This is a genomic window from Prochlorococcus marinus XMU1406 (assembly GCF_017696055.1).
Classification (GTDB): Bacteria; Cyanobacteriota; Cyanobacteriia; order PCC-6307; family Cyanobiaceae; genus Prochlorococcus_A; species Prochlorococcus_A marinus_W.
Map to the genome: position 1 here is coordinate 228,630 of NZ_JAAORG010000003.1, position 108,960 is coordinate 337,589.

147 protein-coding genes, 1 tRNA gene and 1 pseudogene (2 of these 149 running past the window's edge) are annotated in these 108,960 nt (G+C 30.7%); 78 read left to right on the top strand and 71 right to left on the bottom strand.

Annotated features, from left to right (window positions below; genetic code table 11):
* Positions 1–544: the 5' portion of a class I SAM-dependent methyltransferase gene (locus HA149_RS07555; protein ID WP_209114525.1), read on the bottom strand. It extends 131 nt beyond the left edge of the window; 544 of the gene's 675 nt are visible here — the first part of the coding sequence; it begins with the start codon at positions 542–544; its stop codon lies off the left edge, out of view.
* 142 nt (positions 545–686) lie between these two features.
* On the opposite strand from HA149_RS07555, the gene truB reads away from it, so the two are divergent.
* Entirely contained in the window at positions 687–1,610 is a 924-nt protein-coding gene (truB, locus tag HA149_RS07560; protein ID WP_209114527.1) for a tRNA pseudouridine(55) synthase TruB, read from the top strand.
* 3 nt (positions 1,611–1,613) lie between these two features.
* On the opposite strand, the gene HA149_RS07565 is transcribed toward truB, so the two are convergent.
* On the bottom strand, positions 1,614–2,789 hold the full coding sequence (locus tag HA149_RS07565; protein ID WP_209114530.1) for a SpoIID/LytB domain-containing protein: 1,176 nt from the start codon (positions 2,787–2,789) through the stop codon (positions 1,614–1,616).
* 89 nt (positions 2,790–2,878) lie between these two features.
* Between HA149_RS07565 and rnz the strand changes: the two genes are divergently transcribed.
* A complete protein-coding gene (gene rnz, locus HA149_RS07570; RefSeq protein ID WP_209114532.1) occupies positions 2,879–3,817 on the top strand; it encodes a ribonuclease Z in 939 nt (312 codons plus the stop codon).
* Positions 3,818–3,903: 86 nt separating this feature from the next.
* On the top strand, positions 3,904–4,452 hold the full coding sequence (locus HA149_RS07575) for a pentapeptide repeat-containing protein (protein ID WP_209114534.1): 549 nt from the start codon (positions 3,904–3,906) through the stop codon (positions 4,450–4,452).
* 9 nt (positions 4,453–4,461) lie between these two features.
* Here HA149_RS07575 and HA149_RS07580 read toward each other — a convergent pair whose 3' ends face one another.
* The 4 genes from HA149_RS07580 to serA all read right to left on the bottom strand — a co-directional run bounded on the left by HA149_RS07580 (position 4,462) and on the right by serA (position 7,866).
* On the bottom strand, positions 4,462–4,830 hold the full coding sequence (locus HA149_RS07580) for a hypothetical protein (protein WP_209114536.1): 369 nt from the start codon (positions 4,828–4,830) through the stop codon (positions 4,462–4,464).
* Between the two features lie 77 nt (positions 4,831–4,907).
* Complete coding sequence (locus HA149_RS07585; RefSeq protein ID WP_209114538.1) at positions 4,908–5,207, bottom strand: ferredoxin; 300 nt, start codon at positions 5,205–5,207, stop codon at positions 4,908–4,910.
* Positions 5,208–5,341: 134 nt separating this feature from the next.
* Entirely contained in the window at positions 5,342–6,253 is a 912-nt protein-coding gene (prmA, locus tag HA149_RS07590; protein WP_209114540.1) for a 50S ribosomal protein L11 methyltransferase, read from the bottom strand.
* A 26-nt stretch (positions 6,254–6,279) separates the two neighbouring features.
* Entirely contained in the window at positions 6,280–7,866 is a 1,587-nt protein-coding gene (serA, locus tag HA149_RS07595) for a phosphoglycerate dehydrogenase (RefSeq protein WP_209114543.1), read from the bottom strand.
* 99 nt (positions 7,867–7,965) lie between these two features.
* Between serA and HA149_RS07600 the strand changes: the two genes are divergently transcribed.
* The 6 genes from HA149_RS07600 (at position 7,966) to HA149_RS07625 (ending at position 10,922) form a co-directional block, all read left to right on the top strand.
* A complete protein-coding gene (locus HA149_RS07600; protein ID WP_209114545.1) occupies positions 7,966–8,532 on the top strand; it encodes a hypothetical protein in 567 nt (188 codons plus the stop codon).
* Positions 8,533–9,324: a photosystem II S4 domain protein gene (locus HA149_RS07605; RefSeq protein ID WP_209114547.1), complete on the top strand. Its 792-nt coding sequence runs from the start codon at positions 8,533–8,535 to the stop codon at positions 9,322–9,324.
* 49 nt (positions 9,325–9,373) lie between these two features.
* Positions 9,374–9,445, top strand: a tRNA-Val gene (locus tag HA149_RS07610).
* A 67-nt stretch (positions 9,446–9,512) separates the two neighbouring features.
* Positions 9,513–10,130 (top strand): methyltransferase family protein, encoded by a 618-nt coding sequence (locus HA149_RS07615; protein WP_209114549.1) that lies wholly within the window; start codon positions 9,513–9,515, stop codon positions 10,128–10,130.
* Positions 10,123–10,674, top strand: a complete 552-nt coding sequence (locus HA149_RS07620; protein ID WP_209114551.1) for a pyridoxamine 5'-phosphate oxidase family protein — start codon at positions 10,123–10,125, stop codon at positions 10,672–10,674. The genes HA149_RS07615 and HA149_RS07620 overlap by 8 nt, the downstream gene beginning before the upstream one ends.
* Before the next feature lie 74 nt (positions 10,675–10,748).
* The gene (locus HA149_RS07625) at positions 10,749–10,922 is read left to right on the top strand and encodes a hypothetical protein (protein ID WP_209114554.1); all 174 of its coding nucleotides are present in this window, start codon (positions 10,749–10,751) and stop codon (positions 10,920–10,922) included.
* Here HA149_RS07625 and HA149_RS07630 read toward each other — a convergent pair.
* A complete protein-coding gene (locus HA149_RS07630; RefSeq protein ID WP_209114558.1) occupies positions 10,914–11,465 on the bottom strand; it encodes a DoxX family protein in 552 nt (183 codons plus the stop codon). The two genes, HA149_RS07625 and HA149_RS07630, sit on opposite strands and share 9 nt — an antisense overlap.
* Before the next feature lie 136 nt (positions 11,466–11,601).
* Positions 11,602–12,756, bottom strand: a complete 1,155-nt coding sequence (locus tag HA149_RS07635; RefSeq protein ID WP_209114559.1) for an FAD-binding domain-containing protein — start codon at positions 12,754–12,756, stop codon at positions 11,602–11,604.
* Positions 12,757–13,019: 263 nt separating this feature from the next.
* Here HA149_RS07635 and HA149_RS07640 point away from each other — a divergent pair, with 263 nt between their 5' ends.
* The gene (locus tag HA149_RS07640; protein ID WP_209114561.1) at positions 13,020–13,769 is read left to right on the top strand and encodes an NAD-dependent DNA ligase; all 750 of its coding nucleotides are present in this window, start codon (positions 13,020–13,022) and stop codon (positions 13,767–13,769) included.
* A gap of 108 nt (positions 13,770–13,877) precedes the next feature.
* Positions 13,878–14,807, top strand: a complete 930-nt coding sequence (locus HA149_RS07645) for an oxidoreductase (RefSeq protein WP_209114563.1) — start codon at positions 13,878–13,880, stop codon at positions 14,805–14,807.
* Here HA149_RS07645 and HA149_RS07650 read toward each other — a convergent pair.
* Positions 14,802–15,068, bottom strand: coding sequence for a hypothetical protein (locus HA149_RS07650; RefSeq protein WP_209114565.1), 267 nt, complete (start codon positions 15,066–15,068; stop codon positions 14,802–14,804). The two genes, HA149_RS07645 and HA149_RS07650, sit on opposite strands and share 6 nt — an antisense overlap.
* Before the next feature lie 100 nt (positions 15,069–15,168).
* Between HA149_RS07650 and murD the strand changes: the two genes are divergently transcribed.
* Both murD and HA149_RS07660 read left to right on the top strand, forming a co-directional pair.
* Positions 15,169–16,599 (top strand): UDP-N-acetylmuramoyl-L-alanine--D-glutamate ligase, encoded by a 1,431-nt coding sequence (gene murD / locus HA149_RS07655; RefSeq protein ID WP_209114569.1) that lies wholly within the window; start codon positions 15,169–15,171, stop codon positions 16,597–16,599.
* Between the two features lie 86 nt (positions 16,600–16,685).
* Positions 16,686–17,000 (top strand): MATH domain-containing protein, encoded by a 315-nt coding sequence (locus tag HA149_RS07660; RefSeq protein WP_209114571.1) that lies wholly within the window; start codon positions 16,686–16,688, stop codon positions 16,998–17,000.
* A 14-nt stretch (positions 17,001–17,014) separates the two neighbouring features.
* On the opposite strand, the gene HA149_RS07665 is transcribed toward HA149_RS07660, so the two are convergent.
* From HA149_RS07665 to HA149_RS07685, 6 genes are all read right to left on the bottom strand, one after another.
* Entirely contained in the window at positions 17,015–17,746 is a 732-nt protein-coding gene (locus HA149_RS07665; RefSeq protein ID WP_209114574.1) for a pirin family protein, read from the bottom strand.
* 87 nt (positions 17,747–17,833) lie between these two features.
* Positions 17,834–17,962: a hypothetical protein gene (locus HA149_RS09615; protein ID WP_280634155.1), complete on the bottom strand. Its 129-nt coding sequence runs from the start codon at positions 17,960–17,962 to the stop codon at positions 17,834–17,836.
* 83 nt (positions 17,963–18,045) lie between these two features.
* The gene (locus HA149_RS07670; RefSeq protein ID WP_209114577.1) at positions 18,046–18,582 is read right to left on the bottom strand and encodes a DUF1643 domain-containing protein; all 537 of its coding nucleotides are present in this window, start codon (positions 18,580–18,582) and stop codon (positions 18,046–18,048) included.
* The gene (locus tag HA149_RS07675; RefSeq protein WP_025946335.1) at positions 18,579–19,064 is read right to left on the bottom strand and encodes a DUF2214 family protein; all 486 of its coding nucleotides are present in this window, start codon (positions 19,062–19,064) and stop codon (positions 18,579–18,581) included. Before HA149_RS07675 ends, HA149_RS07670 begins: the two co-directional genes overlap by 4 nt.
* Before the next feature lie 87 nt (positions 19,065–19,151).
* Positions 19,152–19,901: a GAF domain-containing protein gene (locus HA149_RS07680; protein ID WP_209114580.1), complete on the bottom strand. Its 750-nt coding sequence runs from the start codon at positions 19,899–19,901 to the stop codon at positions 19,152–19,154.
* A gap of 116 nt (positions 19,902–20,017) precedes the next feature.
* The gene (locus HA149_RS07685; protein ID WP_209114583.1) at positions 20,018–21,250 is read right to left on the bottom strand and encodes an NAD(P)/FAD-dependent oxidoreductase; all 1,233 of its coding nucleotides are present in this window, start codon (positions 21,248–21,250) and stop codon (positions 20,018–20,020) included.
* 184 nt (positions 21,251–21,434) lie between these two features.
* On the opposite strand from HA149_RS07685, the gene HA149_RS07690 reads away from it, so the two are divergent.
* Together HA149_RS07690 and HA149_RS07695 are read left to right on the top strand one after the other, a co-directional pair.
* Entirely contained in the window at positions 21,435–21,671 is a 237-nt protein-coding gene (locus HA149_RS07690; protein ID WP_209114585.1) for a hypothetical protein, read from the top strand.
* A 139-nt stretch (positions 21,672–21,810) separates the two neighbouring features.
* Positions 21,811–22,683 (top strand): EamA family transporter, encoded by an 873-nt coding sequence (locus HA149_RS07695; protein WP_209114587.1) that lies wholly within the window; start codon positions 21,811–21,813, stop codon positions 22,681–22,683.
* 197 nt (positions 22,684–22,880) lie between these two features.
* Here the strand turns inward: HA149_RS07695 and HA149_RS09620 are convergent, their stop codons facing one another.
* Positions 22,881–23,015, bottom strand: a complete 135-nt coding sequence (locus tag HA149_RS09620; RefSeq protein WP_012008254.1) for a hypothetical protein — start codon at positions 23,013–23,015, stop codon at positions 22,881–22,883.
* 120 nt (positions 23,016–23,135) lie between these two features.
* Here HA149_RS09620 and HA149_RS09560 point away from each other — a divergent pair, with 120 nt between their 5' ends.
* A complete protein-coding gene (locus tag HA149_RS09560; protein ID WP_209114590.1) occupies positions 23,136–23,411 on the top strand; it encodes a cupin domain-containing protein in 276 nt (91 codons plus the stop codon).
* Positions 23,412–23,502: 91 nt separating this feature from the next.
* Positions 23,503–23,673, top strand: coding sequence for a hypothetical protein (locus HA149_RS07705; RefSeq protein WP_011863490.1), 171 nt, complete (start codon positions 23,503–23,505; stop codon positions 23,671–23,673).
* Between the two features lie 64 nt (positions 23,674–23,737).
* Here the strand turns inward: HA149_RS07705 and HA149_RS09625 are convergent, their stop codons facing one another.
* Entirely contained in the window at positions 23,738–23,869 is a 132-nt protein-coding gene (locus HA149_RS09625; protein ID WP_257008698.1) for a hypothetical protein, read from the bottom strand.
* 284 nt (positions 23,870–24,153) lie between these two features.
* On the opposite strand from HA149_RS09625, the gene HA149_RS07715 reads away from it, so the two are divergent.
* The 4 genes from HA149_RS07715 (at position 24,154) to HA149_RS07730 (ending at position 25,520) form a co-directional block, all read left to right on the top strand.
* A complete protein-coding gene (locus tag HA149_RS07715) occupies positions 24,154–24,336 on the top strand; it encodes a hypothetical protein (RefSeq protein ID WP_209114593.1) in 183 nt (60 codons plus the stop codon).
* A gap of 47 nt (positions 24,337–24,383) precedes the next feature.
* Complete coding sequence (locus HA149_RS07720) at positions 24,384–24,524, top strand: hypothetical protein (protein WP_209114595.1); 141 nt, start codon at positions 24,384–24,386, stop codon at positions 24,522–24,524.
* Between the two features lie 427 nt (positions 24,525–24,951).
* Complete coding sequence (locus tag HA149_RS07725) at positions 24,952–25,116, top strand: hypothetical protein (protein ID WP_209114597.1); 165 nt, start codon at positions 24,952–24,954, stop codon at positions 25,114–25,116.
* Between the two features lie 68 nt (positions 25,117–25,184).
* Entirely contained in the window at positions 25,185–25,520 is a 336-nt protein-coding gene (locus HA149_RS07730; RefSeq protein ID WP_209114599.1) for a DUF805 domain-containing protein, read from the top strand.
* Positions 25,521–25,531: 11 nt separating this feature from the next.
* Here HA149_RS07730 and HA149_RS07735 read toward each other — a convergent pair whose 3' ends face one another.
* On the bottom strand, positions 25,532–25,849 hold the full coding sequence (locus HA149_RS07735; protein WP_209114601.1) for a restriction endonuclease subunit S: 318 nt from the start codon (positions 25,847–25,849) through the stop codon (positions 25,532–25,534).
* Positions 25,850–26,061: 212 nt separating this feature from the next.
* Between HA149_RS07735 and HA149_RS07740 the strand changes: the two genes are divergently transcribed.
* The 3 genes from HA149_RS07740 to HA149_RS07750 all read left to right on the top strand — a co-directional run bounded on the left by HA149_RS07740 (position 26,062) and on the right by HA149_RS07750 (position 27,709).
* A complete protein-coding gene (locus HA149_RS07740; protein WP_209114603.1) occupies positions 26,062–26,280 on the top strand; it encodes a M protein in 219 nt (72 codons plus the stop codon).
* A gap of 85 nt (positions 26,281–26,365) precedes the next feature.
* The gene (locus tag HA149_RS07745; protein ID WP_209114605.1) at positions 26,366–26,521 is read left to right on the top strand and encodes a hypothetical protein; all 156 of its coding nucleotides are present in this window, start codon (positions 26,366–26,368) and stop codon (positions 26,519–26,521) included.
* Positions 26,522–26,602: 81 nt separating this feature from the next.
* Positions 26,603–27,709, top strand: coding sequence for a fatty acid desaturase (locus tag HA149_RS07750; RefSeq protein ID WP_209114606.1), 1,107 nt, complete (start codon positions 26,603–26,605; stop codon positions 27,707–27,709).
* A 3-nt stretch (positions 27,710–27,712) separates the two neighbouring features.
* Here the strand turns inward: HA149_RS07750 and HA149_RS07755 are convergent, their stop codons facing one another.
* Positions 27,713–27,865, bottom strand: coding sequence for a hypothetical protein (locus HA149_RS07755; RefSeq protein ID WP_209114608.1), 153 nt, complete (start codon positions 27,863–27,865; stop codon positions 27,713–27,715).
* Positions 27,866–28,154: 289 nt separating this feature from the next.
* Here HA149_RS07755 and HA149_RS07760 point away from each other — a divergent pair, with 289 nt between their 5' ends.
* Both HA149_RS07760 and HA149_RS07765 read left to right on the top strand, forming a co-directional pair.
* Positions 28,155–28,313 (top strand): hypothetical protein, encoded by a 159-nt coding sequence (locus HA149_RS07760; protein ID WP_179853340.1) that lies wholly within the window; start codon positions 28,155–28,157, stop codon positions 28,311–28,313.
* Positions 28,306–28,458 carry a hypothetical protein gene (locus HA149_RS07765; RefSeq protein WP_209114610.1) on the top strand — a complete coding sequence of 51 codons (153 nt, stop codon included), beginning with the start codon at positions 28,306–28,308 and terminating at the stop codon, positions 28,456–28,458. Before HA149_RS07760 ends, HA149_RS07765 begins: the two co-directional genes overlap by 8 nt.
* 128 nt (positions 28,459–28,586) lie before the next feature.
* Here the strand turns inward: HA149_RS07765 and HA149_RS07770 are convergent, their stop codons facing one another.
* Positions 28,587–28,739, bottom strand: coding sequence for a hypothetical protein (locus tag HA149_RS07770; protein ID WP_209114612.1), 153 nt, complete (start codon positions 28,737–28,739; stop codon positions 28,587–28,589).
* A 563-nt stretch (positions 28,740–29,302) separates the two neighbouring features.
* Here HA149_RS07770 and HA149_RS07775 point away from each other — a divergent pair.
* Positions 29,303–30,469, top strand: coding sequence for a fatty acid desaturase (locus HA149_RS07775; RefSeq protein ID WP_209114614.1), 1,167 nt, complete (start codon positions 29,303–29,305; stop codon positions 30,467–30,469).
* 118 nt (positions 30,470–30,587) lie between these two features.
* The gene (locus tag HA149_RS07780; protein ID WP_187149184.1) at positions 30,588–30,749 is read left to right on the top strand and encodes a hypothetical protein; all 162 of its coding nucleotides are present in this window, start codon (positions 30,588–30,590) and stop codon (positions 30,747–30,749) included.
* Between the two features lie 42 nt (positions 30,750–30,791).
* Here HA149_RS07780 and HA149_RS07785 read toward each other — a convergent pair whose 3' ends face one another.
* The gene (locus tag HA149_RS07785) at positions 30,792–31,412 is read right to left on the bottom strand and encodes a DUF938 domain-containing protein (RefSeq protein WP_209114616.1); all 621 of its coding nucleotides are present in this window, start codon (positions 31,410–31,412) and stop codon (positions 30,792–30,794) included.
* Positions 31,413–31,990: 578 nt separating this feature from the next.
* Here HA149_RS07785 and HA149_RS07790 point away from each other — a divergent pair.
* On the top strand, positions 31,991–32,098 hold the full coding sequence (locus tag HA149_RS07790; protein WP_011132751.1) for a high light inducible protein: 108 nt from the start codon (positions 31,991–31,993) through the stop codon (positions 32,096–32,098).
* Positions 32,098–32,238, top strand: a complete 141-nt coding sequence (locus HA149_RS07795) for a high light inducible protein (RefSeq protein WP_209114618.1) — start codon at positions 32,098–32,100, stop codon at positions 32,236–32,238. Before HA149_RS07790 ends, HA149_RS07795 begins: the two co-directional genes overlap by 1 nt.
* A 709-nt stretch (positions 32,239–32,947) precedes the next feature.
* Here HA149_RS07795 and HA149_RS07800 read toward each other — a convergent pair.
* Positions 32,948–33,154, bottom strand: a complete 207-nt coding sequence (locus tag HA149_RS07800; RefSeq protein WP_025900842.1) for a high light inducible protein — start codon at positions 33,152–33,154, stop codon at positions 32,948–32,950.
* A 944-nt stretch (positions 33,155–34,098) separates the two neighbouring features.
* On the opposite strand from HA149_RS07800, the gene HA149_RS07805 reads away from it, so the two are divergent.
* Positions 34,099–35,304: an LptF/LptG family permease gene (locus HA149_RS07805; RefSeq protein ID WP_209114620.1), complete on the top strand. Its 1,206-nt coding sequence runs from the start codon at positions 34,099–34,101 to the stop codon at positions 35,302–35,304.
* Between the two features lie 70 nt (positions 35,305–35,374).
* On the opposite strand, the gene HA149_RS07810 is transcribed toward HA149_RS07805, so the two are convergent.
* Positions 35,375–35,959, bottom strand: a complete 585-nt coding sequence (locus HA149_RS07810) for a DUF1543 domain-containing protein (protein ID WP_209114622.1) — start codon at positions 35,957–35,959, stop codon at positions 35,375–35,377.
* Between the two features lie 81 nt (positions 35,960–36,040).
* Entirely contained in the window at positions 36,041–36,184 is a 144-nt protein-coding gene (locus HA149_RS07815; RefSeq protein WP_209114625.1) for a hypothetical protein, read from the bottom strand.
* 254 nt (positions 36,185–36,438) lie between these two features.
* On the opposite strand from HA149_RS07815, the gene HA149_RS07820 reads away from it, so the two are divergent.
* The gene (locus HA149_RS07820; protein ID WP_209114627.1) at positions 36,439–36,888 is read left to right on the top strand and encodes a hypothetical protein; all 450 of its coding nucleotides are present in this window, start codon (positions 36,439–36,441) and stop codon (positions 36,886–36,888) included.
* Between the two features lie 4 nt (positions 36,889–36,892).
* Here HA149_RS07820 and HA149_RS07825 read toward each other — a convergent pair whose 3' ends face one another.
* Positions 36,893–37,369, bottom strand: coding sequence for a carbon storage regulator CsrA (locus HA149_RS07825; RefSeq protein WP_209114629.1), 477 nt, complete (start codon positions 37,367–37,369; stop codon positions 36,893–36,895).
* A 196-nt stretch (positions 37,370–37,565) separates the two neighbouring features.
* Here HA149_RS07825 and HA149_RS07830 point away from each other — a divergent pair, with 196 nt between their 5' ends.
* Positions 37,566–37,946 (top strand): DoxX family protein, encoded by a 381-nt coding sequence (locus HA149_RS07830; protein ID WP_209114631.1) that lies wholly within the window; start codon positions 37,566–37,568, stop codon positions 37,944–37,946.
* Positions 37,947–37,965: 19 nt separating this feature from the next.
* Here HA149_RS07830 and HA149_RS07835 read toward each other — a convergent pair whose 3' ends face one another.
* Positions 37,966–38,133 carry a 3-phosphoshikimate 1-carboxyvinyltransferase gene (locus HA149_RS07835; protein ID WP_245154718.1) on the bottom strand — a complete coding sequence of 56 codons (168 nt, stop codon included), beginning with the start codon at positions 38,131–38,133 and terminating at the stop codon, positions 37,966–37,968.
* A 322-nt stretch (positions 38,134–38,455) separates the two neighbouring features.
* On the opposite strand from HA149_RS07835, the gene HA149_RS07840 reads away from it, so the two are divergent.
* The 8 genes from HA149_RS07840 (at position 38,456) to HA149_RS07875 (ending at position 44,334) form a co-directional block, all read left to right on the top strand.
* Positions 38,456–38,842 (top strand): DUF3804 family protein, encoded by a 387-nt coding sequence (locus HA149_RS07840; protein WP_209114636.1) that lies wholly within the window; start codon positions 38,456–38,458, stop codon positions 38,840–38,842.
* 1,636 nt (positions 38,843–40,478) lie between these two features.
* On the top strand, positions 40,479–40,688 hold the full coding sequence (locus HA149_RS07845; RefSeq protein WP_209114638.1) for a hypothetical protein: 210 nt from the start codon (positions 40,479–40,481) through the stop codon (positions 40,686–40,688).
* A 347-nt stretch (positions 40,689–41,035) separates the two neighbouring features.
* Positions 41,036–41,239: a hypothetical protein gene (locus HA149_RS07850; RefSeq protein ID WP_042850950.1), complete on the top strand. Its 204-nt coding sequence runs from the start codon at positions 41,036–41,038 to the stop codon at positions 41,237–41,239.
* A 75-nt stretch (positions 41,240–41,314) separates the two neighbouring features.
* Positions 41,315–41,470, top strand: coding sequence for a hypothetical protein (locus HA149_RS07855; protein WP_209114640.1), 156 nt, complete (start codon positions 41,315–41,317; stop codon positions 41,468–41,470).
* A gap of 761 nt (positions 41,471–42,231) precedes the next feature.
* Entirely contained in the window at positions 42,232–42,489 is a 258-nt protein-coding gene (locus HA149_RS07860) for a hypothetical protein (protein WP_209115411.1), read from the top strand.
* Positions 42,490–42,691: 202 nt separating this feature from the next.
* A complete protein-coding gene (locus HA149_RS07865) occupies positions 42,692–42,838 on the top strand; it encodes a hypothetical protein (protein WP_209114642.1) in 147 nt (48 codons plus the stop codon).
* A 79-nt stretch (positions 42,839–42,917) separates the two neighbouring features.
* Positions 42,918–43,436, top strand: a complete 519-nt coding sequence (locus HA149_RS07870; RefSeq protein WP_209114644.1) for a hemagglutinin — start codon at positions 42,918–42,920, stop codon at positions 43,434–43,436.
* 1 nt (position 43,437) lies between these two features.
* Positions 43,438–44,334: an LOG family protein gene (locus HA149_RS07875; protein WP_209114646.1), complete on the top strand. Its 897-nt coding sequence runs from the start codon at positions 43,438–43,440 to the stop codon at positions 44,332–44,334.
* Between the two features lie 752 nt (positions 44,335–45,086).
* Here HA149_RS07875 and HA149_RS07880 read toward each other — a convergent pair.
* Positions 45,087–45,251, bottom strand: coding sequence for a hypothetical protein (locus HA149_RS07880; RefSeq protein WP_209114648.1), 165 nt, complete (start codon positions 45,249–45,251; stop codon positions 45,087–45,089).
* A 300-nt stretch (positions 45,252–45,551) separates the two neighbouring features.
* On the opposite strand from HA149_RS07880, the gene HA149_RS07885 reads away from it, so the two are divergent.
* The gene (locus HA149_RS07885) at positions 45,552–45,692 is read left to right on the top strand and encodes a hypothetical protein (RefSeq protein ID WP_209114650.1); all 141 of its coding nucleotides are present in this window, start codon (positions 45,552–45,554) and stop codon (positions 45,690–45,692) included.
* Positions 45,693–45,749: 57 nt separating this feature from the next.
* On the opposite strand, the gene HA149_RS07890 is transcribed toward HA149_RS07885, so the two are convergent.
* Positions 45,750–46,058 (bottom strand): hypothetical protein, encoded by a 309-nt coding sequence (locus tag HA149_RS07890; RefSeq protein WP_209114652.1) that lies wholly within the window; start codon positions 46,056–46,058, stop codon positions 45,750–45,752.
* Positions 46,059–46,446: 388 nt separating this feature from the next.
* Here HA149_RS07890 and HA149_RS07895 point away from each other — a divergent pair, with 388 nt between their 5' ends.
* Positions 46,447–46,872, top strand: coding sequence for a cupin domain-containing protein (locus HA149_RS07895; protein ID WP_025923499.1), 426 nt, complete (start codon positions 46,447–46,449; stop codon positions 46,870–46,872).
* 177 nt (positions 46,873–47,049) lie between these two features.
* On the opposite strand, the gene HA149_RS07900 is transcribed toward HA149_RS07895, so the two are convergent.
* Positions 47,050–47,232 (bottom strand): hypothetical protein, encoded by a 183-nt coding sequence (locus HA149_RS07900; RefSeq protein ID WP_209114654.1) that lies wholly within the window; start codon positions 47,230–47,232, stop codon positions 47,050–47,052.
* A gap of 227 nt (positions 47,233–47,459) precedes the next feature.
* Here HA149_RS07900 and HA149_RS07905 point away from each other — a divergent pair, with 227 nt between their 5' ends.
* Positions 47,460–47,597 (top strand): hypothetical protein, encoded by a 138-nt coding sequence (locus HA149_RS07905; RefSeq protein ID WP_209114656.1) that lies wholly within the window; start codon positions 47,460–47,462, stop codon positions 47,595–47,597.
* A gap of 507 nt (positions 47,598–48,104) precedes the next feature.
* Here HA149_RS07905 and HA149_RS07910 read toward each other — a convergent pair.
* From HA149_RS07910 to HA149_RS07925, 4 genes are all read right to left on the bottom strand, one after another.
* Positions 48,105–48,299 carry a hypothetical protein gene (locus tag HA149_RS07910; RefSeq protein ID WP_042850958.1) on the bottom strand — a complete coding sequence of 65 codons (195 nt, stop codon included), beginning with the start codon at positions 48,297–48,299 and terminating at the stop codon, positions 48,105–48,107.
* Between the two features lie 598 nt (positions 48,300–48,897).
* A complete protein-coding gene (locus tag HA149_RS07915) occupies positions 48,898–49,617 on the bottom strand; it encodes a phosphoesterase (RefSeq protein ID WP_209114658.1) in 720 nt (239 codons plus the stop codon).
* Entirely contained in the window at positions 49,614–50,429 is an 816-nt protein-coding gene (locus HA149_RS07920; protein ID WP_209114660.1) for a metallophosphoesterase family protein, read from the bottom strand. The genes HA149_RS07915 and HA149_RS07920 overlap by 4 nt, the downstream gene beginning before the upstream one ends.
* A gap of 7 nt (positions 50,430–50,436) precedes the next feature.
* The gene (locus tag HA149_RS07925) at positions 50,437–51,219 is read right to left on the bottom strand and encodes a GTP-binding protein (RefSeq protein WP_209114662.1); all 783 of its coding nucleotides are present in this window, start codon (positions 51,217–51,219) and stop codon (positions 50,437–50,439) included.
* Between the two features lie 528 nt (positions 51,220–51,747).
* Between HA149_RS07925 and HA149_RS07930 the strand changes: the two genes are divergently transcribed.
* The 7 genes and pseudogenes from HA149_RS07930 (at position 51,748) to HA149_RS07955 (ending at position 53,373) form a co-directional block, all read left to right on the top strand.
* Complete coding sequence (locus HA149_RS07930) at positions 51,748–51,933, top strand: hypothetical protein (protein ID WP_025923503.1); 186 nt, start codon at positions 51,748–51,750, stop codon at positions 51,931–51,933.
* A gap of 222 nt (positions 51,934–52,155) precedes the next feature.
* Positions 52,156–52,263: a high light inducible protein gene (locus HA149_RS07935; RefSeq protein ID WP_011132751.1), complete on the top strand. Its 108-nt coding sequence runs from the start codon at positions 52,156–52,158 to the stop codon at positions 52,261–52,263.
* Complete coding sequence (locus HA149_RS07940; protein WP_025926969.1) at positions 52,263–52,397, top strand: high light inducible protein; 135 nt, start codon at positions 52,263–52,265, stop codon at positions 52,395–52,397. The genes HA149_RS07935 and HA149_RS07940 overlap by 1 nt, the downstream gene beginning before the upstream one ends.
* A gap of 50 nt (positions 52,398–52,447) precedes the next feature.
* Positions 52,448–52,579, top strand: coding sequence for a hypothetical protein (locus tag HA149_RS09630; RefSeq protein ID WP_280634156.1), 132 nt, complete (start codon positions 52,448–52,450; stop codon positions 52,577–52,579).
* Between the two features lie 92 nt (positions 52,580–52,671).
* Positions 52,672–52,803: pseudogene (locus tag HA149_RS07945) on the top strand (chlorophyll a/b-binding protein); the annotation flags it as partial.
* A gap of 95 nt (positions 52,804–52,898) precedes the next feature.
* Positions 52,899–53,078, top strand: coding sequence for a hypothetical protein (locus HA149_RS07950; RefSeq protein WP_209114667.1), 180 nt, complete (start codon positions 52,899–52,901; stop codon positions 53,076–53,078).
* Positions 53,079–53,214: 136 nt separating this feature from the next.
* The gene (locus HA149_RS07955) at positions 53,215–53,373 is read left to right on the top strand and encodes a hypothetical protein (RefSeq protein WP_209114669.1); all 159 of its coding nucleotides are present in this window, start codon (positions 53,215–53,217) and stop codon (positions 53,371–53,373) included.
* A 243-nt stretch (positions 53,374–53,616) separates the two neighbouring features.
* Here HA149_RS07955 and HA149_RS07960 read toward each other — a convergent pair whose 3' ends face one another.
* Together HA149_RS07960 and HA149_RS09635 are read right to left on the bottom strand one after the other, a co-directional pair.
* Positions 53,617–53,928, bottom strand: coding sequence for a hypothetical protein (locus HA149_RS07960; protein ID WP_245154719.1), 312 nt, complete (start codon positions 53,926–53,928; stop codon positions 53,617–53,619).
* A gap of 315 nt (positions 53,929–54,243) precedes the next feature.
* Positions 54,244–54,378 carry a hypothetical protein gene (locus HA149_RS09635; RefSeq protein ID WP_280634157.1) on the bottom strand — a complete coding sequence of 45 codons (135 nt, stop codon included), beginning with the start codon at positions 54,376–54,378 and terminating at the stop codon, positions 54,244–54,246.
* A gap of 47 nt (positions 54,379–54,425) precedes the next feature.
* On the opposite strand from HA149_RS09635, the gene HA149_RS07965 reads away from it, so the two are divergent.
* Entirely contained in the window at positions 54,426–54,650 is a 225-nt protein-coding gene (locus tag HA149_RS07965) for a hypothetical protein (protein WP_209114671.1), read from the top strand.
* 40 nt (positions 54,651–54,690) lie between these two features.
* On the opposite strand, the gene HA149_RS07970 is transcribed toward HA149_RS07965, so the two are convergent.
* On the bottom strand, positions 54,691–54,873 hold the full coding sequence (locus tag HA149_RS07970; RefSeq protein ID WP_079296299.1) for a hypothetical protein: 183 nt from the start codon (positions 54,871–54,873) through the stop codon (positions 54,691–54,693).
* A gap of 451 nt (positions 54,874–55,324) precedes the next feature.
* Between HA149_RS07970 and HA149_RS07975 the strand changes: the two genes are divergently transcribed.
* The 3 genes from HA149_RS07975 (at position 55,325) to HA149_RS07985 (ending at position 56,465) form a co-directional block, all read left to right on the top strand.
* Complete coding sequence (locus HA149_RS07975) at positions 55,325–55,462, top strand: hypothetical protein (protein WP_187151428.1); 138 nt, start codon at positions 55,325–55,327, stop codon at positions 55,460–55,462.
* A gap of 30 nt (positions 55,463–55,492) precedes the next feature.
* On the top strand, positions 55,493–55,858 hold the full coding sequence (locus tag HA149_RS07980; RefSeq protein ID WP_245154720.1) for a hypothetical protein: 366 nt from the start codon (positions 55,493–55,495) through the stop codon (positions 55,856–55,858).
* A 142-nt stretch (positions 55,859–56,000) separates the two neighbouring features.
* Positions 56,001–56,465: an EVE domain-containing protein gene (locus HA149_RS07985; RefSeq protein ID WP_209114673.1), complete on the top strand. Its 465-nt coding sequence runs from the start codon at positions 56,001–56,003 to the stop codon at positions 56,463–56,465.
* 7 nt (positions 56,466–56,472) lie between these two features.
* Here the strand turns inward: HA149_RS07985 and HA149_RS07990 are convergent, their stop codons facing one another.
* The 3 genes from HA149_RS07990 to HA149_RS08000 all read right to left on the bottom strand — a co-directional run bounded on the left by HA149_RS07990 (position 56,473) and on the right by HA149_RS08000 (position 57,647).
* Entirely contained in the window at positions 56,473–56,724 is a 252-nt protein-coding gene (locus tag HA149_RS07990; RefSeq protein WP_209114675.1) for a DUF2811 domain-containing protein, read from the bottom strand.
* Positions 56,725–57,036: 312 nt separating this feature from the next.
* On the bottom strand, positions 57,037–57,408 hold the full coding sequence (locus tag HA149_RS07995; protein ID WP_209114677.1) for a DUF1818 family protein: 372 nt from the start codon (positions 57,406–57,408) through the stop codon (positions 57,037–57,039).
* A gap of 2 nt (positions 57,409–57,410) precedes the next feature.
* Positions 57,411–57,647, bottom strand: a complete 237-nt coding sequence (locus HA149_RS08000) for a DNA-directed RNA polymerase subunit omega (RefSeq protein ID WP_209114679.1) — start codon at positions 57,645–57,647, stop codon at positions 57,411–57,413.
* 97 nt (positions 57,648–57,744) lie between these two features.
* Between HA149_RS08000 and HA149_RS08005 the strand changes: the two genes are divergently transcribed.
* Entirely contained in the window at positions 57,745–59,313 is a 1,569-nt protein-coding gene (locus tag HA149_RS08005) for an Hsp70 family protein (RefSeq protein WP_209114681.1), read from the top strand.
* Between the two features lie 7 nt (positions 59,314–59,320).
* On the opposite strand, the gene pyrR is transcribed toward HA149_RS08005, so the two are convergent.
* Positions 59,321–59,857, bottom strand: coding sequence for a bifunctional pyr operon transcriptional regulator/uracil phosphoribosyltransferase PyrR (gene pyrR, locus HA149_RS08010; protein ID WP_209114683.1), 537 nt, complete (start codon positions 59,855–59,857; stop codon positions 59,321–59,323).
* A gap of 137 nt (positions 59,858–59,994) precedes the next feature.
* Between pyrR and gpmI the strand changes: the two genes are divergently transcribed.
* Positions 59,995–61,617 (top strand): 2,3-bisphosphoglycerate-independent phosphoglycerate mutase, encoded by a 1,623-nt coding sequence (gene gpmI / locus HA149_RS08015; RefSeq protein WP_209114685.1) that lies wholly within the window; start codon positions 59,995–59,997, stop codon positions 61,615–61,617.
* Between the two features lie 23 nt (positions 61,618–61,640).
* Complete coding sequence (gene secG, locus HA149_RS08020; RefSeq protein WP_011863548.1) at positions 61,641–61,868, top strand: preprotein translocase subunit SecG; 228 nt, start codon at positions 61,641–61,643, stop codon at positions 61,866–61,868.
* 69 nt (positions 61,869–61,937) lie between these two features.
* Here the strand turns inward: secG and groL are convergent, their stop codons facing one another.
* Together groL and groES are read right to left on the bottom strand one after the other, a co-directional pair.
* Positions 61,938–63,575: a chaperonin GroEL gene (gene groL, locus HA149_RS08025; RefSeq protein WP_209114687.1), complete on the bottom strand. Its 1,638-nt coding sequence runs from the start codon at positions 63,573–63,575 to the stop codon at positions 61,938–61,940.
* Positions 63,576–63,626: 51 nt separating this feature from the next.
* A complete protein-coding gene (gene groES, locus HA149_RS08030) occupies positions 63,627–63,938 on the bottom strand; it encodes a co-chaperone GroES (RefSeq protein WP_011820918.1) in 312 nt (103 codons plus the stop codon).
* A 229-nt stretch (positions 63,939–64,167) separates the two neighbouring features.
* On the opposite strand from groES, the gene atpD reads away from it, so the two are divergent.
* Positions 64,168–65,628 carry a F0F1 ATP synthase subunit beta gene (atpD, locus tag HA149_RS08035; RefSeq protein WP_011863550.1) on the top strand — a complete coding sequence of 487 codons (1,461 nt, stop codon included), beginning with the start codon at positions 64,168–64,170 and terminating at the stop codon, positions 65,626–65,628.
* Positions 65,629–65,668: 40 nt separating this feature from the next.
* A complete protein-coding gene (atpC, locus tag HA149_RS08040; protein ID WP_025972519.1) occupies positions 65,669–66,073 on the top strand; it encodes an ATP synthase F1 subunit epsilon in 405 nt (134 codons plus the stop codon).
* Positions 66,074–66,079: 6 nt separating this feature from the next.
* Here the strand turns inward: atpC and HA149_RS08045 are convergent, their stop codons facing one another.
* The 3 genes from HA149_RS08045 to HA149_RS08055 all read right to left on the bottom strand — a co-directional run bounded on the left by HA149_RS08045 (position 66,080) and on the right by HA149_RS08055 (position 68,200).
* Positions 66,080–66,556: a 30S ribosomal protein PSRP-3 gene (locus HA149_RS08045; RefSeq protein ID WP_209114689.1), complete on the bottom strand. Its 477-nt coding sequence runs from the start codon at positions 66,554–66,556 to the stop codon at positions 66,080–66,082.
* A gap of 105 nt (positions 66,557–66,661) precedes the next feature.
* Positions 66,662–66,820, bottom strand: coding sequence for a hypothetical protein (locus HA149_RS08050; protein WP_179850491.1), 159 nt, complete (start codon positions 66,818–66,820; stop codon positions 66,662–66,664).
* 54 nt (positions 66,821–66,874) lie between these two features.
* Positions 66,875–68,200, bottom strand: coding sequence for an aminopeptidase P N-terminal domain-containing protein (locus HA149_RS08055; RefSeq protein ID WP_209114691.1), 1,326 nt, complete (start codon positions 68,198–68,200; stop codon positions 66,875–66,877).
* 74 nt (positions 68,201–68,274) lie between these two features.
* On the opposite strand from HA149_RS08055, the gene HA149_RS08060 reads away from it, so the two are divergent.
* Genes HA149_RS08060 through HA149_RS08075 form a run of 4 tightly spaced genes read left to right on the top strand, consistent with a single transcriptional unit; the run spans position 68,275 to position 72,775 of the window.
* Positions 68,275–69,258, top strand: a complete 984-nt coding sequence (locus HA149_RS08060; RefSeq protein WP_209114693.1) for a CNNM domain-containing protein — start codon at positions 68,275–68,277, stop codon at positions 69,256–69,258.
* The gene (locus HA149_RS08065; RefSeq protein ID WP_209114695.1) at positions 69,255–70,496 is read left to right on the top strand and encodes a GTP-binding protein; all 1,242 of its coding nucleotides are present in this window, start codon (positions 69,255–69,257) and stop codon (positions 70,494–70,496) included. Before HA149_RS08060 ends, HA149_RS08065 begins: the two co-directional genes overlap by 4 nt.
* A 7-nt stretch (positions 70,497–70,503) precedes the next feature.
* Positions 70,504–71,073 (top strand): nicotinate-nucleotide adenylyltransferase, encoded by a 570-nt coding sequence (locus tag HA149_RS08070; RefSeq protein WP_209114697.1) that lies wholly within the window; start codon positions 70,504–70,506, stop codon positions 71,071–71,073.
* Positions 71,074–71,077: 4 nt separating this feature from the next.
* Complete coding sequence (locus tag HA149_RS08075) at positions 71,078–72,775, top strand: NAD+ synthase (protein ID WP_209114699.1); 1,698 nt, start codon at positions 71,078–71,080, stop codon at positions 72,773–72,775.
* Here HA149_RS08075 and HA149_RS08080 read toward each other — a convergent pair.
* The 11 genes from HA149_RS08080 to HA149_RS08130 form a co-directional block, all read right to left on the bottom strand.
* On the bottom strand, positions 72,772–73,830 hold the full coding sequence (locus tag HA149_RS08080; RefSeq protein ID WP_209114701.1) for a DUF3326 domain-containing protein: 1,059 nt from the start codon (positions 73,828–73,830) through the stop codon (positions 72,772–72,774). The genes HA149_RS08075 and HA149_RS08080 overlap by 4 nt on opposite strands.
* Before the next feature lie 27 nt (positions 73,831–73,857).
* Positions 73,858–74,049, bottom strand: coding sequence for a hypothetical protein (locus HA149_RS08085; RefSeq protein WP_209114703.1), 192 nt, complete (start codon positions 74,047–74,049; stop codon positions 73,858–73,860).
* Positions 74,046–74,372, bottom strand: coding sequence for a 2Fe-2S iron-sulfur cluster-binding protein (locus tag HA149_RS08090; RefSeq protein ID WP_209114705.1), 327 nt, complete (start codon positions 74,370–74,372; stop codon positions 74,046–74,048). The genes HA149_RS08085 and HA149_RS08090 overlap by 4 nt, the downstream gene beginning before the upstream one ends.
* A 16-nt stretch (positions 74,373–74,388) precedes the next feature.
* A complete protein-coding gene (locus HA149_RS08095; protein WP_209114708.1) occupies positions 74,389–75,339 on the bottom strand; it encodes a F0F1 ATP synthase subunit gamma in 951 nt (316 codons plus the stop codon).
* Positions 75,340–75,358: 19 nt separating this feature from the next.
* On the bottom strand, positions 75,359–76,876 hold the full coding sequence (gene atpA / locus HA149_RS08100) for a F0F1 ATP synthase subunit alpha (protein ID WP_209043553.1): 1,518 nt from the start codon (positions 76,874–76,876) through the stop codon (positions 75,359–75,361).
* A gap of 30 nt (positions 76,877–76,906) precedes the next feature.
* Positions 76,907–77,449, bottom strand: coding sequence for an ATP synthase F1 subunit delta (gene atpH / locus HA149_RS08105; protein WP_209091500.1), 543 nt, complete (start codon positions 77,447–77,449; stop codon positions 76,907–76,909).
* Positions 77,449–77,961, bottom strand: a complete 513-nt coding sequence (locus tag HA149_RS08110; protein ID WP_209091502.1) for a F0F1 ATP synthase subunit B — start codon at positions 77,959–77,961, stop codon at positions 77,449–77,451. The genes atpH and HA149_RS08110 overlap by 1 nt, the downstream gene beginning before the upstream one ends.
* Positions 77,958–78,419 carry a F0F1 ATP synthase subunit B' gene (locus tag HA149_RS08115; protein ID WP_209114710.1) on the bottom strand — a complete coding sequence of 154 codons (462 nt, stop codon included), beginning with the start codon at positions 78,417–78,419 and terminating at the stop codon, positions 77,958–77,960. The genes HA149_RS08110 and HA149_RS08115 overlap by 4 nt, the downstream gene beginning before the upstream one ends.
* Positions 78,420–78,487: 68 nt before the next feature.
* Complete coding sequence (gene atpE / locus HA149_RS08120) at positions 78,488–78,733, bottom strand: ATP synthase F0 subunit C (protein WP_002805169.1); 246 nt, start codon at positions 78,731–78,733, stop codon at positions 78,488–78,490.
* Positions 78,734–78,897: 164 nt separating this feature from the next.
* On the bottom strand, positions 78,898–79,623 hold the full coding sequence (gene atpB, locus HA149_RS08125) for a F0F1 ATP synthase subunit A (protein ID WP_011863567.1): 726 nt from the start codon (positions 79,621–79,623) through the stop codon (positions 78,898–78,900).
* Positions 79,624–79,646: 23 nt separating this feature from the next.
* Positions 79,647–80,123, bottom strand: coding sequence for a hypothetical protein (locus HA149_RS08130; RefSeq protein ID WP_209114712.1), 477 nt, complete (start codon positions 80,121–80,123; stop codon positions 79,647–79,649).
* A gap of 267 nt (positions 80,124–80,390) precedes the next feature.
* Here HA149_RS08130 and HA149_RS08135 point away from each other — a divergent pair, with 267 nt between their 5' ends.
* The 3 genes from HA149_RS08135 to HA149_RS08145 all read left to right on the top strand — a co-directional run bounded on the left by HA149_RS08135 (position 80,391) and on the right by HA149_RS08145 (position 83,652).
* On the top strand, positions 80,391–81,626 hold the full coding sequence (locus HA149_RS08135) for an FtsW/RodA/SpoVE family cell cycle protein (RefSeq protein WP_209115358.1): 1,236 nt from the start codon (positions 80,391–80,393) through the stop codon (positions 81,624–81,626).
* A gap of 82 nt (positions 81,627–81,708) precedes the next feature.
* Complete coding sequence (locus tag HA149_RS08140; RefSeq protein ID WP_209114714.1) at positions 81,709–82,365, top strand: cytochrome c biogenesis protein CcdA; 657 nt, start codon at positions 81,709–81,711, stop codon at positions 82,363–82,365.
* The gene (locus HA149_RS08145) at positions 82,366–83,652 is read left to right on the top strand and encodes a cytochrome c biogenesis protein ResB (protein ID WP_209114716.1); all 1,287 of its coding nucleotides are present in this window, start codon (positions 82,366–82,368) and stop codon (positions 83,650–83,652) included.
* On the opposite strand, the gene queF is transcribed toward HA149_RS08145, so the two are convergent.
* On the bottom strand, positions 83,649–84,059 hold the full coding sequence (queF, locus tag HA149_RS08150) for a preQ(1) synthase (RefSeq protein WP_209114718.1): 411 nt from the start codon (positions 84,057–84,059) through the stop codon (positions 83,649–83,651). The two genes, HA149_RS08145 and queF, sit on opposite strands and share 4 nt — an antisense overlap.
* A 178-nt stretch (positions 84,060–84,237) precedes the next feature.
* On the opposite strand from queF, the gene HA149_RS08155 reads away from it, so the two are divergent.
* A complete protein-coding gene (locus HA149_RS08155; protein ID WP_209114720.1) occupies positions 84,238–84,483 on the top strand; it encodes a hypothetical protein in 246 nt (81 codons plus the stop codon).
* Between the two features lie 24 nt (positions 84,484–84,507).
* Positions 84,508–84,846, top strand: coding sequence for a P-II family nitrogen regulator (locus HA149_RS08160; RefSeq protein WP_209114722.1), 339 nt, complete (start codon positions 84,508–84,510; stop codon positions 84,844–84,846).
* A 1-nt stretch (position 84,847) separates the two neighbouring features.
* Here the strand turns inward: HA149_RS08160 and HA149_RS08165 are convergent, their stop codons facing one another.
* The gene (locus tag HA149_RS08165) at positions 84,848–85,660 is read right to left on the bottom strand and encodes a TlyA family RNA methyltransferase (protein ID WP_209114724.1); all 813 of its coding nucleotides are present in this window, start codon (positions 85,658–85,660) and stop codon (positions 84,848–84,850) included.
* Positions 85,661–85,941: 281 nt separating this feature from the next.
* Between HA149_RS08165 and purB the strand changes: the two genes are divergently transcribed.
* Together purB and HA149_RS08175 are read left to right on the top strand one after the other, a co-directional pair.
* Positions 85,942–87,237: an adenylosuccinate lyase gene (gene purB, locus HA149_RS08170; protein ID WP_209114726.1), complete on the top strand. Its 1,296-nt coding sequence runs from the start codon at positions 85,942–85,944 to the stop codon at positions 87,235–87,237.
* A 48-nt stretch (positions 87,238–87,285) separates the two neighbouring features.
* Complete coding sequence (locus tag HA149_RS08175; RefSeq protein ID WP_209114728.1) at positions 87,286–88,671, top strand: class II fumarate hydratase; 1,386 nt, start codon at positions 87,286–87,288, stop codon at positions 88,669–88,671.
* A gap of 10 nt (positions 88,672–88,681) precedes the next feature.
* On the opposite strand, the gene HA149_RS08180 is transcribed toward HA149_RS08175, so the two are convergent.
* A complete protein-coding gene (locus HA149_RS08180) occupies positions 88,682–91,408 on the bottom strand; it encodes a DEAD/DEAH box helicase (RefSeq protein ID WP_209114730.1) in 2,727 nt (908 codons plus the stop codon).
* Positions 91,409–91,547: 139 nt separating this feature from the next.
* Between HA149_RS08180 and HA149_RS08185 the strand changes: the two genes are divergently transcribed.
* Genes HA149_RS08185 through bioA form a run of 5 tightly spaced genes read left to right on the top strand, consistent with a single transcriptional unit; the run spans position 91,548 to position 96,115 of the window.
* Positions 91,548–92,687: an aminotransferase class I/II-fold pyridoxal phosphate-dependent enzyme gene (locus tag HA149_RS08185; protein ID WP_209114732.1), complete on the top strand. Its 1,140-nt coding sequence runs from the start codon at positions 91,548–91,550 to the stop codon at positions 92,685–92,687.
* Positions 92,684–93,388, top strand: a complete 705-nt coding sequence (locus HA149_RS08190; RefSeq protein ID WP_209114734.1) for a hypothetical protein — start codon at positions 92,684–92,686, stop codon at positions 93,386–93,388. The genes HA149_RS08185 and HA149_RS08190 overlap by 4 nt, the downstream gene beginning before the upstream one ends.
* A complete protein-coding gene (locus HA149_RS08195) occupies positions 93,381–94,151 on the top strand; it encodes a methyltransferase domain-containing protein (protein WP_209114736.1) in 771 nt (256 codons plus the stop codon). The genes HA149_RS08190 and HA149_RS08195 overlap by 8 nt, the downstream gene beginning before the upstream one ends.
* A complete protein-coding gene (gene bioD, locus HA149_RS08200; protein WP_209114738.1) occupies positions 94,148–94,813 on the top strand; it encodes a dethiobiotin synthase in 666 nt (221 codons plus the stop codon). The genes HA149_RS08195 and bioD overlap by 4 nt, the downstream gene beginning before the upstream one ends.
* Positions 94,814–96,115 carry an adenosylmethionine--8-amino-7-oxononanoate transaminase gene (gene bioA / locus HA149_RS08205; RefSeq protein WP_209114740.1) on the top strand — a complete coding sequence of 434 codons (1,302 nt, stop codon included), beginning with the start codon at positions 94,814–94,816 and terminating at the stop codon, positions 96,113–96,115.
* A gap of 8 nt (positions 96,116–96,123) precedes the next feature.
* Here bioA and HA149_RS08210 read toward each other — a convergent pair whose 3' ends face one another.
* Positions 96,124–96,381 carry a DUF3143 domain-containing protein gene (locus HA149_RS08210; RefSeq protein ID WP_209114742.1) on the bottom strand — a complete coding sequence of 86 codons (258 nt, stop codon included), beginning with the start codon at positions 96,379–96,381 and terminating at the stop codon, positions 96,124–96,126.
* Positions 96,382–96,397: 16 nt separating this feature from the next.
* Positions 96,398–96,838, bottom strand: coding sequence for a J domain-containing protein (locus tag HA149_RS08215; protein WP_209114744.1), 441 nt, complete (start codon positions 96,836–96,838; stop codon positions 96,398–96,400).
* Positions 96,839–96,927: 89 nt separating this feature from the next.
* On the opposite strand from HA149_RS08215, the gene rsmG reads away from it, so the two are divergent.
* The gene (rsmG, locus tag HA149_RS08220; protein WP_209115361.1) at positions 96,928–97,641 is read left to right on the top strand and encodes a 16S rRNA (guanine(527)-N(7))-methyltransferase RsmG; all 714 of its coding nucleotides are present in this window, start codon (positions 96,928–96,930) and stop codon (positions 97,639–97,641) included.
* Between the two features lie 2 nt (positions 97,642–97,643).
* Here rsmG and HA149_RS08225 read toward each other — a convergent pair whose 3' ends face one another.
* From HA149_RS08225 to HA149_RS08245, 5 genes are all read right to left on the bottom strand, one after another.
* The gene (locus tag HA149_RS08225) at positions 97,644–98,837 is read right to left on the bottom strand and encodes an aldo/keto reductase (protein WP_209114747.1); all 1,194 of its coding nucleotides are present in this window, start codon (positions 98,835–98,837) and stop codon (positions 97,644–97,646) included.
* A gap of 10 nt (positions 98,838–98,847) precedes the next feature.
* Positions 98,848–99,207: a ferredoxin gene (locus HA149_RS08230; protein WP_209114750.1), complete on the bottom strand. Its 360-nt coding sequence runs from the start codon at positions 99,205–99,207 to the stop codon at positions 98,848–98,850.
* A gap of 9 nt (positions 99,208–99,216) precedes the next feature.
* A complete protein-coding gene (locus tag HA149_RS08235; protein ID WP_209114752.1) occupies positions 99,217–99,609 on the bottom strand; it encodes a DUF1257 domain-containing protein in 393 nt (130 codons plus the stop codon).
* Positions 99,596–99,811, bottom strand: a complete 216-nt coding sequence (locus HA149_RS08240; protein WP_209114754.1) for a DUF2997 domain-containing protein — start codon at positions 99,809–99,811, stop codon at positions 99,596–99,598. The genes HA149_RS08235 and HA149_RS08240 overlap by 14 nt, the downstream gene beginning before the upstream one ends.
* A gap of 149 nt (positions 99,812–99,960) precedes the next feature.
* On the bottom strand, positions 99,961–100,728 hold the full coding sequence (locus tag HA149_RS08245; protein WP_209114756.1) for a HEAT repeat domain-containing protein: 768 nt from the start codon (positions 100,726–100,728) through the stop codon (positions 99,961–99,963).
* A gap of 25 nt (positions 100,729–100,753) precedes the next feature.
* Here HA149_RS08245 and HA149_RS08250 point away from each other — a divergent pair, with 25 nt between their 5' ends.
* The gene (locus HA149_RS08250) at positions 100,754–100,921 is read left to right on the top strand and encodes a hypothetical protein (RefSeq protein ID WP_209114758.1); all 168 of its coding nucleotides are present in this window, start codon (positions 100,754–100,756) and stop codon (positions 100,919–100,921) included.
* A 20-nt stretch (positions 100,922–100,941) separates the two neighbouring features.
* On the opposite strand, the gene rlmN is transcribed toward HA149_RS08250, so the two are convergent.
* The 5 genes in view from rlmN to rpoB are tightly spaced (at most 54 nt apart) and all read right to left on the bottom strand, a layout consistent with a single transcriptional unit that may run on beyond the window.
* Positions 100,942–101,988: a 23S rRNA (adenine(2503)-C(2))-methyltransferase RlmN gene (gene rlmN, locus HA149_RS08255; RefSeq protein ID WP_209114760.1), complete on the bottom strand. Its 1,047-nt coding sequence runs from the start codon at positions 101,986–101,988 to the stop codon at positions 100,942–100,944.
* 29 nt (positions 101,989–102,017) lie between these two features.
* Complete coding sequence (locus HA149_RS08260; RefSeq protein ID WP_011863593.1) at positions 102,018–102,170, bottom strand: high light inducible protein; 153 nt, start codon at positions 102,168–102,170, stop codon at positions 102,018–102,020.
* A gap of 54 nt (positions 102,171–102,224) precedes the next feature.
* The gene (locus HA149_RS08265; RefSeq protein WP_209114762.1) at positions 102,225–106,325 is read right to left on the bottom strand and encodes a DNA-directed RNA polymerase subunit beta'; all 4,101 of its coding nucleotides are present in this window, start codon (positions 106,323–106,325) and stop codon (positions 102,225–102,227) included.
* A 34-nt stretch (positions 106,326–106,359) separates the two neighbouring features.
* Positions 106,360–108,264, bottom strand: coding sequence for a DNA-directed RNA polymerase subunit gamma (locus HA149_RS08270; RefSeq protein ID WP_209114764.1), 1,905 nt, complete (start codon positions 108,262–108,264; stop codon positions 106,360–106,362).
* A 38-nt stretch (positions 108,265–108,302) separates the two neighbouring features.
* On the bottom strand, positions 108,303–108,960 hold the end of the coding sequence (gene rpoB, locus HA149_RS08275; protein ID WP_209114766.1) for a DNA-directed RNA polymerase subunit beta. 2,636 nt of this gene lie beyond the right edge of the window; only the last 658 of its 3,294 coding nucleotides appear in the window; its start codon lies beyond the right edge, outside the window — the gene reads right to left on this strand; it ends in the stop codon at positions 108,303–108,305.

Consider the following 108,960-nt stretch of genomic DNA (forward strand, 5'->3'; position numbering starts at 1 on the left):
CATCTCCTTTGTAAAAATACCAATTGAATAGAGCAATAGAATTGCTATCCATAATCTCATTGAAAGTAATAATTTGAGAGGCTGGATCTGCAAGATGTTCCAAAACATCAAGACAAATTATCGTATCAAATTTCAATAGTTGTGTATCTTGAATTGTCTTGCAAAAAGAAATTTTTTTTTCGACTCCTAATTTCTTAGCCCTGTATTCAACAAAATTTCTATTTGTTTGATTAATATCTACAAAAAAAACATGCTCAACTTTTGAAGACATAGCGTTAGCTAAGGCATGCGTACCAATACCTCCTCCAAAATCCAAAACTAAATCTCTAGAAAATCTCTGCTGAAGTTTTAAAGTATCAGCGATGTAGTCCCTACTTGTGATATGCCAAGCAGCTAAATCAGCTACATGCCTATCTCCTACAATCTCAGTATAAAAATCTGAAACTTCATTCAAAGCATCCCCAGGATGTGAATTTGCCAAATTCATTTTTGCATTTGCAAGGAATCCATCTAAATCACATTCCCTAATAGATAAGTATTCCATTAAATGTGATTTCAAATTAAAAGCATTGTCTAAAAACTCTTTTAAAATGAAATTATTGTTTTTCAATTTCTTACTATAAATTTCCAATAACAAAATCATAGAATGGGCATAAATCTTTCTCAAAGAATTCTTAATATTAAAAATGGAAACTAAAGATGGATTCTTAGTAATTAATAAAGAAAAAGGCTGTACGTCTCATGATTGTGTCAAGCAAATAAGGAAGTTACTAAATACAAAAAAGGTTGGGCACACAGGAACTCTTGACCCAGAAGTTATTGGAACATTACCAATCGCTGTAGGAAGTGCAACAAGATTTATTCAATATCTTCCTCAGGGTAAAACTTACATAGGTCAAATTAAATTAGGGATGAGAACTAACACTGATGATATTCATGGAGACATAATTAATCAAAAAAGTTGGCCTAAGATTAGTGATGAAAAATTAGATCAATATTTAAATAGATTTAGAGGAATTATTAAACAAATTCCGCCGAAAGTATCAAGTGTGCTCGTCAATGGCGAGCGAGCTTATAAAAAATCTTTTAGGAATGAAAATTTTGAATTGGCCCCAAGAGAAGTAAAAATAAGCGAACTTACTTTAATGAAATGGGACAAAATAAACGGAATCATAGAAATAAAAATCAAATGTTCAGCTGGCACATATATAAGAGCAATTGCAAGAGATTTAGGAGAAATTCTTAATTCCGAAGGTTGCCTTCTACAACTAAAAAGAATTTCAGCTTGTGGCTTTGATGAACAAAACTCGATAAAAATATCTGATATCGAAAAAGAAAAAGGAAAAAAAAACTCAAAAAATTTAATTATCCCAACAATTTCTGCTCTTAAACACATTTCATCATTTGTCTTAAGTAGTGAAGAACAAATCAATTTTTGGCAAACAGGAAGAGCAATTAAAGTTGATATTAATTACTTAAAGGAAAGTAAGTCTTTTGATTATAAAAAACCCATAAAAGTAGTAGATAAAAAACAAATACTGCTGGGGATTGGCTTCTTAAATAAGGATCAATCTAACATTAATCCAAAATTAGTTCTTAATGCTAAATAACTTCTATAGGTAATCTTTTCTAAAAGGTTTAATTTGCACTCCCCTATAAAAATACTTTAATATTCTTTCAGCTTTTTGGCCTCTAGACGCCAGATATTTAGCACCCCATTGACTCATTCCTACTCCATGACCTGATCCCTGACCAAAAACTATCAAACCTTTTTTTGAAGGAAATTTATTGTTTAATTCTTCCTCAAAAAATTTAAATCTCACAAAATTACTTTTGAGACCTAATCTTTTTCTTAAAACAACCCCAGATATTTGATCAGAACCATAAACCCCAATAAGTTTTACATTTTTTACCCTCCCTGTACTAGTAATATCTAGTATCTCTATATTTTTTAAACCTCCAATCTTGGGGAATAAATCTATTAATTCATTACTCGAAATTTTTTTTTGCCATCTAAATTTTGGATTATTTTTATCAAAATCTTTCACACTTGATAAATATGGATATTTATTCTTCCATACATCTTGACTATTTTCTGTCATTCCACCTGAGCTACTATGAAACAAAGCATTAATTAATTTATTTTTATACGTCAAAACTAAAGATCTAGTACTTTTAACGGCTCTGATAGTTTTATAAGTTCTGGACTCCAGCCCATTATAGACTTGGTTTTTCTGGGTTGAATCTATATCAAATAAATTATTTCCCTTATGCTTTAAAGCATAAGTTCTTGAGGCAATTGCTTGTGCTTTTAATGCTTCAATAGGCCATTTTGTTGGCATCTCTGAGCCCACTACACTACTTAAGTATTTTTCTATTCCTAAAACATTCACTACTAATATTTCAGAATCAAGTACGAAGAGATTAAGCTTACCAGAAAATCTTTTCTGACCTACCCATATACCTCTTCCATCAAAAGATCTAATTTGAAATTGTTGATTATTTTTTAAGTCATATTTTTTTTGTTTATTTTTATCAAAATATAAAATTTTTCTATTTTTCTCATTTTTCAAAGTTAAGCCTTTTATTTTTTTACTTGAAAAAAATTCCCCCTCTATGATTAAAGGAATTGATCTATCTGATCTAATCCTTAAATTGTTATTTTTTGATATCAAAACTCTAATTCTTGGCTCTCTAGATGCAAAAACACTTTGACTCTGAAAAACACAAATAAATAAAATGGTAATCAGGCAACATTTACTATAATTATTTTTAAATTTAAGTATCACTTTGTTTAAAAAACAAATGCTCAATTTGCCTAAGTTTGACTAAAAGTTTAGATTTAATCCAGATATAAAAATAAAAATATCATAAATAAGTGAATATCACCTTCTTAGGAACAAGCTCAGGAGTCCCATCCTTAACGAGAAATGTTTCTTCCCTAGCACTTAAATTATCACAATCATCAGAAGTTTGGCTTTTTGATTGTGGTGAAGGAACGCAACATCAAATAATGAAAAGCAATATTAAATCTTCACAAATCAAGAAAATATTTATCACACATATGCATGGAGATCATATTTATGGTTTGCCTGGACTTCTGGCTACCTTAGGTTTATCAGGAAATAGTAAGGGTATTGAAATTTATGGTCCTTCTGAGTTGCGAAGTTTTATAAATTCTGCACTTAAAAGTAGTTTTTGCAAATTATCTTTCCCGTTGCATTTTGTGGAAGTTGAAGATTTTGCAACAGAAAATAAAATTTTATTTGAAAATAACAAAATAAAAGTAAATTGCGCCTGCCTTAAACATAAAATACCTGCTTATGGATATCGAGTTAGTGAAAAAGATAGGCCAGGTATATTTGATATCAAAAAAGCAGAATCTCTAAACATAGCACCTGGACCAATTTATTCAGAACTGAAACAAGGTAAAAAAGTCGTATTAGCGGATGGCAGGACATTTGATGGAAAAGAATTCTGTGGACCTCCTAGAGAGGGTGAAAGTTTTGTTTATTGCACAGATACAATCTTTAGCAAATCAGCTGTTTCACTATCAAAAAATGCCGATTTACTAGTACATGAATCGACTTTTTCAGCAGAGGATGAAAGCATGGCCTACGAAAAATTACATTCCACAACAATCATGGCTGCCAAAACAGCATTATTATCTAATACAAAAAAATTAATTATTACTCATTTAAGTCCAAGATACACTAATAAAAATTCAATCACGCCAAGCGATTTGCTTAAAGAGGCGCAAAAAGTTTTTCCAAATACTCACCTAGCCAAAGATTTTCTAACTGCAGAAATTCAATAAACTGCAACAGTTCGTTAGCAGGAGCGTTGTAAATGACCAACCCATGAAATAATAGTCTTAGGTTTTTCTATTTGACGTCGATCGAAATGGTCTCTATTTTTTCATCACTACATAAGTCTTTCAAAAGACTATTTATTTTTCTTCCTTTAATTGTTGGTTTACTTATTAATCCAATTTCTGCTAATGCCCTTTATCCTAGTGATCCTTCATCAGTAGATGGATTGAAAGAAGATCTTCATGGAGCAGATCTTCAAAATAATGAATTTGTAAAATATGATTTATCTTATCAAGATTTAGGAGAGGCTAATCTTCAAGGCGCCTATATGAGCGTGACAACTGCAAAGAATTCTAGTTTCAAAAGCGCCAACATGAAAGATCTTATTGCATATGCTGTACGTTTTGATAATGCTGATTTATCTGATGCGAATCTTACAAATGGTGAGCTAATGAAAAGTGTTTTTGATGGAGCAATTATAGATGGTGCAGACTTTACAGATGCAAATCTTGATCTTTCTCAGAGAAAATCATTATGTGAAAGAGCTAGTGGAACTAACCCACAAACTGGAGTTAATACAATTGATAGTCTTGAATGCACTGGCTTAAAAGGTTACATGCCACCAAAGCCAAAAGCATAAGATTTAAAGCTAACTAACTTCAGATGGGAAGATATTACCAGGCTCTTTTGAGTCTGGTTTTTTGCTATACCACCATTCTTGTATATCAGAAGAAAATTTCTTCGAAAAAAAAGTTATAACTGTTTCAACAGGTTTTGATCCAGGCTCCAAAATCTGAACTGAGTAAGATGGGCATTTTCGTGAAGCCATATCAGCAACGAACCTAGAGCCTATTCTTCTCCAACTAGGCTCCTTACTTCTCCAAGCAAGCCTTGAACAAGGCCAGGGTAACTCTTCCCTATCATATAGTCTGCAACATGGTCCAATTACCCTATAGCTGTACTGACCTCCATAACTCGATTGAACACTACCAGTCTTGAAAAATTCAAATTTATTCATCCATAAAAAAAGCCACCTTTATAGAGGGTGGCAGAGAAAAAATAAATAATCAACTTAAAGAAGTTAATTTTTTATAATTAATACAATTCTTCCTCAGCATGAGTTGTAATTGTTACATCAGATGTTGGATAAGCAACACATGTAAGAACAAAACCAGCTTCTAATTGGTCATCATCCAAGAAGCTTTGGTCTGATTGATCAACACTACCTGAAGCAACTTTTCCAGCACATGTTGAACATGCTCCAGCTCTGCAGGAATAAGGAAGGTCGATACCTTGTTCTTCAGCCGCATCAAGGATGTACTGGTCATCAGGTACTTCAATAGTTGAATTGAGACCTTCACTTTCGTTGATTAGTGTAACTTTGTAAGAAGCCATTTAAAAAAAAAATTGTTGGTAATTAATACCTATCAACTACATTTTTAACATCGATTGGGGCGATATGTGAGATTTTGAAGTAAAAAATGACACAATAAAATGTATTAAAGAGTATCTATAAGAAAAACTTATACTTAGATTGAATCTCTGGTTTTTTGCGCAGAAATGCATGCCCAATCTTTTCTAGTTGATACATCCAATAATTTCAAGTCATTCTGAATTAATATTTTTATAATTTCATCCTTTTGTGAATTCAGAATTCCACTGAAAATTACTTCCCCATTGTTTCTCAAGCACTTATAAATATTTGGAATCATTTCTTTTATTACTTCGGCAAGAATATTGCATAAAACAAAATCAAATTGTTTGAATTGATTTTTTAAAGTTACCTCATTAAAAGATCCCAAAAATGTATTTAAATTGTTTAAATTACCGAAATTTAGTTGGAAATTAGATTTTGTTGAATTTATAGCTAAATAATCATTATCCACTGCACAAACCTCTTTAGCGCCAAGTAATCTTGCGGCGACACTCAAAATCCCGCTACCACTCCCAATATCTAATATCTTTTTATCAGAAAAAAAAATATTCTCCATTTTTTCCAAGCAAAGATAAGTCGAAGGGTGACTTCCTGTACCAAAGGCTGCTCCAGGATCAATTTTTATGATTTTTTTATCTTTAAATTTTTCATTTAGATTCATCCAACAAGGCAATATTAAAAAATGATTTCCTACTAATTCAGGCGCCCAATATTTCTTCCAGCTTGTCAACCAATTCTCCTCTTTAATAATACTCCAATCAAAAAATTGATTCTTAGGGGTATTAATGTTTAGAAGTTTGCTAATCATTTTTTCAAAATCACACCTAAAACTCTCGCCCCAATCATCGACTGGGAGCCATACATTCACCTCTTTTTTATTTTCATTTTTAATTAAATATTCAAATGAAAAACTAAATATTCCCAGCTCGTTTAATTTCCAAATAATAATTTCTTCTAAATCACTTTCTATCAGAAAAGTTAGTTTATACCAATCTTTAGTTGCCATTATTTATATATATAGAGCTGGCCTCTTTATAGAGTAACTGGATTAGCGTTGGTAATTCCCTCTACTTCAATAATGGTGTCAAGCAACTTATTAGGAATTGGATCATCAATACTTAGAACCATAACAGCTTCTCCTCTAACAATTTTGCGCCCAACTTGCATCGAGGCAATATTTACATTTTTGCTACCTAATAAAGAACCAAGCTTGCCAATAATACCAGGCATATCCCTGTGCCTAGTAACAAGCATGTATCTACTTGGCGATACATTAACAGGATATTGATCAATACTAATGATTCTTAATTCCCCATCAGCAAAAATGCTTCCTGCTACGCTATGGTCCCCATTATCTCCATAAGTGGTTAACTGAAGCGACCCACTAGCAAATTCTGGTCTCGCCTCATCTTTATTCTCGACTACCGAAATACCTCTTGAATCTGCTTCTAGCGAAGCATTCACATAATTAATCCTATCTCCTAAAGCTTTACTTAGAAGGCCTTTTAGACTAGCTATTATCAATGGCTGAGAAGGATGTTGAACAAATTCACCTTGAAGCTTTACTTCTAGTTTCTGTATCTGCCCACCTGAAAGCTGGCTTATCAGCAGACCCATTGTTTCAGCCAACTGTAAATGAGGTTTTAGACTGTCCATAATATCAGGGCTCAAACCTGGAATATTTACTGCAGTTCTAGCAGATAAACCAAGCAAGACATCTCTAATTTGTTCTGCAACATCAACGGCTACATTTTCTTGTGCTTCCCGAGTAGATGCTCCTAAGTGTGGGGTAAGGATAAGATTCTTTTCAACCTTCAAAAGTGGTGAATTAGATTCCAAAGGTTCTTTAGAAAAGACATCTATTGCAGCACCTGCAATTAATGATTTATTTAAAGCTTCTGCTAATGCCTCTTCGTCAATTAAGCCTCCTCGAGCACAATTAATTAATTTTGCGCTACTTTTCATACTTTTAAGGATGTCTATATTTACTAAATTCTCTGTCTCTGGTGTGCGAGGTAAATGCAAAGTTACATAATCGGATTGTTTAAATAAATCCTCTAGTTCAGATAATTTAACTTGTATTTGTTGGGCTCTTTCAGTTGAAACAAAGGGATCATATCCGTAAACTTCCATTCCTAATGCATTAGCAACTTTCGCTACATGAGCACCAATTTTCCCTAAACCTACTACACCTAATTTTTTCTTATAAAGCTCATTACCAACAAATTTCTTTCTTTCCCATTTACCTGACAAAGTACTATTATTAGCAATTGGGATATGTCTAGATAAAGCCAACATCATAGCTATAGTATGCTCAGCAGCAGCTATTGTGTTACCCCCTGGAGAATTAACAACAAGAACTCCTTTTTGCGTAGCAGCCTTAACATCTACATTATCAACTCCAACTCCTGCTCTTCCAATAATTCTCAGTTTACTTGAAGAGTTAATAATTTCTTCAGTCACTTGAGTACCAGAGCGAATCATTAAAGCATCATATTCTTTAATAATGGAAGCTAGCTCAGAGTCTGAGATCCCTATCTTCTGATCAACCTGAGCAACTTGTGAAAGAATATCGATTCCTGTTTGATCAATTGGATCTGTAATGAGAACTTTTGTCATTTAAGATTGGTTCTTTAATCTTTTACTTTAACTTAATCTATAGTGTATGTATCTTATTTTATTAATTTGAATAACACACAAACATTTGAGGATTGAAATTTGACTAAAAGTATTGTGATATTTGAAGACATTGATAAATGTATCCAATTATTTGAAGTTTTCAAAGAAAAATCAGTAATGCTCTCTGAAGCTATTTTGATCCCACCAATAAGTGAGAAAATATCGTCAGATGAAACAGAATTGCTAAATGCTAAAGCAAATATCTTATTCAAATCTCAAAATTTTGAAGATATAAGAATTTTAAATCCTACACTTGATAGAAAGATTAGACAAAAAGAAATGAGTAGATGGCTAATGCCATTTGGTTTTATAGCTGGAATAGCTTTTTCTAATATGACAAATTTATCTACTTTCAGTTTTCTTGGTTTGAATAACATCGGTGAATCCTTAATTGGAGGTCTTTTAGGAATGGGTTCAGGATATTTAGGTAGTGCCGTTTCTTCTGCAAGTATCAACATCAATAGGAATAAAGAGTTGAGATCAATTATTAATTCAAATAAAGAGGGTAAATGGCTTGTTCTGCTTGAAAATCAAATTGGAACTGAATTACCTTGGGCTTTGATAAAACAATCAGATGCAAAAGATATAATTTTTTTAGAAGGCTAAATGATTGACTTAAAAGAAATCTTGATAAATTCAAACTACAAAAAAGAAACTGAGGAATTAATAAATATTGCTAACTTAGCTTACAAAAACTGGGAAACTTATTGGACTGGGTTTAATTCAACTTATGTTTGCGAAGAGATTTTAAAAGATTTTGAAAATTTAAATGATTTCAAATTTTTTATTTATGGAGGATTCTCCTCTTCTCAAAGATCTAGGATAGCTTGCTTTAGAAGAGATAATATTCCTAAAGAGGATGCGCTTAAAAGTAATTTTCCAGCTCAAGGGATAAAAATTAATGGGAATTTTTTATTTGATAATGCTACACAAGACGACTTTAGATCCCTCTTGGTTGAAAATGGGGTAAATCAAATAAAAGTTGGAGATATATGGACTATTGGCGATAGGGGTGCACAAGGGATAATTGATAATTTAGATGTTAAGCATCTAGATGAAAAGATTTTTTATTTGAGAGACGTAAAAGTAAAAATTAATGTAGTAGGTATAAATGAATTACAAATACCTTCTGGAAGATCAAAAAGACTTGTAAATACAGTAGAAGCTTCAACAAGATTAGATGCTATAGCTTCAGCTGGCTTTAGGGTATCACGAACCAAAATCATTGAAAGGATAGAAAATGGAATGCTCAGATTAAATGGAAGCAAAGTTAATAAGCCAACTATTAATCTAAAAATTGGCGACAAACTAGAACTTGAAAATAAAGGATTTATCGAAATTCTAAATTTAGAAATAACCAAAAGAGAACGATGGAAAGTTAAATTACTTAGAAAATGAAACGCAACCTGCTATTTTCTTATAAGGGGAATTAAAAATTCTTCAATTTGGGCGATTAGCTCAGTGGTAGAGCACTACCTCGACACGGTAGTGGCCACTGGTTCGAATCCAGTATCGCCCATTAAAACTTTTGACAACCTAGGTTATATCCACAGAAAATAATTTCATTTTTTAGATTATTAAAAAAGATGAAACTCAATCAAATAATTAATCTGCATAAGGGGCTAACTGCATTTGTAGTAATAGGTCTTATGATTTTTTTTGATAATTTTACTATCGCTCCCTACGTTTATTTAGCTCTGCATGGTACTTATGGATTACTTTGGCTTCTAAAAGAAAAGATATTCCCAGATCCTTATTTTAAAGAAAACATCAACTTTTTAACTTCAGTTACTGGTTTTATTTTCCTTGGAAGTTACTGGGTAGCTCCCTTCATTCTTATCTCATCTCAGAAATCTGTTCCAAATATCGTAATAGCTGCATCTGTATCTATAAATATAATTGGGGTGTTTTTACACTTTGCTAGTGATGCCCAAAAATATTTTTCTCTTAAATTAAAAAAAGATCTTATTAAAGAAGGATTTTTCAAAAATATAAGGAATACAAATTATCTAGGAGAAATACTAATTTATCTATCCTTCGCAATTCTTTCAATGAGTTTCATTCCATTAGTTATTCTTGCAATATTTTTCTCTATAGTTTTTCTACCAAGAATGATAAGAAAAGATAAATCGCTCTCAAAATATGATTCATTCGAAGAATACAAAAAGAAAAGTGGTCTTATTCTGCCTAAACTAAATGCTTGAAGACAACCTACCAAGTTGGAGACAAGATTTAAAATCTTCTAGAAAAAAAGAGGGCAAATCACCCACTAATAGATGGATACAGCTTGCAACAGTTAGCGACAAAAATGAGCCCAGATTAAGAACAGTTGTTTTCCGAGGATGGTATAAAGATAGTTCAATGATTATTTTTACAGATAGAAGAAGTGAAAAAATTGGGCATTTAACATCTAACCCTAATGCAGAAATATTATGGTTCTTTTTGAAAACCAAATCACAATATAGATTCAAAGGAAAAATACTTGAATTAAAAGATAACAAAAATTATTGGGACTCATTATCAGAAAAATCAAAATCTTCTTGGTTTTGGGGATCTCCTGGAGAGAAAATAAACCCTCAAGTGAGATCTGATTATGAAATATCATCCAAAATACCGAAGTCAGAAAATTTTGTGGTTCTAAATTTTGAAATCGATTCAGTAGATCTTCTTAAATTAGAACAACCTATTCATAAAAGATATCTTTGGGAAAAGATTAATAATTGGGAAAAAGTTGCAATTAATCCTTAAATATTTCTAAATTGTATATTTAGGTTGAAAAACATATAATGATAAGTCAGTTTTAAAAAAGAAGTATTATTCATATGAATTTCTCAGAAATTCCAGAAAACCCTTTTATTTTCTTATCTTGGGTCACTGCTTTAGGACTTTTTATAAGTCTTTCTGAAGCAACAATTAAAATAAAACTCGATAAAAGAAATAGTTATCGAAAAAGGTTAGAACTAATAAATAGCCTCTATCCTAAGAAGTTAGCTTGAAGTATCTGAAAGTATATTTGCTTGTAGAAATTGAAATAAACCACCTTTATTTACTTCTTCTTTAATTTCAACTTCCTTAGAAGTTTTCGATTTTTTTGGGGATATAATTTCGTCAACTTCTTCTGATTTCAAAATTCTAATAATAACTTCATCTAAGGAAAAATTTCCAGGACCTGTTAAAGCTATTGAAGTTGCTGAAGCGAAATACAAAAGTAAAAGCTCAAGTAAGAAAATATTAAAACCTGAAGTAACAAGTGCATGATATATAGCGACAGAAATTGTTCCAACAATTGCCAAAGCTCCGAATCTAGTAGCTAAGCCGATGATTAGTAACCAACTACCACCTATTTCTGAGAATGCAGCTATGTATGATAAAAATATTGGGAATGGAAGATGTAAAGGTCTAACAAAAGCATCAGCGAAATTTTCTATATTTGCTAATTTTTCATAACCGTGATGAATAAGAACAGTTCCTGTTATAACCCTAAGAATTAATAAAGCAGTATCTTTGCTAAACGACTTGGTAAGAATTGTTGAAAGCACTATAAAAAAATTATCCTTAAGTAAAAATAACTAGTCACAGTATCCATCGTGGATTAAACAGTAAAAGTCGCGCCTAATTAAGTATTTATACTTAGTACTCAAGTGAATTCTTTTTCTGATTAGGAATTCAATTAAGTTAAAAATTATTTTTTGAATAATTTTCTAATATTCTCTGATTGATTTTCGGAATATTTTCTTTAAATTTGAAAAACCCTTTTTTGGCAAATTTCCAAGCAAATAAATCTTCATCCCTCACAAGATTAAAAATTTTTTTATGGTGCAAATTTTTAAACTCAATTATGAAATCATAATTTTCTCCCACTCCGGGATAAATAATGTCTATTTCCTTGGTATTTTTAAAAGTATTTTCCAGTAAATAAGGATCAATCTGTTCAACATTATCAAAATGCTCTACAAATTCAGAGACCAAATCTTGTTTAAATTTCAAAACAGATTCAGACAATTTAATTTGTCTTTGTTCATTTTTTAAAAGGATAATAAATACTTTTTTATAGCTTGTAATTAAATTTTTAAGGGTTGCAAGGTGGAGATCATTTTCAAACATAATCAGATTATCTGATTTAGGGTCCATATCATTTTTATAAATCTCATCTTCTAATGGTATTTGATTAGATTCTTCAAGAAAAATTTGTTGATTACTTATTTTTTCTGCATTAAATCTATTATTTGAAAATTTTCTGAGGTTTGATGATGAAAAAAGATATTGTTTTCCCTTCGTTTGCAATCCTCCGACCCATCTCCAGCTAAGGAGATTAGATGCAGCATCACCATCAAAAAGATATTTAAAGAAAAACTTTGCTCCCAATTGCCATGGGAGGCCTAAATTAAATATCCAAGTACTCGCAAACCACATTCTTGTATGGTTATGCAAATAGTTATACTGCTTTAATTCATGGACCCAAGAATTAAAAAAATCTAATTTTGTATTGCCATTAATTGCACTTTCATATAGCTCATAATCAAAATCGAAATTGTTTTCTGAAATAAAATTTCTCCAAACTTTAGGTCTATTTTCCATCCACCCTTTCCAGTAAACTCTCCAAAATATTTCTTCAACAAATTTAGTTGAATTTTTAATTTTGTACTTACTTTTAATATCATGAACCAGATCATATTCCGATAATATTCTATGAGTAATGAAAGGCGATAATTTTGAAACTGAACTTTCGTTATTTGGCCCAAAATCAAAATTTCTTAATTTTGCATAATCATTAATTTTGTATTTCGCAAAATTTTCCCAGGAATTTTGGGCTTTTAATAAAAATGACATTTTCTCATAACTTTAAAAAATTATTTTTTGTATTGATAGAAATTTCAAAAATTAGTCAGCAAATTAATCCTTAAAATTTTCTATTTCACTGTTAAGTAAATATGTTTGATTTAAGTATTTAATTTAAGCGCCTTATAAGTACATTTTATACTCTTAAATCGCTCTCTGCGTAGGAGGATATTTAGTGGTCAATTACTTTTAAAATCTAATCTTAATTTTCAAATCTTTATTTAAAAGATTTTTAAATATTTTTCAAAATTATTATGGATAATTTATTAGTGAGAGATGTTAAGTATCTAGATGAACAATACAGAATAGGTGAAGGCATGATTTCGGATGATGCATTTAAGCAACTTGAAAAGCTCTTTATTCCTCTGAATCGAAAACCTGACTACTTTAATCAAAAAAATAATAAACTTTTGCCCAAATTAGCTAAAGAAAACTATAAAGAATTTTTGGAAAGTTTATTAACAAAAACAAGATTAAGCATTCAACCAAAAATTGATGGCTGTGCTATTGCAATTAGATATATAGATGGCAATTTTAATAAGGCTATTACAAAAAAAGGATTTGATGTCTCAAGCAAAATTAAACAAATTAAAAATGTCCCCAATTGTATTCCTATCAAACGAGATTTTCAAGTTAGAGGTGAACTATACGCTACAAACCAAGTTGCCGGCATTTCCCAAAGAATTACAAGAAAATACCTCAATGATAAGAAAGGGATTGGAGAAAGTCTCAGCTTTTGCTGTTTCCAAATACTTAATGGAAGACTTAATCAATACGAAACCCTTAACTATCTTAAAAAATGTGGCTTCAGCACCCCTGAAAGTTACTTCACAAATCATACAAGCGAAATCAAAATATATAAAAAAAATTGGTTAGAGAGAAAAATATTTGAGAAATATCCAACTAATGGGATAGTTATTAAAATAAATAGTAGGAAATTACAGGTACTTAGGGAGAAAAGTTTATCTCAAAATAACGAATGGCAATATGCAATTGAAAAATAATATTAAATAGTACCTTCAAAAAGGGCTCACGATACTGACTTCCAGTATTTACAGTGGAAAAGTAATTAAATTTTGGTTAAATTCCAAAGCTATTTGCAGGATTACTAAATGACTTCCACTATTTCAAGACCTAAAATCTCTAACTGGGAAACATCTAATATTCCAAACCTTATAGGCAAAACAGCGCTAATTACTGGTGCGAATAGTGGTCTTGGATACTACACTGCGAAGGCCTTAGCCGAAAAAAATGTTCATGTTGTTATAGCTTGTAGATCGCTTGAAAAATCAAATCAAACTATCAAAAAACTTAAAGGTCTTAATCCTGAAGGAATATTTACACCTTTAGAATTAGATTTGTCAGATTTAAAAAATATTGTTGAAGTTCAGTCCAAAATTTTTGATAATTTTGAAAATTTGGATTTACTAATCAATAATGCAGGCATTATGCATCCGCCTAAAACTCTTAGTGCCCAGGGATATGAAATACAATTTGCAGTTAATCATCTAGCTCACATGCTTCTGACCCTAAAGCTACTTCCAATTATTGAAAAAAAAGAAGAATCTAGAATAGTTACGGTTACTTCAGGAGCACAATTTTTTGGCAAAGTTGGTTGGGAAAATCTGAAAGCCGAAAACTATTACAACAAATGGGAATCTTACTCCAATAGTAAATTGGCAAATGTAATGTTTGCTTTGGAACTAAATGAAAACTTAAAGCACAAAAATATACTTTCTTTAGCTGCTCACCCAGGAATTGCAAAAACAAATCTCTTTACTGCTCAAAAACCTAACCCTAGTCCATTAGAAACATTCTCCTTAGAATTATTTAGCCCTATTTTTCAAACTGCTGAGATGGGTGCTTTACCTCAACTTTTTGCAGCCACTTCACCAGATGCAAGAGGTGGTGATCATTATGGTCCTAGATTTAATTTCAGAGGTCATCCAAAACTATCCCCTACTTCTCCTTTCGCCATGAATAAAAAAGAAAGAAAAAATTTATGGGAAAAAAGCCTTGAAATACTAAATAATTTCCTATAAATTTTTCATTTTTACTAACTTTAGAAAATACTTCAAGATATGTAATTCACTCTCTGAGAGTTTCATAAATTCTGTTAAGGCATCATAATTTTTTTCATCAATTTTTTTTGACAATTCAATAAAACTATCATGGTTTTCATTAACAAAGCGCTCAGCAATCTGAGACGGAGTTAAACCCTGTTCAATTAATTCACCTGGAGCATTTTTCTCCCACTCTTCATAAAACCAAGAGAACCAATATTTTGCAGTATTATCTTCCATTAATTAACTTTTCTTTGGCGATTACTATAAATACTGAAGAAAGATCTCATGATTGAATTACCCCTTAAACACAATTAATATAAATGCAATTATAAATTTAATGATAGATAATCATTCAAGTAAAAGAAATATTAATCTTGTAATTGGATTAGGTAAATCTGGATTTTGGGCTGCCAAGTATTTGAGAAGCATCAATAAGAGAGTAATTGTCTGGGAAAGTAAAGATGGGATAGAATTCTTAGAAAGAAAAACAGAATTAGAAGAGCTTAATATACTAGTTTCTCTGAATAAAGAATTTGTATTTGAAGAAATTCAACCTTTTGTGAAAGAGATCGAATCTGTTGTTGTAAGTCCATCAATACCTTATGACCACATAACTATTATTGAATTAAAAAAAAAGGGGATTAAAGTAATTGGAGAAATTAATGTTGCATGGGAAATTTTAAAAGACACAAATTGGATAGGTATTACTGGCACTAATGGCAAGACTACTGTTACTCATCTACTAAGCCATATACTCTGCGATACTGGATTATATGCTCCTTTTGCTGGAAATATTGGTACACCTTTATGTAAATATGCTCACTCCAAAAAACATGAAAAAATTGATTGGGTTGTAGCTGAATTAAGTAGTTATCAAATAGAAATATCTCCAGAAGTAAAACCTGATATTGGAATATGGACAACCTTCACAGAAGATCATCTTGAAAGACATAAAACACTTGAAAACTATTTCAACATAAAAAAAAGCTTGCTAGAAAAATCTGATTTTAGAATTTATAATTATGACGATAAAAACCTAAGAAATCACTACAGTTCGCTATCAAGAGGGGTTTGGATAACAACTAGTTTCCATAAATCAAATTTTATTCAATGCGATTATTGGATAGATGATCAAGCATACATTTTTGAGAGAGGAAAGAAATTATTCAAACTTGAACATTTTTCTTTAAAAGGAATACATAATCTTCAAAATCTTTTATTGGTAATTGCAGCAGCAAGAAAAGTTGGATTATCTGGAAAGAAGATTAAAGATTCTTTATCTAATTACAAACAATTACCCCATAGGATGGAAACAATTTATAAAAATAATGATCTGGAAATAATTAATGATAGTAAGGCTACAAATTTTGACTCATCTATTGCAGGAATAAGTTCAATCGAAGGTCAAATAATAATCATTGCTGGGGGTAGATTAAAAGGCAATGAATATAGTGAGTGGATAAAACTTTTAAAGAAAAAAGTTAAATGTGTTTTCCTTTTTGGAGAAAGCTCAAAAGTCCTAAAAATGGCGCTTATTAATGAAGGATTTAAAAAAAATATTTTTGAATTTTCAGAACTAAAAGAGCTTTTAAATTTTGTTTTTCATTATTTACAAAATAATAGGGTTGGAACATTATTATTCTCACCTTCATGCTCTAGTTTTGATCAATTTAAAAATTATGAAGAGCGTGGAGATTATTTCAAGAAGCTAATAAGTGAAAAATTAAAGGTTAATAAATCTATTTTTTGTTCAAGTATCATTTCGTAATTTTCAGGTCGGTCATCACAACCGTCTCCCCCCTAGCAAATATTCACTTAATTAGTTAGATTTTGAATATAAATTAATTACTGGCAATGAGTGAATCTAACAATTTACCTCAAGCAATAAGTCATAAAAAATTAAGTTACTTGATGCTTAAGGCACAAAAGGATTCTCTTTTTTCTGATGAATTAGCAGAAATAGAAAGCCCCGAAAAAAGAGAATTTGAAGAGTTAATAAACAATTGGGAAGCTTCAACTAAGAAAGTAGTTAATGAGTTATCAAAAAGAAAAGAGAATTTACTAAAAGATAAATCTCCAAATTCTTTAATTGCTCTTGGTGCTATGGAAGTTCACCTTAATATGGCTTTGCAAGCCTTAAATGCATTCAATAAAGGAGTTGAGGGGTAAAAGTAACATTTAAATTATAAGGAAGGCATCGAAAATAAGAGAAAATCTAGTTCTTTTTCAGTTTCTATAGAGACATCATCATAATAATCAACTTCAAAACCCAAGCCATCTCCAGATTCGAGACATATATTTAGATTAGAGTCTTTACTTTTTAATAAAATATTACCTTTTATTATTTGTATCCAATTATATTTATCTATTTTTAATGGCAATTTTTTTTCTTTAATTGGCTTATATTTACAACGCCATAAAGAGATACTTTGATTTAGAAAAAGCTTATTATTTTTACCGTCTTTGTAATTAAAAATAAGATTATCCCACAACTTTTCGTTTAATGAAATTTGATCATATCGGGGGTTGATATTTTCTTTTTCAGGGTATATCCAAATCTGGAACAACTTACAGGTCTCATTTTCTTCATTCTTCTCACTATGAGAGATTCCAGTACCTGCAGACATAACTTGTACTTCATCTTTGTGAATTTTTCCAAGATTATTTAACGAGTCTCTATGAGTTATTGCTCCTTTTGTTACGACAGTAATTATTTCCATATTTGCATGAGAATGTGTATTAAAACCTGCATTAGGAGAAATAATATCTTCGTTTATAACTCTAATTTTCCCAAAATTATCCCATTTTGGATCTCTATGCTCTGCGAAAGAAAATGAATGCATCGAATTTAGCCATTCTCTAGTCGATCTAAATCTTTCGTGAGATTTCCTTATTTTAATTATTTTCAAAGACATAAATACCAAGAAATAAATATGGTGTATTTGTGTAAATTAAATATTTTTGAAAATTATAAATTATTAATAAGTGAAATTACTTTTTATTTATTTGTTAATTTTGCTTTGTGCTTTATTTGCTTTATTAATTATTTTTTTTGCTTCTTCTCTTGTCGAACATTTTTCTGCCTCAACGTTTAAGTTTTTTAGTTTATTTAATTGCTTTGAAATTTGCATGCAAGTTTAAACTATCAAGTATAAATTAACACATATTTAATGGAATAGCTAAAAATATTAGGTTTGCATTTGAATCTTAGTACCTAAAAATAAGATTGGAGGATGGAGTTGTCTGAACAATATAAAGGATGTATTGGATTATCTTTGATTGTTTTTTTAATAAAAAGCGGTCCAAGTGGGTTATCAAAATTATTTTTCCTAATTAAATTATATTGCATTATTTTTTTTGCTATTTTTTTATTTCTATTTAGAAATTTCCCTTTGTTTCCCCAACCTAACCATAAATCACAATTTTTATCTTCAGACCAGTGTTTTAAGTTTTTATAAATATGATTGTTGTTTAGATAACCCACAGGGTTTTTGTGATTAAAAAGTTTCTCTGGTTTGCTTGAAATAAGAGCAAATAGATTGATTAATTTTACTTTGCCGTAATTATTATTTTTCGAAATTTTGATTATCTTTTTTGTTGTATTATCTAAGAAAACTTCATCCGATAATGAGGGATTTAAACCAATAAAAATAATTTCCTTTGTAGATTTAGAAATCTTATAACTTAAACTCCATCTATATAGTTTGTTAGCACTTATTAAACAATTTCTTTCTAGAAATAAATTTCTCAACCTAAACCTACACCTCTAGCCATAAGAGTGGCAAAAAAGGGTATTGTTGCAAAGCCTACTAATTCAGTAGTAATAATGAGTCTGAACCTCTTAACTAGATTCTCAGATATTTCAGGTAATTTATTCTTACTTAAAGGAATAGCCCATAAGATATATGTTGTTGTTGGGTATAAAGAAAGTAATCCCACCAGAATGTAAAGAGAAACCTTTATCCAAAACACAGGGTTACCTGTATAGAAATCACCTCCTTGACCAAAATACTTAACACGCAAAATCCCAGTAACTAATATTGCAACTCCTGCCAAACCATAAACCACATCTGCAATTATCATTGAGATCGTCTCATTTCTATTAAGACCTACTTTGAGAGTCAATCTTTCAAACAAAAGAGAACCGAAACACAAAATAATTCCTAAATAATGAACATATGCCACTAATGCACTTTTAGCAATTTCACCAGTTAATAAAGTTCCTAATAACATGTTCAAGTCAAAATTTATACAATCCTAACCACCAAATGAAGAATTTGTTTAGAAATAAATTAATAACTTAAAAGCAAGGTATTAAATCTAAGACTCTAAATACCTTTTCTGACCATCTTCAAAAAAATCCTTTTTATTCCATACTTCGATTACATCTGGGAAGTGTTTTTCCATACAATTATCACAAACCCCATGACTGAATCTAATATCACTAATTTTCGAAAGATATTTTTCTAAATGCATCCAATCGCCCTCCTTATTTTTCACTTCTCTGCAATATGAACATACAGATAAAATCCCTTCCTGTTTATGCAAATTAGACAATGCATCTAGCAAATTTAATGATTTTTTTCTAAGCTCTAAAAATGAAACTATTTGCTTGGATAATAATTCCATAATATTATATTGTTGTGTAGTTAGATTTCCTGGCTTTCTATCTATTACACAAAGAGTTCCAAGCTTATTACCATCACTATTTCTAAGGGGAAAACCTGCATAAAAACGAATCTTTGGGTCTCCAGTTACCAATGGATTATTTATAAATCTTTCATCCTGGAAAGCATCATGAATAATTAATGGACTATTTTCTTTTATTGCATGTGTACAAAAAGACCAATCCCTTCTAGTTTCTGATATTTGAAGTCCTATTTTGGATTTAAACCATTGTTTATCTTTGTCTACCAAAGTCATTAAAGAAATAGGCACATTACAAGTTGTGGCAGCAATTTTTGTAATATCGTCATAACATGATTCTGGCTTGGTTCCCAAAATCCTATATTCTGCTAAAGCTTTTAATCTTCTTTCCTCTTCTTCTTTTTTTGATACAAGATTCTGCATTAATCTTCACCAATAATTAAAACTTTAAAATTAAAGTTTCTTCAAAAAACTTTTTCCTTCTAATACTTAATAAAAAAAAGATAAACTTATTGATTTGTTACTTATTGATTAGTTACTTAATGTTTTAACTTTGAGACTGCCATCCCAGCGATCCATCCACTTGTCCAACAATGTTGAAAATTAAATCCACCTGTGATCCCATCAACATCTAGAACTTCTCCAGAAAAAAATAATCCTGGACAAATTAAGCTCTCCATACTTTTAAAATTCACTTCATTAATTTTTACGCCTCCAGAAGTAACAAATTCCTCTCCAAATGGACCTTTGCCCGAAATTATATATTTGTCCTTCATTAGAATATTTATCATTTTCTCTCTTTCATCCGCTAGTAAATCAGCCCACTTTTTCTCTTTATCAATACCTATTTTATTTAATAAAAAAATCCATAATCTTTTTGTTAATAGTGGAACAGGTCTACTGTTAATTAGATTCACCTTGCCTTTATTTAATCTTAAATATTTAACTTTTTCTTTTAACTCCTCATAACTTAAAGCAGACCATTTAATGATTAGATTAAATTTATATTTTTGGCTATAAAGCTCCCTTGCTGCAATTGATGAGAGTTTTAATACTGCTGGTCCACTAAAACCCCAATGAGTTATCAGTAAATCGCCTCTATTTTGAAAATTCTTATTGTTTAATTCAATTTCTATATCTATGCCCTTTATCGATACCCCACTACATTCATCCAAATTTGGTTCTTTTGTAGAAAAAGTAAAAAGCGATGGCACAGGTTTAACAATATTATGTCCAAGATTTTGAGCTAATTTATATCCGCTTGGATTACCTCCAGTTGAAAGAATAATATTTTTTGAAGCTACCTTTGCTTTTTTAAGACTAAAAATATTGAATATATTATCTGGAGTTTTTGAAATTTCTTTTACAAAAAATTTTGTTAATATCTCTACGTTTTTTGATAAAGCACTTTTTCTCAAACAATCAATAACATCTGAAGAAGAATTAGACATTGGGAATACTCTTAGATCTTCCTCAATTTTTAATTTTAACCCTTTTTTCTCAAACCAATCGTATACATCTCCAGCAGCAAAACGATTAAATGATTCCAAGAGCTGAATTCCACCTCTGGGGTAATTCTCAATTAGTTCATCCGGTATCCATGTCGCATTAGTGACGTTACATCTTCCCCCTCCACTAATCCTTACTTTCTCCATAAGTTTTGAAGTGCCTTCAAGAATTATTATTCTTTTAACTCCATTTTCAGCAGCAGTTATTGCTGTCATAAAACCGGCTGCACCGCCTCCAACAACTACCAAATCAAAAGGTTCCAAAAACTTATTATTTAATATGCTTCAATCTGATAATAGCAATGAGTTACAAAGAAAAATTACTCCAAAAACCATAAAAAATAAATAAAAAACTTAAAAACTAAATAACAAATAGCTGCAATTCAATAATTTTTAAATTTCTAAAAAAATCAACGCAGTCGCTATTTTTATGCTTTAACTTGATTAAATGAGTCTAATATTTTCTTACGTTAAATATTCTGAGGCCAGTTTTCCTATGACTGGTCAATATGCTGCTCTTCTTTTAATAACTTCTGTTATTTGGGTTCTACTTTGGTTTGGATATAGACAAAATAAGATAAATGATGAGATCAAGAAAAAAGAAAAAGAAGAAAGAATTAATGCGAAAGTTCAAAGAAGAAAGAAGTTAGAGAGTTTGTACCCTACTAATAAAAAAACTGTTTAAAAAAATTATTTTAGAAAATATGACAAAAAATAATTTCAAATCACTAATTCAGTACTTACCAGGGATTTTGATTCTTATTTATGTATTCTTTTTAGCATTTACTCAATTTATAAAATAAAATTTCTAAAAATTATTCGTTTTGATTGGAATCCTTTCTGCTTTTGGAGCTGCTACATCTTGGACATATGCGTGCTTTATTTGGCGCACGCAAACTCAAAAATATAAATCAATAGATATTAATTTAACAAAAAATATAATAGCTTTTTTAATTTTTATACCTGCTTTTATCAATCTAAGTTCTACAACTGCATTAAAAAACATATTTATACTACTAATTAGTGGGATAATAGGTATTGGTTTAGGTGATACTTTCTATTTAAAGTCACTACAAACAATTGGCACAAGAAAAACTTTATCTATAGAAACTCTTTCTCCGTTAATGGCAGCTTTGTCAGGAGAATTTTTTATTAATGAAAATTTAACTACTAAATCATGGCTTGGAATAATTATAGTAACGATTTCGCTATTCATAATTCTCAGAAAAGGTAACAATTTTAAAGAGAAAAACTCCTCTTTCTCAGAAAAAAATAACTTTAAGATTTTTGCTTTTCCTTTTTTATCAGTTTTATGTGCTGTTCTTGGAGGACTTTTATCAAGGATGGTTTTCCTTCAAAGCAATTTATCTCCTTTCCTTACAACTGAAATAAGATTATTAGGTGCAATAATTTTTTTGATTAGTCTAAAAGGATTTAAGATTAATTTTTTCTTAAAAAACATAGAAAAAAAACAACAAAAAAAATTTTTGCTTTCAATACTTCTTGGAACAAATATAGGAATATTGCTACAACAAGTTGTTTTTAAAACCCTTCCCATAGGAGTGGGATGGGCTTTATTAAGCACATCTCCAGTAATTTCGTTATTTTTTGCTAAGAATGAGGAAAGGGAAATTACCAAAAAAATAATATTTTTTACTTGTTTTTTATTTTTTGGCTTGACATTAATAATTCTTTAATCTCAGTGTTAATGTAAAAAATACTCATGTTAATAGAAATCAGATTAAATAAAATTAGCCTATAAACAATCAGAACCAATGAAAATTTTAAAGAAAAAAAGACTCAGCACAATGGAGGTTTATGTAATTTTTCTAAGCTGTATTTATGCAGGCTTTATAGGTTATAAATCTCTCTTAAATGTTTTATTTACTTAAAATTAATTAATTCTTTCTAATGATTTAATCAACTTACCTCCATCTTGGTCATCATCATCGTTAGAAGCAAAAAATAAAAAAAATATCCCTAGAGAAGCTATAGATAGCGAAATTGATAATACAGAAAGCTCATCCATAAATTAGAAATTTTTTTTTATGATAAACAAAAAAAAATAAAAGAAAGTAAAGGAATACACATTCTAGAAAATAAAATTTCTTTTATTTGTAAAATAAAAAAAACATATCCGAACTATTTCGTGAAAGTTCAAATATCTTCCCCCTGTAGTGCAAGCGTAATAATTCAGTATGGAATAAAAAGTTGGCCTATTTGGGAATGTGCGCCAAGCAAATTTCAATGGAATTACGATGATAAGGAAATTTGCTTAATTATTGAAGGTCAAGCGAAAATAAGTACCCAAAATGGTGACATTTACGTGATTAAAGCTGGAGATCTTGTTGAGTTTCCTGCTGGACTTAACTGCGAATGGGAAGTAACCAAAAGTATTAAAAAACATTATCGATTGGGTAGCTAAATTTAAGAAAAAAGATTTTTTCTTCTTTACTGTTAAGTCAATGTAGATAAAATATGGTTAATAAATAATTTTCAAGAAGGAAACTAATATTATGCCTTTTACTGATCAAGAATATTTTGAGGTTATTGAAAAAAACGAAATAGTAAAAAAGGCCTTTGAAAATATTAAGCAAATTTGCATTGATTTACAAAAACAAACAAATTGTCCTGAAGAGGATCTAAAAGATTTTCTTGAATTTATTTCTAAACAATGGAATAAGTAATAATTAACAAGCCTTTTAAATACTAAATTTAAAATTTCAATTTAGTTTTCTGACACAATAAGTTCTAATCTAATTCCTTTTTTGGTTTTGTATTGATACTGGAAGTTCCCTTAGCAGCAGAAACGAAGAAAAAGAAGCCTACAATTCCTGAGATACCAAATATCGCAGCCAAAGGATCAAAAGTGAAAGAAAACATAGAATTTATAAAATCAAGATAAATAATAGTTTTTGAATCAAAATTGTACAATTATTGTTAAGTATAAAAAATAACAATCGCGCGATTCATTATGTCATTATTAGTTTCTCAGTAGGTTCAAGAAAATTATTATTCAAATTGATTTTAAGAATAAAAATATCAATACATACCAAAGATCTATTCGTGCGAAAGAGAAAAGTTTTTAAAAAATATTTATAGAAATATTGAATAAAACACTACCCAGAGGATCCACAATTGTTATTTCTTTAGATTAGTATCAACACATGACAGAATTTTACTCAGCTGCTTCCTCAGTAAGTCCTTTTACAGCAATATTATGGTGCCTTTATCCAGTAGCTGTACTTGTAATTATTGAATTACTTCTGGGGGGTGGGTTTGATGATGACAATAATGACGATCAAGATGGTGGAATGCTTATACCTGCTTACTCTAGATCAGACGTTTGAATTTTTTGAATTTTTTAAATTAAAGACTCATAAAGAATCTAATTAAATTGGCCAACAATATTGATACAACTATTATTTCCCTAATTACACTTATCATTCTTATCATTTCCTCTCTATCCTGGCTTGTCTTAAGAACCCTTAAAGAAGGCAGAAAAGCTCTAACAGAAATTAATAACGATAGATCATAAAAATCTCAAAAATCATTTAAAATATAGATTTTCATTAAATTTATAAAAATCCTAGATTTATAAGTTTTATTAACTAGAAAGATATATAACAAAAATTTAAAGACTTTTCCTTGTGAAATTTTAGTAAAAGCATAAAAAACTTAAATAAATAATAGAATTTGTATGGTTGCTAAATTAAACAACTACCAATCTATTGATATCCCTTTTTTTGTGAAAGGCCCTTTCTTTTTAATTAATTTAAAAATAAACATGCATCTAAATTCTTTACTTTATCTTTGTTCTATATCTTTATTTATTTATATAATGGCGCTATTTTGGAGAGACTTGCCAAATCAAAAAAAGTAAATAAATAATTAATATTAATTTTGTTGCTTATCAAAATAAATTGAGTTATTAATTTAATATTAGATTTAATTTTCTTATATAAATGCTGAAAGAATCTTCAAATAACCATAACAAAAATATATTCTCAGAAACTTCAAGTATTGCAAAAGAAAAGATAATTTGCAAAGACGGATTCTGTTCATTACCAAATCAAGATGAGATCCCAAAACAAGATTCAAATGATATGAATTTATTTGATCCTATTTAGTAAATAAATAATATTTTGATACATTGAAGATTAAATTGATAATGTTATATTCTTTGAATTTTTAATTTATGCTTAATGAATTTTTAAACGCATATAAAGAGTTTTGGATTAAAGCTACAAACTTCAAAGGATTCACCTCTCGATCAGACTGGTGGTTAGTTCAATTAGCGAATCTTATAATTTCTTTCCTAACTATCCCAATATTTTTAAAAACTTTTGGATTCAATGCTTATGGAATAGTTTGTATTATTCCTCAAATAGCTATTGATGTTAGAAGAATCAGAGATTTTGGAAAAGATTGGAAATGGATCTTTATAAATTTAATACCTATCTTCGGATGGATCTTGTGGTTCATCTGGCTAGGCTTTGGTAAGACCGGTAATGGGAAAAATAAACTTATATAGAAAGTAACTCTTCATTTTTTTCTTTTTTTAAAATCTACAAATCTTATATTGTTTCTTAACTCTATTTGTTTTTCAAGAATTCTAAACACATGCATCTCGCATTCGGTTAATTTAAGAAACTGATCGAGTGTATCTTTATCTTCTTCATCAAAATTCTCGAAAACTTCTGAAATAGCAATACTATTTCTAGAAATAAAATCCTCTGCTACATCTCGTGGATTCTTGCCTGATTCAAAATCCTGAAAAGCTTCATAAGAATTAAGTTCTCTCGTTAACCATTTAAACCATGGTTCATTTTTATTATGTTTTTTATTTATGATTTTCTTCATGAAAAATTTTTTACTAGTTTAATCATTATTAGTAATTCATTCTTTGACAGCTGTACAATTACTTATTTCTAAAAAATTTAATTAAAGATTAACCTTATCTATTTTTTACAAAATAACTAGCATAATTTCCCATAAAGCTTCTTAAAGAATAAGTATTTATTACTCATTGTTTTGTTTATGAGATAGCTAGAATTTATTTTTAGTAAAGTACATTGTCAATTCCATTTTACGACTTTCCTTCATCTCCAATTTTAATAATTGGTGCTCTTGGCATTGCAATAGCGATAGCAGTTTTTTTTGTCTCTTACCAAAAATATTTCAATTCTCCTCTAAACAAAGAGCTTGCAGAAAAGAAAAAAGCCTTAATTAAGGAACAAAAAGAATTAAATGAAAGATTAGAAAAAATAGAGCAAGATTTAAAAAATTTATAAAAAATTACTATTAATAGAGATGAGATAAAGATCTCGAATTCAAGACCTTAATTTTTTAAACAGGAATTTTGGTCTATAAGGAGTTATGGATAAAGATCATCTTATTGAGTTAATTTCTAATAGTCTTCTTTACGAGAGTAAAAATTCTGACTCTACTAAGAATCTTAGCGACTTCAGAAATTACTTAGAAAGATTAAATCTAGATCAATTGAGAACTATGTCTAAAGAATTTATTCTTTAGTATGATTTTTAAAATTTTTTATTGTTTACTAAATAATCAATACTTTTTAAAAATTGTTAATATCAAAAAAATAAGAGAAATATGCTTAAAGTAAATAGAAGTGATTTTTTAATAAAGCCATTTCTAAAAAGAAATAATATTAGAGCTTCTTATCAAATTATTTCTACCATTATCCCAATAATTTCTATTTGGTTAATCATCTACAACATAATAAATCAACCTTTTTCATTATTTTTAAAAGGATTTCTATTGATACCTTTTATAGTTCTTCTAACACTATTGTCTTCTAGAACATTTTCATTAATGCATGATTGCGGTCATAATTCTCTTTTTACAAAACGAAAATTAAACCGCATCTATGGATTTTTACTTGGCTTGGTTAATGGTATTCCCCAGAAGTCATGGTCAATTGATCATGCATTTCATCATAGAAATAATGGAAATTGGGAAATTTACAAAGGGCCGATAGATGTTTTAAGTCTTGAAGATTTTGAATCCCTTACAAAAAGAGAGCAAATATTTTACAAAGTAAGTCGAAACTGGATGATGCTTTTCCCTGGCGGTTTTTTTTACTTAGTTTTAAAACCTAGATTAGGTCTTGTTATTATTATTTTTAATTTAAGTAAAGATATTTTGGAAGAGACTTTTATCAAAATAAAAAACAGAGAAATTTCTCAACTTCTAGCTATTAATTCAAAAGTCAAACCACCTTTTTCCGATTATGGAGATAATTTTAGTGAACTATGTGAATTAATAATCAATAACATAGTAGTAATAATAGGGTGGATTTTTATGTGTAAATGGTTTGGGGTAGTTTTTTTCTTATCTTTTTATTCCATTGTATTAACCTTATCAGCAGCAATTTTAATATGTGTTTTTTTCGTACAACATAACTACGAAAATGCATATGCTAAAAATACAAAAAATTGGGATCTTATTGATGGAGCTATTTTAGGTAGTAGCAATTTAGATATCCCTAATTGGCTAAATTGGTTTTTAGCAGACATATCATTCCACAGCATTCATCATCTCTCTGAGAGAATACCAAATTACAACTTAAGAGCTTGTCATAAAGCAAACATTCATTTACTCCAACAATCAAAGTTCTTAAAATTAAGCGATTTTTCAAACTGCTTCAAATATATTATTTGGGATAATAAAAATGAAAAATTAATTCCTATAAGTTAATATCTAATTCAATTTTCTTCTCAATTTTCTTTTTATAGGAATACTACTATAGGCATGAGTACCAATAGATGGAGGCAAGTCATTCTTTAAAGGATGCATAAAAGCATTTGCCATACTCTCTAACATTTTCGAAAGCCAATTAATTAATGATTTCATTTGAAAATCTAAAAGTGTACTTTTTTATCTTCTAACTAAATTACTGAAAAGTAAATCAGTCTTTATGCTGATTTTTTTGAAAGATTAACTTATAAAATTAATATTAAATAATCAAAATTATTGTTTCCCTTTATGTATAAAATAAGTATATAACTATCTTTTTAGAGATAAACCAGTTGCAAAATAAAATTTAGTAAATAATACTTATTTTTTCTAATTAACTTAATAAATTAAATTATTTAACATAATTTCGTGCTATATCTCTATTCCAAATAAATCCAATAATATTATGAATGATTCATTTGTTTCTACAAACCAGAATACAGAAATAGATTCTATTAATTCATATTTCGAGTGTATTACTGAATGCAGTATTGTGGATGGTCATCAAGAATGTATTACTCGTTGTTTAGAAATACATTTAAAGGGAGGTGATCAAAATGAATAAAAAAACTTCACCTCAAAGGAAAACAACTTTAAAATGGAACTCGAATGGAGAGCTTTCCGAAATTGATATGTTAAGAATTTTAGACAAGATATCATCACATAATCTTAATCAATGTGAATTAACATGCGATTCTGATACAAATTAAGATTTGTTTTTCAATATATTTACCAATACTGCTGATAAAAAAGCAGCTTATGGGATTTTTGTAAGATATCAATTTTAATTAACCAGATTTCAATCAAAATTTAGAACAATTTAAAAATATCTTAGGTTTTATTTTGAAAAATTAATTTTAGAACTTCTAGTTTTTTTTAAGAATGTTTTACTAATTTCTTTTTTTGTTATTTGAATCGGTTTTACTAAACCTAAATCACCATGGGTTGGACAATAATAAGTCATAAGCATCCACTGTTTTTCTTCATCCATAAGTAATTTTAAAAATAATGATTATGTAAATAGGACGAATTATTAAAAAACTGATGTTTTTTAATCTTTTTTTCTTTTTTACTTAATAATTTATAAAAATTTGAATATATTCTCACTAATTAGATATAAATACGCATGACTTTTAAAATAAAGCCTGCTATTTATTAATAAATTCAAAATTATTCATGTCTCTAGAATCTATATTGATGGTAGTTGCTCCAATCTGTCTTTTTACGGTAGGAGTCATTGTTTTGCCTATTCTAGTAAAGCCACGTAAACAATCTGGTTTGCCTAAGAGGTATATACGCGGTCTTTAAATTAATTAAGTTTTAAAGAAGATTAAAGACAATCAGTATAAAAAAGGATCAAGTAGATGAATAAAAAGATTGCATTAATGAATAAATCAATAAATAACACAAATAATTTTATTTGAAGACGAAATTAAAGTCGTAAAAACCTTATCGAAAAATTATTTATCAATTCTTTTCATTATTAGATCCTGTGGTGGATAATAGAATATATAAATTCACTTTTATATAACAAAATTCTTAACCAAAAAAAATTTGAGTAATATAAAATTTTCAGGTCTTAAAGGCAAAGCGCTTGTAATAGAGGATAAAGATATTCCAAGCATAAAAGAATTTCATGATGTTATCCCAGATCACTTTTTTAAGTGTAATACCAAAACTTCTTTGAAGTATCTTTTACAATCAGCTTTAATTCAATCATTAGTAGTTGCGATAGGGTTATCTATTCCATTTACCCCAAAAATGATCCCAATTTGGATTATTTACGCATTACTATCAGGTACCACTGCAATGGGATTCTGGGTAATTGCCCATGAATGTGGGCATGGAGCATTCTCTAAAAATAAGACATTGGAATCTATAACTGGTTATTTACTACATTCATTACTTCTAGTGCCTTATTTTTCTTGGCAACGTTCTCATGCAGTTCATCATCGATTCACAAATAACATAACCAATGGAGAAACTCACGTCCCTTTAGTGATTAAAGGGAATGGAGTTACAGAAAAAGTTGGCGGAGAAAAAGAATTACATTTTTCAAATTCCTTAGGTAAGAAAAATTATGGAATTCTTCAACTTGTTTTACATCTAATATTTGGCTGGCCTGCTTATTTACTTACGGGAAGTACAGGAGGAGTTAAATATGGTACTTCAAATCATTTTTGGCCAACAAAACCATTTTCTAAAGCATTATGGCCATCAATATGGGCCAAAAAAGTTTGGATATCAGATATTGGCGTAGGTTTGACATCAGTGGGTATTGTTTATTTAGTTTTCAACTATGGATTTTTTCCAGTAATTGCTCTGTATTTTGGCCCTTTATTAGTAGTTAATTGTTGGCTAGTCGTTTATACATGGCTTCATCATACAGATTCAGATGTACCTCATCTTTCAAATACGGAATTTTCCTTTATGAGAGGCGCATTTCTATCTATTGACAGGCCTTACGGTAGAGTCCTTAATTTTCTTCACCACAATATAGGTTCTAGCCATGTAGTTCATCATGTATGTCCAACGATCCCTCATTATCATGCAAAAAAGGCAACTGTCTTAATTAAAAAATCCTTTAAAAAAGCATATCTTTTTAATCCTGATCCAATACACAAGGCACTATGGAATATTGCTTGCAATTGCGTTGCTGTTAAGTCAGACTTCAAGAGAGGAAGATATATATGGCAATCTTCTTACAAAATGGTGGATTAAAAACACAATAAGCATCAATTCTTTATCACATTAATTTACGCAAATCTGAAAAGAATATAAAAGATTTAGCAATAACAAATTTTTCATCTTAGAAAATATCTGAAAGTTTAGTAATTTTATGAGTGGCGACAATTTGCATGGTAAACAACCTATTAAATTTTATTCGGAAAAAATAACACTTACAAAAGTTGAATTATTAGAAAGACAGTTGAGTTTAGGCGAAAAAATTTCAGATTTAGATCAAAAGCATAAAGAATGGAGCAAAAAACTATCAGGTTGATCGAATATAAATTTGAATAACTTATTGATATTTAAATTTGACTTATAAAGAAACTTTTCTGTAAATTATTGAAAAATTATTCGCGGGCATCCTAATAATATCTTCTTGAGAAAAACCATTTTTCTTACTCTCATCACAAACTTCCTCAAGATTTTTAATACCCCAAAGATCATTTTGCATTTTCAATGCATTATCGAAAAAATAATTACTTTCACTTGTATGCTTATTACAAATTTTAAATGGCCCATACAACATCAAAAATTGTCCCTTATTGAGTAATTTCCCTGATTCTCTTAAGAGTGCTACAGTACAAGACCACTGTGCTACATGAATCATATTTATAGAGACTATTCCTTGCAAAGAATGAGCTAATCTCAATGAAATTTTCCAAGGAGTTTTTTCTACATCAATCTCAAGAGGCTGGGGCATTTTCTTAGTTAAGTCTTCAGACTCAATCCAAGAACTTATACTTTTTCTATGTACTAACTCTGGATCACTTGTTTGCCAAATTATTCCAGGAAAGCGTTTTTGAAAAACTACTCCATGTTCACCGCTGCCACTCCCAATTTCCAATATTGCACCCTTTTTTATAATTCTGGATAATACATCACCAATGCAGTCTCTATTTCTTTGAGTCGCCGAAAAATAAAGTCTATTATCCAAAATTAAAAAAAAAATTGGGCGCTTAAGTAAAAAGAATTATTTTATATCCTTGATTATTTAACCTTTCTCAATTTAGGAGTCTTAAAAAATATTATTTTAAGGCTAAAGAATAATATTGAAATTGTAAGAGCAGGCAAGATATAAAGTATTAAATCAGAACTCATTAGAGAAGGAATTCTTCCAAAAATTAAATGCATGTAGTAGGTAGCGGATGACATGAATTGATATATATCTAATTCATTAATAGCAACTATTTGAATTCTAAAAACTACTTTTAATAAAAACTAAAAATTCTCAAAAAAAGAGTCAGCCTGTATCCCTACTAGCTGACTCTACTTTTATATTAATTTAAATTACCTCTAAATGAGGATAAACCTTAAAAAGAACAAGGCAAAAAGTTTATTTTTTTTTTTTTTAATTTAAAATATTAGAACCAAAATTGAATCAAACATAAGGTATATTTCGACACATAAATGTATCATTTATAAAATTTTCCTGACAAATAAAAGGAATTAGCACTATTTTCTTTACATTGTTAAATAAATATGTTACATTTGTTTACAAATTACACAAACAAAATGACTCCAGAAGCAGAACGTTTTAACGGTTGGGCAGCAATGTTAGGTTTTGTTGCAGCAGTCGGTGCCTATGTAACAACAGGCCAGATCATACCAGGATGGTTCTAATGAAAAATAACCAATCAAAAATAGTTGAAAAAGAAAAAATCGTTGCTGAAAAGCTTAATGGAAGATTTGCAATGTTAGGTTTTATTGCTCTTGTTGGAGCATATTTAACAACAGGTCAAATAATTCCTGGTTTTATTTAATATAAACTTTTAATTTTTTCTATAGAGTCAAATGTAATTTGAAATTTGACTCTTTTTTTTTGTGATATTTTTTTTAAAATACTCTGCACTAATATGAGGTTTTAATAATCATCTGTAGAACCTAAAAAATATTTTAAAAATCAGTATAATAATTTTTCCTAGTTGCTAAAAATTAAATTAATAGTATTTTTTTAGTTTTGAGGAACATCTCTCTCTTGTCAAAACTTAGTTTGAAGATAGTGTTTGGGCTAATTTTACTAACCTATATTGTCGCAAAAACTACTAAAACTAAGAAAGTTTATAAGCAACAACATTCAAGGATTCAATTTTTTTTAATAGAGTGCTGAAATATAAAATCAACAATATCAAAATAAAATTCTTAAGTAGAATTATGAATTTGATTATTTTTCTTCTTTAACACATAAATTTATTTCTTAAATGATGCTATCTTTATCAAGACAATTCGAGTAATTAATGAGAGTAAAACTTGAACCTGAGACGGCATTTATTGGCAAGAAATTTGCTTACCTATTCCTTGGAATAATATTTAGCCTAAATGCAATAACGTTTGTTTGGTTTTTTTTATTCTCAAATTTAAAATAGATGAATTATGACTGTAAAAAGGAGGTAAGGTGATTTTAAATTAATTTTTAAGAAAAAATTTTTATTGTTCTTTAACAGAAAAGTTTGTAAGGGAATAATTTAAGTATTAAAAAATTCCTGGAATAATCTGTCCTGTTGTTACATAAGCACCCAATAGTGCAACGAAACCAACCATAGCCCATCTACCATTTACTTTTTCTGCATTCTGAGGATACCCATCGTAGGATACAGTTTCATCAATATAAGGTCTAGTTTCTGATGGGAACATATTCTGTCTTCCACCTGATTCTGTTGTAACTCCTGATTTCGTCATTAAAAGATAATAATAATTGTTAACTAAAGTAACACAAATATTAACTTATGTAAACCAAGGCCCTCTTATGGCTTGCCTCTGAGTATTTAGGGGCAAATATGTAACATTTTCGTCTAAAAAATTAGCAGAATGCGAAATTTCTAATTAAATTATTTCTTAATTATCTAATTTACTGGTAAATCATAAAAAATAAGCATTTATACTCACAGTAAGTAATTTTACTTAGTAGAATGAATTTAGCATTTAGGAAGTGCTTAGCTGGTTAACGTCAGAAAATCTGAATTTAACTAGTTCGTCATGAGCTTGCCTGTGGGATACTTGCAAGCTCTTTCAATTTTAAGAGCAACTAAATAAAATAAACAAATAGATAACAATTTTTCTAACAAATTTATTTTTAAGTAATTAGAAAAATGTCAATAAAAAAATTTTTTGCTAAATAAAAAATAGAGTTAAAAAAGTTATGTCTTTAGATTTTATTCTCATCCCTTCTTGCATTGTTATTATCCTTTTTCTTTTAAATAGAGAAAATATTATCTACAAAACAAATCAAAAGGCTAAGTAATTGAATTAGTTTACATGAGGAATAATATTTAAGGATCAAAAAACTTTATTATTATTTAGAAATAATAGATTTTTAAACTAGCTTGAATAACTTTTTTCTTAAAATTAATCTATTCCAATATGATATTGAATTATTAATTTGATCTATTTTTTGTTGGCAGTGTTCGCACTTGCATTCTTTTATAAAAGTTTTATTTTTCATTCTTAGCCTCTTTCTTTTTAAGAAAACAAATTATTTGTTTTACTGCAAGTGTTTACAAACTATTTTTTTTTGGAAATTAGCAAATTAAAATTTTATTTTTTTATAAAAATTTTATGTTGGTTTATAAAACATTCATATTTTATAATGCAGGGAAAGACAGTAAAAATTTAATAAATTTCTTTTGAAACTTACAAATCAATCACTTATAAAAAAAACTATCCATAAAGTAATTACACCATGGTATTCAATACCCTTAATAGATAGATGGTTATTAGGTCAAATTATACCCCCTATGATATTTGCAATTTCTGCTTTTACTGTTATTTCATTATCTGTTGGGGTAATGTTCGATCTCATAAGAAAAATTGTTGAATTTGGTTTACCTCTATTTTTAGCTTTAAAAGTTCTTTTTTTTAGTTTGCCTAGCTTTTTAGTTTTATCATTCCCAATGGCAGTTTTACTTTCTACATTGTTAGCCTATGGGAAATTATCAAGCAATTCAGAAATATTAGCTTTGAAATCATTAGGGATAAAAACTTCAAGAATTATTTCTCCAGCTATTGCTCTTTCAATATTTATGTCAGGCTTAACATTCTATTTCAATGATAATTTAGTCCCGGCGAGTAACAAGTTAGCAGAGGTAACTCTAAGAGCAGGAATTGGCAGCTCATTTAGTAATGAAACAGGAAAAGATAACATTATGTTTTCTAGATATGGCTCTAGAATTGATCCTTCAACTAATAAACCAACAAAACATAATAACTTCCTAACTCATATATTTTATGCATCAGGGTTTTATAATAATATTATGGAGGGTGTTACTGTTTTAGATTTCTCGAGAAAAGATATACAACAAATTTTAAAAGCGGAAAGTGCAACATTTGATAAAAAAAATTCTTCTTGGACTTTTTTAAATGGAAGTATGGTATCTATCGATCGAAATGGTCAAACTGGCAATATTCAATTTCAAAGATATGTATACCCATTCATAGAAGGTCCCTTGGAATTAGCACAAGTACCTAAAGATGCTAATGAAATGACTTTAAAGCAGGCTTTTAGAGCAGAAAAGATTTATAAAAAAACTGGAAACTTAAAGGAGTTAAGAAGAATTAAAGTCCGCATTCAAGAAAAATTTACTCTACCTTTTGCATGCTTGGTCTTTGGTTTAATAGGCAGCAGTTTGGGATCTAAATCTAATTTAAGATCTTCAAAAAGTCAGGGATTTGGATTGAGCGTGATCCTTATATTAATCTATTATGTAATGTCGTTTATATTTAGTTCATTTGGAGTCAAAGGTATTTTGCCACCTATTTTTGCTGCATGGTTACCTGTCATAATTTCTCTAACCGGTGGAATTTATTTATTGAAAAAATCAAGTTCTATTTAAGATTTTAAGAACATGAATTTTAATATATTTAATTATCAAAATTTTTTGCAACTATAAGATTCCAAGATCCTTATATCGCATCTATTTTTTGATAACCATACCAATCAGGATAATTATTTTCTTCAATAAAATTATTATCCTCGGTTAATTCAATTTCCCAATTACTTATCTTTCTTATTAGTTCACAATCATCAAAACTAATTAACATTTCTAGAGAAGCAATATCATCTTTATGCTTTTTTTCGCAGCCAATAAGCCATTTAGATTTAGCAATTTTTTTTGCCTCTAATTTAGTTGAAGCGATAACTAAACCAAACTCATGTTTTTCTTGCATAGAAGTTGGACTATAGCCTCCAATATTGACAAACCATAAAAATTTATGGGCCTTCCTTTTTTTAACCAATTGCTTTTTTTCTTTTTTATCCTTTTCAAAATTAATTAAATTAATCTTATAGCCATCTATATATTCTATTTTTTTATAGCTATCAATATGCAATCCATTTGGAGATCCAAACCAATCATTTCTCAAAGTAGGAAATGTATCCTCAATTTTAGATCCAACAACCCATCTAACATCATGTAGCTCAATATTAGCTTTTCTTGCTCTACCGCCTAGAACAACCAAAAAAAGGAAATTATTTTCTAATTTTTCCACTTTTAAAAATAAAGTTATCTGAGGCTTTAATTTAGATTATCAAGATTTACCTTTCAAATTATTTTTATTGCAAAAGAGATTCTAATTAAACCAGGCTTTTTTCTTTGCTTTAACTTTTGGTGAAGTCTGCACTTTAGGCGCTTCATCTGCTCTGCCTTTAATGATCATTAAAGGAACTATTGCCCATAGAGCTAAAAATAATATCCAGAATAAGTAAATGTTCATAATAATAAAATCAAATGAAAACATACTAAAGTTAATTAAATAATATCCGTGAGTTTTTTTTTAAAGTTCTCATTTAGATGTATAATCAACTTTTTATTTTATTTAGAGAATTGGAAATCTGTAAAATTACTCTAAATAAGAAATTGACAATTAGTCATGATTTTTAAACATGATTTATGAAATTTACCAACAAAAAATAACTTTATTTATTTATTTAATTTATCTTTTTATTGTACTTTTTTCGTAATATAGTCTTGTCTTATTTTGCAAAGCCCAACTTCATTATCTATGACGAATGGTTTGACGATAATTTAAAAAAATCTAAACATGATGTAAAAAATAAAAAAATAAAAACTATTTCAAATATGCATGAATTTTTTTATAAGCAATCAAATTACAAAGTTGGTGCCTCTGAAAATAACTTGCAATTAATAAGCAAAGTAAATCAAAAAGAACTATTTAACAAAAATTATCTTGAAAATACTTCAGAAAAATACGTTCAATTATCAATTAAAAAATTCCGTTTATTTGAAAAACTGGCAAAAAGCAGGCTTAAATTAAATCTCAAAAAAAAATTTAATTATTTTTTATCAATTTTTGGCTTTGTATTCATTTTAGGATTTCTATTGTTTTTTATTTCACAATCTAAAAAAAATGAATCGAACGTAACAAATAAACCAATTGTTTTAGAAAAAAGATTTTAATTTTCTAAAAAAAATCATTAATTTCTTTTTTTATAGATTTATATTCTAAATTAATTCCTTTTATAAATTCATCTACTTCTTTTTTAGTATTCTTATATTCATTTATTTTTTGTTTGGTTTTCTCATAGAAAATTGATTCAAATTTTCCTGGACTTACTTCCTCTATCCAATATCCTGCTAAACAATAAATTTTGTTTGGAACAAAATTAATAATAAATAATTTTTTGGAATTTTTATATTGATCAATTATCTTATTAGCGAAAGTGCCTTTAGTTTTTTTATTCCCAAATAGAGCAATATCTTTTGCTAAAGGCCTAAAATTCTTAGATAGATTTTTATTTTTTTCTACTGTATTTCTAGAAATTATTTTTTCTAAAGAATAACAATAATCCAAAAAATTAGTATTTTCTTTTTTTGAAGGATATATAGTTATGAGGGAACTTAAAATTAAAAAAGAAGTGAAAAAAAAATTTTTAAACATTTATTTTAATTAGATTTATTATTTCATAAATATAAAAAGGCAATTCATAAATTACTATTAATTACCTTAACAAGATTCACATTAATTAAAAAGATTTCTTTTAATATAGCTAAACCTCTTTGAGAAAAATTTAAAATTATTTCAGACTAATTAAGAATTTATCAAACGCATAAAATTTTTTTCTTATAATAAGATTATGAAAAATTCTTTTTTGAAAAATAAAAGGATCAAATCTTTTTTAGATTTTTTTTCAAGAGTATCAATTTCAGCAATATTTATCTCAGCCATACCCGGCAAAATAAATAATTTTGAAAGAACAGTTGAATATATTTCTACAAAAGGCATTCCTGAACCAATTTCATCTATTCTTCTAGTGGGAGCCATTATATGTCTTATCTTGGGTTCTGGATTTTTTATATTTGGTGAAAAACAAAAAATCGGTTCAGTCTTTTTATTACTATTTCTTATTCCAACAACAATAATTTTTCATGTATTTCCTTTCCATCAAAGAGCAGTATTTATTAATCTCGGATTGATAGGTGGATTAATTATTTCTGCAATAAGGGAACCAAAATAAATAACTTAATTAAAGAAACCTAAATATTTTTTTTCCCCTCTCTTAATTCTGGAAAGCAATTCGCAATATGAATTAATTCATAAACCTCTTTGCTATAGTATTTTTTATTAGGAATTCCACTTCCCACCTCTATGCCTCTCTCTTTCATTTTCTTTAATATCAATTCTTGTCTTTGCATACTTGACATAGACTTAAATCTTTTAGTTCGTTCTTCTTTATTCACTAGATTTTAATTTAGTTAAACTTTATTTTTAATGTTATATCAATTAGCGATTCATTAAATAAGTAAGAAAGCCAGTAAATGTAAGTAATTTAAATCCAATAAAAAAAGGCAAATATTTTTTCAGCTTTTTGCCAACGGGCAATAATTTGTTTAATGAATTGATCATGATTGACATTAAAAATTTAATTATTTCGAATATCCTAACGAATTTTTTTAGAATTATCCCATTTCGATTTGTATATTTAAAACAGTAGATCTAAACTAGAAGGGTTACTTCCCTTTTTTTATGAATGATAAAGAAAAAATAATTTCATTATTAAATGAGTTTGCTAATCCAAAAAAAATGGCCTCATTTTTTGTTGACAATGCAACTCCAGATTTTCTATTCATAAGACCGAGTGGTAATCCTATAGATGCAAAAGGGTTCGAACTAATGATTACTGGGGATATAGTTCAAGAAAAGGCAGAAATAACCAAAATTCATCGATTCGAATTTTTAAGCGAAAATATAGTAATGTGCATTTTTACACTAGGTTCAAAATTTACTTATAAAGGAACACCTAATGATGACTTACCAACAGTTACGTCAATTTTTAAAAAAGTAAATAATGTTTGGAAAATTCACTGGATGCAAAGATCTACAGGAAATTCGGATTTATCTTTATGGGATTAGCAAAGTTAATAGCTCTTTTAATGGCGCTAATACTTGTAGTTAGCTCTTTTATTGGTTTAATTTTTTATTTTATAAAATAAACACATCAATTACAGAATACCCAGTAAATATTTCTTTTTTTAGAAAACAATTGCTTATTTTATTTAGTAATTTAATTTTCAGGTAAAAATAAAAACTTTAGACAGACTAACGCCTATATCTAATGCTAATAAAGCAATTAGTAACTTACTCATTTTTTAGAACTCTCAACTATTTTTTTGTACAGTTCTTCAGAAATAGGTTGCATACCCTTTTAAAAATCTAATTACAAAATAGTTATTTTAAAATTAATTTCTCGTTACTAAATATACGAATATATAAATTTTTAAATAGGTAAAAAATATCTCCACAATAAGTTTTTCTTATAACGAATTAATAAGTGCTGAGTTCAAAAACTTAAATAAATGTCCTAACTTTTTTAAAAAAGAAATTAGAAACCTTATTTCAAGTAAATAGATCCTCTATAAGTAAGCTTTATAACATTTTCTTCTTGTTTTCTACAATATACGAATGACTTTCCATTGTAATACATGCTTACCATGATGCAGCTCCTAAACTTGCTCAAGTCCCCGTCCTATGGCTTGAGTCGTACTGCGGTCTATCAGATGGTAGATCGGACGATTTTGTAGTATTTACTACAATCTATTTATAAAGTATTTATACTTAGATGTCAACAATTAATAGAAACTAAACTTCAATTTAAAATTAGATTCTGCTCTCAGAAACTCCCTAAAAAGAATAAAGAACATATAACTACGAGTAACTCCCATAAAAACTGAAACAAATGCTAGAACTACACAAATAGGGCAATGTGGGAATCCCATTATTTATTTTCCAATATAAATTTCAATTCAGCCTCTGAATTGAGAATGTCAATTCTTCTTTTAAGTAGTTTAAAAAATTTAATTATATTTTTCAAAATTAAACCTTCTTTAGGCAACAATAATAATATTATTCAAAGAATGAATATATCAATGAGCAAAAATACTGAATCCATTGATATAACAAAAGTTTTGTAGCACAATTATACCAACCTATGCACAGATACTCTTGATCAATTAGCCAATAAGGGCTGATTCAGAATCAAACATAATAATTGGTGATCTAGTTACCTTGCAGTGATATTTTTCTTTTGCTAAAAAAATAGAGCGGGCTAAAGTCCAATACTCCACGAGGATTTAGTCCGCTGCCTAAAGTCTGAGAGTGCAAATTTTTCTTTTTTAATATGCAACTATGCTTTATAAGGTAAATATCTTGATTGCTTAATAAATTTATTTTGTATATTGCTATTACAAAAATGATGAGTTTATTTAAATTAGTTACTAAATCCTCGTGGAGAAAGCTTTAGTAAATTTCTTTTATTTGTTCCTAATAAGATTAGCCGAATCTCATTATGGAGAATCATTTCTATATTTAGAAGTTCCATCTAATTCAATCAAACGTTTTTCTTAATTTTAGAAAGTTTTTAATGCTTAAATTCATAGCTTTCTGAATATTCAATAACTAATTTGAGTTAAGTTGGTTAATTATCTCTATTGCAAATAAAGATAAGGTTGTTAATCTTGCACTTAAAGAAGAAACTTAATCTCTTAAACTGATGCAATTTGATCATTTAAATTTCAACGAAGATGATGTCCTAATGTCAATAGAAGAATTAAGAGCTTTACGTCTTCAAAAAAAGAAAATTGAAAGTGATAAGAAAGCTAGGAAGTATATCCTGGATATAAATCAAAGATATAGAAAAATGATTACCCGCAAAAGTAATAGCTTTTTAAGGAATATGAACCCTTTTAAAAAGGCCGCATAAATTGTTAATCTTGATTTTGTTAATATGTTTAACTTTGCAACTTTCAGAGTAAGATTTTAATGGTGTTTCTTTGGAAGAGTTTCACCAAGAGGGGTCGATTTTTGGCCCCTTCTTTGCGATGATATTTTTTAATTGAAACTCGTTCTAAAATAAAAGTAATACTTTCCTAGAAAGCGAAAGTGATGTAAACCTTTTGTTTAAAGCTTTTTATTACCACTTAATGAAAACTCTATATCTTCAACTAAATCCTCTTATTAAAAAAACAAAAGTTTTAGCTTATGGACCATATACCAAAATTTATTAAATTTTTTTTCAACAATTATAAATTTTTTCATTTGCGATTTTGAATGGCTTCACCTACAAGTTGGGAATTCTACAAAGAAGTTGAAACTAAAATTCTATGGGTCAATATTTGTACCCAAAATTTAGAAGGAGTAGCTATTTCGATCAATAAATGGTGGAAGACAAGATATCCAGCATACAAAATCAGAATAGTTTCTAAAAAAGAATTTGAACTAGTAAAAATGCAAGCTGAGAAAAAGGAGCAATAAAATTATTCTTTGGTAAATATTGATGCTGAATATTTAATTTTGCAGCTATTATAAAGTCATAAAATTAAAGAAAAAATGAACTCGGCATTTGCAAAAGTCTCAAATTTGAAAGTTAACAGGGCTTCTAAAATAGCTATAACTCTCGCATCATCATCTTTCTTTTTGTATGCCTTGAGTCAAGCACCAATTTTTAAAAATATTCTTGCAGGTGCCTTCTCTTGCTCTGGCTAAATAAAATACTGTTTTTTTAAGAGAAGCTAAAAAGCTAAAATAGACTGAGATTGACAGTCGATCTACACTTAGAAGGATAATCCCCTCTTTTTTTTAATGTTTAATAGATTTATTGATGAAAAGATAATGACTCTTCTTATTTCTCTTTTCAGCTAATGAATATTTCCCCGCACCTATTAATTGATACTGTGATATTAAGCGCTGCCCTTACGATAACTTTGTTATTAAGAGCAAAAGGTAATGCTGCCAGAAAAGAAAAAGAAAATAAATGATTACTAAAGAAGAAGAAAAATCTAAAAAACCTAAATTATATAGATTTTGGAACTTTCTTATTTATGGAAGTTCCATTGCTATTGGAGTTTTTTTAGTTTATTTATATTCTGCTTATATCTTTATAAATAAATGACGTACATGTACGATATAGGGATTACTTATGGGGTTGTGAGTCTTTTATTGCTTGGTGGGTTTGCATACTTTACTTTTAAAATGAAACGCTAATTTTTATATCCTTTTCAATAAAAGATTTCTTAGATGAATTTTTTGATTTATGTACAGAATATCAACAAGAAATTCCACCCCAGAAGATCGCTGAAATTTTAAGAGAGTATGCAGATAAATTAGATGAATGATAGATAATGGGAGACCTAAGAAGGTATTAAGAGAATATAATTTCTAGCAAAATTTATACAAATTTTTATTAAAGTTGGAATAAATTTTTTGAAGATATTTTCATTGCAATTATAAATAATTTGAGATTTTTTTTGATCCTTAATCCGTACAATTTTGTTCCTCTAACCGCACACATAAAACTTGAAATTAACTATTCAAATGAATTAGAACATACTTGTAGCCAAGGGGTAAGTCTTATGGCACTAAATGACAAATTTAATATCCAAGAAATTAATTTGGATAAAAAAGACCTTACATTTGATAATAAGCTCAAAAAAATTGAAGCTTATTGGAATAATGAATATACAGAACATCCGAGTAAAAACCATCGCAAGATTTTTTGTGATTAAAACTTTAACTTTTAAGTATTATTACGCTTGATTTTTACATAATACCCGTACTAAAGAATAATCATGTAGAAAGGAGGCCAAGCAAATGACAAATTTAGGTATAGAAATTTTATTTTGGACAATTTTAATTTCTTATCTGGGATTAAGGTTTTCTCAAACTTGGAATGGATTCAAAAAACAGTATTAATTAGGAGAATAGAAAATGAAACTACAAACTCAGTTCACGGTTCCAAACAAAGAATTAAAAGATCTTGATTATGTTAAGAAAGTAGATTTTTTAGAAGAAACTTTAAATAAAGAATGTATAGATTATCCAAATCAAGAAGATTGCCTAGTTTGTTGCAATTAAAAATCAAAAAATAGCTGTTTTTTAAAAGTAAACAAATTTTTATTAGTATTTATAAATTTTCTAAAAGGGAGTTAGCACTATGGAATTAAGATTCTTCCCAATAAATATTTTTAGAGAGACTCCAAAAGTCACATTCTTCGATGCCGGCATAGATAGTTCTAATGGTTCTGATGTTGTGATCCATTCTGGGGAAGCTATATCTCCTCCAGATGATTTAAAAGATGAGCAATATTACATTCACAATCATCAAATTGACCACAATTTAGTTATCACTGGAGAAAGGAAATTTGTTTTAATAAATCCTTCCTGGGATGAACCTCATCATGTGATTTATTTAAATAGATCTATGGGAGCATTAGAAATTCCTATAGGAACTTATCACAGATCTATCTCAAGTAAAGAAGGTAGTATTGTTTTAAACCAACCCAAAAGAGATAAATTTTTTGATCCTACTAAAGAATTTATCCCTCAAAAATTAGACAAAATTAATTTAGTTAAGGCAAGAAGAAGTCCGCCTGTTTATTGGATTTACGAAAATAACAAAATCAAAAGAGTCTATTTTAATCCTCTAGAAAGAAAAGTTAAAACTCTTGTTTGAAATGAAAAAATATATATCCCCTAGTAATAATTTAAAAAACCTGAATTTAATTATTAATTCTGATACTTATAAATTGGCTCACGAAGATATTGGTCTACTACGCCGAAATGAAATGCGTGGAGTTAGGATGCTTCTTGAAATTACTAAACCAGATTTAATCCTTGAAGAAAATAAAATTCTTTCAACCATAATTATTTTTGGAGGCGCAACCATTACAGAAGAATCAAATATAAAAAAGAGAATTGAAAATATAGAAGAGTTAATTAAAAAAAATCATAAATCGATACTTCTAAAACGAAATTTAAATAGATTAGAAAATTTGCTTCTAATGAGTCATTACTATCAATCCGCAAGAGAGTTTTCTAAACTTGCTTCAATTAGTAATCAAAATAAAAACTGTAATTCTCACGTGATTGTGACAGGTGGGGGGCCTGGGATTATGGAAGCTGCCAATAGAGGTGCATTTGAAGCAAATTGTAAATCTATAGGGTTAAATATCAGTCTTCCTAATGAGCAAATCCCTAATTCTTTTATAACACCAGGTCTTTGCTTTAAGTTTAATTATTTTGCATTAAGAAAGATCCATTTTGTCATGCGATCAGTGGCTGCTGTATTTTTCCCTGGAGGTTTTGGAACGCTAGATGAATTATTTGAACTATTGACACTTTGTCAAACAGGAATGAAAACTAAAATCCCAATCATACTTTTTGGTAGAGAGTATTGGAATAGGATAATTAACTTTGAATATTTAGCTGATCTTGGATTAATTGAAGATGAACATTTAAATCTTTTCCAATATGCAGACACTGCATCAGAAGCATGGAAAATTATCAAATCATCAAAAAGCCAGCCTAGAAAAATACAAGCTGACTTGATAACAAATGTAAAAGAAGATTGATTAATAAGTATTTGATATTTTGTTTTTCATGCTTTCAATCTTATTGATTAATTCATCTAAGCATTCTGTATTATTTTGCTCTTGTCTTTTATGGCTTTGACTTTTTTGAGTACTAATAAATTTCTTACTTTTATATATTTTATTTAAAATATCTTCAGAAATTACAGGAATGAATAAGCAATATTACCAAATCGATTGACCAGTCAAACTTTAGCAGCATTTCATACAAACCTAACCATCACAAATTAACTAAGAAAATCTAAATCTCTTTAGTTAGGTATTTTCTACGATGTTTTTATTTGAAATTCTGATTTGAATTAGTAAAGGGTATAGATATTCCTATGGAAAAATCATTTCTGAATTTCATTTATTGGATCTTAGTTAAGTCAGCTGAAAGTTACTACGGAGATTCATTAAAAACAGAAGTACCATATACACCTTATTTTTAGTTTTGGTGGACCTTAACTTTTAATATTAGATTTCTAGTTTAAGAGTTATTAGTTTGTAATTAATTTATCAAAAAAAACAATATGGGTTACTTATAGATTCACTACAAAATGTTCTCTTACATGGAATTTCTTTGACTGATTGTGAATAAATTTTAACGGTAAGGATCTCTCCAAAATTAACTAAAACTACAATCAGAAGAAGTAGCTCAATTGCGAGGTTGGTTATAAGATTACCCTCCTTAAATTTATATAAAAACCCTACAACGTCAAAATAGGTATTGAATAGAGTTTAAATTCCTATTTTTAGCCATCGAGATTCTTTGGTACTGGACTAGATTCACAATTTTCGACGCATTCTTCTAAAGATTTTTCAGAATTACTCTTAATTTCGCAACTACGAAGACAATCATAGAAGGAATACTTGGGATCTAATTCATTTTTGAATTGTTTATTTCTAAATGTATTCATGATCAAACTCCCTTTGATTTTTTTTCAAGTTGATTAATTAATTTATCCAACCAAAGAGTGTTATTGATCTTTTTTGTATTTTTAAAGTATTTCGTTTTGTAAGTACTCATGAAGTAAAACCTCCAATCAGTGGAACTAATTTAAAGGTGATGATTCAAATTTCCTAGAGCAAAAATACTGATTATGAATTTAGTGAAATATTTTAAAAATGATTAATTTATAGTTTTAATTTTAGGTATTAAAACTCTTGATTCTTGTATATAACAAATACTAAATAACTTCTAAAAAAGGGGGTTAATTATGACTTACGGAAATCTAATTAAAAATAAAATTCAACATGAATTTGGTGGTTTGTTTGATACGTTATCAATTGAGAGAAAATTAACTGATGCTCAAATGGAATGTATGCGATTTGGAATTTGTGATTATGCTCCAAGATAAGTTGAGGAAGTTCCCTTTTTTCATTATTAATTTGAATTTATTTAAAAAGAAGGGTAATTAGCTCCTCCTCACCCAATCGGGAGATCCACTAAACCAATCAGCAAGATCATCATTTTTGGGATCAAAATGATTTTCAGTTTCTAAACCATCAAGGCCAAGATTCTGGATAAGTCCATTTATTCCATCTGATTTTTGCTTACCATATCTTCTTAAGCTATTAGCTTTCTTAAGCCATGTCCATATAGTTGAATTATGTTTTGCAAACTTTTCTATATAAATTCTATCTTCCAATGAGACAGGTTCATCTAGTGAAATCCTCTTTATAATATCCTTAATTTTTAAACGAGTCTTGTTGGTTAGAAACATATTTATAAAAGAAGTTAATGTTTTATAAAAGTTTTTTTTATGAATGTCTTGTCAATCTTTATTTCAAGAAAAAGTATTTTTTAGAGGCTTTTCAGGGACAAATATATTTATTTAAAAACAGGTGTATATAATTGGTAAAAAAGACTACTTAATTTGATTTATATAACTTATATAAAAACGATTTCTGTATAAGTTTCTCTACATAATTTAAGATTTAATTTATAAAAAAGGATAAGAAAAAATTTACATTAACCTTGGATTAAAAATAAGGGGACGCTAGCTCCTTATAAAAGATTTATACAAAAACATAAAAAGTTAAATCAAGTACTGAAAGATATTTAAAAAATAAATACTATAAGTTTAAATAATTTTATAGAAATTCAAATTAATGATCAAGAATTTATTCATTGCATTAGCTTTTGCATTAATGCTTATCAATCCAAGCATTTCTATAGCGGCAGAATCTCCTGTTGATGTACAAGAGATCTTTACCTCTTCAGAAAACATTGATGGAGATAATTTTAAGTATCCAAAAGGAAAAGCTGAAATGCGTTTGATAAGAGTAGAAGTTGAAAATGGAGCAACTATACCAATGCACTCTCATCCTGTACCTTTACTGGGTCATATTGAAAGTGGTGAATTAACTCTTGCGGAAAAGACAGGTATTAGTAAAACCTTTAAGGAGGGGGATTCATTTGTTCTCTCAGCAAATACTCCTGCTCATACAATGGCTAATAGTGGTAATTCTTCAGCAGTTATGTGGGTTGCTGTAGCTTCAGCAGAAGGTGTGCCTACTTTAAATCCTGAAGAATAAACTACCCGATTGACTGTCAGTCCACAAATAACTAAATATTTTTATCTCGCTCTCTCGAGATTAGTTAATGCTTTTTCAAAAGTAGAAAAGAAAGTACAAATGCTATTCAATGCAACCAACAAAAGAACTACTGATCTTCCATGTTGATTTAATTAAAGTGTTCTTTGAGTCATACTCTTAATAATCGTCGTTATAATCGGATGGACTACCAGTTAAAGAACAAACAACTGATTCCTCTTTTTTCATTTCTTTTATTTCCATTATTGGTCTGCCCATTTTCTTAAGAACATTTATATCTTCTTTAGTCTGACATCGAGCAATTATGTTTCCTTTTTGATCAAAGCAACTGTAGTAAGTCATTTTATTAAATGCAATTTAAAGTTTATGGTTGATTTCAGTTGTAGCAACGCAACCAACTCATGACAACCATATTTCTAATTTAAGTCAGCCATAGATTTAAATGGCTAAAAAAACATACCTCTTTCCGTACCTAAATGTTCCTCAAACCGCACACATTAGATACCCAGTGTTTTAGTCGAATCAATTAGAATAAAGAGGTATTAAAACGAATATACAAAGAAGAATTTATGAGTGGAGATTTTGAGACTCTTGAAATTAATCAACCAAAAATTACATATTTAAAACCAGAAGACAATACAGAATGGTTAGACAAATTAATTAATAATATTGAGGACATGAAGAACAAGATATCAAAAAATTCTTAGAAATTTAAGAAAGAAACTTTTTTGTTAGATCTTTAGTTTGAATGAGAAGCAATTCAAAAAAGAATTTTAAATTTTGTATTTAAGGTAACTGCTTTTTTGTGAGCATTATTCAGAATAAGAGTCCGACTATTTTTTTATGCAAAAAAATTTAGATGAAAATTCTTATAAAAAAAGAATTGAAAATATAGAAAAAGGAAAATCTTATTTAAAAAGTAATGGATTTTTTAAATCAAAATCTAATCTATTCGAAGACATACAAAAATTTATCTATAAAAGGTAATTTTAAAAAAACTTTTTACTTTTGATTAATTAAATCATTCCTTAAGCAAGCCATCACATAAAAGAAAGAAAGACTTGAAAAGGTTAGGAGAAAAAAAGAATGGGTCGATTTTCTATAACTAAATTAATCCGAATAATCCTGCAGTAAAGCCAACAGCAGTAAAGAATACGAACTCGATTAAATCTCTTGGGGCAGAGTTCATAAAAAAACTGATTTGAGTCATAATTTTATGACTTGAGAGAATCTCTTAAATCAAACTTTTCAGCTTTTTCAATTTGACACTCAGTATCATCTTCAGCGCATTTGATTTCAGCTTTTTTGTTCATGTGGCTACTACAACCACCTGCTATAACTGGTAAGCCGGTTGTAGCCGTAAAACCAGTTAAACATGCAAAGGCTATATAAGGAAAAAGTCTTTTCATTTAATTGTTACTTTATGTAAACTTATTATGTTACATAAAAAGCTCATGTGTGAGTAGGCGATAATTCGCCTGCACCCAATACCAACCATCACTTCCCTAAATAGAAACTTTGATGGATAATAAACATATAAAAAAATTCTAATTTTAGCCGAATTTTTGCAGATAAATTACTCCAAATCCTTGATATGACTGAAGAAAATTTTTGGCTAATGAAAAGTGATCCAGTCTAGCTATTACAAGAATTTCAAGAATTCTAAATTTTCTATTCACACTTTATTTACACTTTTACAGACTAAAAAACAAACCGATATTGCATTCGGTTCGAAGTAATAAAACCCGGAAACTATTAATCTCTTTTGATGAATAGCCTTTAAATAACAAAGACACAAAGCACAAAAACTACATTAAGTAGCAAGCTAAGTGTCTTGGAAGTAATCTTCATTAATAAAAAAGGTTTTTGTACTCGTGTGCAGGAGTGCGGGGTTAACCTTGAAACCGCTAGGCTCAAGTCCTTACAAAAAGGACAAGTCCTTAGACCACTTATACCGATAAAATATATTCATAACAAGTTTAGGGAACTTGATTCACTCGCTAAAAACTAAAGCATTCCAAATCCCTTAATTCTTTTTTCTGATTTATATCCTGCTTGTACGAATTGAGTATTATCAGTCCCTACATCATAAAGAGTATAATTTTTTCCTGCCCCAATACCAATAACAGCTTTTTGCGGAACTTTCTGCTCTTTCTTACGATTTCCATTTAAATCTTCTACTTCAGAATTAACAGTTCCCTCTGTCAATTCCAAATGAAACTGTTCTTTGCTTCTTGCAGTAAATAATCTGTTTACCTGAAGACGTGTAAGTCTATCAAGGAGTGTCAGTGGCGGCGTATCTAGTGTTAAATTTTCGCCAATATCTTTTGAGCTTCCGTGAATTAAGCCACAATCAAGTTCAACAAATCCAAATTGAAGTGCTGCTATCCAATCAAAAAATGATTTGTCTACAGCATTCGTAAGAGACTTAACTACTTCTTCACCCTTTTTTATTCTCAAAGCTTCAGCTCTTTGATCCCCACGGTAACCACTTTCCAAGAGGATTTGTTCTTCCCACCAACCATATATACACCATGGTTGTAAATCATTACTTTTTGGATTAATTAACCTATGGAGAAGCCTATTACAGTTTCTTTCAGGACCTATCATATCCCCCAAAACAAAAAGAGTTATATTACCTGGAGTTCTTTTTAAGTCTTTTTGAATAAGTTCATAAGTATCTAGATCCCCTTTAAGACCACTTACGAGTGCCCAGCGTTCTATCATCTTTCACAAACATGAGATGCATCTTCAGCTTGTTCTGCAAATTCGAATCCATTTTTTAAACGCCATGCAAAAATCGGAGGAAGACCGGCATCTATTATTGCTTTACACGTAAGTTCAAGATCATATTCCACTTCTCTAATTTTTACTTCATTTGTAACTTCGTTATGAACAACATAAGTAGCTTTAGTTCCTCCATGCCTTGGCTCTCCTACTGAACCTGCATTTACTATTCTTCGCATCGGCAATTGAATTTCTTTTTCTTGAATATCTTTGGGGGCACCCTTTTTGATTTTTACAGCAATTGAACCATCTGCTAATTCGCGAATATAAGGTTGATGAGTATGACCACAAAATAGAATCTCTGCTCTGGCATTTTCAACTCTCTCAAGAGCGGCAAATGCATCCATATCGGGTAGAAGATATTCATGTTGACTATTAGGACTACCATGAACAAAAAGACATTTATCTTTACGTATTGAGTAGGGTAGATTAGCTAGATAATCCTTATTTTCTTTAGTTAATTTATCAGTAGTCCATTGATGAGCAAAATGACCTCTTTTTTCAGCAAGCTGAGAAGGATAACTACAATCGCAAGCATCTAATCCATCAACAACGTCTTCGTCCCAACATCCCTGACAAGTAGGAATTTTTTTATCTCTTATTAACTCAATAACCTCATTAGGTTGAGGACCATAACCCACTAGATCTCCAAGACAGGTAATATTTGTAATTCCTTGGAGTTCAATATCTTTTAAGACAGCCTCTACTGCAGGTAAATTTGCATGTAAACATGAGATGACAGCTTGATTCATTTTTAAGTTAACGGCTAGAAGTTTGTAGTTGTGAATTTCTAAGTGAAGTTTGATGATGATCTAGTAGAGCATCATTAAGAAGACAATTATGAATCGTTGATTTTATTGACTCGAAGTTTAAATTTTTCCCTTGTATAACAATTTCAGAACATCTTTCTGGTCTTCCATTAAGAGGAGCAACTTGGTTTAATGTTTGATATTGAGATCCTTGCTGACTGACTATCCAGTTAAAGAATATGTAACGCCCATCAGGCAAGTTCATTAATGCTTTTGCTCTATATACATCCCCATAAGCACCATTAACTAATTCAAACCAAAAAGTATTCAAGCTTGCAGGATCCCAAATATGCTTTTTAAGATCAAGGCTTATTGATTCAATTGCTCTAAAATCTAAAGTATCTTTAATTGATAATTCTGGATCTCTACCAAAATGAAGATATCTATTTGGCTGGAGATTATATTTTTCAAGTTCATTAATAATTCTCAGATCAACTCCATTAATACCTTGAGATTTAGGTATAAAAAATTGTGGAAATTCAATAATAATTAAAATGTTTTCTTTATCTTTCTCTGATATTAAGTTTGAAATAGATAAGTCTAATAAGTTAGGAATTTGATCTTTCAATAAAGCAAAATCAATTTTTGAATTTATAGCTTGCTCTAAATTAATTTCTGAATAGCCTCCAAGACGTATATAACCACAATTTCCAGAATGATTCTTAAAAGTATTTAGTATCCAATTTGTCTTACCGCATCCCGGCGACCCTGATATTAACCAAACTTGACTCATGAAAAATACTAACTTATGTATAAAATTTACACCATAATGAAAATGAAAATCATTTTTGTTTTTATTTTTAGATATTGATTGCCAAAAACAAATAGGTTTTTGGAATGAAAATTCAGAGGGCTATATTTCTAATAAAATGCATGATCTTGATGTCATTAAAACTGGCTTGGAATTTCAAACTATTAAAGTGATTTAGCTAACCTATAAGTTTTTTATTTATCTAAGTATTTTTACTTATATGTTGAGTTGAAGACTTTAAATAATTAATGCTTGTTTTAGGTTTATAAATAAGTAATGGATAAAGAACATTTAATTGATTTAATATCTAATAGCATTATTTCTGAGATTAAAGATCTCGAAATTAATCAGCAAAAACTGATTGCAAATAATTATTTAAATAATCTGAATTTAAATCAGCTTAGAATAATTTCAAAAGAATTTATTTTGTAATTTTTATTGAATATTTATTTAGATAAATGAGATTTTCTTAACTATCAATTGAATTTCAATGAGTTAATGCCTTTTTACATGAATGATTCTGAAGAATTTAAACCTAGCCTTAAACAAATAAATGAGGATATCAGACCTACATGGGAAGATATCAAAAAACAATCAGAAGTTTTAGTTAACAAACTTGGTTGTCCAAGATCATTTGTAGGAGGGATGCTTCATGCAATAGCGAGCGACTTCTCTGATATGAAAACTTGGGAATAAATAAAAAACTTATTACTTACACCTCTAACTTTTACAAATAAAAAATTTAGCAGAATATTTACCCCAGAAGCAGCTTGATAAAAATATCTACAGTAATTAAATTAATATACAGTTATGTTACAGATATGTATATGATATCTCAAAAAAATAGAATTTTAAACTGATTTCTTTACATAAATTAATATTAGTGTTACATTAGTTAACATAAATTACTTTATAAAAATGACTCCTGAAGCAGAAAGATTTAACGGTTGGGCAGCAATGCTCGGTTTCGTTGCAGCTGTTGGCGCATATGTAACAACTGGCCAAATTATTCCTGGTTGGTTCTAATGACAAACACAAAAACAGTTGAGAAGGAAAAGGTTATAGCTGAGAAGCTTAACGGCAGATTTGCAATGATGGGCTTTATTGCTCTTGTTGGTGCTTATCTAACAACAGGTCAAATTATTCCTGGCTTTGTTTAATGCTTGAGGCAGGAATTAACACTTGGATTAACACTATACTTTTTCCTTTTATGCCAGTCATAACAGTATTTATTGTTAGTGCATTAATGTTGAGTGATTTGCCATGGAATGATGATGATGATGATGATGATGGCGGTGGATTAATCTCCCCGATGTATAACTACCTTCCCCAAGGAGCTTAGAGGACATGTATCAAAATGATTTTCATCTCATCTTTATTTAAATCAGCCCTTCGCACTATAAAAACTTAATCACTTTTTTTAAAGAACAAAAAAAAATGGAAAACTCAAAACCAACTTATTGGCAAAATGCTGAGAGAACTAATGGAAGAATGGCAATGATGGGCATATTCGCATTGGTAGTAAACTACGGTCTTTTTGGCTGGATTATCCCAGGTATTTTTTAAAATGAATATAGACATTTTCTTAATCTCCTTCTTTACATATCTATTAGTGCCAGTGGTAATGATAGCTAAAGGGAAAAAAGCAACTAATTAAAAAAATGAATTTAGGTATTCTTTTTCTCCTAGTTAATGCAACTGGATCAATAACTTTATCCGAATTGGATTGGATTGCAGATCATCAATCAGAATTTTCAAGGTTAGATATGGCACTAGTTTTAAAAATTGGTCGTCTTATGGATGAAGGAATAATAGAACTTGATTGTAAATTGCCAGCATAAATTTTTAAAATTAAATCGTCATGAGAGCTTGCTTTTAGGGATATAAGCGAGCTTTTTTGTTTTCTATCTGTGATGAGTGTGTTCATAAAAAAAGTTAGAACGTGAATTATTAGCTATTAATAAATAAAGGAAATTAATGAAGCTAAAAATCAATATAAATTTTTTAGAAAAATATTTAGCTTATTTAATAAATGATATTGAATATAAGCAGATTACAAAAAAATTAAAAGAATATGATTTAATGGCGGACGTTGACGATCAAAGATTTCATCATTTTAGATCGACTATTAATTAATAAAAAGTTCGCATAAGGTTCTAATAGAATTGTTGATAAAAATGAAACCTTTTCTAGGAATAGCAAAATGCATCACATGCACTTTTCTTAAGAGAGAGCACAAAGCCTAGTAATAGCTTTAATTTATAACCCCTATATGAACAGATAATCAATTCTGTGTGAACAGTAAGGTCGAGAATCAAGCTATAACTAGGATTTTATTTACCTCTAATAAATCAATGGTGACTATTAAAGTCCCCTATTTTATTCTGATTTTTCTTTAAATTCATTCGCGTTCAACTCTTCCGCTTTTACTTCTTCTTTTACTTCTTCTTCTTTTACTTCTTCTTCTTTTACTTCTTCTTCTTTTACTTCTTCTTCTTTTACTTCAACTACTTTTACCTTTGGCTCTTCTGTTTTAACTTCAATTATTTCTGATGCTATAGATTCAAACTTTCCTTTAATAAAATTTACTATGAAAATTAATATTGGAACATGAGCTAGACCACCTATTATGACTTTAGTTTCTGAATAATACATTTGTAAGTTAATGAGAGAGCCGTAATATTTAAGCATAAATTTAATTTGTTAATTACTTATATTAAGTTGTTATTAGGGGAAATAATTGATTGACACTCGATCTAACCTCGACCCTACTTTTTTAGATAAAGTACCTATATATTCTTATTGATTTAAAAGTTATTATTTTTGCAAATAACAGGATTAAAAAAATGATGAAACTTGCGATCATTTTCTTACCAATTGTCTTTGCACTTATATGGGCTCTGTTTATTGGGTTAAGAATAAATAGAGTAGAAACTAGAGATGGAAAGAGAAAATTAGTTAATTATTAAAGGATTTTCCTCAGATAACAATCTTATTTTTATCTAGTTATTTGAAATCTTCTTCGATTTGACTTTCACCCTCTCTTCTCCAATAGTCCTCATATTTTAAATTTCTTTTTTGATAATCTAATGCGTTCATGTTCTTATCGAGTATGGCAAAAGGAGAATTAGTAAATTTCATGGCATAACACCTCTAAAAAAAAATAGTTTATTAAATATCTAATAGATATGAGATTTTATTTATCTCAAGTAACTAGATCCTCTATAAGTAAGCTTTATTGTTTTCTCTTCTTGGCTCTTGCAATATACGAAAGATTTGCCGTTAAAATACATGTTTACCATGATGCAGCTCCTGGTCTTGATCAAGTCCCCGTCCTATGGCTTGATTCGTACTGCGGTCTATCTAATAGTAGATCGGACGATTTGGTAGTATTTACTACACTTTATTTATAGAGTATTTATACTCAGTTGTCAACCCTTAAGATTAAAATTCTCAGTCGCAATAGACTAAACAATGCTGATTAGTTGGATGTTCTCTACATTCCCTCTTCCAATAGTCTTCAAATAAATGGTTATCTCTATCAAGATTTCTTGTTATTTCTTCCATTCTGTTTCCAGCATAATTAAATGCTTTTAGGTATCTTGGAAGGATTGTGAATTGATTGAATAGTTTCATTTAGACCTCCTAGATCTATACTTATATTGTCCTCTTATAGCCTTGAAATTTATAGGTCGGTTTGAGGAACTATTAGGTACGGGAAGAGGTATATATTTTGAATCAAAAAATACTAAAGCAGTCCTAAAATTAATACATGGTTGTCATGAGGCAGTTGCAGGGATACAACTGAAGCCAACCATAAATTATTAGAGATCAATTCAAGATTTAAAACACACTCATTATTTAAAAAGAAATCTTCTCCACTTTAGATAAAACTAAAATAAATCAGGATTTGAAAACAATGTAATCATAGATACCAACAGGTATTTAGCTAATTGATTATATATTTAACACACGAGTTAACCCGTTCCAATTTGTTGACTCTGAGGTTTTACCGTTGATTCCTTATCTTCTGAAAGTTGTTCCTTGCAGCTTTAGATTAAAAAACGGTCTTTATTTAATCTAAACCATGCAAAAGAAAATCGTAAAAAAATATGCTGAATTAATGCATCAGGCGCAACAAGCTACTGGAAGAAAAGAAGCAGTTGGACTAATACATAAAGCAGCAAAGTTGAAAACTAAATTTGATAATTACGAGATGATGTGATCATCTACAAAGCAATTTTCCCAAATAAGAATGTCATTCTTAAATAAATTCTCGATTAAAGATATCATTCTCTCAAGCAAAGAGGCATATCAAAAGGAACTCAAGAACAACGGTGTGGGTTCACAAATAGGAAGGTCATTATTTAATAAATTTTCGATTAAAGATATCATTCTCTCAAGCAAAGAGGCATATCAAAAAGAACTCAAGAACAACGGTGTGGGTTCACAAATAGGAAGGTCATTATTTAATAAATTTTCGATTAAAGATATCATTCTCTCAAGCAAAGAGGCATATCAAAAAGAACTCAAGAACAACGGTGTGGGTTCACAAATAGGTAAGTCATTATTTAATAAATTCTCGATTAAAGATTTTTCCTTCAATATTTCCAACAGATAAGCGTAATTTATAAAGGGGTACCGTCATGATATATAGAGGGAAGGGGTACACTTTCCTAAATAGAAACTTTGATGGATAATAAATTCATATTCAAAGAAGTTACCCAAACTTTACTCAAACCCTATATATTCGCCGAGATCCTATGGTACAACAGGAACCTAGCTACTGGCTAATGAAAAGTGAACCTGATGCTTACAGCATAGATACTTTAAAAAATGACAATGTAACTTTATGGGACGGAATAAGAAATTATCAGGCTCGAAATTTTATGAGAAAAATGAATAAAGGAGATAAAGTTTTTTTCTATCATTCGAATTGTAAGCCCCCAGGTATTGTGGGACTTATGGAGGTAATAGATTTAAATATTGTTGATCCCACTCAATTTGATCAAGATTCAAAATATTTTGATCCAAAATCGAAACCTGATAATCCTAGATGGGATTGTGTAAAAGTAAAATACTTATCTAAGTCAAATAAGATTTTAAGTTTACCTGAATTAAAGATTTTATTTAATGAGGACGAGTTGTTAGTTGTAAAAAAAGGAAATAGGTTATCAATATTACCTGTCAGGAATGATATTGCGAAAATACTACTAGAAAAAATATAAAAAATATTTAGTCCTTAAAATTCATTGAAAACATGTTTCCAATATAGAGTCTCGTTATATCCCTATTTTGAAATCCTTTTTGCATCAAAAACCCTGCAATAGCAGCTTGTAGTAACCTGTACTGATCCCAGTTAGGATGCTCCTCAACAAATTCTTTCATCGCCTTTTGAAGATTTTCTTGAAGTTCACATTTGAAACTTATTACTTCATCTTTATGATTTAAAACTTTTGAATTTTCGTTGTAATTTAACTCTTTCATCTTGAAAAAACTTGTTGAAATTTAACCTACACGATGTAGTTTTCTCCAAAATTACTAAATCGTCAACAAACATTATTAAGAAACAGTCTCAGTTTATAGAATAATGAGAATCCAGTCATAAAGGGGGGGGGGCATGAAAATTAATTTTGTAAAATTAAATCTTACTCAAATATAAAGATTTATATAAAATCAGAAGTTTTCCACAAGCTTTAGATCAACAGATATTTTTAAAAAAAATATTGTGGAAATGTTGTGAAAAAATTTTTTTTTGAGGGGGAAATATTTTCTAAAATTTCCAATTTTATTTATCTTTTAATCCATTGATTCCCACATTTTTTTTATTTCATAAAATAAATTTTGTGCTATTGGTATCGGCCAATACATTTCAAAGGATCTAGTTTGGTCTTGACTCTCAAAAACAAACCTTAAACTCCATTCATTCTTTTTCCCTTCTAACTCAATATACCAAGGTAGTTTTTCTAACTCTAAAGTAATATATTCTTCATCCATTAGTTCATCCTTGATAACTAATAGTTGTTCATTAATTTTTAAGAGTAGTAGATAAAGTGAATAGAATTCATTCTTTTGTAACTCGATTGACCAGTTATCAACACCAATCAAAAAACAAAATTTGCCTTTTTTAGAATCTCTAAGTAATCTCCATCCTTTTTGGTCTTTTACCAAAATTAGCCTGGCAGTAAATCTGGTTGATCTTGTTCATCGCTTAGTTCAATAATTGACCTTTGAACGGGTTTTATTGTTGACTCGTCTAATAAGCCATCAAAATCATCAAAACGTCTTTGTTTTGCTCTGAAAGCAATTTTCACTGTAGTTAAGTATCTATTAGTTGATTTTCTTATTAAGCTCTCACCTCTCTTTGCAAGATCATTAGAATCAATTCCTGAATTATTTGATATGTTCATTAAAAAAAATTTTTGATATACAATGTATCTTACAGTTTATTCGACCGTTTCAAAACATAAATTACAAAAAGAACTTAATTGCTTCAAATAATTTCATATGGAAGAAAATTTATCTGGTACACTTGCAATCGATTTGGGAAACACTAATACTGTAATAGCTTTTCAAGATCATAAAGATATAAATTCTGTTTTAGTTGAAATCCCGAATATTACATCATCTCCAGGAGTTATTCCTACAGCAGTTTGGTTCGAGGAGCCTTCAAAGATTCCTAAAATTGGTATAAGTGCTCTAAAGATGAGGGATAACTCAAATTCTGATTTATTTTTTCATTCGAATTTTAAAAGATTAATTGGAAATTCTGTCGAGAAAATAAACCAAAAAAATATTTTAAACCCTAATGAATGTGGCGAAAAATTTTTTCAAATTTTGTGGGCCAATATTCCTCACAAATATGAAATCAAAAGACTTGTTTTAACTGCTCCTATAGATACGTATAAGGGTTACAGAAAATGGTTAGTTAGCCTTTGCGAGGAGATTTCCGTAGATGAAATAGCCCTTGTTGATGAGCCTACTGCCGCAAGTTTAGGAATAAATGTACCATTTGGCTCGAAAATTATGACATTAGATATGGGAGGAAGCACAGTAGATATGAATATAGTCAAAATAGAAGGAGGAGAAGGGAAATCTGGTCCAATAGCTGAACTATTAAAATTCAAAGGTAATGATGTAAGCTCAATTTCAAAACAAAAAATAAGGTGTGCTGAAATAATTGGAAAAACAGGCTCAAAAATTGGTGGGAAAGATATTGATCAATGGATAGTAGATTACTTTATTCCAGGTAATAATTATGTTACTAATCTTTTAAAGGCGGAAGAAATAAAATGTAAACTCAGTTCATCTGCAATCAAATATGAAAATAAATATCCAATCAAATTATTTACTACTCAAAATCAAGAAAAAGAATTTTACATAAGTAAAGAAATATTTGAGAAAATACTCATTGAAAATAATCTTCTTAATCACCTTAACTCTTTACTCAAAGATTTATTAAATCAAGCAAGAGGAAAATTTTGCACCGTTGACGACTTAAATGCAATTATTTTTGTTGGTGGAGGAACTCAAATACCATTGATTAAAGAATGGATAACGAAAAAAATTTCAAAAATTCAAATAAAGTCGCCACCTCCTATTGAATCAATAGCTTTGGGAGCTTTAGCAATGACCCCCGGGGTAAAAATTAAAGACATATTAAACAAAGGATTATCTATAAAATTATTTAATAAAAGAGAACAAAAACACTTTTGGCATCCTATTTTTTGCAAAGGTCAAACATGGCCAACTGAAAACCCACTTAAACTGATCCTACAAGCCAGTCAAAATAATCAGAAAATATTCGAAATAATTATTGGAGAAACACAAAAAGAAAGAGCATATGATGTTATTTTTGAAAATGGATTACCAAAGTTATCAGAGGTTCAGAATGAAGAGGAAATTATAAAATGGGACAAAAAACCACTCAAAATAGTATTAAAAAATACATCTAATATTGGAAAAGACAACTTAAAACTTTTTTTTAAAATCACGAAAAGTGCTCATTTATTAGTTAAATGTTTTGATATTAAAGATGAATTTTTGGGAGAATATAATTTAGGAAATATCTTCTAAAGACAAGCTATTCAAGAAAAACTCCTTCTTCATTATCAACATTCTTTAAACGTAAACTAATACTTTCGGTTTTACTAGTTGGCACTTTTTTACCACAAAAATCTGGTTGAATAGGTAATTCTCTATGACCTCTATCTACCATTACTAATAACATCACTCTTTGAGGTCTACCCCATGAATATAAAGCATCTATTGCAGCTCTAATTGTTCTACCTGTATAAATTACATCATCAATTAAAAGAATTTCTTGTTTCTCAATAGGAGTTGGAATATCTGCAGCTTGTATTATGCGAGTTCCAACTCTATTTTGGTCATCTCTATAAAAAGTTGGATCAATTGTTCCTTTTCTAAATCGTAAACCTGTTCTAGAGAATAATTCCTTTTCTAGCACTTCGGTCAGCTCAATTCCTCTAGTTGGGATACCCACCAATAGGAGGTTATCCAGTTTTTTTACTTTTTCGATAATTTCGGAAGTTAAACGCGAAATAGTTTTTCTAAGCTCAACTTCAGTAAGTATCACGATCTTTTTGGTTTTCTTAGACATGATTTATCAATAAATAAAATTCGTCTCATAATTTTCATAAATTAGCAAAAGCTAACTATTTTAAATATAAATTGTTAAAGAGTAACGTTTAAAGCTAAATTAAATTTAGATCAGTTAAAAATGAATTTGATCTAAATATGTCAAATATTAGCAGCAAAAATATAAAAAGATTAAGTGTTCCTCAGAGCCCTGTAGTTCTTGCAATACTTGATGGATGGGGACATCGACAAGAAAAATCAGATAATGCAATAAAAAATGCCAATACACCAATCATGGACTCATTGTGGCATGCTTATCCCCACACCCTAATAAGTGCTAGTGGATCTGAAGTAGGCCTCCCAGATGGTCAAATGGGTAATTCAGAGGTGGGTCACCTTACCATTGGTTCGGGAAGAATAATACAACAAGAACTTGTAAGGATTTCAAATATTGTAAAAAATAATCAATTAGGCTTGGTAAATGAGTTAAAAGAAATGGCTGATGCATTAAAAAAAAATAATTCTACTTTGCATATCACGGGATTATGTTCTGATGGAGGAGTTCATAGCCATATTGATCATTTGTTAGGTTTAATAAAATGGGCTTCTGAAAATGAAATCAAAAAAGTTGCAATCCATATTATTACCGATGGAAGAGATACTCCTGCAAAAAGTGCCTCTAAATATCTTAAGCAAATACAATCATGTATAAAAAAATTTAAAACCGGGGAAATAGCTTCTATATGCGGTAGATACTGGATAATGGATAGAAATCTTTTATGGGATAGAACAGAAAAAGCATATTCTAATTTGACTGATCCAGATATTCAAATAACAAATATTTCTCCTCAGGATTACATAGAAAAAAGTTATGACAAAAACATAACCGATGAATTTATGGAGCCCATAAGAATTTCTGAAAACTATCTTAAAGATGGGGATAGTTTGATTTGCTTTAATTTTCGTCCAGACAGAGCAAGACAAATAGTCAAATCCCTTTCAGTTAAAGAATTCTCAGACTTTGAAAGAAAAAATTATCCAAATCTAGATTTTATCACTTTTACTCAATATGATCCGAGCTTTCCCGTTAAAGTTGCATTTCCTCCTGAATCACTCAATAACTTTATAGGCCAAATAGTGTCAGAAAACGGACTTAAACAATACAGAACGGCTGAAACCGAAAAATATCCTCACGTAACATACTTTTTTAATGGAGGAGTTGAAATTCCTTTACCTGGAGAAGAGAGACATTTGATTCCATCTCCAAGAGTCGCAACTTATGATAAGGAACCCGAAATGTCTGCGGAGGAATTAACTATTAGTTGCTCTAAAGCAATTAAAAGTGGGAATTATGCTTTTGTTGTAATTAATTTTGCCAATCCTGATATGGTTGGCCATACAGGCAACATGGATGCAACAATTAAAGCTATAGAAAAAGTAGATAAGTGTGTAGGTCAAATAGTTAAAGCTACTGGAGAAATGGGTGGAAGCATTCTTATTACAGCCGATCATGGTAACGCAGAAGTAATGAAAGGGCCTGAAGGAGAACCATGGACAGCTCATACAATCAATAAAGTTCCATTAATTTTGATTGAAGGTGAAAAAAGAAAAATACCAAATATGGGAAATGAAATTAATTTAAGAGAAAATGCCGGCTTAGCAGATATTGCTCCTACTTTATTGCAATTATTAAATCTCCCAATCCCAAGAGAAATGACAGGCAAATCTCTTATTCATGAAATTGAATTAAAAGGTTATAATAAAGTAGTTCAACATGTTTAAAGCTAATAAAATTTTTTTAAGCAATGATTCAAATTATTAGTTGGATTTGGGTATTCTCTGGAGTTCTTCTTATTCTCTTGGTTTTACTTCATAGTCCCAAAGGTGATGGGATGGGAGGAATAGCCGCCAGTGGAAGCTCTATGTTCAATAGCGCAAGTAGTGCGGAAGCCTCTCTAAACAAAATAACTTGGACTTTTTTAGTTATATTTTTGTCTCTAGCAATTATTCTTAGCGCTGGTTGGATTTCATAAAAGTTGAATAAAAAAGGGACCATTTTGAATGGTCCCTTTTAAAAAATTAACTAAAAAACTATTGTTTAGTTAATAATCGAAGTCACCGCCCATACCCGGAGCACCTGCTGGAGCAGCTGAATCTTTTTTCTCAGGTAAATCAGCAACTATGCATTCGGTGGTTAAAACCATTCCTGCAATTGAAGCTGCATTTTGTAATCCTGAACGTGTAACTTTTGCAGGATCGACTATACCAGCAGAGGACATATCAACATACTCTCCAGTAGCAGCATTGAATCCATCATTAAATGGTTTAGTTTTTACATTTTCAGCAATCACAGCTCCATTAGAACCTGCATTCTCAGCAATTCTCATAAGAGGAGCAGTAAGTGAAGCTTCAACAATGTTAGCTCCAATTAATTCCTCTCCTTCTAAATTTTTATCAGCCCAATCTTTTAGAATAGGAGATAAATGAGCGAGAGTTGTTCCGCCTCCAGGTACAATTCCTTCTTCAACCGCAGCTTTTGTTGCATTAATAGCATCCTCAAGACGAAGCTTTTTATCCTTCATCTCAGTTTCAGTAGCAGCTCCAACCTTAATCACTGCTACACCTCCAGCTAATTTAGCTAGACGTTCTTGAAGCTTTTCTTTATCGTATGATGAATCTGTTTCATCCATTTGCTTCTTAATTTGATCACATCTAGCTTTAACTGCTTCCTCATTACCTTCAGCAACAATTGTTGTAGTCTCTTTATTGATAGTAATTCTCCTACCAGTTCCAAGCATATCTAAAGTAGCATTCTCTAATTTCAAGCCTGCATCTTCAGTAATAAGTTGCCCATTAGTTAAAACGGCCATATCTTCAAGCATGGCTTTTCTTCTATCACCAAATCCAGGAGCTTTTACTGCAGCAACATTCAACACACCTCGTAATCTATTTACGACAAGAGTTGCTAAAGCCTCTTTTTCAATATCTTCTGCAATAATGACTAGTGGTTTACCAGTTTTTGCTATTTGTTCCAAAACGGGAACTAAATCTTGAACTAAGGCAATTTTTTTATCAGTCAGAAGGATATATGGTTCATCTAAAACAGCCTCCATTCTCTCTGTGTCTGTTGCGAAGTAAGGTGAAATATAGCCTTTATCAAAGCGCATCCCCTCAGTAACTTCTAATTCAGTGGTCATTGATTTACCTTCTTCTAAGGAGATAACACCTTCTTTACCAACTTTATCCATAGCATTGGCAATCATTTGACCTACTTCTTCGTCATTTCCAGCAGCAATAGTTCCACATTGAGCTATAGCATTACTATCACTAATAGGTTTTGAATTGTCCTGAATTTTACCAACTAAGAATTCAGTAGCTTTATCAATTCCTTTTTTCAAAGTAATTGCATTGGCTCCTGCTGCTACGTTTCTCAACCCTGCTTTAACCATTGCATGAGCTAAGACAGTGGCTGTTGTAGTACCATCTCCAGCAGCATCGTTAGTTTTTGAAGCAGCTTGTCTGATTAAAGCAACCCCTGTGTTTTCAATGTGGTCCTCTAATTCGATCTCTTTAGCGATTGTGACACCATCATTAATGATTTGTGGAGCACCAAATTTTTTCTCTAGTACAACATTTCTTCCTTTTGGTCCAAGCGTTACAGCCACAGACTCAGCAAGGATATCAATTCCTCTCTCGAGCGCTCTACGAGCTTGCTCATTGTAAATAATTCTTTTAGCCATGTTTAGGCAGTAATTTAATAATAAGTTTTAATAATTTTTGAAACAAACATTTTAGCTTACTACAGCTAAAATATCCTTTTCGGAGAGCAAGACATATTCATCTCCTCCCAATTTAATGTCTGTGCCAGCATATTTGCTATACAAGACTTTGTCGCCAATACTCACTTCTGGAGTTTGTCGAGAACCATCGTCGTTAAGTTTACCAGGACCTACCTGGGCAACTTCTCCAACCTGTGGTTTTTCTTTTGCTGAATCAGGCAAAAGAATGCCCCCAGCAGTTTTTTCCTCAGATTCGGAAACTTTAATGAATATTCTATCTCCCAGTGGTTTTACTGTAGAGACTGTAAGTGAAACAGCTGCCATAGATTAATGGAGGATCATAATTGAGACGCTTTGCGTCATAAAAATGGAAAGAGAAATTCTCATTCCTTATCTTCAACAACATAATCTGCAAAGCGGCAATTAAACCATACTTAAACTGTGCGGGTGGCCGAACCCATTTAACGAATCTACCCATGAGGTGGTAGTATTTTCGCATTAATAAAATTAATAAGCTGCTTAAAATCAGCTATTCATCACCAATCAATAAAAAATGGTAGCAACTCCATCAACTTCTTCACAAACGAAAGGCGTAGTTCGTCAGGTAATTGGTCCAGTTCTAGATGTAGAATTTCCAGCTGGGAAATTGCCCAAAATTTTAAATGCTTTAAGGATTGAGGCAAAAAATCCTGCTGGGCAAGATATAGCACTCACTGCAGAGGTTCAACAGCTCCTTGGAGATCATAGAGTCAGAGCAGTGGCAATGAGCGGCACAGACGGCCTTGTAAGAGGTATGGAAGCAATTGACACAGGTGCACCAATATCTGTACCTGTTGGAGAAGCAACTTTGGGAAGAATATTTAATGTTTTAGGAGAACCAGTAGACGAACAAGGTCCAGTAAATACCAAAGATACTGCACCAATTCATAGAGCTGCTCCAAAGTTAACTGACCTAGAAACTAAGCCAAAAGTTTTTGAAACTGGTATTAAAGTTATCGACCTTTTGGCTCCTTACAGACAAGGAGGAAAAGTTGGATTATTCGGAGGTGCTGGTGTTGGGAAAACAGTTCTTATTCAAGAATTAATTAATAACATCGCAAAGGAGCATGGTGGAGTTTCCGTTTTTGGTGGTGTAGGAGAAAGAACTAGAGAAGGGAACGATTTATATGAAGAATTTAAAGAATCTGGAGTTATCAATGCAGATGACCTAACTCAATCAAAAGTTGCCTTATGTTTTGGGCAGATGAATGAGCCACCTGGTGCAAGAATGAGAGTAGGCTTATCAGCACTTACAATGGCCGAACATTTTAGAGATGTGAATAAGCAAGACGTCCTACTCTTTGTTGATAACATTTTTAGATTTGTTCAAGCTGGTTCTGAAGTATCTGCATTACTTGGAAGAATGCCTTCAGCTGTTGGATACCAACCTACTCTGGGAACTGATGTTGGTGAATTACAAGAAAGGATTACATCTACATTAGAAGGGTCAATAACATCTATCCAAGCTGTTTACGTGCCTGCTGATGACCTAACAGACCCTGCTCCAGCTACAACTTTTGCCCATTTAGATGCAACTACCGTGCTTGCTAGAGCTCTTGCAGCTAAGGGAATTTATCCAGCAGTTGATCCATTAGACTCAACGAGCACTATGCTACAACCATCAGTTGTTGGCGATGAGCATTACAAAACAGCCAGAGCTGTTCAATCAACTTTACAAAGATACAAAGAACTTCAAGATATCATTGCAATTCTTGGTTTAGATGAGCTTTCTGAAGAAGATAGATTAACAGTAGACAGGGCTAGAAAAATTGAAAAATTTCTCTCACAACCTTTCTTCGTAGCAGAAATATTTACAGGAATGTCTGGTAAATACGTTAAATTAGAAGATACCATTGCTGGTTTCAATATGATTTTGTCAGGTGAATTGGATGATTTACCAGAGCAGGCATTTTACCTAGTTGGTAACATTGATGAAGTTAAAGCAAAGGCTGAAAAAATAAAATCAGAAAAATAAATATTTAAATATATATTTAACCTTCAATAATTTTAAATTAATGGCAATTTCTCTAAAAGTTTTAGCTCCTAATAAAAATGTTTATCAAGGCGAAGCTGAAGAAGTAATCCTTCCTAGTACTACTGGTCAAATTGGTGTACTACCAGGACACATCTCTTTAGTTACTGCTATAGATATTGGCGTTTTAAGGCTAAGAATGAATTCCCAGTGGAAATCAATTGCACTTATGGGAGGCTTCGCTGAAATTGAATCAGATGAAGTTATAGTTCTAGTAAATAATGCTGAAATTGGTTCTGAAATTAATGTTCAAAATGCTGAACAAGATCTTAAAGAAGCAAAATTAGCAATTAGCAAATTTTCTGAAAATGAAAAAAATCCAGAGAAAATTAAAGCCTTGAAAGAGGTTTCAAAGGCTGAGGCTAGGATTCAAGCTGCAAAGAACTAATATTATTTAGGCGGTTCCACAAAAAGTTACTTCGGGGAACTTTAATTTGGCTTCTTCTAACTTTTTTGTTTTACCTTCTTCTTGCCAATAATTTATAACTTCAGTAGCCTTATTCAATATCTCTACTCTCTCGTTATCTGTAATCCAACCTTTATTCTCAAGTTCACTTTTTAATTTTTCCCAAGCATCATCTCTTGGCCAAAAATAATAAGCAGTAAGAGGACTTGGGCCTCCACCTACTATTTGATCCACTGCTAGAGCCACATTATCAGGTAACCACAATACTTTAATTATGAACCTTCCTTCATCGGGTTTAGGAGTATAACCAGTAGGTACCCCATCTTCATCAATTGTGGCAGCTGCCAATACAGCTGTGGCACCCATCATTCCTGAATTAGGAGAAGAATTTTTAGAGTTTGTTGCATCACTGTTTTTTCCCTTTTTTTCTGTTGAATTTTGATTTAACTTATCTGATGAGGTCATTCACTTATTTGTGTTTAATACATAATTTATCAGTTTATGGTCACATTTTGATTGATTTATTCAAAATTTCTTGATTTTAGTAATTGATAACTTCTAAACAGGATTTTATCTATCATGAGTTACTTCATAAAAATCATAAATAGTGGCTTCCAATGAATCCCAAAGATCTTTGGGGATATCGTTTTCTTCTGCGAACATGCCAAGCTGACTAGCTAAGCCTCTTGCTTGAGAAAGTTTCGAATCATATGAATCAGACTTATTCATTTTTGAGTTTTAAACTTAATAAAAAATAAATCTATTAACTAGATAAGTCAAATTTCAAAACTCTAAATCAGAAATTTCTTTAAGTGCAGCAATACTTAAAACATCTGGGTTTGTATCTTTGACCAGGACATCATCTTCAATTCTTATCCCTATGCCTTTCCATCTCTCATCTATAGGGGGTTGTCCCTCAGGGACTGGGATCCTATCACTTATATAGATCCCAGGTTCTACCGTAAGAATCATTCCATTCTGTAATGGCACTTCATAGTCACCCATTCTGTATGCTCCAACATCATGAACATCTAAGCCGAGCCAATGTCCAGTTCTATGCATGTAAAGATGTTTATAAGATTGATTCTCAATTATCTCCTCAGTACTGCCCGACAATAATCCAATTTCCTTTAATCCTTCTATAAGAATTGTTAACGCAACATTATGAACAGCATTAGAATTCGACCCTTTTACAGCACTTTTAATTGCATTTTTCTGCGCACTCAATACAATTTCATAGATAACTTTTTGCTCATTAGAAAATTTACCACCTATTGGAATAGTTCTTGTTATATCTCCATTGTAATAATCAATTAGTGAGCACCCAGCATCCACCAACAATAAATCTTCCTTCTTTAAGGGTGAGTTATTTGAGGTGTAATGCAAAATACAGGCATTATCTCCTGATGCAACAATTGAGTTATAAGCTGGTCCTCTAGCCCCTTTTTCCAAAAAGAATCCCTCAAGAAGACCCTGAATTTGTCTTTCATTTTTCTTTGATGAGATAGATTCTCTAACTAGTTCATGAGCTTCGGCTGAAATTTGTATTGCCTCTCTCATTCTCTTAATCTCAAATTCACTTTTAATTAATCTCATCTCATTTAAATAAATTTCTGGAGATTTTATAGAATTTGCACCAATCCCTGATCTTGAGCGATTTTCAAGTTGTTGTGAAAATATCTCTAGTACTATTTTCTCTATTTTTGGATGCTTTCCAATTGAAAAAACAAGTTCATCAGAACCATTTATGTAATTTGGGAGTAAATCTCTTAATTCGTTTATTGAGTGAGCCTTATCAGCCTTAAACTCTTTTTCAGCGCCTTCTAAACCCCATCTAAAGCCATGCCAGACTTCGCTTATAACATCTTTAGGAGCGACAAACATAATAAATCTCTCTCCCTTTGGCTTATGCGGTAAGAAAAGAGCTATTGCATCTGGCTCATCGAAACCTGTTAAATACCAAAAATTACTATCTTGCCTAAAAGGATATTCACAATCAGCATGATGCTTTACAAGATTAGCCCCTGGGATAATAGCAGCTTTCCCACCTAATTTATTTAGGAATATTTCTCTTCTTTCTTCAAAAACTTTATGATCAGGTTCAAACATAAATTGTGTATTGGCGTGTTTAAAAAAAAAATGGAAGAATGAATTAAAACAGATTTAGTACCTAATCTACTTTAATGGAACCAAGTGTTTACGGTTTATTTTTACTAATAATAATTATTTTAATTGGATCAGCATGTTGTTCGGGAGTAGAAGCAGCTTTTTTAGCCGTAAATTCAATTAGAATTTTAGAAATTGCCTCTAGACAAAAGCCAAAAAGTTCTGCAAATCAACTTCTAAAACTCAGGAAACATCTTGGAAGGACGCTAACTGTAATTACTATTACAAATAATGGATTTAATATAATTGGCAGTCTTATTTTAGGAGTATACGGTGCATTGGTAATTAATAGCAGTTTTGGTTTAACCCTTTTTTCAATAGCTTTTTACATACTAGTTGTTTTAGTAGGAGAAGTACTACCAAAAGCTCTTGGAACAAGATTTTCAATTCAAATAGCACTATTATCTGTTCCTATCTTGCGAATATTAAATACTTTAATGAGGCCATTCTTAATATTAATTGAACAGATATTTCCTGTTATTACAGCAGAAAACGAAATTTCAACTGATGAAGAAGAAATTAGACAAATGGCAAAAATTGGAAGTCAAAAAGGTTTAATAGAGGCTGATGAGGCAGCAATGATATTTAAGGTTTTTCAATTAAATGACTTAAAAGCAAAAGACTTAATGACCCCTAGGGTATCGGCACCTTGTCTTGATGGGTCTTCAAATATTGATGAAATTTCAAAGCTTATAATGTCTGACAGCTCTCCATGGTGGGTTATTTTGGGAGATAAAGTTGACAAAATACAAGGGGTAGTTAAGCGTGAAAAAATGTTGGAAGAGTTAATTAATGGGCAAAATAAAAAATTATTATCAGAAATTTGCGAACCTGTGGACTACATTCCCGAAATGATTAAAGCAGATCAATTATTAACTAAATTTGACAAGGATCATAAAGGAGTGAAAGTAGTAGTAGATGAATTCGGGGGATTCGTGGGAATTATTGGTGCAGAAGCTGTGTTATCTGTATTAGCTGGTTGGTGGAAGAATAAATTATGAAACAATTTAAAATTAAAGAAAATTATTTTCTTTTAAAAAAATGGTGGGAGACTATTGATCTTACCAATTATGAAAAAAGTTTTTTTAATAGAGAAATAATTTCTTTTAATCAACAACTTTTAAGGCTCAAAGAAAAAAAAATAAGAATTGGCGCATATGGTAAATCAGGTGTAGGAAAATCCTCTGTTTTGAATTCTTTATTAAAAAAAGACATATTCAAAACAGATATTATTAATGGGACCACAAAAGAAATACAATCGGAAATTTGTAATCTTAAAAATCAAACACTCAATAGTTTAGAGTTGCTAGATTCTCCAGGATTTGATTTCTGCAATATTAAATCTCCAGATAAAGTTTACTCTTACATAAATCATTCAGATCTTATTCTTTTTATAGTTTCGGGAGATTTAAACAGAAATGAGTTAAACGAAATCAACTCTTTTATAAAAGATGGGAAAAAAATTATTTTAATTTTAAACAAAATCGATCTATTTAATAAAAATGAATTAAAAGAAATAATTGAAAATATAAAGTTTAAGCTTCCAAAAGATTTAAATATTCCAATAATTATTAATAATGGAAACAATCTTAAAAATTACATAGCAAAATTAATCAATCAATATGGTGAGATACTATTAACACTAAATTCTATTCAATTAGCTGACAAATTTTTTCTTCGATTAAAAGAACAAAGATTGAAAAGAAGGCAGAAATTAGCTCAATCAACTATCGGTAAATTTTCGACTATAAAGGCATCCGCAGTAGCTCTTAATCCTTTTATTTTTTTTGATATTGCTGGTAGTTTCGCACTAGATAATGCATTGATTAACGAATTAAGTAAGATTTATGGCTTAAAGTTGAAAGGTGAATCTACAAGAAAAATATTTAAAAATATATCCATTAATAATTTATATTTGGGAGTCACTCAAGTCGGCGTCAATACCTCTTTCAACCTAATTAAGAAAGTAATTCTATTAACAGCACCTTTTACTAACGGGCTTTCATTATTACCCTATGGACCCATAGCAATTACTCAAGCAGCAATCGCGGTATATTCAACAAAAATACTTGGGAAATTAGCAGCAAAAGAGATATTTATAAGAAGCAAAGCTTCTTTTATAGAGCCTGCTGTTATGATCCAGAATATGAATTTTAATGACTCAGAGATTTTTAACCATATAAATATTTATTTTTCAAATAGAAATTTTAATAATAATTTTGTTAGCATTCTGCCTTGAAACTTAAATGGAAAAAAGCATTGCATTATTTGGTACCAGTGCAGATCCACCTACCATTGGACATGAGAAAATATTAGAAGAATTATCCAAAATATATGCTCATACCATTTGTTATGTAAGTAACAATCCGAAAAAAAAGCATAAAGAGGATATCTCAATCCGTAGCCAATTATTAAAAACTCTTATTGAAGATTTAGATGATTATAAAATATTATTTAATCAAAGTATCACTAGCAAATGGGCAGTAGAGTCGATTAAAAAATGTAAAAAAATTTACGAAATTGATAATTTAGATTTCGTTATTGGGAGTGATTTAATGCAAGATATTTTCTGCTGGAAAAATTTTGAAAAAATTATTAAAGAGGTAAGTTTTTTTATAATTTTAAGAGAGGGTTATCCTGTTGAATCAAATACTCTTAAGATGTTAGAAACTTATAATGTGAAATTTAAGATTTCATCCATAAAAATCCCAAACATTTCAAGTTCTAAGTTCAGATTAAATTTTAATTATTCTAATTTACCACCGTCTTTAATAGATTTTGTTAAAAAGAATAATTTATATGAATCCACAAATTAGTTGAATGAAGTTTTTACTTGCTCAAATTAATCCGATTGTTGGAGATTTAGAGGGTAATGCAAAAAAAATTCTTAATGCTGCTTCGAAAGCTAGCTCAAATTCTGCTGATTTAGTTCTTACTCCAGAATTGTCATTATGGGGATATCCAGCAAATGACTTACTTCTAAAAAATAATTTAATCAGAAATCAATATCAAATTCTTGACCAATTAGCTTTAGTTATTAATAAAAAATATGGAAACTTGAGTATTACAGTCGGGATAGCTGAGATAATAAATGATTCTTTTTTCCCAAATCTTTATAATTCTATTGCATTGCTTGAGCGCGGTGAGTGGAAAATAATTGCTCGAAAAATTATTCTTCCCACATATGAAGTATTTGATGAAAAAAGATACTTTAGATCAGAGGAAAAAGTTTCTGTATTAACAAAAGAAATACATAATAAAACTTGGCGAATTGGCTTTACTATATGTGAGGATTTATGGGTCAACAAAAATATAGAGGGTAGAGGAATTCATAAAGAAAATCCTATTTCTGATTTAAAGAAAAAAAAAGTTGATATCTTAGTGAATCTATCGGCCTCCCCATATACCTTCAAAAAGTTAGAGCTAAGATCCAAAGTTTCCAGTTTTGCTGCTAAATATCTTCAAGTACCGCTTATATATGTAAACCAGATTGGTGCAAATGATAATTTAATTTTTGATGGAAATAGTTTTATTCTTGATAAGAATGGATCTAAAATTAAGCAATTGAAATCTTTTTCAGAAGACCTCTCAAGTTGGCATATTAAGCAAACAATACCCGAGAAAAAAGAATTTGAACAATCTGAAATATCATCAATTTTTGATGCATTAGTCCTTGGGGTTAGGGATTATGCTCAAAAATGCGGTTTTAAAACAGCTTTAATTGGACTAAGTGGTGGCATTGATTCAGCACTAGTTTCAGCAATTGCGACAGCTGCTCTTGGCAGCAATAATATTTATTGCGTCTCAATGCCCTCCAAATGGAGTTCATCCCATTCAAAAAGTGATGCAAAAGATTTAGCAAGGAGATTAAAAATAAATTTCAATAGCATACCAATTGAAAACCTAATGAATTCTTTTGAAGAATCTTTTATAAAAACCATATCTTTCGAGATGGCCGAAATAACAAATCAAAATATTCAATCAAGGATCAGAGGAACTCTTCTGATGGCTTTGGCAAATCAAGAAAAGCATTTATTACTTTCAACAGGAAATAAATCAGAGCTAGCTGTAGGATATTGCACACTTTATGGTGATATGAATGGGGGATTATCGGTAATTGGGGATTTATATAAAACTAATGTTTTTAAATTATGCAATTGGCTTGATAGTGAAGAATCAATAAATCATAGAAAGTCATATATGTTAGATACTAATGCAAATATAATTGGAGAAAATATCCGCACGAAAGCTCCAAGTGCCGAATTAGGTCCTGATCAATTAGATACTGATTCTCTCCCGCCTTATTCTATTTTAGATAATATTCTTAAAGGAATTATTGAAGAGAAAAAAGATTTAATACAGCTAGAAGAAGATGGTTATAAAAAAGATTTAATTTTAAAAATTATCTCACTCATTAAAAAAGCGGAATTCAAAAGAAAGCAGGCTCCTCCAATCCTAAAACTGAGTAGCCAATCATTAGGAAGTGACTGGAGAGTTCCCATAGCAATATCTTATTAATCACCATAAAAACACTGTTGGATTTTTTTTAAAGGCCGTTTAACTGAATCAAGATTGATACCTTTTTTGATAGCAAGAATTATGCCTGCAGCTTCTAGATAATTATCCACTTCAAAAAGATTGGGATAATCATAAAACTCATTTGTCACTTTTAATGTATTTTGATTTTTTACAGAGATTATATTTAAATTTTTTTCAATACCTGCTAATACTGCTTCTCCACCTAGTGCCCCATTAGGAACAACAATAGATTCAATCTGATCAGGGTGTAGTGAGATTAATTCATGTTTAGCAGGCAACTCTACAATATCGGGCGCATTGCTCAAACCAATCAATACAGATGGTAAAAAGGTATATCCAATTTCTTCTGCAGCAGCGCGAGGATCTAAATTTTCATTCAACTCAATTGGATCTAATGCTGGTGCGTGAGCACAGGGGACTTTTAAGAATTTGCTAATCAGATGACTTATAACCGCTTCAACTCCAGAAATAGGGTCAACCCCTTTTCCTTCTCGATAAATATTTGTTTCTAGAGAATCTGAATCATCTGGAAATTTTGCCACAATTGCTATGGCCGTAACTCCTTTTTCTATTAAACATTTTCCAGCATCAATTAGAATATCAGGATTTTCAATTGTGCCACCACTCATTTTTGACGAATCAGAATCAAGTACTACATTTAATGGCTTTGTTGTAACCACATAAGAATGAACATTAATCCCTAAAGTAGAAACACATGCATCAGCAACTTGTAAATGTCTCACTAATATTTCACTTTTAATGGCTGAATCAAAAATTATCCCAATTTTCTGTTGCTTTACCCTTTTTAGAGCGATTTCTCCTTTAGCAAGTCGGTCTAAACTATAACCCTCAACATAAAAAATATTTTTATCTTTTTCAGAAAGAGAACCACCATTCATAACATTTGGATGAGTAATTAAACATCCACTTGCTGATGCTAATAATTTAGCGGTAGGAAGTGCATCCCCAGCAAAACCTCCTACTTCACAACCAATACCAGTTGGGACAATGAATATTGTTGGTGAAATTTCCATAAATAAAAATATTTCAATCTATATTCTTTAATTAGCTAAGACCGCTTTAATTGTAATTTTTTTTGTGCCAAATGAGTCAATAGAATTTTGAATATCAACAATTGACCATCGAATTACATCACCTTTTCTTTCTAAATTTACAATGATAAATTCCCTTAAATTGATTAATTTAATTGAGTCTGGCCAATCTAAATAAAAATCAACTGAACTTAATTTCATTTTTGATATTTACCAAATTGATCATTATATAAATCATCTTCAACTTCTTTACCAATAACGATATTCAAATCTGACTTAGGATATGCCACACACAAAAGTGCAAAGCCCTTTTCCCTCAAATCATCATTTAATCCCATAGCATCTTCTTGATCTACAGATCCTTCCAATATCATAGATGCACAATCTGTACAAACTCCTGAACAACAACTACTTGGTAAATCTATTCCATTCATTTTTGCCGCTGAAATAATATCTTGATCCTCAGAACATAAAAAACTAAAAGTCTTTTTCTCAAATTGAACTTTGATATTGTATTCAGGCATATCCTAAATCTTATTGCTAAACTGCTGAACCTCCTACAACTTCTAATATTTCTTGTGTAATAGCTGCTTGTCTAGCTTTGTTATAGGTTAGATTCAAAGTACTTGCTAATTCTTTAGCATTATCACTTGCATTATTCATAGCAGTCATCCTGCAAGCGAGTTCTGAAGCTGCCGACTCTTGAAGAGCTCTTAGTACCTGATTCTGTAAATATAATGGTAATAACGAATCTAATAATTGATCAGGACTTTGTTCAAAAACAATATCTGATGGTAACTTCTCTGAATCACTTTTTTTAATATTTGATTTTTCAACTAGTAATTTACTATCTTTTGTAGTCAACCTAAAAATTTCGTCATTTTCATCTGCAATACCTTGAGGGTCCAGTGGCAGTAGTGTTTGAACAACAGGGGCGCAGCTAACTAGAGTGATGAATTTCGTGTAAATAATTTCCACCCTATCAGAATTTTCTGAAAGAAATTCAGCTAATACTTCACTAGTTATCCCCTCAGAATCTGTCGCAGTTGGTACCTGTTCCAGCTCTTTAAATGTGCTTTTAATTGTGTATCTATCTTTCCTATTTTGGAAATAACCTATTGCCTTTTTACCAACTAAGATCAAATTTGGTTCATAACCTTGTTTAATCAACTCTGCATACCTAATTTCCACCTTCTTGATTATGTTGGTATTGTATCCTCCACATAATCCTCTATCAGCAGTTATGCATACCAAAGAAATTGTTTTTACATCTCTTTTTGATAGAAGAGGAGAATCTACAGCTTCAAACTGAACTCTAGATTGAATATTTTCTAAAACCCGAGCAAGTTTATCTGCAAAAGGCCTACTCTTAAGAACTTGATCTTGTGCCCTCCTAACTTTTGCAGCTGCGACTAATCTCATAGCTTCTGTTATTTTTCGTGTATTTTTAACAGAAACTATTCGATCTCTAATTTCTTTAAGATTTGCCATGGTATTCCCTTAAATAAATTTAAACTGTGGAAAGCATTGAAGATTTAACTTCATTAATCACCTCTTTGAGTGTTGCTTCTAAGCCATCATTCAATTTCTTCTCTTTAAGAATCTCCTCAATAAATTCTGCTTTGTTTAACTTAAGATATTCTCTTAGTTCAGCAGCAAATTTAGTTACATCTTCCACTGGAACTTCATCAATAAGACCCTTAACACCTGCATAAACAACAGCAACTTGTTCAGCAAGATTTAACGGTGAGAATTGTGCTTGTTTTAGTAACTCTCTTAATCTTTTCCCTCTTTCAAGTTGTTGTTGAGTAGCCTCATCAAGATCAGAAGCGAATTGAGAGAATGCTGCTAATTCATCAAATTGAGCTAATTCTAATTTAAGAGTTCCAGCAATTTTCTTAATTGCCTTTGTTTGAGCAGCTCCTCCAACACGGCTAACAGAAATACCAACATTAATAGCTGGTCTTAATCCTGAGTTAAATAAATCTGCACTCAAGAATATTTGTCCATCTGTAATTGAAATAACATTAGTGGGGATATAAGCAGAAACGTCACCTGCCTGAGTTTCAATGATTGGAAGAGCTGTCATTGAACCTCCGCCCATATCATCAGATAATTTTGCTGCCCTTTCAAGTAATCTGCTATGACAATAAAAAACATCTCCAGGATAAGCTTCTCTTCCTGGTGGTCTTCTCAAAAGGAGAGACATTTGTCTATAAGCCTGAGCTTGTTTTGTTAAATCATCATAAATAACTAGTGTTGCTTTGCCTTGGTACATAAAGTGCTCAGCAATTGCAGCACCAGTATAAGGTGCTAAGTATTGTAGGGCTGCGGCTTCAGAGGCACCTGCACTAACAACAATAGTGTAATCAAGAGCTCCTTTTTCTCTTAAAACCTCAACCACATTTGCTACAGATGCTGACTTTTGACCAATAGCCACATAAACACAAACTACGTCTTGACCTTTTTGGTTGATTATTGTATCAATAGCAATAGCAGATTTTCCAGTTTGTCTATCACCAATAATTAATTCTCTTTGACCTCTTCCCACAGGAATCATTGCATCAATAGATGTGATACCTGTTTGCATTGGTTCATGTACTGATCTTCTCTTGATTATTCCAGGAGCCATTTCTTCGATCAATCTAGTATCACTAGTCGGAATTTCCCCTTTCCCATCTATTGGTTGACCTAAAGGGTTAACAACTCTCCCCTGCATTGCCTCGCCAACTGGGACAGATGCGATTTTACCTGTTGACTTAACGTTACTTCCTTCTTGGACGCCAAGTGCCTCACCCATTAAAACAGCACCAACATTATCATCTTCAAGGTTCAATGCTATACCTTCGGTACCATCCTCAAATTCCAATAATTCACCAGCCATGACCTGATCCAAGCCATATATTCTTGCAATGCCATCACCGATTTGCAGAACAGTTCCTACATTGCTAACACTTACAGATTGGTCATAATCAGTTATTTGTTGTTTTAAGATTGAACTGATTTCATCAGGGCGTATAGATACCATGGATTTAAGAATTTAAGGTTGATTTAAAAGTTACTTGGAAAGTGACAAACCAAGTTTTCTAATTTGAGAAGCAAGGGAAGCATCAATTACTTTTGATCCTACACTGGCGACGAAACCACCAATAAGAGATGGGTCAATTTTAGTTACAAGTTCTAATTTTTCAGTTCCTGCTATATTGATGATCTTTTGGGTAATTAAACCTTTCTGTTCATCAGTAAGCTCGACTGCTGAAGTAACAGTTGCCAAAGCAATATTACTATTTTCTCGATAAATCTCTAAAAACCTTTCAAGAATAGAAGTAAGAATTCCAATTCTTTGCCTATCGGCCAATAATTTCAAGAAATTCAGTAAAGAAGAATTTACCTTATTTGAAAAAATTTCAATAATGATTTTCTTCTTAGCATCTGTCTCTAAAACAGGAGAGGAAAGTGCCTTCTCCAATTCAGGGGAATCATTTAATAATTCTAAAAGTTGTTTAACCTCAGAAACAATCTCTTCAGTTTGCGAATTTTCATTCACAACTTGAAGTAATGCCTCGGCATATGGTGTAGTAACTGAATTTAAAAGTGGCATTAGTTCACCTCAATATTGTTAATTGATTGAGTGACCAAATTTTCTTGTGTTGTTTTATCAAGTCGATTTGGTAGGGAATCTAAAGCTTTTTTAATTGCTAATTCAACAGCTTCTTTTCGAAGTTGAGAAATTGCTCTGGATGCTTCAGAGCTCTCATCAGAAATTGCACTTTGTTTAATTCGTGCCATCTCTTCGATTGCTTTTTTCTCACTTTCCATTCTGATTGATTCAGATCTTTTGAGAGAATCTGCTTTTATTTGAGAAGCTTTTTCTTCTGCTAAAGATAAGTCTTTCTTTGCCTTCTCTAAAGCTTGTGTTGCATTAAGAAGTCGATCTTCGGCATCTTTTAATTCAAGAAGAATTCCTTCTCTTCTTTTTTGAAGCATTTTACCTAGGAAACCAGGCAAAAATTTATAAAGGCCAAAAACCACTACAGCCCAATTAAGGATATTTGTTTCGAATAAATCGAAATTTAATCCAAAACCTTCTGTAGCTAAGAGAGTTAAATTCATTTTTCTAGAATCAGTCTATTAACAATAAGTTCGCTTAAATCATCAGCCTGTTTAGAAAGTTGATCACGAGCAGCAGATGTCTGACTTTCAATTTCTAGTCTTGCTTTTTCTTTTGAAGCATTTGCTTCATTGTTGGCAAGTTCTAGTGCTTCTTTATAAAGCTTGTCAGACTCATTCTCCGCTTCGCCCACAATTCTTTGAGCTTCTGAACGAGCACTTTGAAGCTGAGTTAATAAATCAGCTTCTAATTTTTTAACCTCAGAAAGTTTATTTTTGGCCTCAATAATATTATTACTTACAAACTTTTCTCTTTTTTCTACAACATTGCCTACAGGCTTAAAAAAGAGAGAATTTAATATGTAAGTAAGCGCAACTACTTGTATCGCCATTAGAGGCAAAGTGGCATTTATATCAAATAATCCACCTTCCGTAGTACCAAAAAAATTAAAGGCCAACATATGATTAAGTTGAAGTTAAAAAATTAAATTTAAATATTGCTAATAAGGATTAGAAGCAATATTAACTTTTAGGAAAAAGGATTCGCAAAAAGTAGTACCAAAGCCACAACTAATCCGTAAATTGTTAATGACTCCATGAAAGCGAAAGATAAAAGAAGAGTTCCTCTGATTTTACCTTCAGCTTCTGGTTGACGGGCAATACCCTCAACAGCACCTTGAGCTGCGTTACCTTGTCCAAGACCTGGGCCAATAGCACCTAGACCAACTGCTAAGCCAGCAGCTACAACTGATGCAGCGGAAGTAATCGAATCCATAATTTTGAAATAAAGAGCTTAATACTTGTGATAATCTTTGTTGTCATACACGCTTGGACATCCTTTATTTTAAGAATGGGTCTGATATTTTCAGACCTACGCGATTAGATATTTTGCCAGATTACAGACCCTTTGTAAAAGCGTCTGAATGTATAAGAAGAAAGCTAATGATGTTCTTCAACAGCTTCTCCAATGTAGTAGGCCGCTAAAGTTGCGAAAATCAATGCCTGAATTGCACTAGTAAATAATCCTAGGAACATAACAGGTATTGGCAGAATTAGTGGAACTAAGAATACTAAAACACCAACAACAAGTTCATCAGCCAAAATATTTCCAAATAGCCTGAAAGAGAGTGATAAAGGTTTCGTAAAGTCCTCTAGAATTTTGAAAGGAAGCATAATAGGAGTTGGGTGAACATAATATTCGAAATATCTCCAACCCTTATTGCTTAACCCTGCATAGAAATAAGAAAGTGAAACCAATAAAGCCAAGGCTATAGTTGTATTGATATCTGCAGTAGGTGCTCCTAATTCTCCACTTGGTAACTTAATCAATCTCCAAGGAATTAAAGCTCCTCCCCAATTACTAACAAAGACGAATAAAAATAAAGTACCTATAAATGGCATCCAATCTCTATATACTTTTTCACCTATTTGAGTCCTAGCAAGATCTCTTATGTAATCCCAGAGAAACTCAAGCAAGTTTTGAAGGCCTTTAGGATCATTTTCCATTTTTTTAGTTCCTAAAGAAATAAAAACTAATAAAGCTCCTAATAAAATCCAAGATGTTAAAAATACCTGCCCATGAAGTCTGATATTTCCAATTTGCCAATAAAGATGTTGACCAACTTCTAATGCTGCAAAATTTGTTAGCAAGGAATTAAAAAACATTTGTTTTGAATAAAAAAATTTACTTAAGAACGTGAAAAATAAAAAATGAGTGAAGGCTTATAAATAAAAAAACCTATCATCGCAGGAAAAATATCCAAAGATCCTAGCTTGCTCGCAAAAATAAAGAGGCAAACTGGAACTAATAGTTGCAATTTTGATACACCTGATGATTCTTTACCAAGTTTCCCTATACTTTTGGCAAGCAAACGTAGGTAAAAAATGCCGGCAATTGCACCTATAAAAATACTAAAACCAAAAGTGAAGCCTAGAAAAATTCCAGTTATTGATGCTAATAAAATAGAAACAATAAAAGTAATTCCAAAAATTGTTAATTGCAATTTTGTGTATTCATCATTTATAGAAAGCAAATGCTCTATTTGATTGGCAATGCCAGATTTACTTTCTTTGATGATCGAATTATTCAGGGATTGAGGAAATTGAACATTCTCATTACAAGGATGCTCAAGTTTTTTTCTATTTGAGTCCACTGATGTGAACATAGTTTAGAAACCCCCTCTTAGTGTTTGAAGTAAGTATATAAACTCACGGAATCTATCACGGAGAGGTACCTTTTAGCTAGTTTTTTTCTATAAAAAATTAATTCTTAAGATTTATTATGAATCTATAGAGCATTTTTAACTTTATTCTTCAAGAATAAAATTTATGAAAAATCCTCTTTTTAATTACGTATACACTTTAAAAAGTTAATAAAAGACTTGGCAAAATCTCAATTAAACGTCTCAATGGTACATATACATTTAAAAAAATTGGAGATAAGTCAAGAAAAAATAAAATATAAAAAAATTTCTAAAAGAAAAAAACCCTTTAGCTCTAATTACAAAAAAAATTTAAGCAATTTAACAGAATCTATTTTTCCTTTGCCTTGGACAATATGGCCTTATGAGGCAAAAATCCTCGTTATCCTCGTTGGAGTTTGGTCAATATTAGGAATATCCATTCTAGGATCGTCAAGTTGGTGGGTGGCTAGTAGAGAAATGGGAAATTGGGCTTATTTCTTAAAAAAACAAATTATTTGGACAATTCCAGGGATTGGTCTGTTTTATTTCGTTCTTAATACCAACATTAGAAATCTTTTAAAGTTTTCAAGAATTATTTTTTATTTTTTATTTTTTTTGATTTTTCTAACCAATATTACTGGAATTACAGTCAATGGCTCTTCAAGATGGTTAGTACTAGGGAATTTACGTTTACAACCATCTGAATTAATAAAGCCTTTTCTAATTCTTGAAGCTTCTAACCTTTTTGCTCATTGGAATCTGATAAAGAATGATAAAAAATTAATTTCAATATTTTCCTTTGGTTTATTAATTTTATTAATACTTAAGCAGCCTAATTTAAGTACTGCATCATTAACTGGAATTTTGTTTTGGGTAATGGGTTTATGTGGAGGCGTTAAATCTAGTTCTCTTTGGTCATTTGCTTCATTAGGATTGATCACTGGATGTATTAGTATCCTTAATAACGAATATCAAAAACTTAGAATTACTTCATTCATTAATCCTTGGAAAGATCAACAGGAAAGTGGATTTCAATTGGTTCAGAGTTTATTAGCTATAGGTTCAGGTGGTCTATTTGGCCAAGGTTTTGGGCTGTCTATTCAAAAATTACAATATCTACCGTTCATGTATACAGATTTTATTTTTGCCATTTTTGCGGAAGAATTTGGTTTGTTGGGGTGTACTTTATTCTTAGGATTTTTAGCAGTATTCTCTTATATAAGCTTAAGAATTAGTCTTAAGTGCAGGAACAACTATACAAAATTAGTTGCTATAGGATGTGGTGTATTGTTAATAGGTCAATCAATAATGCATATCGCTGTAGCAACAGGTTCAATGCCTACAACAGGCTTACCACTACCCTTCATTAGTTATGGTGGCAATTCACTAATCGCGTCTTTTTTTATTGCAGGGATGTTACTTAGATGTTCATTAGAATCAACTGGATTTATAGGTATGATTAGTACACGAAAGACTCTTAATTAGTTAGAATTTAGAGGATTTAATTCAAGCTATCGAATCATTTAATTTAGTTATCTCCGAATTATCTCAAAAGGGTAATCTGCTTATGCAGAGTGGTCTTAATAGTCCTGGTCCATTTACTATCTTTTTGGTTTTCAGCGCAGGACTGTTAACAAGTCTTGGGCCATGTTCATTATCATTACTTCCAGTCACAATTGCTTATGTAGGAGGAACAGAGAAAAATAAATTTAAGCTTATTAGTTTTTCAGGAGGAGTCGTTTTTTCGCTTGTTGCCCTTGGTGCTGCGAGTGGATTCTTAGGCAAAATATACGGACAAATTCCATCTTATTACACTTCATTTGTTGCTCTAATAGCAATAGTAATGGGTTTAAATTTACTAGGAATTCTAAAGTTTCAGTTTCCGAATGGACCTGATCTAAAAATAATAGAAGACAAAATACCACCCCTCATAGCACCTTTCACAATAGGAACCACTTTTGGACTAGCCTCTTCACCTTGCATCACTCCAGTTTTAGCAACTCTTCTGGCTTGGGTATCGCAAGCTAAAAACCCGATAATCTCGATTATTTTTTTATTTTTCTTTGGGATAGGCCAAGTTACTCCATTAATCATTGCGGGAGCCACGGCAGAAAATTTAAAAAAATTTTTAGAGCTTAGAAAATTTAGTCAAATAATTCCCACTTTGAGTGGGATATTTTTAGTTGCACTAGGATTATTAAATTTATTTTCAAATTGGATTTAAATGATTATTTTTAAGAATCTAATTTTAAAAATATCAAGTTTAAGATTCGCCATATCACTGATAATCTTCATAGCTATTACAAGTGGAATAGGTACTTTTATACCTCAAGGTAGTAGAAATAAATTTTATATTGATAATTTCGATAGTGCTCCCATTTTTGGATTTTTAGATGGAGAAAAAGTCTTAAAACTTCAATTGGATCATATATATACAAGCTTTTGGTTTTTATTTACATTAATTCTCCTTTGCATTTCCCTAGCAGCTTGTAGTTTCAGGAGGCAAATCCCTTCATTAAAAGCTTCATTAAAATGGATTGAATACAAGAGCGAACAAAAATTTAGCAAACTGCAATTAACTTCAAGTCACTCAATCAATCAAGATGGAGACCATATATCAAAAGTAGATTTATTACTTAAAAAAAGGGGATGGAAAACCTACAAATTCAAAAGTCATATTTCTGCAAGAAGGGGTTTAATTGGAAAAATCGGTCCTTTAGTTGTACATATCGGATTAATAGTTTTACTTATAGGATCAGCATATGGAAGTTTTACAAAACAATCAAAAGAACAATATTTACTACCTGGAGAAAGTTTGGATCTTGTTAATGAGAGTACAAACTCAAAAGCCAATGTAAAATTAGTAGATTTTTCTATAGAACGAGAAAGTGATGGTATACCCAAACAGTTTATTTCAAAGTTAAATTTTTCTTCTGAAGATCTAAACTTAAATGAAATAAAAACCGCCAAAGTTAATCACCCAATTAGGTTTAAAGGATTAACTATTTATCAAGCTGATTGGGCAATATCAGATGTTGTTTTAGAAATAGATAATATCCTTTATCAATTACGATTAAGGGAAATTCCCGAGATAGGCAATCAAGTTTGGGGAGTTTTAGTTGAATTAGGAGCAGAGACTAAAAAAAATTTCCTTTTAACAATAGATAATGAAAATGGTCCACTCAAAATTTCAAATGTAGAAAATTTTTCAGCTGATAGTCTTTATATCAACGACAAACCCTTAGAAGTTAACTCTTCAAAAGTATCTCTAAAAAAAATAATACCCAGCAGTGGGTTAATAATTAAAAATGATCCTTCAATACCATTTATTTACTCCTCTTTTATTTTAATAATTTTTGGAACAATGATTAGTCTTATACCAACTAACCAATTATGGATTCTTGTAAATAAAGAATCACAAAAGTTATCCATTGGAGGTCTTAGCAATAAAAATCTAGTTGGTTTTAAAAAAGAATTTTTTAAATTATCAGAAGAAATAAAAAATTTTTAATTTTTTTTCTGTCCACTAAAAATATCTAACTGCATAGAAACATTCCCTCTAGGGTTAAATGCAGCATTTAAATGTATCCAGTGAGGTGAGCCTTCATTCACTAAATCATCCATAATTCTATTAACAACTTCCTCATGTGATATTTTTATATCTCTAAAATTATTTATATAAAGCTTTAAAGACTTCAACTCATAGACTCTCAAATTAGGTTGATAAATAATATTTAGCTTTGCAAAATCTGGATAACCAGAAAAGGGGCACTTACATGTGAATTCAGGTAGCTGGATAGAAATTTCATAAATTCTTTTCTTATTTGGATTATCGAAACAAATTATTTTTGATTCTTTAATAATTCTCTCACCATAAAGTGGTCTTTGCGTCGAATCATCTAATTTAGCAGTACTCATTTTTCGTAGAACTTATTTACTAAACCTATATAAAAAGATCAAAATCTGCAAAAACCTCAACAAGCTTAAGTATTACAATTGAATAAGTCAAAAGCTGTTAAATCTTACTTTTGTATCATCAATAACATTCATAAGGTCGGTTAAAAGGGTTATATGTGTTTAATTCAATGAATAATTAATGGACATTTGTTTGATAACTATCGATAAAAACTTAAATAAATCCCTTCAACCAAAAAGTGCAATTGGGATGTTATGGCTTCAAACACACTTTGAGAATGATCAGTGGGAAGCGTTGTCAAACAGTACAGTAATAATTTCTGAAGAAAATGCCCAATTGTTAATTGAAGACGCCACGAATGCAGGCCTTAATATCAAATGTTTTTCTGATATTTCAATGTTGGATGTTTTCCCAAAAAACAATTAAAATAGGAATATTCAATCTTTAATCATGAAGAAAATTGAAGCAATCATACGTCCATTTAAGCTAGAGGATGTAAAAATTGCATTAGTAAACTTTGGTATTGTGGGAATGACAGTTAGTGAAGTCAGAGGTTTTGGAAGGCAAAAAGGACAAGTTGAAAGATATAGAGGTTCCGAATTTACTGTTGAATTCCTTCAAAAACTCAAAGTAGAAGTTGTCGTAGAGAATGAAAAGGTTAATTCAGTCATAGATGCGATTGCTGAAGCAGCAAAAACTGGAGAGATCGGTGACGGAAAAATATTCATCACTTCGATTGATTCTGTTGTGAGAATTAGAACTGGTGACAAAGATGAAGAAGCTCTTTAATTCAAAGAGTTTCTTTTACTAGATTTTGTATATATTCACTATTAATCCTTTTATTTGATTGATTTCCTAAGGTCATCCAAGCTAGATATTCATGATTTCCAGCAGGACCAACTAGCGGAGAAGCTATCAAATTCTTTATATTCCATTGGAAATTCTTAGCAGTATAAATAACAGACTCTATAGCCTCAGTATGGAATTTAGGATTACGAACAACACCACCTTTACTGACTTTTTCTTTACCCACCTCAAATTGAGGTTTAATTAAAAATATTCCCTCAATACAATCACCTTCTAATAAATTACCAATTGATTTAAAAACTAACTTCAATGAAATAAAAGACAAATCAGCAACCACAAAATTTGGTAATTCATTACTTCTAGATAAAAGATCATTAGGTTTTAAATTTCGAATATTAGTTCGTTCAAAAAGTATGACTTTTGGGTTATTTCTAATCTTCCATGCAGTTTGTCCATAACCAACATCTATCCCATAAACTAACTTTGCTCCTTGTTGCAATAAGCAATCAGTAAATCCACCAGTAGAGATTCCTGCGTCAATACATATTTTGTCTTTTACTTTAATTTCAAGTTTTTTAAATGCCTCTAATAATTTTTCACCGCCCCTTGATACAAACATAGGTGCAGAATCAATAAAAAATTCAGATCCAATTAATACTTGTTGTCCAGGTTTATCCAATACTTTTCCATTGATATCTCTAACCTTGCCCGCAAGAATTAAACCTTGGGCTTTTTGACGAGTTTCACATAAACCTTTATTTAGAAGATAAAGGTCTAATCTACTTTTTTTAATCATCTATTAATCAATAAAAAAAGACTGAATAATGAACTTCTACAAGATTAAGATCCAAATTCTTTAATACCTTCCAATTTTAAATTAGAACTAAAAAATTACCCATTATTAATGAAAGGAATAAATGCAAACATTTTTATATTTAAGCTTTCTTTATTAGCCAGAAAAATGTTACATAAGAAAATAATAATCAGGCAAATATGTTCAATATCAAGTACATCTTTAAGGTATAGGGCAATAATTCGATTTTGTTATAAAGTTTAAATTGATAATAAATAAAAATTGTGATCGAGCGTTACACATTACCCGAAATGGGGGAAATCTGGACTGAAAGCGCAAAATTCCAGAGATGGCTTAAGGTTGAAATAGCTGCATGTGAAGCAAATTTTTCCCTCGGGAAAATTCCTGAGAATGCCATGAAAGATATACGTTCAAATGCAAAGTTTGATGAATCTAGAATTACAGAAATTGAGAAAGAAGTTAAACATGATGTCATAGCATTTCTCACAAGCGTTAATGAATTTGTAGGAGATTCTGGAAGATACATACATGTTGGTATGACCAGTAGTGATGTACTTGATACTGGCTTATCTCTTCAGTTAAAAGACTCTTGCGAATTGTTATTAAAAGAAATTGAGAAATTAGAAAATGAAGTCAGATTATTAGCAAGGAAGCATAAAAATACATTAATGATTGGCAGATCACATGCCATTCATGGGGAGCCAATTTCCTTCGGTTTTAAACTTGCTGGATGGTTAGCAGAAATAATAAGGAACAAAAAAAGATTGTTAACTCTAAAAGAATCTGTAGCAATTGGACAAATAAGTGGTGCAATGGGAACTTACGCTAATACGAATCCCAAAGTAGAACTAATAACTTGTGATTTACTAGGGTTAAAACCAGATACAGCAAGTACGCAGGTTATCTCGAGAGACAGACATGCAGAATATGTGCAAACTATTGCACTAGTTGGCGCTTCTTTAGATAGATTTGCAACTGAAATAAGAAATTTACAAAGAACTGATGTTTTAGAAGTTGAGGAGGGCTTTACAAAAGGGCAAAAAGGAAGTTCTGCCATGCCTCATAAAAGAAATCCTATTCGAAGTGAAAGAGTAAGCGGTTTAGCAAGAATTTTGAGGAGTTACGTCTTAACAGCACTGGAAAATGTTCCACTTTGGCACGAAAGAGATATAAGCCATAGTTCAAATGAACGTATCATGTTACCTGACGTATCAATCTGCTTGCATTTTATGCTCAGGGAAATGAAAGATATAGTAAGCAATTTGGAAGTTTATCCAAAAAATATGCTCAAAAATTTAAATATATATGGCGGCGTAATCTTCAGTCAGAAAGTTTTACTTTTGCTTGTAGATAAGGGCTTGTCTAGAGAAAAAGCTTATAGTTTAGTACAAAAAAATGCGCATCAGGCCTGGAATACTCAGAATGGGAATTTCAAACAAAATATAGAGAGAGATAATGAAATAATGGATTTTATTGATCACAGTGACTTAGAAGAATGTTTTAATCCTTCAATTCATCTCAATAATTTAAGTGTAATATGGGAGAAGTTAGGTATCTAGGATTACTGAAAACCTTATCTAAGTTAAACCAGTGTTTTCAGAGGAATAATGACAAAAAACTTTAGGATTGAAAAAGATAGTATGGGAACAATAGAGGTTCCCATGGAAGCTTTGTGGGGTGCTCAAACACAAAGATCGATAATAAATTTTTCTATTGGAGAAGAATTAATTCCAATTGAGTTAATTTATTCACTCACCCTCATAAAAAAAGCTGCTTCAATTGCGAATTTCAATTTAGGTTTAATAGATAAAAGGAAAAAAGATTTAATTGTAGAGGCATGTACGGAAATACTTGATGGGCTTCACGATTCACAGTTTCCCTTAAAGGTTTGGCAAACAGGTAGTGGTACTCAAACAAATATGAATGTTAATGAGGTAATTTCAAATATTGCAGCTTTAAAAACTAATTCAGAACTTGGCAGTCATAAACCAATTCATCCAAATGATGATGTCAATAAATCTCAGTCAACTAATGACACTTTTCCTGCTGCTATTCAAATATCTGTTGTTAATGAAATAATCAAAAATTTAGTTCCAACGATCAGAGAACTTACTAAGATCCTTGATAAAAAAAGTGAAGAATGGAAAGACCTTATAAAGATAGGAAGAACCCATTTTCAAGATGCAGTTCCCATTACTTTTGGGCAAGAAATATCAGGATGGTCAGAGCAACTTAAAGATGCTGAGAATGCAATTATTATGAGTCTTAATGAATTGTATTTCTTACCTCTGGGAGGAACTGCAGTTGGTACAGGGATTAATTGTCCAAAAGGATTTTGTGAAGAATCTATAAAATCAATTTCCGATGATACTAATCTAATGTTTTATAAATCAAAAAATAATTTTTCTATTATGGCCTCGCATGATCGTCTAGCTCAAGTAATGAGTCAGATAAAAATATTAGCAGGTGCATTATTTAAAATTTCAAATGATATAAAAATTCTATCTTCTGGTCCAAGATCAGGAATATATGAACTAATTATTCCTCAAAATGAACCTGGAAGTTCTATCATGCCGGGTAAAGTGAATCCAACTCAATGCGAAGCCTTATCAATGGTTTGCACTCACATAATGGGTCTTGAATATGCAGTTTCAATGGCAAATTCTAGTGGCACTTTACAGATGAATGAATATAAGCCTCTTATTGGATTTAATATTCTCACAAGTTTAAAATTACTTAAAAATGTAATAGAAAATTTCAGAATAAAATTAGTTGAGGGGATGGAACCTAATCAAAAGCAAATGAAGTTAAATTTAAAAAATTCACTAATGTTGGTTACAGCCATAGTGCCAAAAGTTGGTTATGAAAAAGCAGCTGAAATTGCAAACCTTGCCTTCAAAGAATCATTAAATTTAAAAGAGGCAACACTTAAATTAGGTTATTTAAACGAAGATGAATTTGATGAAGCAATGAATATCAATTCAATGATTTGATTAAAAAAATTTAAGAGCTATTGTCAATTCTTTTTGTTGCAGGATTAATATCTTCAGAGACTTTTATAAGATCATTAGATTCAGACACAGGAAAACGATTTATAGCTTTTAATGCTAGCTTTGCTTTGCTTTTTAATTTATCACTAACACCAATACAGTATTGCACTTGAGAAAGCACATCAATTGATCTTCTAATAATCCGCACTACATCACCTTCATCTAATGAAGTATTAAAAACCAAATCTTTCCATTTTTTCCCTCTTGCCCATTCAGAAATAATTCCAGTCAACTCTGTTTCTAAATAGATTGGGATTGCAATATGAAACTTATTTTGTTGAAAAGAGACTAATTTTCTTAAACTATCTAATTCATTAAAAACATCTATTACCTTTAAAGGAGGCTTGAAATTACACCAAAGATTAGGCCTCCTCACATCAACACATATAGCTTGAATAATTGCAGCTAATTCAGGAGGATCTAAATCGTCTAAATAACCACTTACTAAAACAAGGCCAATCCATAATTCATTTTCATTTCTTATTGCACCAACTGTTTGTCCAACTTCTGTCAATTCCAAATCATTTAAACAACCAAAATGATTCAGAATTTTAATCAAATCGGTAAAAGTTCTCCAGTTATGATTTTCTTTATCCTCAAGTAGTTTTTTTCTAATATTTATTTCTTTTTCAACATCAATAATTCTTTTTCTATATTTCTTTAATTTCTTGGAGTCTCCAAATCTATGTGCGGGATGATCAGTAACTGTTTCTTCTAAATTATTGATTTGTTGCTGTTGTGCCAAAACTTCCGTTGTCAAATCATATTGTGGAGTTTGTAAATCATTTTTTTTAGAAACTTCTAAAATTCGATCCGCATAACACTGCGATATATCATCTCCCCTAAATACTTCTCCAGATAAATACATCTTTGGTACTTCAAGTCCTAAGACATCAATTACATCCAAATCATTAAAAATACTTACTATATATGAGGGTTTTATAAGAATAAATAAATTATCAATTGTCAAACACAATAAACTCTTAATTTTTTGGGATTCATATATTTTCTTACAAATTAATCCTGGAACAATTTTTCTTTTAATTTGAGGAGCCTTGATTGAAATTAAGCTTCCATCTTTAATATATGGGAGTGCATTAGTTATCTCTTCTGATAATTTTTCTGCTGCTTGTTTTTCTAAAATTTTCAAGAGTCTTCTCTCTTCTTTAAGACGATTTTTTAACTTTTCGTATGCATCAAAATCTTTCCATGAAACGTTAGATGTAATTTTTTTTAATTCAATTAAATCCTTATCTAAATTTTCAATAATTATATTCTCACCTGATGATTGACCTAAATATAAAAAACTACCAAAACTTCTTTTAATTAATTCTTTAGACTTCTCTAAAGTATAACTTTGTAAAAGATTAAGTACCATTCCATAGCTAGGAGTGAATTGACTTTCTAAAGAATTTGGTTTGCTAATCGCCAGTGCACTTGCTTCTTTGGCACCTTCGAATCTTGTTTGTAATGTAACAACAAATCCCTGGGTATCTTTTCCTCTTCTTCCAGCTCTTCCTGACATTTGCAAAAATTCACTGCTAAATAATAATCTATGACCATCTTCTGTCCTTTTTGATAGAGAAGAAATAACAGTTGTTCTTGCCGGCATATTTATTCCTGCAGCAAGAGTTTCAGTTGCAAAAACAACTTTTATTAAACCTTGCTGAAATAATTCCTCAACTAATTCTTTCCATGCAGGCAATAATCCAGCATGATGGGATGCAATACCGCGTTTTAATGCCTCACATTGAGATTTATCTTGAATTGCTTCCTGATTATTTTTAAGATAAACATCTAATTTTTGGGATATAATACTTGCTTCTGAATAACTTACTAAAGTTAAATCTTTTATATTCTCAATAGCCTTGTCACATCCTCTTCTACTAAACATAAAATAAATAGCTGGCAGCATATTTCTTTCAGCTAGTTTCGAGATCACAAAGCCAATTGAGGGAGACTTTGGTTGCATTATCCTGCCCACTTTTCCTCTTATTTTCTGCCCTTTAGGAGCTCTCCAGATCTTACAGTTTGGATGAATTCCATTACCCTTATTATTTAAAAGTGGATGGAGCCCTTTAACACTACAAAAAATAAAATCAAGTGGGACTGGTCTCTTATCACTATTAATTAGTACTGTGGGCCCATGAACTTTTTCTATCCAATTTTGTAGTTGATCTGCATTGGCTATTGTTGCTGATAAAGCTATTATTTGAGTTCTAGTAGGGCAATGGATTATAGTTTCTTCCCAAACTGTGCCTCTTTGGGGGTCATTCATATAATGACATTCATCAAGAATCAAAGATTCTAAATTTTCTAAGGGGTCATCAAATTCATCAAATTCGCCATAAAGCATGTTCCTAAAAATCTCAGTAGTCATGACTAAGATTGGTGCTTCTCTATTTATACTTACATCTCCAGTTAAAAGACCAACTTTATTCTCACCATATTGATTAGCAAAATCTCTAAACTTTTGGTTTGATAGGGCTTTTAAAGGTGTTGTATAAAAAACTCTGCTGTCATGAGATAAGCCTCTATATATAGCAAATTCACCTATCAATGTTTTACCCGAACCTGTTGGTGCGGTTAAAACAACAGAATTTCCGCTATTAATAGCTCGTATTGCTTCTAATTGGAAATCATCTAGCGGAAAGGGGAAATATTCCTCTAAATTAAGCAATAATTGTGATTGAAGAGAGGATGAGTTAACTTCTTAATATATGATCTATATAGATATTAATAAACAAAAAATACCTTGCAAACTTTAATAGTAAATCTAAATCTTTTTAATTAAATCCACTATATTTTATTTTGCCAAAATGAAAAAAGTAAAAATTCCAAAAAATAGAATCCGTAAATTAAAAACATTTTCTTTAGGTAAAAAATCATTCGAACTTCTAAGTTTAAATTCGCAAAATAAAAAACTTATAGACTTATGCAGTAATGATTATTTTGGATTAAGTAGGGACAAGGATTTAATAAAAGCTGCTTACGAAATAAGCTTGTTAGAAGGTATTGGTTCAGGAAGCTCTAGGTTTATTACAGGTTCAAGACCAATACATAAATTATTAGAGACAGAACTTGCCAAATGGCTTGATCAAGAGAAAGTATTACTTTTCCCAAGCGGATTTCAAGCAAATATAGCCGCTATCCAGGCTTTGGCAAACAGAAATAGTATCGTAATAGCAGATAAATTGATCCATAACTCTTTATTGGTTGGAGTGAAAGCTGCTCAAGCAAAACTGGTTCGATTCTCACACAATAATTTAAAAGATTTAGAAGATAAAATTATTAAATCTAACCCCACAAAAAATTCCATTTTAGTTGTTGTTGAATCTCTTTATAGCATGGAGGGATCAATTGCTCCGCTCAGAGAAATAACGGAAATTTGCAAAAAAAATAGTGTTCAATTATTAGTTGACGAAGCTCATGCAATTGGGATCTTGGGCCATGAAGGCAGGGGTTTAAGTTTTAATTTTCGTTCAGATATAACTATGATTACTGGGACTTTTGGAAAAGCATTTGGAAGCGGTGGAGCTTTCATAGCTTCCAATTCAGAAATTGGAGAATATCTTATCCAAACAAGTGGTGCATTTAGGTATACAACCGCACTTGCGCCATCTTTAGCTGCTGGGGCACTAGAAGGTTTAAAAAAAATTTTAAAAAATAAAGAATGGGGTAATGATTTGTTATCCTCTGCGAATGTATGGAAAGATGAAATTGTTAAAAATATTAATTTTCCAGTTCAGGGAGATTCTCACATTTTATCAATTATTGTTGGCCAAGAAGAAAAGGCAATTTATCTACAAAAATATCTCGAAGAAAATGGGTTTTTAGCAATTTCGATAAGACCTCCGACTGTTCCATTGGGGCAATCAAGAATCAGAATAACAATACGAAGAAACTTAGATTTTAATCTGCTAAAGAATTTCATTGAAGTATTAAAAGAGTTTAAATGAAACAAATTATTACTCAACATGGGTGGGGACTAAATAAATATTTCTGGGATGATTATAAAGTTGATTTTTTAAATAATAATTGGCATTGGCAAGATAATGAAAGGGGCTATTTTTCGTCAAATAATTATCAAGCAGAATGGATTAAAAGCAAATCTAAAAAAGAAATCAGAATGACTTTATGTCATTCATTTGGTTTTCATTTAATGCAAAAAAAAATTTTAAAAGAAGCAACTCATATTGTTCTTATAAATTCTTTTAATAATTTTCTTCCTTTAAGTAATAAGAGAAACTTTATTTTGAGGTCTCTAAAAAGAATGGAAACAAAAATCATACAAGATGAAACTAAGGATATGTTGAAAGAATTTATATATAGATCATTTATGCCAAATCATATGAATAATAGTTTTAAAAATATGTTTTATAAAAGTCTAGAGAGTTTAAATAAAACTCTTATTTTAAATGATTTAAAACAACTTTACATCAATAGAGATTTTCCAGTATTTTTAAGAAAAGATTGCAAAATTATTTTTATAAAATCAGAAAATGATTTGATTCTTGACAACGAATCAAATCATAACTTTTTAGATTCCTTAAATAAAACACTTGATAGGAAACCAATTTTAATTAAATTATCTCAACAAGGTCATTGCTTGAATAATTTAAATTTATACGAGATCTTACTGAATAAACTTAATGATTGAAATGGATAGTAAAAAGTGGAATGAGAAAATAAAAAATAATTTTAATGATGCTGCATATCAGTATCTAGAGTATTCAAATATTCAGAAATTTTTTTCAAAAAAGATTGTTCAATTTATCAAAGAATTAAATCCCCAAAAAAAAGGTGAATGGATAGATCTAGGATCAGGACCAGGGCTATTAGCAGATGAAATAGAAAAAAAATTTTCTTCCCAAAAAGTATCCAGAATTGATTTCAGCAAGAAAATGCTTCTTGAGAATAAATTATCTAGTAAAAAAATTTTATGGGATTTGAATAATGACTTACCTCCTGAAATAAATAACTGTTCTCTATTAACATCTAACTTTTGCATACATTGGTTAAACAACCCAGAAAAGATAATAAAAAATTGGTTTAGCAAATTAACACCTGGAGGTTTTTTAATCATTTCATATCCAACAAAAGATTGTTTTCCTGAATGGAAAGATACTTGTAAAAAAAATGATATTGAATATAGTGGTCTTAATTTCCTTTGCTCTAAAGAATTATTAAAAGATTTCAAATCTACTGAAATACATTATTCAGAACTGTTTAATTATCTTGAAAATTTTGAAGATGTATATAAGCTTTTTAGAAGCATTAAAAATGTAGGAGCACAATCAACAAATTGTAAACGCAAAACAGTGAAAGAGTTAAAGGAAATTCAAAAGTTTTGGCCAAAGAATTACAATAATACAGTGAACCTTTCATGGCAAATTGAGATTCAAATCATAAAGAAATTATGAGAAGTCAGGATAGTATTTTCAAATTTATAATTTGTGGAACAGATACTGATATTGGTAAAACTTTAATAAGCTCTTTTTTCGCTAAAGGATTAAATTCCTTTTATTGGAAGCCTATTCAAAGTGGTATTGAATCGCAAACTGATAGTCAAATTGTTGAAAAGCTTGCAAAAATAAGTAAAGAGAAAATCATTAAAGAAGCATATGTCTTTACAAAACCTCTTTCTCCTCATTGGGCTGCTGAAATAGATCAAAAAACTATTAACTTTGACATGTTGAGATTGCCAAAAGTAAAAGGCTCATTAATTGTAGAAACTGCGGGTGGATTAATGGTTCCAATAACACGCAATTTTTTACAAATAGATCAAATAAAAAAATGGAATCTTCCGGTAATACTTGTATGTAAGAGCTCACTTGGCACTCTTAACCATACCCTGCTTAGTATTGAGGCCTTAAAACGAAGAAATATTGAGATTTTAGGTTTAGTAGTCAATGGCGAAAAACACTTAGATAATCCAAAGACTCTTGTTGATTTCAGTGGTATTCCGTTAATTACTGAATTTCCTTACATTAAAAAAATGGACTCAAATAATTTAGATATACTATGGAAAGAACTAGATATCAAAAATAAGTTGATCTCACTTTTAAACTCAAAAATAAGTTAAATGAAATCTTTGGATTCAAAAACTCCGAATCAAGATTGGCACCCAAATATTTGGCCACCTTTTACACAGATCAATAACAGCAAACCGCAAATAGAAGTAACTCACGGTAAAGATGCCCTCCTATTTACTAAAGACCCTAAAAAAGAGTTAATAGATGCCATTAGTAGTTGGTGGGTAACTCTTCATGGTCATAGTAACGAATATATCGCGAATGCCATTTTCAATCAATCAAAAAAACTTGAGCAAGTTATATTTGCTGATTTCTTACATCCGCAGGCAAAAAAATTGGCAGAAAGACTGAGTGAATTAACAAAACTTGAAAGATTATTCTTTTCTGATAACGGTTCTACTGCAGTGGAAGTCGCTTTAAAAATTGCCTTCCAATCATGGCAAAATGCTGGAGAGACAAGAACTCAAATAGTAGCTTTTGATGGTGCCTATCATGGTGATACATTTGGAGCAATGGCTTTAGGTGAAAGAAATATTTTTAATGAGAATTTCGATAATCTTATGTTCCCAGTTAGGAGAGTCCCATGGCCCTCAACTTGGATGAACGATGAAAGAGTAGAGAAAAAAGAAAATGAAGCGATACAAGTATTAGAAACTCTACTTAAAACTCCCACAGTTGCAGTAATCCTAGAGCCACTTGTTCAAGGAGCAGGAGGAATGAATATGGTTAGGCCTCATTTTATAAAAAAAGTTTCAAAAATTGTAAAAAATAATAATTCTTTGTTAATTGCAGATGAAGTATTGACTGGGTTTGGAAGATGCGGGAGCCTTTTTGCGTTTCAAAAGGCAAAAATCATTCCTGATTTAATAAGTATTTCAAAAGGCTTAACTGGTGGATTTTTACCGATGGGAATAACTTTATGTAAAGAAAAAATTTTTCAAGCCTTTATTGATGATTCCCCAAGAAAAACTTTTTGGCATGGACATAGTTTTACTGCTAATCCTTTAGGTTGTGCTGCAGCAAACGCTAGCCTTGATTTATTAGAAAAAGAACCACACAAATACCTTTCATTTGAAGAAAAACATTTATCTCATTTAATTAAATTTAAAAACTTACCTTACATAAAAAAGATAAGGGTATCCGGCACAATTGCTGCCTTCGATTTAGATATTGGGAAGAAAAAAGGTTATTTCAATAATATTGGGAAAGAAATAAAGAGTCTTGCAATGGAGCAAGGTTTATTTATTAGGCCCCTCGGGAATGTTATTTACCTCTTGCCGCCTCTCTGTATAACCGACGATCAATTAGAAAAAAGTTACTGGATAATAAGGCAAATCTTAGACAATTTTTAGATAGAAATTTAAGGTCCCTGAAGTATTGCATTTTCCACATCTTCCCTATTTATGCAGTATGAAAATAGTCTTTTAGTTTCTTGTCCTTCACTTTCCCAAATCACACTTAAATCTTCTTGCTCAAAAATAATAGTGGCATTCCAATTAGGAAGTAACAGGTACCATTTAGATGGATTATTAATATCCTTCACAGCACCTAAATCAGTTAGCCACAATTCCAATGATTGTAGTGAATTTTGGTTAATGGGTTTTTTAGAGAGATTCACAAACTTTTTTAAAGTATTATTTTACTAACCAAATAGGTATTGTATCTAATTCTTTTCCAGAAAAAGACGCAATAAAAATTGAAAAAATCAAGCTAATAGAAATGATGATAATTAAAAGAAATAACGAAAACAATTCTCCATTTGAAAAAGGTCTTCTATTCCCTATTAAATTTTTATTATTAGGATCGATTATTAAATTATCTAATACGTTAGAATTATTTTTACTTCTAGATTTTTCCCTTAGTTTGTCATCATACATTTTCCTCAAATTACTATTATTTAAATTTTCATAAGCTTCTAAAACTTCTTGGAATTTACTTTTAGCAACTTCTATTTCTAATGAAGTTGTATCTGGATGCAGCTCAATGGAAAGTTTACAAAATGCTTTTCTTAATTCATGATTTGATGCATTTTCATTTACACCTAAAATTTTGTAGTAGGAAGTTTCCCCTTTCAAAATAATTTTTTATTAATAATCTAATTCTAATAAATTTTTTCTAAATAAAATGTATCTAATGGATGAATAAAATTTATATTTATAACGAAATGAAAAAACAAAACATTCCTGAAGAAATTTTTTCCTTAATAACTGAAGAAGAAATAAATATATTTCAAGAGGTACAAATTAAAATTAAAGAATTAAATAATAAAACCAATCTCACGAGATTAATTGATGGGGATGATTATTGGGTATCTCAAGTTTTTGACAGTATTTGGCCATTTAAAGCTTTCCCGGATATTAATTTTGATAATAAAAAATTTTTAGATATTGGATCCGGTTGTGGCTTTCCTGGTTTAGCTTACTCTATAACTCATCCTAATTCTGAGATATACCTAATTGATTCTTCAAAAAAGAAAACAGATGCAATAAAAACCCTAATTAAAAAGATCAATTTTAAAAACAATATTTATGTAATCAATGATCGTATTGAGAACTTAGCCCATCGATCATCAATGAGAAATAATTTCAATATAGCTACAACTAGAGCGGTGAGTAATCCATCAACAGTTTCAGAATATATACTGCCAATGTTAAAAAAAGACGGGTTTGGATTTTTATATTGTGGGAAATGGACGGATGAAGACAGTAAAAATCTAGATAAAACTTTAGAAATATTAGAAGGGAAAGTTATTGAAAAAAAGAAGATTTTATTACCAAGAAATAAAGGTAACCGAAATATTATTCTTATTCAACCAAAAAGATTTTGCTCTGAAATTTACCCAAGAAAAGTTGGGAAACCTGAAAAAAATCCATTATGAAATTATTTTTTTGATAATCTTTTAGTAGCCCTTTCTCCAAACTTTTCTTTTAAAGTTCTCAATTTTCTTATAACTTTTTTTGGATTAATATGAGCCTCTAATACTTTCAATAATTGTACTTCAGAAACATCTACATCTAACAAATTTGCATTAAATCCAGGGAACCAGTGACTCCCATTACCAAGCAATTGATATCTAGATTTTGCAAATCCTTCCATATCCAACCAATCAATTAAATTTGAAAGCCAAAGCAGAACAGGAATATTAATATTTCCTGGCGTATATTCCCAACTCGGTAAATTTCTATTCCAATTTTGATGCCACTCGAAACCCAAAGAATTAATTGATTCCTGCCTTAATCTGTTTATTATCTTTGGAACATACTTCTCAGAGTCTGATAACAACGAGACAGCTTCTAAATGCAAATCAAAATCCGCTTCTTTTGCAATACCCACACTAAGAGTATGGACATTTTGATTTCGCAAGCAAAAAAGATCATTAAAAACTATAGGATGAAGTGGCTTACAAAGTTCCAACATTTTGTTTGAGGGAGTATGAAGATGTCCCCCTTTATCAGTGGGACTTATTATGAAAACCCCAAGATCATACTTATTTGCTAAATTTATAACTTTTGTATTTTCTTGATTGATGAAATACCAGTGCAAATTTACATAATCAAAAAAGTTTGTTGATATAGCCTTCTCTATGAGTGAAGATTTTCCATGAGTTGAAAATCCAATAGAACCAATTAAATTTTCTTTTTGCAAATTTCTTAAAATGTCAATACAACCTCCATCTTTAATAGCCTGATGTAAATGTTCATCTGTATTAATGCCATGTATTGCTAGCAAATCAATTCTTTTAACTTTTAATTTTTCAATACTTGTCATAACATCTCTCTTAAAAATTTGTGGATCACGATTTGGAGGGATCTTTGTTTGAATAATGTTTGGGATTTTTTTTATATTTTTAAACCCCATTCCTAATTGCATCTCAGAAGTCCCATAATACTTAGCAGTTTCGACATGAGTTAAACCATATTTATTTGCGAGATTTAAAATATTTTCTACTTTATTTTGTTCTTCATTCGAAATCTCAGAAAAATCTAATTGTTCCCAACTTTTTTGAAATCTCATACCACCCAAAGATAAAATAGGAATCTTCAGATTGGTTCGACCAAATCTACGATATTGCATATCTTTGATTTTAATGCTTATTCATTCTTGGTGGTTTGCCAAATGATTGAAACATATCCCTATCAAGGCTATTTTCTAAATCATTTAATTCTTCAAACTTAACCCAGTGAATACAATCAACAGGGCATGTATCCATTGCCTCTTGTATAACATCAACACTATCTCCATCTTGTCTAATTGCTCGACTTCTACCATGAAATTCATCAACTAAGAAGGTGTTTGAAGCAACGTGTACACAGTATTTACATCCTATACATTTAGCTTCATCAACCCAAACAGCTTTTTCTGCTAATTGACCACCTAAGACTGGTTCAAAGCCTGTGATTTCTATATTTAGTGAAGCATTATCAAATGGATCGGTTAAATCCATAATATGAGATTAGTTATCCCACTTGGTTAAAACCAATTCAATAGAACCATCATTTTGATTTTTTTGTTCTACGATTTGATAACCATCCTCTTTTGTTTTGGAAATAATTGTTTCGTAGGCATACATTTGAGTAACTTTAGAGATAAATCTTTCTACTGGAAGCTCAAATTTCCATAGATCTAGGTCAGTAACTAATTCATATGAATTTGAATTATTGTCCCATTTAAATCCAACTTTAGTATCGCCAGGCAGATTCATGCTTATATCAACGGCTGTAAACTTGCCTCTAAAGCCCTTAACAAATTTCTCTTCTTGGTTGATAATGTAACCAAGATTATTTAAGGCTTTAATTAATGGCTCTGCATCTTTGAGCTGTGTTTTAATCGTACTAAAGTGTGACATTAGATTCTTGGTTGAATTGTTTTAATTTTTCATTTTGATAAGAGATGAAAGCATCAGATGTTTTATTCTTAACTGTTACTTTACCAAGAGCGTTTTCAAGATTTCTTGTAGCTTCGTTGCATGAACTACCAGTAAATCCTTCTACTGTCTCTTCAACTCTTCCATCTTGATGAATTTTGAATCTCAATGTTTTTTGAGGCATTAAATTCAGTACTAAGTACTTTTACTTTATATAGAATAACGAAATTTTTTTGTTTCAGTTGGTACAAGTTAATTAATTTTAATTTTTATATTGAATATCTAATAAATAAATTTTTTCAGTAGGTTGATGATAAAAAAAAATAAAAAAATTTAGTTATAAAAACCTTGCATCCCCATTGAATCTAAGGCAGTTTTTGCTTCTTCCATAACGGAAGGTTCTTTATCGAAAAGAGCTATCTTGGTACATTCATCAATGAAAATTTCCTGAAATGAATTATTTAATTTTTCGTACAATCTACACAAAGACCAAATACAATTACTTCTCACACCAGATTCATTATCTATTTTTAAGCTTATCAAAAGTTGTTCTGCTGCTAATTGAGCGTTCTCAAAAGAAACATTTCCAATTTCAGCTAAAGAACTAGATGACCACAACCTAACTGCAGCTACATCGTTCTTCAAAGCATTTATTAATGGATTCAAAACAATTTGATTATCATAATTAGCTAAGCTCCATGCAGTCGCTCTTCTGACATAAGCATTATCGTCAGTCTCCAAAAGACGGACAAGTTTCTCCACCGCGCTGGGACATGGATTACGACCTAAAGCATATACCACACTCATTCTTTCAACAGGACACGGTTGATCAAGTAATGGTAACAAAAGTGGAAAAGATCTTGAATCTCTATATTCACAAAATATTCTTAAGCCCTGTATTCTCTCTTCTCTGTTACCTTTAAGCATTTTTAATGCTTCATTGCATTCTTGAGTTATGTTTAAACCTTTTGGAAAAGAATCTTTATCAATTTGCTCTAAAGGATCTATTTCAATTTCTAACGCTAATTCTCTCGCTAAAACATCAGGATCAACAGCTATATCAACTAAGCTTTCTTTATTAGAGTCCTTATTTTTTGTCATTTTAAAAATAAAAAAATATTAATTTATGGGAGCAGGAGACATCATATCTCCTGGCAACCAAATTCTTGCACTAACTGCAAAAAAGGCGATCCCAAAAAGTGAGACAATAGCGAAAGGTAAGATTTTTGTCTTAATAAAACCCAAAGTTATTAAATTAATTATCACAATAATAACCTGTTTAAGAGACTTTTAAAAAATTTTTATTTGATAATATTATTTATTTTTTGCATTTTGTCTTAGCTGACCACAAGCAGCATTTTTATCTAGACCTCTGCTTGTTCGCAAGCTAACTGCTATACCATTGTTTATAAGTCTAGATTTAAATAATTGGAGATTCTTTAGAGAGGTTCGTTGAAAATCAACCTCGTCAATTTGGTTATACTGAATTAAATTTACGTGACATTGAAATCCTTTTAACAAATTACTTAATTCATAAGCATGTTCTAATTTATCATTCACCCCACTTAGCATTAGATATTCAAAACTTACCCTGCGACCAGTATCTCTTACAAATTTCTTACAGTCTTCGATAATATTTTTGATCTCATAGTTTTTGGCACTAGGAATTATCGTTTCTCTTGTTTTTTGGTTTGAAGCATGTAGGCTAATTGCTAATGTAAATTGACAATTACCTAAAACTTGAAAAGACTTTACTGATAATCTACCTATCATTTTTGGAATAGCTACTGTACTTACAGTTATCTTTCTCTGACTGATCTGGAAATCTTCGTTTATAGATTTAATTGATAAAAGTAAGTTATCAATATTCAATAAGGGCTCACCCATACCCATGAAAACTATATTAGTCACTTTTCTATTCATTTCATTTTCGATAAATAAAATTTGATCTAAAATTTCACTTGTTTTTAAAGATCTCTTCAAACCTTCCTTACCAGTTGCGCAAAATTTGCAATCCATTGGGCAACCAACTTGACTAGAGAGACAAGCAGTTAGTCTTTTTTCAGTTGGTATACCAACGCACTCAATACTTTCATTATCGTCTGTAGACAGTAACAACTTTAGAGTACCATCGTCAGCTAAGTTTCTTTCTTGAATACTTAGCTCACTTACTTTAAAACCATCGTCTTTTAACTTCTTTCTAAAATCTAAAGGTAAGACTTCTATTTGATCAATATTTTTCTTCTTGTTTCTATAGTTATAAATCCAATTATAGATTTGGCGACCTCTAAAAGGAGCCTGACCATAATCTATAGCCACATTTTCTAAATCTTTCACACTACTTCCAAGAAGATTTTTCAAATTATTTTGTATTTAGTGCAAAACTATTTTCACCATAACAGCAAACCATGTTTTAAGAAAAATTCTGTAAGAATAAGAGCAATAAATCCGATCATGGCCATCCTGCCATTAAGTCTTTCATTATAAAAATGAAATCCATAACGAGGTAATTTTCTTTTAGGTACAATCTCTGGCTTAATCATTGCTTGCAAATTTAAATATATATTCTAGTCGCTAAAAATGATAATAGATAGATTTTATTCATCAGAAAGAAGGCCCTCCTCTTGTAATCCCTCCAGTGCAGCAGGATCTGGTAATTGATCTTCAGAAAATTGATTTTCAGCATTAGGTCTTGCGAATGCAGCAAAATTACTCGAAGTAGGATCGATTCCATGTCGGTTTCTCGTTGTCTCCAAATCTTCATCACTAGGATCATCAAGTATTGCAGTAGAGCTTACGGCAGGTGATTGTGGCATATCAACTGTATAATCTGGCCTTAAATTCTGTGCTCTTCTGTAGCCACCAGATTCTTCTGCAAGGATATCGGGGTGAGGACCAGCCTCTGAGGATAATTCCTCCACAAAACCGCTAAAACCAGTACCTGCAGGAATTAATCTACCGATAATAACATTTTCTTTTAAACCTCTTAACCAATCAGATTTACCTTCAATCGCAGCTTCCGTAAGAACCCTTGTTGTTTCTTGGAAAGATGCTGCTGAAATAAAGCTATCTGTGTTGAGAGAGGCTTTAGTAATACCCAACAAAACAGGAGTAAATTCTGCTGGAGCTCCTCCTGTGATTGCCATTGCTTGGTTAGTATCTTCCACTTGCCTCATCTCTATGAGTTCACCAGGCAAAAGAGTAGTATCCCCGGCATCTTCTATACGGACTTTACTTGTCATCTGTCTAACAATAACTTCAATATGCTTATCATCGATTGATACACCCTGAGACTTATAAACATTTTGTACCTCACTGACCATACTTCTTTGTAGTTTTGAGATAGATTCTCGAGCTGCGTCTATTAAAGGTTTTTGATCTTTTAAATCATTAAAATAGCAATCTAATAGTTCATGAGGATTAATTGGACCATCAGTCAAAGATTCTCCCCCTGATACTTGTTGTCCATCACTGACCATTATATTTTTTCCAATTGATAGTTGATATTCATTAATCAAATCATCTTTTTCAATGACCGATAAAGAAACTGATTCTTCATCATTACCTTGTTTAATCTGAACAATTCCAGATTTTTTACATAGAATTGCAGAGTCTCTGGGTCTCCTAGCTTCTAATAACTCTTCAATACGAGGCAATCCTTGTACGATATCTCCAGTTTTCTGCCTCTCAAAAACAAGTAAAGCTAAACCATCTCCCCTAAGAACTAAATCTCCGTCTTCAACATGTAAAACTGAATCAGGAGAGACCATATAAGGTCTGCCAAGTCTTAAAGTTACTGAACTATTAGAAATTTCTTCTATTTCACCACAAGAAGTTGATTTTACAGAATTACTAATAGGATTACCATCCACTACACGATCACCAACTTTTACTAATGCTTTATCACTAATTTTAATTTGAATTTTATCTTGTTCTCTTTCAACAATTAACCTTCTTATAGGCTCATCGTCAACAACTTTTGGTAATTGAATCAATCCTTTTTCTTTACAAAGAATTTGAGTAGTAGCTATTACATCTCCTGCTTTTACTAATTGGTTATTCTTGACTTGCAGTTCTGTATGTGTTGAGCCATGACTGGAGTCAGATATAGTATCTCGTCTTACAAGAATAGACTCCAATATTACTAAGTTTAGTCTATTGATTGATGCATCATTTTTATCTTCAATCGACTCAACGTCAATAGTCATTTGAGGAGTAGCATCATAGCTTTCAATGCTTAAATGTGTTCTAAGCAATTCAACTCCTTCAACTGATTTTATTAATTCACCGTCTTTATAGGTAAGCCTTTGGATAGCTTTTAAGCCTAAATGTGGTCCTTTTTCCTGCTTAACATGTGATAGTTGGGGTAATTCCGCTTGGTCAGGAATGGTAAATTCTTCAACAGTTCTTAATAACAAGCCTCGACATTTAGGTGTTTCTAATTTTTGAACAAAAAGAATTTCTTTATTCTCAACACCATCTAAAATCTTTTCACCTGGATTTACAAGATTTCCTTCTTCTGTAAATCTATCGAGAACTTCTTCATCATCACATTCATGAAAAGTTCCATTTCTTACAGTTATTTCACGAAGGATATCATTTTTTTGTGTAACAGTAACAATTCCTGATGTTTGACTGAAAATATCTTTTACAACTTCTGTTCCAGCGTCAATCCATTTCATATCTTCGATCATTAGAAGAGATATGTCCTTATTGATTTCATGTGTCTCTTGAGGAATCCAAAGCAATGTTCCTCCTTGACTTACTTCAAAACCATTTTTAGATGATCTTGCTTTTTTGACACTTAATCCCGGGGCATATTTTACTAGACCACCAGTTTTTGTACGGAACCTTTCATCTGTTAAATCTGCTATTACCTCGCCATTACTAATTTTACTTCCCGGGGAAATGTTTAAACGATAAGTTGCACCATCACTAGATTCCAAATTATATATTTGACCTGAGTGAGTAGATTCTTCAAGTAATTTAAAATTAGTTAGAGACATTGAAGTAGTAACAATCTGAACTTCTCTTGAATCTCCTACTGAATCTCTTAATCGAACTTGTCCACCAAACTCTGTTGATTGACTTGCTTCTGCCAAAACAGTTCCTTCATCTACAGATTTTCCTGATGAGATAACTGGTCTTGCATTAGGTGGCAAGTTATAGACATCTCCAGCTAAAACCCATAATCTGCCTAATCTTTGAGCTTTTAAGGTAATATTACCCTGCCTATCTGTTACCTCCTTTGGTTGAATAACCTTGTCGTACCTAACTTGACCAGCCAAATCACAAATAACATCTTTTGTGGCTTTTTCAACACTCTTTTTCACAGCTCCAGCAGTAATCTGAGCGACGGTTATATCAGAATTAATTTCTTCACCATCATCTACAAATAGAAGAGATCCACTAGAAACTTCAATTTTTTGAGCTTTGGCAGAATTATTACCTGTAGGAACTATCTTTAGTATAAAATCTACTTCTGCTTGTTTGGCTTCTACACCGTGTGGGGTTCTATAACCTCTAACCTTTGCTTTTGAACTAAATTCAACTTTACCTGAAATTTTTGATCTTACTACTCCACTTTCAGCAGTTGATACACCTCCAGTATGGAATGTTCTCATTGTCAATTGAGTTCCTGGCTCCCCAATAGATTGAGCAGCAATAATTCCAACTGCCTCACCTAAATCAACAAGATGATTATGAGCCAATGCCCATCCGTAACACCTTCTACAAACCGATCTATTAGCTTCACATGTTAATGGAGATCTTATTTTTACTTTATAGATAGATGCTTTCTCAATTTCTAGTGACAATCCAGGATCTATTGCAGTGTTTTGAGGAACAACAAGGTTATCTTCAGCATCAAAAATATCCTCAGCGGTAAGCCTACCAAGAAGTCTTGCTCCAAATTTACCATCCTCAGCTTCAACAACTATTGATCGTTCTGTTCCACAATCTTCTTCCCTCACAATTACATCTTGAGCAACATCCACTAATCTTCGAGTCAAATAGCCAGAATCCGCAGTTCTTAAGGCAGTATCCACCAAACCTTTCCTAGCTCCATAAGAAGAAATTACATATTCAGTAACAGTGAGTCCTTCTCTAAAATTTGTTCTAATTGGCAGGTCAATGATTTCTCCTTGAGGATTAGCCATCAATCCCCTCATACCAACAAGTTGTCTTACCTGAGACATATTACCCCTTGCTCCTGAATTAGCCATCATCCAAACAGAATTTAGAGGATCATTTTGATTGAAATTATTCTTGACAGCATCTACCAATCTTTCATTGGTTTCAGTCCAGGTATCTATAACTTTTGTATGCCTTTCAACTTCGGTGATTTCACCAAGTCTATAGCATTCTTCTGTAGCAGATATTTGCTCTTCAGCTTGCCCAATTAAATCTTGTTTAGCCTCAGGAACTTTTAAATCATCTACTGATATAGAGACAGCAGCTTGGGTAGCATATTTAAATCCTAAGTCCTTTAAATTATCAGCCATGGCTGCAGTTACAGCAGTTCCATGAGTTTTATAAGCCCAAGAGACTAAATTTTTTAAGGCTTTCTTATCAACCACCTTATTCTTAAATGATGGAGGCGTTTTGGCGAGAGCAGGCATTGTAACAGGATTGTCTTTTTTTGAATTTTTAGTAGTCTTACGTACTCTGGATGTTTTTTTAGATTTAGATGAAGTCATGATGTTTAAGTAAATGAAAAATAGTTTTTGAAGATTACGTTATAGATACAGAATCAATGATTGTATGGTTCATCACTACTCGCCCAACAGTTGTCAAAACAAATCTACTTATTAAATTATTATTAGAATCAAATCTATCCCTTCTTAAATTCCAGATTTCTAATCTTGAGCCATCATCTAGCTCTTGGGTTTTTTGTGGGCTACGCATTTCGTCTTCATCTTCTACCTCTCCATTAAATCTAACCCAAACCCATTCATGAAGACTGAGTCTTTTATCTTCAAAAGCAAAAATGACATCTTCTAATGAAGCAAAAGTGGTCTTATTATCTCCGAAATCTGGTTTCTGATAATTCGGTTGCAAAGCAGTCAGATAATAAGATCCCAAAACCATATCTTGTGATGGAGTTACAATTGGTTCCCCAGTGGCAGGAGAGAGAATATTATTACTGGCCAACATAAGCATGCGTGCTTCAGTTTGTGCCTCTAAAGCTAAAGGAACATGAACTGCCATTTGATCACCATCAAAGTCAGCATTGAATGCAGGACATACTAAAGGATGAAGTTGGATTGCTCTACCTCCGACTAATTTCGGTTCAAAAGCTTGAATTCCTAAACGATGCAGCGTAGGTGCTCTGTTTAAGAGAATTGGATGGCCTTCAATAACTTCTTGAAGTACCTGCATTACTTCATCATCGGCTTTTTGTATTAATTTTTTTGCAGCTTTAATATTATTCACAATATTTTGTCGTATTAATCTATGAATTACAAAAGGTTGAAAGAGCTCTATCGCCATTTCTTTTGGGAGACCACACTGATGCATTTTCAACTTAGGGCCAACAACTATTACAGATCTTCCTGAATAGTCAACACGCTTTCCAAGAAGATTCTGTCTAAATCTTCCTTGTTTTCCTTCAATTATGTCACTTAGAGACTTAAGAGCTCTATTATTTGCTCCAACAACAGTCCTTCCTCTCCTTCCATTATCTATAAGGGCATCAACTGCCTCCTGAAGCATTCTTTTTTCATTTCTTACGATAATTTCAGGAGCTAAAATTTCTTGTAGCCTAGCTAGTCTATTATTTCTATTTATAACTCTTCTATATAAGTCATTTAAATCTGAAGTTGCGAATCTTCCCCCATCAAGTTGAACCATAGGTCTAAGATCAGGAGGTATAACTGGAATTGCATCTAAAACCATCCATTCTGGTTTTGCATTAGTTGCGATGAAATTATCAATAACTCTTATCCTTTTTATAAGTTTTGCCCTTTTTTGTCCTTTGCTATTAGTAATTTCTTCTCTAAGCTCCTCAGCAACCTGATTTAAATCAAGGTCCTCAAGTAACTGCTTCAGTGCCTCCGCGCCAATTCCAACAAAAGGTTCATTTTCAATAGTTGAATCTTCAGCATAAATTTCATCTTCAATTTCAAGCCACTCATCCTCAGTGAGTAATTGCTTATATTTAAGTTCTTTGTGATCTCCTGGATCTAAAACGACATAACAATTAAAATAGACTATTTGTTCTACATCTCTAAGCGGAATATCCAAAAGTATTGCAACGTAACTAGGAATTCCTTTCAAATACCAAACATGGGAAACTGGCGCAGCGAGTTTTATATAGCCCATCCTATGTCTTCTAACTCTACTTTCAGTTACTTCAACCCCACATCTCTCACAAACAATGCCGCGATGTCTTACCCTTTTATACTTTCCACAATGGCATTCCCAATCTTTAGATGGCCCAAAAATCTTTTCACAAAACAATCCATCCATTTCTGGTTTAAGTGTCCTGTAGTTAATAGTTTCAGGTTTTGTAACTTCACCAACAACTTGTCCGTTGGGCAATGTCCTCTGACCCCAATCCATTATTCTTTGTGGAGAAGCTATTGAAATTTTGACGTAATCAAAGTGATTTTCAGTTCTTAAGTTGCTGTTTGTCATTTTTTGCGTATTTAAATTAAAAGGTTTTAATTGAGTATTTAATCTTCCTCGTATTCAGAGGTTCCGAGTGATTCATAAGTCGGTCTCGATGGAGTATTTCTTCTCGGATTAATATCTTGCATTAAGTCTACTTCTTTTCCTTCATCTGTATAAACCCCTATATCCAAGCCAAGAGATTGTAATTCCCTCATAAGAACTTTAAATGATTCAGGAGTACCAGGCCTAGGGATCGGTTTCCCTTTTACGATTGCATTAAGCGCTTCATTTCTTCCTTGCATATCATCAGATTTTACTGTTAACAATTCCTGAAGAGTATAAGCGGCTCCATAAGCTTCAAGAGCCCATACTTCCATTTCTCCAAGCCTTTGTCCACCTTGCTGAGCCTTACCACCCAATGGTTGCTGGGTAACCAAAGAATAAGGACCAGTAGATCTAGCATGAATTTTATCATCCACCAAATGGACTAATTTGAGGAAGTGAGAGTATCCAACCGCAACTGGCTGATCGAAGGGTTCCCCTGTTCTACCATCTTTAAGTAATAACTTTCCAGGATCTTCAGGATTGTAAACCCATGCTTTACCTGGCTGTTTTGAAGCTTCCTCTAAAAATGCTTGAACAGTTTGATGTGATTTTTCAGCTCCATACATTTCATCAAATGGAACAACCTTAACCCGGCAATTTAAGTTGGAGGCTGCC

Bases quoted from the DNA above. Each gene is read 5' to 3' on its own strand.
- truB (WP_209114527.1), top strand. From the start codon at position 687: ATGGAAACTAAAGATGGATTCTTAGTAATTAATAAAGAAAAAGGCTGT.
- HA149_RS07575 (WP_209114534.1), top strand. From the start codon at position 3,904: ATGGTCTCTATTTTTTCATCACTACATAAGTCTTTCAAAAGACTATTT.
- HA149_RS07580 (WP_209114536.1), bottom strand. From the start codon at position 4,830: ATGAATAAATTTGAATTTTTCAAGACTGGTAGTGTTCAATCGAGTTAT.
- HA149_RS07585 (WP_209114538.1), bottom strand. From the start codon at position 5,207: ATGGCTTCTTACAAAGTTACACTAATCAACGAAAGTGAAGGTCTCAAT.
- prmA (WP_209114540.1), bottom strand. From the start codon at position 6,253: ATGGCAACTAAAGATTGGTATAAACTAACTTTTCTGATAGAAAGTGAT.
- serA (WP_209114543.1), bottom strand. From the start codon at position 7,866: ATGACAAAAGTTCTCATTACAGATCCAATTGATCAAACAGGAATCGAT.
- HA149_RS07605 (WP_209114547.1), top strand. From the start codon at position 8,533: ATGATTGACTTAAAAGAAATCTTGATAAATTCAAACTACAAAAAAGAA.
- HA149_RS07615 (WP_209114549.1), top strand. From the start codon at position 9,513: ATGAAACTCAATCAAATAATTAATCTGCATAAGGGGCTAACTGCATTT.
- HA149_RS07620 (WP_209114551.1), top strand. From the start codon at position 10,123: ATGCTTGAAGACAACCTACCAAGTTGGAGACAAGATTTAAAATCTTCT.
- HA149_RS07625 (WP_209114554.1), top strand. From the start codon at position 10,749: ATGAATTTCTCAGAAATTCCAGAAAACCCTTTTATTTTCTTATCTTGG.
- HA149_RS07635 (WP_209114559.1), bottom strand. From the start codon at position 12,756: ATGTCATTTTTATTAAAAGCCCAAAATTCCTGGGAAAATTTTGCGAAA.
- HA149_RS07640 (WP_209114561.1), top strand. From the start codon at position 13,020: ATGGATAATTTATTAGTGAGAGATGTTAAGTATCTAGATGAACAATAC.
- HA149_RS07645 (WP_209114563.1), top strand. From the start codon at position 13,878: ATGACTTCCACTATTTCAAGACCTAAAATCTCTAACTGGGAAACATCT.
- HA149_RS07650 (WP_209114565.1), bottom strand. From the start codon at position 15,068: ATGGAAGATAATACTGCAAAATATTGGTTCTCTTGGTTTTATGAAGAG.
- murD (WP_209114569.1), top strand. From the start codon at position 15,169: ATGATAGATAATCATTCAAGTAAAAGAAATATTAATCTTGTAATTGGA.
- HA149_RS07660 (WP_209114571.1), top strand. From the start codon at position 16,686: ATGAGTGAATCTAACAATTTACCTCAAGCAATAAGTCATAAAAAATTA.
- HA149_RS07665 (WP_209114574.1), bottom strand. From the start codon at position 17,746: ATGTCTTTGAAAATAATTAAAATAAGGAAATCTCACGAAAGATTTAGA.
- HA149_RS09615 (WP_280634155.1), bottom strand. From the start codon at position 17,962: ATGCAAATTTCAAAGCAATTAAATAAACTAAAAAACTTAAACGTTGAG.
- HA149_RS07675 (WP_025946335.1), bottom strand. From the start codon at position 19,064: ATGTTATTAGGAACTTTATTAACTGGTGAAATTGCTAAAAGTGCATTA.
- HA149_RS07680 (WP_209114580.1), bottom strand. From the start codon at position 19,901: ATGCAGAATCTTGTATCAAAAAAAGAAGAAGAGGAAAGAAGATTAAAA.
- HA149_RS07690 (WP_209114585.1), top strand. From the start codon at position 21,435: ATGAGTCTAATATTTTCTTACGTTAAATATTCTGAGGCCAGTTTTCCT.
- HA149_RS09620 (WP_012008254.1), bottom strand. From the start codon at position 23,015: ATGGATGAGCTTTCTGTATTATCAATTTCGCTATCTATAGCTTCTCTA.
- HA149_RS07705 (WP_011863490.1), top strand. From the start codon at position 23,503: ATGCCTTTTACTGATCAAGAATATTTTGAGGTTATTGAAAAAAACGAA.
- HA149_RS09625 (WP_257008698.1), bottom strand. From the start codon at position 23,869: ATGTTTTCTTTCACTTTTGATCCTTTGGCTGCGATATTTGGTATCTCA.
- HA149_RS07715 (WP_209114593.1), top strand. From the start codon at position 24,154: ATGACAGAATTTTACTCAGCTGCTTCCTCAGTAAGTCCTTTTACAGCA.
- HA149_RS07725 (WP_209114597.1), top strand. From the start codon at position 24,952: ATGCTGAAAGAATCTTCAAATAACCATAACAAAAATATATTCTCAGAA.
- HA149_RS07730 (WP_209114599.1), top strand. From the start codon at position 25,185: ATGCTTAATGAATTTTTAAACGCATATAAAGAGTTTTGGATTAAAGCT.
- HA149_RS07735 (WP_209114601.1), bottom strand. From the start codon at position 25,849: ATGAAGAAAATCATAAATAAAAAACATAATAAAAATGAACCATGGTTT.
- HA149_RS07745 (WP_209114605.1), top strand. From the start codon at position 26,366: ATGGATAAAGATCATCTTATTGAGTTAATTTCTAATAGTCTTCTTTAC.
- HA149_RS07750 (WP_209114606.1), top strand. From the start codon at position 26,603: ATGCTTAAAGTAAATAGAAGTGATTTTTTAATAAAGCCATTTCTAAAA.
- HA149_RS07755 (WP_209114608.1), bottom strand. From the start codon at position 27,865: ATGAAATCATTAATTAATTGGCTTTCGAAAATGTTAGAGAGTATGGCA.
- HA149_RS07760 (WP_179853340.1), top strand. From the start codon at position 28,155: ATGAATGATTCATTTGTTTCTACAAACCAGAATACAGAAATAGATTCT.
- HA149_RS07765 (WP_209114610.1), top strand. From the start codon at position 28,306: ATGAATAAAAAAACTTCACCTCAAAGGAAAACAACTTTAAAATGGAAC.
- HA149_RS07770 (WP_209114612.1), bottom strand. From the start codon at position 28,739: ATGGATGAAGAAAAACAGTGGATGCTTATGACTTATTATTGTCCAACC.
- HA149_RS07780 (WP_187149184.1), top strand. From the start codon at position 30,588: ATGAGTGGCGACAATTTGCATGGTAAACAACCTATTAAATTTTATTCG.
- HA149_RS07790 (WP_011132751.1), top strand. From the start codon at position 31,991: ATGACTCCAGAAGCAGAACGTTTTAACGGTTGGGCAGCAATGTTAGGT.
- HA149_RS07795 (WP_209114618.1), top strand. From the start codon at position 32,098: ATGAAAAATAACCAATCAAAAATAGTTGAAAAAGAAAAAATCGTTGCT.
- HA149_RS07800 (WP_025900842.1), bottom strand. From the start codon at position 33,154: ATGACGAAATCAGGAGTTACAACAGAATCAGGTGGAAGACAGAATATG.
- HA149_RS07815 (WP_209114625.1), bottom strand. From the start codon at position 36,184: ATGAACATTTACTTATTCTGGATATTATTTTTAGCTCTATGGGCAATA.
- HA149_RS07825 (WP_209114629.1), bottom strand. From the start codon at position 37,369: ATGTTTAAAAATTTTTTTTTCACTTCTTTTTTAATTTTAAGTTCCCTC.
- HA149_RS07830 (WP_209114631.1), top strand. From the start codon at position 37,566: ATGAAAAATTCTTTTTTGAAAAATAAAAGGATCAAATCTTTTTTAGAT.
- HA149_RS07835 (WP_245154718.1), bottom strand. From the start codon at position 38,133: ATGTCAAGTATGCAAAGACAAGAATTGATATTAAAGAAAATGAAAGAG.
- HA149_RS07840 (WP_209114636.1), top strand. From the start codon at position 38,456: ATGAATGATAAAGAAAAAATAATTTCATTATTAAATGAGTTTGCTAAT.
- HA149_RS07845 (WP_209114638.1), top strand. From the start codon at position 40,479: ATGCAATTTGATCATTTAAATTTCAACGAAGATGATGTCCTAATGTCA.
- HA149_RS07850 (WP_042850950.1), top strand. From the start codon at position 41,036: ATGGCTTCACCTACAAGTTGGGAATTCTACAAAGAAGTTGAAACTAAA.
- HA149_RS07855 (WP_209114640.1), top strand. From the start codon at position 41,315: ATGAACTCGGCATTTGCAAAAGTCTCAAATTTGAAAGTTAACAGGGCT.
- HA149_RS07865 (WP_209114642.1), top strand. From the start codon at position 42,692: ATGAAACTACAAACTCAGTTCACGGTTCCAAACAAAGAATTAAAAGAT.
- HA149_RS07870 (WP_209114644.1), top strand. From the start codon at position 42,918: ATGGAATTAAGATTCTTCCCAATAAATATTTTTAGAGAGACTCCAAAA.
- HA149_RS07875 (WP_209114646.1), top strand. From the start codon at position 43,438: ATGAAAAAATATATATCCCCTAGTAATAATTTAAAAAACCTGAATTTA.
- HA149_RS07880 (WP_209114648.1), bottom strand. From the start codon at position 45,251: ATGAATACATTTAGAAATAAACAATTCAAAAATGAATTAGATCCCAAG.
- HA149_RS07885 (WP_209114650.1), top strand. From the start codon at position 45,552: ATGACTTACGGAAATCTAATTAAAAATAAAATTCAACATGAATTTGGT.
- HA149_RS07890 (WP_209114652.1), bottom strand. From the start codon at position 46,058: ATGTTTCTAACCAACAAGACTCGTTTAAAAATTAAGGATATTATAAAG.
- HA149_RS07895 (WP_025923499.1), top strand. From the start codon at position 46,447: ATGATCAAGAATTTATTCATTGCATTAGCTTTTGCATTAATGCTTATC.
- HA149_RS07900 (WP_209114654.1), bottom strand. From the start codon at position 47,232: ATGACTTACTACAGTTGCTTTGATCAAAAAGGAAACATAATTGCTCGA.
- HA149_RS07905 (WP_209114656.1), top strand. From the start codon at position 47,460: ATGAGTGGAGATTTTGAGACTCTTGAAATTAATCAACCAAAAATTACA.
- HA149_RS07910 (WP_042850958.1), bottom strand. From the start codon at position 48,299: ATGAAAAGACTTTTTCCTTATATAGCCTTTGCATGTTTAACTGGTTTT.
- HA149_RS07915 (WP_209114658.1), bottom strand. From the start codon at position 49,617: ATGATAGAACGCTGGGCACTCGTAAGTGGTCTTAAAGGGGATCTAGAT.
- HA149_RS07920 (WP_209114660.1), bottom strand. From the start codon at position 50,429: ATGAATCAAGCTGTCATCTCATGTTTACATGCAAATTTACCTGCAGTA.
- HA149_RS07925 (WP_209114662.1), bottom strand. From the start codon at position 51,219: ATGAGTCAAGTTTGGTTAATATCAGGGTCGCCGGGATGCGGTAAGACA.
- HA149_RS07930 (WP_025923503.1), top strand. From the start codon at position 51,748: ATGAATGATTCTGAAGAATTTAAACCTAGCCTTAAACAAATAAATGAG.
- HA149_RS07935 (WP_011132751.1), top strand. From the start codon at position 52,156: ATGACTCCTGAAGCAGAAAGATTTAACGGTTGGGCAGCAATGCTCGGT.
- HA149_RS07940 (WP_025926969.1), top strand. From the start codon at position 52,263: ATGACAAACACAAAAACAGTTGAGAAGGAAAAGGTTATAGCTGAGAAG.
- HA149_RS09630 (WP_280634156.1), top strand. From the start codon at position 52,448: ATGCCAGTCATAACAGTATTTATTGTTAGTGCATTAATGTTGAGTGAT.
- HA149_RS07950 (WP_209114667.1), top strand. From the start codon at position 52,899: ATGAATTTAGGTATTCTTTTTCTCCTAGTTAATGCAACTGGATCAATA.
- HA149_RS07955 (WP_209114669.1), top strand. From the start codon at position 53,215: ATGAAGCTAAAAATCAATATAAATTTTTTAGAAAAATATTTAGCTTAT.
- HA149_RS07960 (WP_245154719.1), bottom strand. From the start codon at position 53,928: ATGCTTAAATATTACGGCTCTCTCATTAACTTACAAATGTATTATTCA.
- HA149_RS09635 (WP_280634157.1), bottom strand. From the start codon at position 54,378: ATGAAATTTACTAATTCTCCTTTTGCCATACTCGATAAGAACATGAAC.
- HA149_RS07965 (WP_209114671.1), top strand. From the start codon at position 54,426: ATGAGATTTTATTTATCTCAAGTAACTAGATCCTCTATAAGTAAGCTT.
- HA149_RS07970 (WP_079296299.1), bottom strand. From the start codon at position 54,873: ATGAAACTATTCAATCAATTCACAATCCTTCCAAGATACCTAAAAGCA.
- HA149_RS07975 (WP_187151428.1), top strand. From the start codon at position 55,325: ATGCAAAAGAAAATCGTAAAAAAATATGCTGAATTAATGCATCAGGCG.
- HA149_RS07980 (WP_245154720.1), top strand. From the start codon at position 55,493: ATGTCATTCTTAAATAAATTCTCGATTAAAGATATCATTCTCTCAAGC.
- HA149_RS07985 (WP_209114673.1), top strand. From the start codon at position 56,001: ATGGTACAACAGGAACCTAGCTACTGGCTAATGAAAAGTGAACCTGAT.
- HA149_RS07990 (WP_209114675.1), bottom strand. From the start codon at position 56,724: ATGAAAGAGTTAAATTACAACGAAAATTCAAAAGTTTTAAATCATAAA.
- HA149_RS08000 (WP_209114679.1), bottom strand. From the start codon at position 57,647: ATGAACATATCAAATAATTCAGGAATTGATTCTAATGATCTTGCAAAG.
- HA149_RS08005 (WP_209114681.1), top strand. From the start codon at position 57,745: ATGGAAGAAAATTTATCTGGTACACTTGCAATCGATTTGGGAAACACT.
- pyrR (WP_209114683.1), bottom strand. From the start codon at position 59,857: ATGTCTAAGAAAACCAAAAAGATCGTGATACTTACTGAAGTTGAGCTT.
- gpmI (WP_209114685.1), top strand. From the start codon at position 59,995: ATGTCAAATATTAGCAGCAAAAATATAAAAAGATTAAGTGTTCCTCAG.
- secG (WP_011863548.1), top strand. From the start codon at position 61,641: ATGATTCAAATTATTAGTTGGATTTGGGTATTCTCTGGAGTTCTTCTT.
- groL (WP_209114687.1), bottom strand. From the start codon at position 63,575: ATGGCTAAAAGAATTATTTACAATGAGCAAGCTCGTAGAGCGCTCGAG.
- groES (WP_011820918.1), bottom strand. From the start codon at position 63,938: ATGGCAGCTGTTTCACTTACAGTCTCTACAGTAAAACCACTGGGAGAT.
- atpD (WP_011863550.1), top strand. From the start codon at position 64,168: ATGGTAGCAACTCCATCAACTTCTTCACAAACGAAAGGCGTAGTTCGT.
- atpC (WP_025972519.1), top strand. From the start codon at position 65,669: ATGGCAATTTCTCTAAAAGTTTTAGCTCCTAATAAAAATGTTTATCAA.
- HA149_RS08045 (WP_209114689.1), bottom strand. From the start codon at position 66,556: ATGACCTCATCAGATAAGTTAAATCAAAATTCAACAGAAAAAAAGGGA.
- HA149_RS08050 (WP_179850491.1), bottom strand. From the start codon at position 66,820: ATGAATAAGTCTGATTCATATGATTCGAAACTTTCTCAAGCAAGAGGC.
- HA149_RS08055 (WP_209114691.1), bottom strand. From the start codon at position 68,200: ATGTTTGAACCTGATCATAAAGTTTTTGAAGAAAGAAGAGAAATATTC.
- HA149_RS08060 (WP_209114693.1), top strand. From the start codon at position 68,275: ATGGAACCAAGTGTTTACGGTTTATTTTTACTAATAATAATTATTTTA.
- HA149_RS08065 (WP_209114695.1), top strand. From the start codon at position 69,255: ATGAAACAATTTAAAATTAAAGAAAATTATTTTCTTTTAAAAAAATGG.
- HA149_RS08070 (WP_209114697.1), top strand. From the start codon at position 70,504: ATGGAAAAAAGCATTGCATTATTTGGTACCAGTGCAGATCCACCTACC.
- HA149_RS08075 (WP_209114699.1), top strand. From the start codon at position 71,078: ATGAAGTTTTTACTTGCTCAAATTAATCCGATTGTTGGAGATTTAGAG.
- HA149_RS08080 (WP_209114701.1), bottom strand. From the start codon at position 73,830: ATGGAAATTTCACCAACAATATTCATTGTCCCAACTGGTATTGGTTGT.
- HA149_RS08085 (WP_209114703.1), bottom strand. From the start codon at position 74,049: ATGAAATTAAGTTCAGTTGATTTTTATTTAGATTGGCCAGACTCAATT.
- HA149_RS08090 (WP_209114705.1), bottom strand. From the start codon at position 74,372: ATGCCTGAATACAATATCAAAGTTCAATTTGAGAAAAAGACTTTTAGT.
- HA149_RS08095 (WP_209114708.1), bottom strand. From the start codon at position 75,339: ATGGCAAATCTTAAAGAAATTAGAGATCGAATAGTTTCTGTTAAAAAT.
- atpA (WP_209043553.1), bottom strand. From the start codon at position 76,876: ATGGTATCTATACGCCCTGATGAAATCAGTTCAATCTTAAAACAACAA.
- atpH (WP_209091500.1), bottom strand. From the start codon at position 77,449: ATGCCACTTTTAAATTCAGTTACTACACCATATGCCGAGGCATTACTT.
- HA149_RS08110 (WP_209091502.1), bottom strand. From the start codon at position 77,961: ATGAATTTAACTCTCTTAGCTACAGAAGGTTTTGGATTAAATTTCGAT.
- HA149_RS08115 (WP_209114710.1), bottom strand. From the start codon at position 78,419: ATGTTGGCCTTTAATTTTTTTGGTACTACGGAAGGTGGATTATTTGAT.
- atpE (WP_002805169.1), bottom strand. From the start codon at position 78,733: ATGGATTCGATTACTTCCGCTGCATCAGTTGTAGCTGCTGGCTTAGCA.
- atpB (WP_011863567.1), bottom strand. From the start codon at position 79,623: ATGTTTTTTAATTCCTTGCTAACAAATTTTGCAGCATTAGAAGTTGGT.
- HA149_RS08130 (WP_209114712.1), bottom strand. From the start codon at position 80,123: ATGTTCACATCAGTGGACTCAAATAGAAAAAAACTTGAGCATCCTTGT.
- HA149_RS08140 (WP_209114714.1), top strand. From the start codon at position 81,709: ATGCAGAGTGGTCTTAATAGTCCTGGTCCATTTACTATCTTTTTGGTT.
- HA149_RS08145 (WP_209114716.1), top strand. From the start codon at position 82,366: ATGATTATTTTTAAGAATCTAATTTTAAAAATATCAAGTTTAAGATTC.
- queF (WP_209114718.1), bottom strand. From the start codon at position 84,059: ATGAGTACTGCTAAATTAGATGATTCGACGCAAAGACCACTTTATGGT.
- HA149_RS08155 (WP_209114720.1), top strand. From the start codon at position 84,238: ATGGACATTTGTTTGATAACTATCGATAAAAACTTAAATAAATCCCTT.
- HA149_RS08160 (WP_209114722.1), top strand. From the start codon at position 84,508: ATGAAGAAAATTGAAGCAATCATACGTCCATTTAAGCTAGAGGATGTA.
- HA149_RS08165 (WP_209114724.1), bottom strand. From the start codon at position 85,660: ATGATTAAAAAAAGTAGATTAGACCTTTATCTTCTAAATAAAGGTTTA.
- HA149_RS08175 (WP_209114728.1), top strand. From the start codon at position 87,286: ATGACAAAAAACTTTAGGATTGAAAAAGATAGTATGGGAACAATAGAG.
- HA149_RS08185 (WP_209114732.1), top strand. From the start codon at position 91,548: ATGAAAAAAGTAAAAATTCCAAAAAATAGAATCCGTAAATTAAAAACA.
- HA149_RS08190 (WP_209114734.1), top strand. From the start codon at position 92,684: ATGAAACAAATTATTACTCAACATGGGTGGGGACTAAATAAATATTTC.
- HA149_RS08195 (WP_209114736.1), top strand. From the start codon at position 93,381: ATGATTGAAATGGATAGTAAAAAGTGGAATGAGAAAATAAAAAATAAT.
- bioD (WP_209114738.1), top strand. From the start codon at position 94,148: ATGAGAAGTCAGGATAGTATTTTCAAATTTATAATTTGTGGAACAGAT.
- bioA (WP_209114740.1), top strand. From the start codon at position 94,814: ATGAAATCTTTGGATTCAAAAACTCCGAATCAAGATTGGCACCCAAAT.
- rsmG (WP_209115361.1), top strand. From the start codon at position 96,928: ATGAAAAAACAAAACATTCCTGAAGAAATTTTTTCCTTAATAACTGAA.
- HA149_RS08225 (WP_209114747.1), bottom strand. From the start codon at position 98,837: ATGCAATATCGTAGATTTGGTCGAACCAATCTGAAGATTCCTATTTTA.
- HA149_RS08230 (WP_209114750.1), bottom strand. From the start codon at position 99,207: ATGGATTTAACCGATCCATTTGATAATGCTTCACTAAATATAGAAATC.
- HA149_RS08235 (WP_209114752.1), bottom strand. From the start codon at position 99,609: ATGTCACACTTTAGTACGATTAAAACACAGCTCAAAGATGCAGAGCCA.
- HA149_RS08240 (WP_209114754.1), bottom strand. From the start codon at position 99,811: ATGCCTCAAAAAACATTGAGATTCAAAATTCATCAAGATGGAAGAGTT.
- HA149_RS08245 (WP_209114756.1), bottom strand. From the start codon at position 100,728: ATGACAAAAAATAAGGACTCTAATAAAGAAAGCTTAGTTGATATAGCT.
- HA149_RS08250 (WP_209114758.1), top strand. From the start codon at position 100,754: ATGGGAGCAGGAGACATCATATCTCCTGGCAACCAAATTCTTGCACTA.
- HA149_RS08260 (WP_011863593.1), bottom strand. From the start codon at position 102,170: ATGATTAAGCCAGAGATTGTACCTAAAAGAAAATTACCTCGTTATGGA.
- HA149_RS08265 (WP_209114762.1), bottom strand. From the start codon at position 106,325: ATGACTTCATCTAAATCTAAAAAAACATCCAGAGTACGTAAGACTACT.
- HA149_RS08270 (WP_209114764.1), bottom strand. From the start codon at position 108,264: ATGACAAACAGCAACTTAAGAACTGAAAATCACTTTGATTACGTCAAA.